General features: G+C 34.0%; 89 protein-coding genes and 2 riboswitches. Of the genes, 34 read left to right on the forward strand and 55 right to left on the reverse strand.

Annotation, left to right across the window (positions count from 1 at the left end; translation table 11 throughout):
* Positions 1–194: 194 nt before the first annotated feature.
* The 25 genes from KZH69_RS15650 to KZH69_RS15765 form a co-directional block, all read right to left on the reverse strand.
* The gene (locus KZH69_RS15650) at positions 195–1607 is read right to left on the reverse strand and encodes a pyridoxal phosphate-dependent decarboxylase family protein (RefSeq protein WP_219318417.1); all 1413 of its coding nucleotides are present in this window, start codon (positions 1605–1607) and stop codon (positions 195–197) included.
* Between the two features lie 84 nt (positions 1608–1691).
* A complete protein-coding gene (gene metF, locus KZH69_RS15655) occupies positions 1692–2648 on the reverse strand; it encodes a methylenetetrahydrofolate reductase [NAD(P)H] (RefSeq protein WP_219318418.1) in 957 nt (318 codons plus the stop codon).
* Between the two features lie 65 nt (positions 2649–2713).
* Positions 2714–3070, reverse strand: coding sequence for a four helix bundle protein (locus tag KZH69_RS15660; protein ID WP_219318419.1), 357 nt, complete (start codon positions 3068–3070; stop codon positions 2714–2716).
* A 93-nt stretch (positions 3071–3163) separates the two neighbouring features.
* The gene (metH, locus tag KZH69_RS15665; protein ID WP_439649468.1) at positions 3164–5938 is read right to left on the reverse strand and encodes a methionine synthase; all 2775 of its coding nucleotides are present in this window, start codon (positions 5936–5938) and stop codon (positions 3164–3166) included.
* Positions 5939–6176: 238 nt separating this feature from the next.
* The gene (locus KZH69_RS15670) at positions 6177–6668 is read right to left on the reverse strand and encodes a hypothetical protein (RefSeq protein ID WP_219318421.1); all 492 of its coding nucleotides are present in this window, start codon (positions 6666–6668) and stop codon (positions 6177–6179) included.
* A 71-nt stretch (positions 6669–6739) separates the two neighbouring features.
* Positions 6740–7741, reverse strand: a complete 1002-nt coding sequence (locus tag KZH69_RS15675) for a homocysteine S-methyltransferase family protein (protein ID WP_219318422.1) — start codon at positions 7739–7741, stop codon at positions 6740–6742.
* 287 nt (positions 7742–8028) lie between these two features.
* Positions 8029–8136, reverse strand: a riboswitch (SAM riboswitch).
* Positions 8137–8333: 197 nt separating this feature from the next.
* A complete protein-coding gene (locus KZH69_RS15680; protein WP_219318423.1) occupies positions 8334–9386 on the reverse strand; it encodes an NAD(P)/FAD-dependent oxidoreductase in 1053 nt (350 codons plus the stop codon).
* A gap of 118 nt (positions 9387–9504) precedes the next feature.
* Positions 9505–10080 carry a precorrin-2 dehydrogenase/sirohydrochlorin ferrochelatase family protein gene (locus KZH69_RS15685; RefSeq protein ID WP_219318424.1) on the reverse strand — a complete coding sequence of 192 codons (576 nt, stop codon included), beginning with the start codon at positions 10078–10080 and terminating at the stop codon, positions 9505–9507.
* Entirely contained in the window at positions 10080–10856 is a 777-nt protein-coding gene (gene cobA, locus KZH69_RS15690) for a uroporphyrinogen-III C-methyltransferase (protein WP_219318425.1), read from the reverse strand. Before cobA ends, KZH69_RS15685 begins: the two co-directional genes overlap by 1 nt.
* The gene (locus KZH69_RS15695) at positions 10849–12939 is read right to left on the reverse strand and encodes a nitrite/sulfite reductase (RefSeq protein ID WP_219318426.1); all 2091 of its coding nucleotides are present in this window, start codon (positions 12937–12939) and stop codon (positions 10849–10851) included. Before KZH69_RS15695 ends, cobA begins: the two co-directional genes overlap by 8 nt.
* Before the next feature lie 125 nt (positions 12940–13064).
* Positions 13065–14309 carry a sulfate adenylyltransferase subunit 1 gene (locus KZH69_RS15700; RefSeq protein WP_219318427.1) on the reverse strand — a complete coding sequence of 415 codons (1245 nt, stop codon included), beginning with the start codon at positions 14307–14309 and terminating at the stop codon, positions 13065–13067.
* A gap of 152 nt (positions 14310–14461) precedes the next feature.
* Complete coding sequence (gene cysD / locus KZH69_RS15705) at positions 14462–15361, reverse strand: sulfate adenylyltransferase subunit CysD (RefSeq protein WP_111411121.1); 900 nt, start codon at positions 15359–15361, stop codon at positions 14462–14464.
* A 137-nt stretch (positions 15362–15498) separates the two neighbouring features.
* The gene (locus KZH69_RS15710) at positions 15499–16200 is read right to left on the reverse strand and encodes a phosphoadenylyl-sulfate reductase (protein WP_219318428.1); all 702 of its coding nucleotides are present in this window, start codon (positions 16198–16200) and stop codon (positions 15499–15501) included.
* A gap of 113 nt (positions 16201–16313) precedes the next feature.
* On the reverse strand, positions 16314–16724 hold the full coding sequence (locus KZH69_RS15715; protein WP_111411123.1) for an RrF2 family transcriptional regulator: 411 nt from the start codon (positions 16722–16724) through the stop codon (positions 16314–16316).
* A 63-nt stretch (positions 16725–16787) separates the two neighbouring features.
* Positions 16788–17324, reverse strand: a complete 537-nt coding sequence (locus KZH69_RS15720; RefSeq protein ID WP_219318429.1) for an alpha/beta hydrolase — start codon at positions 17322–17324, stop codon at positions 16788–16790.
* 35 nt (positions 17325–17359) lie between these two features.
* Positions 17360–17989 carry a hypothetical protein gene (locus KZH69_RS15725; RefSeq protein WP_219318430.1) on the reverse strand — a complete coding sequence of 210 codons (630 nt, stop codon included), beginning with the start codon at positions 17987–17989 and terminating at the stop codon, positions 17360–17362.
* A 396-nt stretch (positions 17990–18385) separates the two neighbouring features.
* Positions 18386–19558 carry a trans-sulfuration enzyme family protein gene (locus KZH69_RS15730; RefSeq protein ID WP_219318431.1) on the reverse strand — a complete coding sequence of 391 codons (1173 nt, stop codon included), beginning with the start codon at positions 19556–19558 and terminating at the stop codon, positions 18386–18388.
* Between the two features lie 70 nt (positions 19559–19628).
* On the reverse strand, positions 19629–20054 hold the full coding sequence (locus KZH69_RS15735; protein ID WP_219318432.1) for an OsmC family protein: 426 nt from the start codon (positions 20052–20054) through the stop codon (positions 19629–19631).
* A 40-nt stretch (positions 20055–20094) separates the two neighbouring features.
* Positions 20095–21237, reverse strand: coding sequence for an RCC1 domain-containing protein (locus KZH69_RS15740; RefSeq protein WP_219318433.1), 1143 nt, complete (start codon positions 21235–21237; stop codon positions 20095–20097).
* 73 nt (positions 21238–21310) lie between these two features.
* Positions 21311–23725, reverse strand: a complete 2415-nt coding sequence (gene thrA, locus KZH69_RS15745) for a bifunctional aspartate kinase/homoserine dehydrogenase I (RefSeq protein WP_255558199.1) — start codon at positions 23723–23725, stop codon at positions 21311–21313.
* An 18-nt stretch (positions 23726–23743) separates the two neighbouring features.
* A complete protein-coding gene (locus KZH69_RS20555) occupies positions 23744–24706 on the reverse strand; it encodes an alpha/beta fold hydrolase (protein ID WP_255558200.1) in 963 nt (320 codons plus the stop codon).
* Positions 24707–24783: 77 nt separating this feature from the next.
* Positions 24784–24891, reverse strand: a riboswitch (SAM riboswitch).
* 230 nt (positions 24892–25121) lie between these two features.
* Positions 25122–25331 (reverse strand): hypothetical protein, encoded by a 210-nt coding sequence (locus KZH69_RS15750; RefSeq protein ID WP_219318434.1) that lies wholly within the window; start codon positions 25329–25331, stop codon positions 25122–25124.
* 207 nt (positions 25332–25538) lie between these two features.
* Positions 25539–26825, reverse strand: a complete 1287-nt coding sequence (locus KZH69_RS15755) for an O-acetylhomoserine aminocarboxypropyltransferase/cysteine synthase family protein (RefSeq protein WP_219318435.1) — start codon at positions 26823–26825, stop codon at positions 25539–25541.
* Between the two features lie 740 nt (positions 26826–27565).
* Positions 27566–28567 (reverse strand): alpha/beta fold hydrolase, encoded by a 1002-nt coding sequence (locus KZH69_RS15760; RefSeq protein WP_219318436.1) that lies wholly within the window; start codon positions 28565–28567, stop codon positions 27566–27568.
* A 92-nt stretch (positions 28568–28659) separates the two neighbouring features.
* The gene (locus KZH69_RS15765; protein WP_219318437.1) at positions 28660–29952 is read right to left on the reverse strand and encodes an O-acetylhomoserine aminocarboxypropyltransferase/cysteine synthase family protein; all 1293 of its coding nucleotides are present in this window, start codon (positions 29950–29952) and stop codon (positions 28660–28662) included.
* A 704-nt stretch (positions 29953–30656) separates the two neighbouring features.
* Here KZH69_RS15765 and metK point away from each other — a divergent pair.
* Positions 30657–31907 (forward strand): methionine adenosyltransferase, encoded by a 1251-nt coding sequence (gene metK / locus KZH69_RS15770; RefSeq protein ID WP_219318438.1) that lies wholly within the window; start codon positions 30657–30659, stop codon positions 31905–31907.
* Between the two features lie 115 nt (positions 31908–32022).
* On the opposite strand, the gene KZH69_RS15775 is transcribed toward metK, so the two are convergent.
* Entirely contained in the window at positions 32023–32415 is a 393-nt protein-coding gene (locus KZH69_RS15775; RefSeq protein ID WP_219318439.1) for a hypothetical protein, read from the reverse strand.
* A 448-nt stretch (positions 32416–32863) separates the two neighbouring features.
* Here KZH69_RS15775 and KZH69_RS15780 point away from each other — a divergent pair, with 448 nt between their 5' ends.
* The gene (locus KZH69_RS15780; RefSeq protein WP_219318440.1) at positions 32864–33478 is read left to right on the forward strand and encodes a deoxynucleoside kinase; all 615 of its coding nucleotides are present in this window, start codon (positions 32864–32866) and stop codon (positions 33476–33478) included.
* Between the two features lie 84 nt (positions 33479–33562).
* On the opposite strand, the gene KZH69_RS15785 is transcribed toward KZH69_RS15780, so the two are convergent.
* The 6 genes from KZH69_RS15785 to KZH69_RS15810 all read right to left on the reverse strand — a co-directional run bounded on the left by KZH69_RS15785 (position 33563) and on the right by KZH69_RS15810 (position 42266).
* Positions 33563–36145, reverse strand: a complete 2583-nt coding sequence (locus tag KZH69_RS15785) for a sodium-translocating pyrophosphatase (protein ID WP_219318441.1) — start codon at positions 36143–36145, stop codon at positions 33563–33565.
* 114 nt (positions 36146–36259) lie between these two features.
* Positions 36260–36790 carry an inorganic diphosphatase gene (locus tag KZH69_RS15790; RefSeq protein WP_219318498.1) on the reverse strand — a complete coding sequence of 177 codons (531 nt, stop codon included), beginning with the start codon at positions 36788–36790 and terminating at the stop codon, positions 36260–36262.
* A 141-nt stretch (positions 36791–36931) separates the two neighbouring features.
* On the reverse strand, positions 36932–37666 hold the full coding sequence (locus KZH69_RS15795; RefSeq protein ID WP_219318442.1) for a hypothetical protein: 735 nt from the start codon (positions 37664–37666) through the stop codon (positions 36932–36934).
* 257 nt (positions 37667–37923) lie between these two features.
* Positions 37924–38523, reverse strand: coding sequence for a DNA-3-methyladenine glycosylase family protein (locus KZH69_RS15800; RefSeq protein WP_219318443.1), 600 nt, complete (start codon positions 38521–38523; stop codon positions 37924–37926).
* A gap of 198 nt (positions 38524–38721) precedes the next feature.
* On the reverse strand, positions 38722–41223 hold the full coding sequence (locus tag KZH69_RS15805) for a DUF5686 and carboxypeptidase-like regulatory domain-containing protein (protein WP_219318444.1): 2502 nt from the start codon (positions 41221–41223) through the stop codon (positions 38722–38724).
* A 65-nt stretch (positions 41224–41288) separates the two neighbouring features.
* Entirely contained in the window at positions 41289–42266 is a 978-nt protein-coding gene (locus tag KZH69_RS15810) for a pyruvate dehydrogenase complex E1 component subunit beta (RefSeq protein ID WP_100433072.1), read from the reverse strand.
* A 449-nt stretch (positions 42267–42715) separates the two neighbouring features.
* Between KZH69_RS15810 and KZH69_RS15815 the strand changes: the two genes are divergently transcribed.
* The 4 genes from KZH69_RS15815 to KZH69_RS15830 all read left to right on the forward strand — a co-directional run bounded on the left by KZH69_RS15815 (position 42716) and on the right by KZH69_RS15830 (position 46213).
* A complete protein-coding gene (locus KZH69_RS15815; RefSeq protein WP_219318445.1) occupies positions 42716–43462 on the forward strand; it encodes an electron transfer flavoprotein subunit beta/FixA family protein in 747 nt (248 codons plus the stop codon).
* 75 nt (positions 43463–43537) lie between these two features.
* The gene (locus tag KZH69_RS15820; protein ID WP_219318446.1) at positions 43538–44506 is read left to right on the forward strand and encodes an electron transfer flavoprotein subunit alpha/FixB family protein; all 969 of its coding nucleotides are present in this window, start codon (positions 43538–43540) and stop codon (positions 44504–44506) included.
* 162 nt (positions 44507–44668) lie between these two features.
* A complete protein-coding gene (locus tag KZH69_RS15825; RefSeq protein WP_219318447.1) occupies positions 44669–45286 on the forward strand; it encodes a bifunctional nuclease family protein in 618 nt (205 codons plus the stop codon).
* A 75-nt stretch (positions 45287–45361) separates the two neighbouring features.
* Complete coding sequence (locus KZH69_RS15830; protein ID WP_219318448.1) at positions 45362–46213, forward strand: thymidylate synthase; 852 nt, start codon at positions 45362–45364, stop codon at positions 46211–46213.
* A gap of 48 nt (positions 46214–46261) precedes the next feature.
* Here the strand turns inward: KZH69_RS15830 and KZH69_RS15835 are convergent, their stop codons facing one another.
* Positions 46262–46558, reverse strand: coding sequence for an isoamylase early set domain-containing protein (locus tag KZH69_RS15835; protein WP_219318449.1), 297 nt, complete (start codon positions 46556–46558; stop codon positions 46262–46264).
* Positions 46559–46792: 234 nt separating this feature from the next.
* On the opposite strand from KZH69_RS15835, the gene KZH69_RS15840 reads away from it, so the two are divergent.
* From KZH69_RS15840 to porT, 4 genes are all read left to right on the forward strand, one after another.
* Positions 46793–47125, forward strand: a complete 333-nt coding sequence (locus KZH69_RS15840; protein WP_219318450.1) for a 2TM domain-containing protein — start codon at positions 46793–46795, stop codon at positions 47123–47125.
* Between the two features lie 11 nt (positions 47126–47136).
* Positions 47137–47619, forward strand: coding sequence for a dihydrofolate reductase (locus KZH69_RS15845; protein ID WP_219318451.1), 483 nt, complete (start codon positions 47137–47139; stop codon positions 47617–47619).
* Between the two features lie 626 nt (positions 47620–48245).
* Entirely contained in the window at positions 48246–48983 is a 738-nt protein-coding gene (gene ubiE / locus KZH69_RS15850; protein ID WP_219318452.1) for a bifunctional demethylmenaquinone methyltransferase/2-methoxy-6-polyprenyl-1,4-benzoquinol methylase UbiE, read from the forward strand.
* Between the two features lie 17 nt (positions 48984–49000).
* On the forward strand, positions 49001–49711 hold the full coding sequence (gene porT / locus KZH69_RS15855) for a type IX secretion/gliding motility protein PorT/SprT (protein WP_219318453.1): 711 nt from the start codon (positions 49001–49003) through the stop codon (positions 49709–49711).
* Between the two features lie 14 nt (positions 49712–49725).
* Here the strand turns inward: porT and KZH69_RS15860 are convergent, their stop codons facing one another.
* On the reverse strand, positions 49726–50454 hold the full coding sequence (locus KZH69_RS15860) for a TrmH family RNA methyltransferase (RefSeq protein ID WP_219318454.1): 729 nt from the start codon (positions 50452–50454) through the stop codon (positions 49726–49728).
* A gap of 47 nt (positions 50455–50501) precedes the next feature.
* Between KZH69_RS15860 and tamL the strand changes: the two genes are divergently transcribed.
* The 3 genes from tamL (at position 50502) to accD (ending at position 55232) form a co-directional block, all read left to right on the forward strand.
* Positions 50502–53126 (forward strand): translocation and assembly module lipoprotein TamL, encoded by a 2625-nt coding sequence (gene tamL, locus KZH69_RS15865; RefSeq protein ID WP_219318455.1) that lies wholly within the window; start codon positions 50502–50504, stop codon positions 53124–53126.
* Between the two features lie 72 nt (positions 53127–53198).
* Positions 53199–54266, forward strand: a complete 1068-nt coding sequence (fbaA, locus tag KZH69_RS15870) for a class II fructose-bisphosphate aldolase (protein WP_219318456.1) — start codon at positions 53199–53201, stop codon at positions 54264–54266.
* A 111-nt stretch (positions 54267–54377) separates the two neighbouring features.
* Positions 54378–55232: an acetyl-CoA carboxylase, carboxyltransferase subunit beta gene (accD, locus tag KZH69_RS15875; RefSeq protein ID WP_111411141.1), complete on the forward strand. Its 855-nt coding sequence runs from the start codon at positions 54378–54380 to the stop codon at positions 55230–55232.
* A gap of 68 nt (positions 55233–55300) precedes the next feature.
* Here the strand turns inward: accD and KZH69_RS15880 are convergent, their stop codons facing one another.
* On the reverse strand, positions 55301–56185 hold the full coding sequence (locus KZH69_RS15880) for a cupin-like domain-containing protein (RefSeq protein ID WP_219318457.1): 885 nt from the start codon (positions 56183–56185) through the stop codon (positions 55301–55303).
* Between the two features lie 94 nt (positions 56186–56279).
* Positions 56280–57530: an ABC transporter permease gene (locus tag KZH69_RS15885; protein WP_219318458.1), complete on the reverse strand. Its 1251-nt coding sequence runs from the start codon at positions 57528–57530 to the stop codon at positions 56280–56282.
* 254 nt (positions 57531–57784) lie between these two features.
* Between KZH69_RS15885 and purH the strand changes: the two genes are divergently transcribed.
* The 6 genes from purH to rodA all read left to right on the forward strand — a co-directional run bounded on the left by purH (position 57785) and on the right by rodA (position 65001).
* Entirely contained in the window at positions 57785–59311 is a 1527-nt protein-coding gene (gene purH, locus KZH69_RS15890; protein ID WP_219318459.1) for a bifunctional phosphoribosylaminoimidazolecarboxamide formyltransferase/IMP cyclohydrolase, read from the forward strand.
* 54 nt (positions 59312–59365) lie between these two features.
* Positions 59366–60394 (forward strand): rod shape-determining protein, encoded by a 1029-nt coding sequence (locus tag KZH69_RS15895; protein ID WP_219318460.1) that lies wholly within the window; start codon positions 59366–59368, stop codon positions 60392–60394.
* 97 nt (positions 60395–60491) lie between these two features.
* Positions 60492–61319: a rod shape-determining protein MreC gene (mreC, locus tag KZH69_RS15900; protein WP_219318461.1), complete on the forward strand. Its 828-nt coding sequence runs from the start codon at positions 60492–60494 to the stop codon at positions 61317–61319.
* Positions 61312–61818 carry a rod shape-determining protein MreD gene (locus KZH69_RS15905; RefSeq protein ID WP_219318462.1) on the forward strand — a complete coding sequence of 169 codons (507 nt, stop codon included), beginning with the start codon at positions 61312–61314 and terminating at the stop codon, positions 61816–61818. The genes mreC and KZH69_RS15905 overlap by 8 nt, the downstream gene beginning before the upstream one ends.
* Complete coding sequence (gene mrdA, locus KZH69_RS15910; RefSeq protein WP_219318463.1) at positions 61815–63755, forward strand: penicillin-binding protein 2; 1941 nt, start codon at positions 61815–61817, stop codon at positions 63753–63755. Before KZH69_RS15905 ends, mrdA begins: the two co-directional genes overlap by 4 nt.
* Before the next feature lie 10 nt (positions 63756–63765).
* Positions 63766–65001 (forward strand): rod shape-determining protein RodA, encoded by a 1236-nt coding sequence (gene rodA, locus KZH69_RS15915; protein WP_219318464.1) that lies wholly within the window; start codon positions 63766–63768, stop codon positions 64999–65001.
* Between the two features lie 620 nt (positions 65002–65621).
* On the opposite strand, the gene KZH69_RS15920 is transcribed toward rodA, so the two are convergent.
* A complete protein-coding gene (locus KZH69_RS15920) occupies positions 65622–65813 on the reverse strand; it encodes a hypothetical protein (protein ID WP_219318465.1) in 192 nt (63 codons plus the stop codon).
* A gap of 321 nt (positions 65814–66134) precedes the next feature.
* Here KZH69_RS15920 and KZH69_RS15925 point away from each other — a divergent pair, with 321 nt between their 5' ends.
* Positions 66135–66566 (forward strand): response regulator, encoded by a 432-nt coding sequence (locus tag KZH69_RS15925; RefSeq protein WP_219318466.1) that lies wholly within the window; start codon positions 66135–66137, stop codon positions 66564–66566.
* Between the two features lie 214 nt (positions 66567–66780).
* Positions 66781–67392: a hypothetical protein gene (locus KZH69_RS15930; RefSeq protein WP_219318467.1), complete on the forward strand. Its 612-nt coding sequence runs from the start codon at positions 66781–66783 to the stop codon at positions 67390–67392.
* Positions 67393–67475: 83 nt separating this feature from the next.
* On the opposite strand, the gene KZH69_RS15935 is transcribed toward KZH69_RS15930, so the two are convergent.
* From KZH69_RS15935 to KZH69_RS15965, 7 genes are all read right to left on the reverse strand, one after another.
* Positions 67476–69734, reverse strand: a complete 2259-nt coding sequence (locus tag KZH69_RS15935; RefSeq protein ID WP_219318468.1) for a glycoside hydrolase family 3 N-terminal domain-containing protein — start codon at positions 69732–69734, stop codon at positions 67476–67478.
* Positions 69735–69974: 240 nt separating this feature from the next.
* Positions 69975–70337, reverse strand: a complete 363-nt coding sequence (locus KZH69_RS15940) for a nuclear transport factor 2 family protein (protein WP_219318469.1) — start codon at positions 70335–70337, stop codon at positions 69975–69977.
* 76 nt (positions 70338–70413) lie between these two features.
* The gene (locus KZH69_RS15945) at positions 70414–71319 is read right to left on the reverse strand and encodes a pseudouridine synthase (RefSeq protein WP_219318470.1); all 906 of its coding nucleotides are present in this window, start codon (positions 71317–71319) and stop codon (positions 70414–70416) included.
* A 143-nt stretch (positions 71320–71462) separates the two neighbouring features.
* Positions 71463–72419: a geranylgeranylglycerol-phosphate geranylgeranyltransferase gene (locus KZH69_RS15950; RefSeq protein WP_219318471.1), complete on the reverse strand. Its 957-nt coding sequence runs from the start codon at positions 72417–72419 to the stop codon at positions 71463–71465.
* Positions 72420–72471: 52 nt separating this feature from the next.
* Positions 72472–73410, reverse strand: coding sequence for a mevalonate kinase family protein (locus KZH69_RS15955; RefSeq protein ID WP_219318472.1), 939 nt, complete (start codon positions 73408–73410; stop codon positions 72472–72474).
* A gap of 47 nt (positions 73411–73457) precedes the next feature.
* A complete protein-coding gene (locus tag KZH69_RS15960) occupies positions 73458–73652 on the reverse strand; it encodes a hypothetical protein (protein ID WP_219318473.1) in 195 nt (64 codons plus the stop codon).
* 39 nt (positions 73653–73691) lie between these two features.
* Positions 73692–74774, reverse strand: a complete 1083-nt coding sequence (locus KZH69_RS15965; protein ID WP_219318474.1) for a diphosphomevalonate decarboxylase — start codon at positions 74772–74774, stop codon at positions 73692–73694.
* Positions 74775–74882: 108 nt separating this feature from the next.
* Between KZH69_RS15965 and KZH69_RS15970 the strand changes: the two genes are divergently transcribed.
* Positions 74883–75359: a TspO/MBR family protein gene (locus KZH69_RS15970; protein WP_219318475.1), complete on the forward strand. Its 477-nt coding sequence runs from the start codon at positions 74883–74885 to the stop codon at positions 75357–75359.
* Positions 75360–75366: 7 nt separating this feature from the next.
* Here KZH69_RS15970 and KZH69_RS15975 read toward each other — a convergent pair whose 3' ends face one another.
* The 11 genes from KZH69_RS15975 to KZH69_RS16025 form a co-directional block, all read right to left on the reverse strand.
* Positions 75367–75873, reverse strand: coding sequence for a BamP family beta-assembly machinery protein (locus KZH69_RS15975; protein WP_219318476.1), 507 nt, complete (start codon positions 75871–75873; stop codon positions 75367–75369).
* Between the two features lie 318 nt (positions 75874–76191).
* Entirely contained in the window at positions 76192–77400 is a 1209-nt protein-coding gene (locus KZH69_RS15980; RefSeq protein ID WP_219318477.1) for a BaiN/RdsA family NAD(P)/FAD-dependent oxidoreductase, read from the reverse strand.
* A 114-nt stretch (positions 77401–77514) separates the two neighbouring features.
* Entirely contained in the window at positions 77515–78201 is a 687-nt protein-coding gene (locus KZH69_RS15985) for a glycerophosphodiester phosphodiesterase (protein WP_219318478.1), read from the reverse strand.
* 74 nt (positions 78202–78275) lie between these two features.
* Entirely contained in the window at positions 78276–79943 is a 1668-nt protein-coding gene (locus KZH69_RS15990; protein ID WP_219318479.1) for an alpha-amylase family glycosyl hydrolase, read from the reverse strand.
* 1 nt (position 79944) lies between these two features.
* Positions 79945–82338, reverse strand: a complete 2394-nt coding sequence (locus KZH69_RS15995; RefSeq protein WP_219318480.1) for a glycoside hydrolase family 31 protein — start codon at positions 82336–82338, stop codon at positions 79945–79947.
* 228 nt (positions 82339–82566) lie between these two features.
* A complete protein-coding gene (locus KZH69_RS16000) occupies positions 82567–82968 on the reverse strand; it encodes a GxxExxY protein (RefSeq protein WP_219318481.1) in 402 nt (133 codons plus the stop codon).
* A 93-nt stretch (positions 82969–83061) separates the two neighbouring features.
* Positions 83062–84900: a glycoside hydrolase family 13 protein gene (locus KZH69_RS16005; protein ID WP_219318482.1), complete on the reverse strand. Its 1839-nt coding sequence runs from the start codon at positions 84898–84900 to the stop codon at positions 83062–83064.
* A 63-nt stretch (positions 84901–84963) separates the two neighbouring features.
* Complete coding sequence (locus KZH69_RS16010) at positions 84964–87258, reverse strand: glycoside hydrolase family 65 protein (protein WP_219318483.1); 2295 nt, start codon at positions 87256–87258, stop codon at positions 84964–84966.
* 88 nt (positions 87259–87346) lie between these two features.
* Positions 87347–88006: a beta-phosphoglucomutase gene (pgmB, locus tag KZH69_RS16015; protein ID WP_219318484.1), complete on the reverse strand. Its 660-nt coding sequence runs from the start codon at positions 88004–88006 to the stop codon at positions 87347–87349.
* A 19-nt stretch (positions 88007–88025) separates the two neighbouring features.
* Positions 88026–89357 (reverse strand): MFS transporter, encoded by a 1332-nt coding sequence (locus tag KZH69_RS16020; protein ID WP_219318485.1) that lies wholly within the window; start codon positions 89355–89357, stop codon positions 88026–88028.
* A gap of 725 nt (positions 89358–90082) precedes the next feature.
* Positions 90083–91105, reverse strand: coding sequence for a LacI family DNA-binding transcriptional regulator (locus KZH69_RS16025; RefSeq protein WP_219318486.1), 1023 nt, complete (start codon positions 91103–91105; stop codon positions 90083–90085).
* A gap of 239 nt (positions 91106–91344) precedes the next feature.
* On the opposite strand from KZH69_RS16025, the gene KZH69_RS16030 reads away from it, so the two are divergent.
* The 12 genes from KZH69_RS16030 to KZH69_RS16085 all read left to right on the forward strand — a co-directional run bounded on the left by KZH69_RS16030 (position 91345) and on the right by KZH69_RS16085 (position 110043).
* The gene (locus tag KZH69_RS16030; RefSeq protein WP_219318487.1) at positions 91345–94326 is read left to right on the forward strand and encodes a SusC/RagA family TonB-linked outer membrane protein; all 2982 of its coding nucleotides are present in this window, start codon (positions 91345–91347) and stop codon (positions 94324–94326) included.
* A gap of 10 nt (positions 94327–94336) precedes the next feature.
* On the forward strand, positions 94337–95851 hold the full coding sequence (locus KZH69_RS16035; protein ID WP_219318488.1) for a RagB/SusD family nutrient uptake outer membrane protein: 1515 nt from the start codon (positions 94337–94339) through the stop codon (positions 95849–95851).
* A gap of 23 nt (positions 95852–95874) precedes the next feature.
* Complete coding sequence (locus KZH69_RS16040; RefSeq protein ID WP_219318489.1) at positions 95875–97047, forward strand: SusE domain-containing protein; 1173 nt, start codon at positions 95875–95877, stop codon at positions 97045–97047.
* Between the two features lie 451 nt (positions 97048–97498).
* Positions 97499–97729 (forward strand): hypothetical protein, encoded by a 231-nt coding sequence (locus KZH69_RS16045; RefSeq protein WP_219318490.1) that lies wholly within the window; start codon positions 97499–97501, stop codon positions 97727–97729.
* A gap of 65 nt (positions 97730–97794) precedes the next feature.
* Complete coding sequence (locus KZH69_RS16050) at positions 97795–99060, forward strand: DUF6734 family protein (RefSeq protein WP_219318491.1); 1266 nt, start codon at positions 97795–97797, stop codon at positions 99058–99060.
* 22 nt (positions 99061–99082) lie between these two features.
* Positions 99083–99949: a hypothetical protein gene (locus tag KZH69_RS16055; protein WP_219318492.1), complete on the forward strand. Its 867-nt coding sequence runs from the start codon at positions 99083–99085 to the stop codon at positions 99947–99949.
* Positions 99950–100204: 255 nt separating this feature from the next.
* A complete protein-coding gene (locus tag KZH69_RS16060; protein ID WP_219318493.1) occupies positions 100205–100423 on the forward strand; it encodes a hypothetical protein in 219 nt (72 codons plus the stop codon).
* Between the two features lie 3 nt (positions 100424–100426).
* Positions 100427–101707 carry a DUF6734 family protein gene (locus tag KZH69_RS16065; protein ID WP_219318494.1) on the forward strand — a complete coding sequence of 427 codons (1281 nt, stop codon included), beginning with the start codon at positions 100427–100429 and terminating at the stop codon, positions 101705–101707.
* 3 nt (positions 101708–101710) lie between these two features.
* Positions 101711–103300: a vitamin K epoxide reductase family protein gene (locus tag KZH69_RS16070; RefSeq protein WP_219318495.1), complete on the forward strand. Its 1590-nt coding sequence runs from the start codon at positions 101711–101713 to the stop codon at positions 103298–103300.
* Positions 103296–105485 (forward strand): peptidase domain-containing ABC transporter, encoded by a 2190-nt coding sequence (locus tag KZH69_RS16075; RefSeq protein WP_219318499.1) that lies wholly within the window; start codon positions 103296–103298, stop codon positions 105483–105485. Before KZH69_RS16070 ends, KZH69_RS16075 begins: the two co-directional genes overlap by 5 nt.
* A gap of 19 nt (positions 105486–105504) precedes the next feature.
* Positions 105505–106803 (forward strand): HlyD family secretion protein, encoded by a 1299-nt coding sequence (locus tag KZH69_RS16080; RefSeq protein ID WP_219318496.1) that lies wholly within the window; start codon positions 105505–105507, stop codon positions 106801–106803.
* Between the two features lie 348 nt (positions 106804–107151).
* A complete protein-coding gene (locus KZH69_RS16085; protein WP_219318497.1) occupies positions 107152–110043 on the forward strand; it encodes an alpha-amylase family glycosyl hydrolase in 2892 nt (963 codons plus the stop codon).
* Positions 110044–110325: the final 282 nt, after the last annotated feature.

The following is a 110325-nucleotide window of genomic DNA, read 5'->3' on the forward strand; positions in this document are numbered from 1 at the left end:
AATGGACGATGCCTATTCAAAATTGGGGAATTGTTTTAAACCAATTTACCCTTATATTTGATAAAAGGCTCCGATTATAAAACCGAAGCCTTGACTTTTCAACTTACACACTTTATGGGACAGTGTCGATTTAAACGAGCTTGTTTTTTTATTTTATTTGATTGAAAAAATGTAATGCATTAAGAATTTCCAATTTACTCAATTCCCAACTCCAAAACACTAGCTTTCATCTCCGCTATCGCCAACTGAACATCAAATTCGGTCGTTCTCCAATTGACAAACGAAGCTCGAATCCCTTTTCGGTTTTGATATACTGTTGGCGTCATAAACACTTTTCCTTTATCATTGAGATGCGTCAAAAATAAATTGACTTTTTCCTGATTGTGCTCTCCTGCCAAAGTAAAACAAACATTATTGAGGCGGGTTGGTGCCAATAGTTCAAAGCTTTCATCATTAGTTATAAAGACATCCAACTGCAATGCCATTTCAACACTATTTTCTACAATGTCTTGGAATCCTTTCTTTCCATACGCCAATAGTGAAAACCAAACAGGCAAAGCTTTTAATCGTCTGGAATTTTCAGGCAAGAAATTCAAATAACTAAAATTCTCCAATGGATCTCCCAAATATGGGGCATTCGAATTTTGAAACGTTTCCACCTGAAGATTTTTATGCTGCTCTTTTACCAAATAAAAAGCACTTTCGTAAGGAACATTCAACCATTTATGGCAATCTATGGTTATACTGTCCGCGTTTTCCCAACCGTTTACCAAATGTTTGTATTTTGGAGAACAAGCGGCAAAACCTCCGAAAGCGGCATCAATATGCCACCAAAAATTGTATTTTTCTTTGAGCTTTGTGATTGCAACGAAATCATCAAAATCAGCCGTATTTACAGTTCCAGCACTTGATATTAGAATAAAAGGCTGACCGTTTAAACTTTTTATATTTTGCTCCAAAACGGTTATATCAATGGCTTCCCGATTTCCTTCAACTGTTTTTATTTTGGTAAAATTCTGACTGCCAATTCCCAACATTGCCAAACATTTTACCGAAGATGAATGTGGCGTAGCCGAAAGAATATTTAGAGGAGCAGTAATTCCATTTTTTGCAAAATCATGACCCAATTGTTTTCCAAACCATTGTCTAGCCACCGCCAAGCTTGTAAAATTTGACATTGTAGCGCCTGTCACAAATCCGCCTAAAAATGATTTTGGCAAATCCAATAATTGCAACAATAAGTTAATGCTTTCCATTTCAATCAAAGCAGAAACACCTCCTTGTGCTTTTGTGGCTTGCGCATTTGGATCATAAATCGTCGTCAGCCAATCACCAACGATAGAAGCTGGTGTCGCTCCTCCAGTAACAAAACCCCAATATCTAGGGCCTGCCTGAGAAACCATCAAAGAAGCCAAACGTTGATTAAACTCTTCCAAGGCTGATAATGCTCCCAAACCAGAATCGTTTAGATTCCTATTGGTCGTTATTGTATTTTGGGTTGAAGTCGGAACATCATTAATACTATTCAGAAAATCAATTCCTTGTTGTTTTACTTTTTCCAGAATGATTTCAATGTCTTTTACATCTTGTTGGAGGGTGGGATTCATTTGATTATTGTTGTAAAAAAATACTCGATTAGTTAAAAATAACCAATCGAGTAATTCAAATTGAAATTAATAATAACTTTTTATTTAAAAAACCTGACTCGCTATTTGTCGAATATTTTCTGATTTTCCCATAGAATAATAATGCAACACAGGAACTCCAGCAGCTTTCAATTCAATTGATTGTTGGATAGCCCACTCGATACCTACTTGGCGTATTTCGGCATTGTTCTTGCATTTATCAACTGCACTTATTAAATCTTCCGGTAAATCGATACGGAAAATCTGAGGTAAAACTTGTAAATGTCTTTGCACTGCAATCGGTTTTATTCCCGGAATAATAGGAACGGAAATTCCCATTTCACGTGCTTTGGCAACAAACTCAAAATATTTGGCATTGTCAAAAAACATTTGAGTTACAACATAATCGGCTCCGGCATCTACTTTTTCTTTTAGTCTTTTTAAATCTGATATTAAAGAAGGTGATTCTAAGTGTTTCTCTGGATAACCGGCCACACCAATACAAAAATCAGCTTTGTTGTCGATGTCCATTACATCGTGTAAATACTTTCCGTTATTCAATTGATAAATTTGACTTACTAAGTCGGATGCATAATTATTTCCCCCTTCTTTGGCTACAAACGACTGTTCGTCTTTCATGGCATCACCACGAAGCGCCATAACATTGTCAATTCCTAAATAATGACAATCGACCAATAAATATTCCGTTTCCTCTTTGGTGAAACCGCCACAGAGCACGTGAGGAACCGTATCCACATTATATTTGTGTTTAATAGAAGCGCAAATCCCCAAGGTTCCAGGACGCATTCTAGTCAGTTTTTTTTCCAATAAACCATTGCCTTTATCCACATAAATATACTCCTCACGTGAAGTCGTTACATCTATAAATGGCGGTTTGAACTCCATCAACGGATCGATATTATCGTATAATTCCTGAATGCTTTTGCCTTTTTGCGGTGGAATAATTTCGAAAGAGAATAACGTTTCTCCTTTGGCATTTTCTATATGTTGTGTTACTTTCATTTTTTTATAGTTGAAAGTTGATGGTTGATGGTTGATGGTTGAAAGCCAGTAACTATATCCATTAACTAAATTTTATTTTTATAATAGTTTATAAACCCGTTTAAAAGTTTTTTACAAATTTGAATCTGTCCAAAAGCAATATTAAAATTGTTTTCATCAATATATTTTTGATCAAAAGCTAAATAGTATTGTGTTTCTAATTCATATAATGATCCTCTTGAAATATGAAGAAAGTTTATAGTGTCTTTAGACGTTTGCCTTCCACAGCCTTCTGCTGTATTTGAAGGTATAGAAACTGCAGCTCTTCGCATTTGATTAGTCAAACCAAATAATTCTTCTTTTGGAAATAATTTGGATGAATCATATAACAGATTCACCAATTTTCTAGCTTCTATCCAAACCTCTAATTTACTGTATTCCATTTTTTTTTATTTAGTTGTTGGATGGTAGTTATTTGTTAATGAAATGTATTAGCTTATTAGAAAATCCAACAACCATCAACAAACAACTAAAACCTAATCTGCAATATTTGGATTCAGCCATTTCATGGCAACATCGGTTGAAACGCTTCTTCGTTTGGCGTAATCAATAACTTGGTCTTCTTTTATTTTTCCAAGACCAAAATACTTACTTTCTGGATTTCCAAAATAGTATCCCGAAACCGAAGAAGCCGGCCACATTGCCATACTTTCGGTCAAGATCACTCCAATTGCTGCCTCTACGTTCAACAGTTTCCAAATTGTTGGTTTTTCTAAGTGATCTGGGCAAGCAGGATAACCCGGTGCTGGACGAATTCCTTTATAATCTTCTTCAATAAGTGCCTGTTTACTCAAAACCTCATCGGCTGCATAACCCCAGATTTCTTTACGGATTTTTTCGTGTAAATATTCGGCGAATGCTTCTGCAAAACGATCCGCCAAAGCTTTGACCATAATCGAATTGTAATCGTCCAAATCCTTCTCGAATTCAGCCGCCCATTCGTCAACGCCAAAACCGGTGGTAACGCAAAATGCTCCCATATAATCCACTTTTCCGCTCTCTTTTGGAGCAATAAAATCAGCTAAAGCGATATTTGGAGCTCCTTTTGTTTTTTGTGACTGCTGACGCAAAGTCAAGAATGTTTGCAATGGTTTTCCTTTTTCATCAGTCAATTCAATATCATCATCGTTGACTTGGTTGGCAGGGAAAATTCCGTAGATTCCTTTGGCTTGTAATTTTTTCTCTTTCAAAATCACTTCCAACATTGCCTGAGCATCCGCAAAAACAGAAGTGGCTTGTTCACCCACAACTTCATCCGTCAAAATCGCCGGATATTTTCCGAACAATTCCCAAGTCCTAAAAAACGGAGTCCAATCGATATACGGAACTAATACATCCAAATCCACTTCAACAATTTGCTCGCCAATAACTTTTGGTTTTACAGGTTCGAAATGTCTCCAATCCAATTGTAATTTATTTTTACGGGCTTGTTCAATGGTCAAGAAATTCTTGTCACGCGAACGGTTCAAGAATGTTTCTCTAAACGCATCGTATTCGGCACGAATATCGCTTGCATAAATTTTTCTGTTGTGATCCAATAAGTTTCCTGCAACAGTTACAGCTCTCGACGCATCGTTTACGTGAATCACCGTTTGTCTGTATTGAGGAGCAATTTTCACGGCAGTATGCGCGCGCGAAGTCGTTGCACCACCAATCATAACCGGAATTTTAATGTCTCTTTTATCCAATTCTTTGGCGAGATACACCATTTCGTCCAATGACGGCGTGATTAATCCGCTCAATCCAATAATGTCTACGTTGTGTTCGATAGCTGCGGCAATAATTTTTTCAGGAGGCACCATAACGCCTAAATCTACGATCTCATAATTATTACACGCCAATACCACCGAAACAATATTTTTACCAATATCGTGTACGTCTCCTTTTACGGTTGCCATCAAGATTTTTCCGTTTCCTGATTTGTCGCCTACCTGTTTAGCCGCTTCAATAAACGGCAATAAATACGCCACCGCTTTTTTCATCACACGAGCCGATTTTACCACCTGTGGCAAAAACATTTTACCGCTACCAAACAAATCTCCCACAACATTCATTCCTGTCATCAAATTGATTTCGATAACTTCGATAGGTTTTGCGGCGGCTTGACGAGCCTCTTCAACATCAATTTCAATAAAAGCATCCACTCCTTTTACCAAAGAATGCGTGATTCTTTCCTGAACTGTTCCCGAACGCCATTCCTGTATAGCAACTTCATTGCTTTTGGCATCGCCTTTTACATTTTCGGCAAAATCCAATAAACGTTCTGTTGCATCGTCGCGTCTGTCTAGAATTACATCCTCTACATGTTCCAACAAATCTTTTGGAATCTCATCGTAAATCGATAACATCTCAGGATTTACAATTCCCATTGTCATTCCGTTTTGAATCGCGTGATACAAGAAAACCGAGTGCATCGCTTCTCTCACCGTGTCATTTCCTCTAAACGAAAACGAAACGTTACTCACCCCACCACTAATGTGCGCGTGCGGTAAATTTTCTCGAACCCATTTGGTTCCCCTAAAGAAATCCAAAGCATTCAAGCGGTGTTCCTCCATACCAGTCGCTACGGGAAATATATTCAAATCGAAGATGATATCTTGTGGTGGAAAATGCACTTTATTAACCAAAATATCATACGAACGTTGGCAAATTTCGATTCTACGATCGTAATTATCGGCTTGTCCCACCTCATCAAAAGCCATTACAATCACAGCAGCGCCGTAACGCTTGATTAAATTGGCATGGTGAATGAATCGTTCTTCTCCTTCTTTTAACGAAATCGAGTTTACCACACATTTTCCCTGCACGACTTTCAAACCAGCCTCAATGATTTCCCATTTCGAACTGTCAATCATAATGGGCACACGAGAAATATCTGGCTCGGCAGCAATCAAATTCAGGAATTTGGTCATTGCATAAACACCGTCTAGCATTCCCTCATCCATATTGATATCGATGATTTGCGCGCCTCCTACTACCTGTTGTCTAGCAATATCAAGTGCTTCCTCATATTTTTCCTCCTTGATCAATCGAAGGAACTTTCTTGAACCTGTCACATTGGTTCGCTCCCCTACATTCACAAATACGCTGTCTGGTGTAATGATCAAAGGTTCCAATCCCGATAATACAAGGTTTCTTCTATGTTTATTGTGTCCCATTTTTTTATTTTGAGTTACTAAGTTTCTAAGTAGCTTAGATTCTAAGTTTTTATTATTTTGTCTACGGTCTAAAAAACTGTAGGTATATTTTATTTAATTTCAACTTTATTTGGGCGTGTCCACAAGGGTCGGGCTATTCGTTTCAAGTCCTCGATCAATTCCATTATCACTCTATTGATCTCTGGGCTTTCCTCTGCTATCCCTCACGCGACATTCTGCAAAAAATTAAGTTTTAGTTTCATCCAAAACCTTTATTTGATTCTCTTTGTGGGCACGGATTGCAAATCCGCGCTATCGGACGCTATCGGACTCACGCTAGTAGAGAAAATATCTATTCTAAACTATTAATAAATCTGGATAAATTTTCCGTTTGAAGTAATTGAAACTCCGTTAAATCAAAAAAATCGTCCATTTGTTTTGCTTCCTTAAGTCTATGTCTTGCAATTTCATAATTAGGAATAGATAATCTTCTAAATAACTCAGTCCAAGATTTCAAATTTGTTTCTTTTTCAAAATTTCCTTGACAATGAATAGAATCAATTACTACAAAATCTGTAAAAAACAATATCACATTTTCTTTTAAAACTTGCTCTAAAGACCTAGAACTTAAAGACCATCCATCAAAGGTGTTTTTAATTCGTTCGAATCCTTCTCCTTTCTTAACAAGCATAAAAAAATCGTGCGACTTAATTCTTATTGAATTTTCTCTATTGATTTTATCATACCAAACTACATTAAGCTCTTTATAATTATAATTTTCGCTAGTAACATCACATTGAAAAAGAGTTTCTTCAATCCATTTTGGAATACCTGTGTTTTTCATAAATTGTTTTTAAAAAAATTACTTCCCTAACAATACGAATTTGTAAACTCTACACATTTTCAAATTATTAATTACATCACCGCCGTCGAAACTCTCGGCTTATAATCTTTCGCTATATCAGCAATCAACTTAATATGATTTGGAGTTGTTCCGCAACAGCCTCCTATGATGTTGATTAAATTATCGTCTAAATAACTTTTAATTTGTGCTTGCATTTCCTCTGGTGTTTCATCGTATTCTCCAAAGGCGTTTGGCAATCCAGCATTGGGATGCGCCGAAACGTTGAAAGAGGTGTTATGCGACAAGGTTTGCAAATACGGTTTCAATAAATCGGCACCAAGGGCGCAATTGAATCCTACGCTCAACAACGGTATATGCGATACCGAAACCAAAAAGGCTTCCACCGTCTGTCCCGAAAGTGTTCTTCCCGAAGCATCCGTTATTGTTCCGGAAACCATAATTGGAATATCAATATGGCGTTCTTCTTTTACTTCTTCAATTGCAAAAAGTGCCGCTTTGGCATTTAGAGTATCAAAAATAGTTTCTACCAATAACAAATCGCAACCGCCGTCTAGTAAGGCTTCTACTTGTTGTTTGTAGGCAATTCGCAAATCATCAAAAGTTACCGCTCTGTATCCCGGATCGTTCACGTCTGGTGACATACTCGCCGTACGGTTTGTCGGGCCTATTGAACCGGCAACAAAACGAGGTTGATTTGGATTTTTGGCGGTGAATTCGTCAGCTACTTCACGGGCTAGTTTGGCCGATTCGTAGTTCAATTCATAAACGTATTCTTCCAGATGATAATCCGCCATTCCGATGGTGGTTCCTGAAAAAGTGTTGGTTTCCACAATATCGGCTCCAGCTTCAAAATAAGCGGCGTGCACTGCTTTGATGGCTTGTGGTTGCGTCAAGGACAATAAATCGTTGTTTCCTTTTAGCGGATGTGGAAAATCTTTGAATCGATCGCCACGAAAATCTTCTTCGGAGAAATTATAACGTTGCAGCATGGTTCCCATTGCTCCGTCGAGCACGAGTATTCTCTTTTTTATTTCTTCTTGAATTGTTGACATAACTTATTTTAAACCGCTAAGTCGCGAGGGCGCAAAGCTTTATTATTATTTCCAAAAAATCACTATTTTAACTCTTTAGCCCCGATTACTTCACTTAATTTCTATTTTCATAGGAGTTCAGTGAACTTCGTTTGCAGTGAAAATCCTTTTTGTTTTTTCTTTAAAAACAAAAAGATTGCAACGGAAAGCGGGAACGTTGACTGCAAAAAATGCGCCAATCATTCGCTCTAAAAAAATTATCGAAATGTTGTCAGGAAAAGGTTTGAAAAATACAGGGATGTATTCTTGTGTTATCTATCCGCGCAATGCGTGGTAGAATGTAGCACCTTTCTCGTAAGGACGGGAGGTTGCTAAGGTTTCATCGGGTCTTTTCCCTCCGCCTTTCGTGATAACTTTCAATAAAAATAGGAACGGCGCAAAGTTATGAAATAGCCTTGCCACTTGCAAGTATTTTTTTTTAAGATTCTTAGAGGCTAAGTTATTAAGCCAAATTTGTGAATCTTTTATACTCAATAACGATAAATAAAAAGCTCAAACCGTATTACAAGTTTGAGCTTTTATAAAAATCTTAGTTTCTTAGTAACTCAGCAACTTAAACAATAGCTTTCACTACCGCTTTTGGAGCTTCTTTACGAGTACCGTCGAATCCGTCAACACCAGAAACGGTGGTGTATTTCATTACATATTTTTTACCAGGATTGATAATTTGGTAGGCCGCTTGACACATTAATGTGGCTTCGTGGAATCCGCAAAGAATCAATTTTAGTTTTCCTGGATACGTATTTACGTCACCAATCGCAAAAATTCCAGGGATATTTGTTTGATAATCCAAAGCATTGTTTACTTTGATTGCATTTTTTTCTATTTCCAATCCCCAATGTGCGATTGGCCCCAATTTTGGTGTCAATCCAAAAAGTGGAATAAAATAATCGGTTGGGATGTTTTGATGTGCTCCATCAATATCTACATCAACAGACTCTAAATGCTCAGCTCCGTTTAATCCTATTACTTCACCTGGAGTAATCATTTTGATTTTTCCGGCAGATTTCAATTCCTGTACTTTTTCTACAGAATCTAATGCCCCACGGAATTCGTTTCTTCTGTGAATCAAAGTTACTTCTGAAGCTACATTCGCCAAGAAAATACTCCAGTCTAATGCTGAATCTCCTCCTCCGGATATTACGACCCTTTTGTCTCTAAATTTCTCTGGATTTTTGATAAAGTATTTCACTCCTTTATCTTCGTAAAATTCGATATCTTCGATTAAAGGTTTTCTTGGTTCAAAACTTCCTAATCCACCCGCAATGGCAATAACGGGTGCATGGAATTTCTTTCCTTTATTTGAGGTAACAATAAAACTACCATCTTCTTGTTTTTCGATAGTTTCTGCACGCTCACCAAGAGTAAATCCAGGTTCGAATTGCTTGATTTGTTCCATTAAATTATCCACCAAATCGCCCGCCAACACTTCAGGAAATCCTGGAATATCATAGATAGGCTTCTTTGGATACAACTCTGATAATTGTCCTCCAGGTTGTGGTAAGGCATCCAGAATATGACATTTTAATTTTAACAATCCTGCTTCGAAAACGGCAAATAGACCTGTTGGCCCAGCTCCTATTATAAGTATGTCTGTTTTAACCATTATATTTAAATTTTACTCTTTTATTAATTATTTTCAATTTAGCGTGCAAATAAACGAATGCTTTCAATTTCTGAATATGACAATTATCACAGAATTTGATTCGTTATTTCTGTATTCATTATTTTTTCAAACTTGCTGTAATATCGTTCATTTTTTGAACTTTTTCTTCGAAATTGCCTTTTAAGGTTTTGCGATATTCATTCAGATTTTGAACCATTTTATTAATGTCCTCTGGAATTACTTCTTCAAAAAACTCCCTTAATCTTTTAGCCGTTGTTGGTGATTTTCCATTAGTCGAAATGGCAATTTTTACGTTTCCTTTGGTTACAATGCCACCCAAATAATAATCGCATAAATCAGGTGTGTCCGCAATATTGCAAATGAGATATCTTTTTCGGGACAAATCATACACTCGTTTATTTACTTTCAAATCATCAGTGCAAGCTATGACCATATTGCGTTTTTTGAGCATTTTTTTCTTGAACTTTGCTTTGGTCAATTTAACCGAAGGATGTTTTTCGACTAATGCTTCCAATTCTGGCAAGAACTTTGGCGCCACTACCTCAACATTAGCATTGGGACTGGATTTTAACATAAAAGACAACTTTTCTAACCCTACATTTCCTCCACCCACAATAAGAACATTGAGGTTGTGCAGTTTTAAAAAAATGGGATATAATTCGTTTCTTTCCATTATAATTTTATTTCGGCGGCTACAAATTCTTCGTAAAAACCTTTTAACTGATTGCTTTCTTTGACCACTTCTCCAATCACAATAATTGCAGGCGAGCTTAAATTATTTTCGGCAACCACTTCTTGAATCGTGTCAATTGTTCCAACGCCTATTTTTTCATTTGGTGTTGTTCCGTTTTGAATAATTGCAACGGGTGTTTCTCCTTTGGATTCTTTTTGAAATAAACTAACAATTTGTGATAGTTTACTCATTCCCATTAAAATCACAACAGTTGCTGATGATTTTGCTGCTAGAACGAAATCACTAGACAAATTTCTGTTGGAAGTGGTTCCTGTGATTACCCAAAAACTTTCGGAAGTTCCTCTTTTGGTCAATGAAATTCCCTGATAAGCGGGAACTGCAATCGCCGATGAAATTCCGGGCACTACAAATGTAGCGATTCCAAAACTTTCTGCGTACTCTATTTCCTCGCTTCCTCTTCCAAAGATAAATGGGTCTCCTCCTTTTAACCGAACCACGTGACCGTAAGTAAGCGCATTATCCACAATCAGCTGATTGATTTGAGCTTGCGAATATTCGTGACACCCAATTCTCTTCCCCACAAATACTTTTATGGAATTTTGAGGAGCATACTTCATTATTTCCTCATTGGCCAAGGCATCATACAAAACCACATTCGCTTCAGCAAGTGCTTTTAAGCCTTTCAGCGTAAGCAAGTCTGGGTCGCCAGGTCCTGCGCCCACTAAAGTTACTTTGGGTTGTATCATTTTATGCATTAGCTAAATCTTTTGATCTGTATGCTTCAATCTTTCCGAAGAAAGATACAGCATCTTCAATGTATTTTTTGGCAAACGTCTCAGATGGTTCGTTGGCTTTGATTTGATAAACCAAATCTTTGAAAGCTGAACCTAACTCTATTTTTTTACTTTCGATGAAAACAGTATCAAACAAATCAATAATTCCTGCGTGGTGGTTTGTTTTTTCGTTTTCGGCCAATAACAATGCTTTGGCTCCGTTTACAAATCCGGCATAAGACAAATAAATCGCATCAGCCCATTTTTCTTCTTGTAAAGCTTCGTAAGCAAAAGTTAATTTATCTTTGGCTTCAAACAATAATGTAGCCACTAAATCAATTACAACACCAGCACATTCTCCAACTCCAACTGCTTTTACGTAGTTATCGGCATTTCCCCAATCCACAAAATCAGCTTCGGTCAAATTAGTCACATCTGCCAACGGTTTCAAGAACTCATAGAAATATTTCTCTCCTTTGGCATCGTAATAATCCACAAATGGTTGTCCGTTTCCATTAGCTTCAAAATCATTTAAGATTAATCGCAAGGCATCTGGTCCTCTTCTGCTTGGAATTTTGATTACTTTATCCGAAAAACGCCCAACACCATTTCCTATATTCTTTCCTCCCAACAATACCTGAAGTGCTGGAGCTACCAGTTTTCCAGCATTGATGGACATTCCTTGAAAACCTATTTCGGACATATTGTGCTGTCCGCAGGCATTCATACAACCACTAATTTTTATGGCAATATCCACATTGTTATTAAATTGTGGATATTCGGCTGCTATAACTTTTTCCAATTCTTCTGCAATTCCAGTACTGCTTGCAATTCCTAAATTACAGGTATCAGTTCCCGGACAAGCGGTAATATCTGCTATCGAATTATATCCTAAAGTCACAAAATCCAATTTGGCTAATTCCTGATAGAAAAAAGGAAGGTTTTCTTCTTTGATATTACGGATAAGTATATTTTGTCTTAATGAAAAACGCAATTCATTGGCTCCATAATTTTTAACCAAATCAGCCAATAATCTTGCTTTGTCTATATAAAAATCGCCTAAAAGAATTTTAATTCCAATAGCAACATATCCAGTTTGTTTTTGTGCTATTACATTCGATTTTTTCCAAGCTTCATAAGCTTCAACATTATCAATCGTTACTGAAGGTACTTCCAATAAAGGTTCTGTAATTGCTCCTCCAAAATCAGTAGTGTCTATTTCGTATGTATGGAAAGCCAATGCTTTTTTCTCTTCGTCAACCAAACGCATAAATTCGTCACGTCCCAAATCTTTGATTAAGAATTTCAAACGCGCTTTCAAACGTTTTGCTCTTTCTCCGTGACGGTCAAAAACTCTAATTACACCTTCGGCAGTCGGGATAATTTGGTTGACTGGCACAAATTCTGAAAGCAATTCGGCGTGGCTTGGCTGTGAACCTAAACCTCCACCCAACATTATTTTGAAACCTTTTTCACCATTTACAATTTTTGGAATGAATCCTAAATCGTGCAAATAACTCAAAGCGGTATCTTTATCAGAAGATGAGAATGATATTTTGAACTTACGTCCCATTTCTTGACAAATTGGGTTACGTAATAAATATTGAAACAAAGCGTGTGCATAAGGCGACACATCAAATGGCTCATCTATATCAATTCCGGCAGTTTCACTAGCCGTAATATTTCTTACCGTGTTTCCACAAGCTTCTCTCAATGTAATATCATCTTTGGCCAAATCTGCCCAAAGTTCAGGCGTTCTGTCCAAACTCACATAGTGAATTTGAATATCCTGACGCGTTGTAATATGCAAACGACCTGTTGAATATTTTTCAGACACATCGGTAATTCTTCTCAATTGTTCGCTAGACACTTTTCCGTAAGGCAATTTAATACGGATCATTTGCACGCCTTCCTGACGTTGACCGTAAATACCACGTGCTAAACGAAGACTACGAAAACGCTCATCATCAATTTGTCCACTGCGGAAAGAAAAAATCTTTTTCTCTAAATCGATAATCTCTTTTTGGACAATTGGGTCCTCTATTTCTGTTCTAAAACTTTGCATATCTTTTTTAGCTTTGAGCTTTGGGCTGTTATCTGTATTTTAAACTTGTATCTTTTGAGATTTACTCTAAATATTAATTATTCAAAAGCTCTAGGCTCAAAGCCCATAGCTGATAGCTTAAAAAACTATTTAATAAATCCAACTCCTGCTGTTGTATTGGTTGCGGCATCAATTAAGATGAAAGCTCCATTTGATTTATTATCATTGTAAGCATCAAAATAGATAGCTTTACTCAATTTAATGGTTACTTCTCCAATTTCATTTATTGCTAATTGAGACGCTGGAGTTGTCCCAGAATAATCGGTTGCGATTACGTTTTTCACGCTGTCAATTTTAGCCAAAACTCTATTGGTATTGTGCTGCACAAAATATTTTGCACCTGCCACTAATTTTTTGCTGTCCATCCAACAAACCGTTGTCGTGATATCTTTCTCAATTTTAGGAAGTTCATTTGATTTTACAATCATATCACCTCTCGTTACATTGATGTCATTTTCTAATTCAATAGTGATGGAAGAACCAACACTCGCTTCATCAAATTGCTGGTCGAAAAAGTGAATGTTAGTCACTTTCGATTCTGTCAAAGAAGGAAGAACCGTTACTGCATCTCCAACTTTAATATTATTGCCGTATAATTTCCCGGCATATCCTCTAAAATCGTGGTATTCCTCAGTTTTTGGGCGAATAACTGTTTGAACAGGAAAACGTGCCTGTCCATTATCGTAAACATCTTTTGACTCTAAAGCTTCTAAATGTTGTAGGATAGTCTGTCCTGTGTACCAAGGCATTTTTCCTAATGTATCTACTACATTATCTCCTGTCAAAGCACTTAACGGAATGTAACTTACGTTTTGTTCTTTGTAAGCGCTTTTTGCATTTAATGCTTGAAAATCAGCTTTGATTTTGTTATAAACTTCTTCCGAATAATCAACCAAATCCATTTTGTTTACCGCAACAATTACATCTTTTACTCTCAATAAATTATTGATAAAAAAGTGACGATACGTTTGCTCAATTACACCTTTACGTGCATCAATCAAAATGATAGATACTTGTGAAGTCGAAGCTCCGGTAACCATATTACGAGTATATTCTACGTGACCCGGAGTATCGGCAATAATGTAACTTTTTTTCGCTGTAGAAAAATAAATATGCGCTACATCTATTGTAATTCCTTGCTCTCTTTCGGCAACCAAACCATCGGTAGCCAAAGAAAAATCCAGGTAATCGTATCCTTTTTGTTTACTGCTTTTTTCTATTGCTTCAATCTTATCTGTAGTCAATGATTTTGTATCGTATAATAATCTCCCGATTAAAGTACTTTTCCCGTCATCTACGCTTCCTGCTGTTGCTATTTTTAAAACTTCCATTTTTTTTATAAGTTATTGGTTGTTGGTTGTCGGTTGTTGGGTTTTCACACCAGAAACTAAACCACTCAAAATATTAAAACTTCTTTTTATGAAATTGGCTCCAATTTTATCATTGAACTATCAACTAAAAACCATCAACCAACAACATTTTTCTAAAAGTACCCTTGTTGTTTTCTTTTCTCCATTGCAGCCTCAGAACGTTTGTCGTCAATTCTGGCTCCTCTTTCAGAAATAGTCGAAGTACGAATCTCTCCAACTACTTCCTGAATGGTTGCTGCATATGATTCAACAGCGGCAGTACAACTCATATCTCCAACGGTTCTGAAGCGAACAATTCTTTCTTCGATTTGTTCGTCTTCTTCTTGGTACACAAAAGGAGAGTGTGACCAAATTAAACCGTCTCTCAAAAAAACTTTACGTTTGTGTGAAAAGTAAATCGATGGAATTTCGATTTGCTCTTGTTCGATATAACTCCAAACATCCAATTCAGTCCAGTTTGAAATTGGAAAAACACGTACGTTTTGTCCATTTTCAATTTTTCCGTTCAAAAGGTCAAACAATTCAGGGCGTTGGTTTTTTTCATCCCACTGACCAAAATCATCACGAACAGAAAAAATACGTTCTTTAGCTCTTGCTTTTTCCTCGTCACGACGTGCTCCACCAATACAAGCGTCAAATTTAAATTCTTCGATAGCGTCCAATAATGTCGTCGTTTGCAAACTGTTTCTACTGGAATATTTCCCAGATTCTTCAACCACTTTACCTTCATCAATAGCATCCTGTACATTACGAACGATTAATTCCAATCCCAATTCAGCCACCAATTTATCTCTAAATTCAATAGTTTCAGGAAAGTTGTGTCCTGTATCCACGTGTAACAATGGAAAAGGAATTTTGGCTGGAAAAAATGCTTTTTGTGCCAAACGCACTAATGTAATTGAATCTTTACCGCCAGAGAAAAGCAAAACGGGTTTGTCAAATTGAGAAATAACTTCTCTGAATATGTAAATTGCTTCGCTTTCTAAAGCATTTGTTTTTAAAACTGAACTCATTTTTATTAGTTTAAAAGTTTAAAGTTTAAAGTTTAAGGTTGTTGTACCTCAGCTAAAATCTTGAAACTATTATTATTTTTCCTTTTCTCTTTATTCTATTTTCTAAAATCTGCCTTCTGATTTCTGCCTTCTAAGCTCTATTTCTGGTGTAAACCACATTCTTTGTGACTCGATTCCCAAGACCATCTTCCTGCCCTGATATCTTCTCCTTCGGCAATGGCTCTCGTACAAGGTGCACAACCAATGCTTACAAATCCTTTTTTGTGCAAGGCATTTTGTGGTACATTATTTTCATCAATATATTTTTGAACATCAGCCAAACTCCATTTCAACAACGGATTGAATTTTATGATATTAAAATGAGCGTCATATTCAAAGGCTGCTAAATCATTTCTGTTTTCTGATTGTTCGGCACGTAAACCGGTAATCCAAATTTCATTTCCTTTCAAAGCTTTGGTCAGCGGCGCCACTTTTCGGATAAAACAACATTCTTTTCTATTCTCCACGGATTCATAAAAACTATTCGGGCCTTTTTTGTTCAACAAGTTTTCTACAGCGCTGGCCTCCGGAAAATACGTTTGAATCGCTACTTTGTATTTTTTTATTGTTCTATGAAAAACGTCATATGTTTCTTGAAATAATCTACCTGTATCCAATGTAAAAATGGTAATTGGCAAATCATTTTTGGCAATCATAGCAGTTATAACCTGATCTTCCTGACCAAATGAAGTCGAAAAAACCACTTTCCCATTGTATTCATTAGCCAAAAAAGCCAATGTTTCCTCAATGGAAAAACCTGCCGTTTTTTCTAATAAAGTATTTGCTATTGTTGTACTCATTTATATTCTCGCTTTTAATTTTAAATCCATTACCCTATCGGCTTACTAGATTACTTTGCAAAAGTAACACTTTTTTTTAAATTCAAAATTATTTTTAAATAAATTTTAATAGTTTAGAATGCAATGTCTGCCAGAGAGTTACTTTCAAGTACCTTAAGGGTGTTGTCCCTAACCTGAGTCATTAAGCGGCGCGCAGCGCAAGTCGTTTCATCATCACAATCATCACATTTTTCATAAAAATTGTGACTTGCGCACGGAAGCAATGCAATTGGTCCTTCGAGAATGCGATATACTTTGGCCATACTGATATCTTTTGGGTCTTTTATCAAGTAGTAACCACCGCCTTTTCCTTTTTTGGCACCCAGAAAACCAGAGTTTCTGAGCAGTAACAAAATACTTTCCAAAAATTTAATCGAAATATGTTCATTTTTAGCAATTTCAGCAATTTGAACAGGTGTATTATCTTTTTGGCGAGCCAAAAAGGTAAGTGCTTTTATTCCGTATTTTGTTTTCTTTGAAAGCATTATGATTTTTAATTGTAGATTTTTGATTGTATTTGTTACGAAACTACAAACTTTATCCTTTTATCAGCAAATTGTATGAATCTTTTTTAAAATTTCGTTACAAATAAAAGTTGCACAATCTATTTCAGTATAAAAATCGTGCTCCTGATTTTTTATAATCTCAAAATCTATTGAATGTTTTTCAAACCAATCATTGTTTGGCTTATTAGTGTCATTTTCTCCATAATAGCCTTTTATTGATCCATTAGGAGTTTCGCCCTCATACCGTAATCTTGTTGATGAAACGGCAAACAAACTTCTAACATTCAATCCCTTTAAAGCAGCTTTCCAAGCAATTGTTCCGCCAATGCTAAAGGCTAGAACATCAATTTCATTCTTTTCGGCTTTCAAAAGATTTTCAACAGCCTTTTCTATTCCGCCATTAACAAACTGACTATGTAGACTGTCTTCGGTATAATCAGTTTTGTCTATTTCACCCAATTTGCAACAATCGTAATATTGAATTTCGAACTTATCCTTCAATAGTTCTACATAAACTGAAACCCAGTCCGATTTTTCTTTTCCCCACAAATCCGATAAAATGATTAATCTTGGTTTCATATAATTAGGAATGACTTAGATTTTTTAATTATTATTTATGAAACTCCTGTTAACTGCAATTTGTCGATTACCCATTTGTTGTTTACTTTCTTAATCAAAATAATAAAGTATCTTCCACATTTACCACAAAAATCAAAACTACCTTCTAAAACACCCAATTTCTTTTGTTTATCAAATTCAATTCTGGATAAATAAAAAACTCCAGAAAAAACAAAATTATATTTTAAATCAGTAATACGACTAGGAAAATCAACTTTGGGAAATTCAGTTATTTTCTTCAACTTAAATCTATTATTTAATTTAATTTTCTCAAAATCAAAACTGAATTTAGATTCTTCTACATTCTTAGTCTTAAAAATTTCAACCTTTGGAAAATAAAACTTAGACTCTTCGATTAATTTTTCATGCTTTTTCAGAAAAGGGTCAAACGCGATAAAAACTGTCGATGTGTCTTTTTCTAGTTTATCTCTTTCCTTTTGCCATTTTATATATTCGCTTATTTGTTTTTTTGTAGCCTTAGTTGAATCTGTTCTAACATAATGTCCAGTTTTGTCAAAAACAGGTTCTGCCATTGGAGGAGGAGGATCCATTTTTCTACTATCAACACAAATCGAATCGACTAAACTTGGAAAAATTTCAGTCATCACACTTTTCTCAAAATCCATTTCGGTTGCTTTCTTTTCACAACTTGTGATTATAATAGCAATGATTACAAACAGTGTTATTTTTATAATTTTCCTCATAAATAGTATTGACTAAAATCCAAATTTACAATTTTAACAAATCAAAACTCATTTATATTTCAATCTGGATTCAATTATTACTTTTTTTTCTTTCCGAAATAATGACAAAAAAGCGAAATTTCTTCCTTTAGCCCCGATAGCAGTGGAAATCCTTATGTGCCGGGGTTCGGCACATAAGATTGAAACGGATAGCGGGACCAATGTTACTAAAAACACTAAATGCATCTGCTCCCAAATTAATTGTTTTATAATAACATCTCGGCTAAAAACACAAAACCCACAGTTTGAACCGTGGGTTTTTGCTATAATTATAAATCTTTAAGAAAGCGCCTGTTCCAAATCTGCAATGACATCTTCCACGGTTTCCAATCCTACAGAAACACGCACCAAACCATCTGTAATGCTCACCGCCAAACGTTCTTCAACGGTTAATTTACTGTGAGTTGTAGAGGCTGGATGTGTCACAATTGTTCTCGTATCGCCCAAATTTGGTGACAACGAACACAATTTTATTTTATCCAAAAATGCTCTTCCCGCTTCGATTCCGCCTTTGATTTCGAAGGCTACAATGTTACCACCCAATTTCATTTGCTTTTTGGCTAATTCATATTGTGGGTGTGATTTCAGGAATGGATATTTAACGGTATTTACGTTTGGATGACTTTCTAAAAATTCTGCTACTTTCAAGGCATTTTCACAATGTCTGTCTAAACGAATCGCCAAAGTTTCTAAACTTTTTGACAATACCCAAGCATTAAATGGTGATAAGGAAGGGCCAGTAAGTCGAGAAAACAAATAGATTTTTTGAATCAATTCGGCATCCCCAACTGTTATTCCTCCTAATACTCTACCTTGTCCATCTATTAATTTTGTAGCTGAATGTACCACCAAATTTGCACCCCATTTTATTGGTTGCTGTAAATAAGGTGTAGCAAAACAGTTGTCAATTATTAAAATCAAATTATGCTTTTTGGCAATTTTACCTAACAATTCCAAATCGATAATATCTACCGCTGGATTGGTTGGAGATTCTGCAAAAAGAATCTTTGTGTTTGGTTTTATAAAACTTTCAATGGTTTCTGGCTTATCGATATCAAAATAAGATGTGTCGATTCCCCATTTTGGAAAATAATTCACAAACAACGAATGTGTAGCTCCAAAAACACTGCTTGCCGAAACAATATGGTCTCCTGAGTTCAACAAAGCCGCCAAAGTTGAATACACGGCCGCCATTCCCGAGGCAAAGGCAAAACCCGATTCAGCACCTTCCATTTTACAAATTTTCTCGATAAATTCGTTGGTATTGGGGTTACTGTAACGGCTGTAAATATTTCTGTCTTTCTCCTCAGCAAAAGAAGCACGCATATCTTCGGCATCTTCAAATACAAAACTAGACGTTAAGTATAAAGGCACTGAGTGTTCTTGAAATTGCGTTCTTTCTAACTGGGTACGTATGGCTTGGGTTTCAAAACCAAATTCTTGTTCGTTCATTCTATATTTTTTGTTTAAAGTTTAAGGTTTAAATTTGTTGGAATATTCAAAACCAATCTCTTTAATTAAACTATAATAATTTGTTATTCAAAACTACTTTATAATGTACTGTTACGTTTGGCTCCAATGTTTTGGAAACTGAGCAGTATTTATCAAAAGAAAGTTGTGCTGCTTTCAACGCTTTTTCTCCATTTATTGGTCCTTCCAAATAAAACACTACATGAATATCTTTGAATGGTTTTGCTTCTCCTACTTGTACGCGTTCGCCTTCAACTTCAGCTTTGAAAGAAGTGATTTCCTGACGTTGCTTTTTTAAAATCGAAATCATATCAATTCCGCTACACCCCGCAACGCCCATTAATACTAATTCCATTGGGCTTGGTCCCTTATCGTCTCCGCCAAATTCTGGGCGACTATCTACATTTACGATATGACCTCTTTCATTTTTTAATTCAAAATGGAAGTTGTCATTTACTCTGTTTAAGCTTACTTTCATTGTTTTGCAAATTATACTTTAAAATCATTTTTTTTTATTCTTAACTACTTTTACAACTAATATATGTTGGACTATCTTTATCAATAATTGTCCCATCACCTAATTGCCCTAAAAAGTTATATCCCCACGTCCATAATCCACTATCTTTCTTTATTGCTGCAACATAATACCATCCAGAAGTTGCAAAATCCCAATTGACATCAGTACCTTTTCTTGTTGGAATTGAATTTATGCCACCTCCCCACACCCATAATGTCCCATCATTTTTAACCCCTACTGCACTCACAAAACCCGCTGCAAGTGATTTCCAATTTGCATCTTTACCTATTTGTATTGGCTTATTAACATCTTCTTTATTACCTATTCCTAATTGTCCTCCATCATTTTTACCCCACCCCCAAATGGTGCCATCAGATTTTAATGCTAATGAAAAATCAAAACTAGCGGAGACTGATATCCAATTAGATGCATTACCTATTTTTACAGGTAAATTAGTGTATAATTCTGTTCCACCATTACCAAGTTCTCCTCTATTATTACCTCCCCATGCCCATAAACTTCCGTCTGTTTGAATTCCTAAAGTGTGTCTCTCTCCTCCTGAAATATATTTCCATTTTGAAGTACCAACTTGTGTTACATTTGTAACTATTGGATCATCAACACCTACCCCTAAAGAACCTCCAACATTTGAACCCCAGGCCCATAAACTACCATCTTTTTTAATTGCGAAACATTTAAAAGAGCCAGTAGATACAAATTCCCAATCATTAGCAGTTCCAATTTGAAGAGGAGTATTTAAATTTCTCACAACTAAATCAGTATTTAATTGACGATCGTTATTACTACCCCAAGCCCATAATGTACCGTCAGACTTTATAGCCAAAGTATGATCCCTTCCAACTGAAACCTTTTTCCATGTTGTTCCTACTTGGATTTGAACAGGACTGTTTCTTTGTTCATAAGTACCATCACCTAATTCTCCATCATTGTTCACTCCCCAAGCCCATAAACTACCATCAGATTGAATTGCTACTGAATGTGAAGATCCAGAAATAGAGCTCCAACAATGAAGATTATTTTCAACTGGCAAGACAACATCTGGCAAAACATCATCGGTTCCACTATCTTTAGAACATCCAATAAACAAGAGAAAACACAATACTAGAGCAATTAGATTTTTCATATTTAATTTTTTATTTTTTTTAAATATACGTAAAATCCGTTATCTTTTTAATTCCCTTTCGATGACCACAAGACTACCCTTTATCCGACAATCTCAAAATATCTCCAAAAACGCCTCTCGCCGTTACTGCAGATCCTGCTCCTGCTCCTTGAATCACGATTGGTCTATCTCCATACGATTCGGTATAAATTTCGAAGAACGAATCTGATCCTTTCAATCCGCCCAAAGCGGTTTCTTTTGGTACCGAAACCAATTTCACTTCCAGATTTCCTTTATCATTTTGCAAATCACCCGATAATTCTCCAATGTATCGCAACACATGATTCGGTTCTTGATCTGCTTTAATTTTAGCATAAATTGGGTCAAACTCCGTCAATTTGTTTAAAAAATCAGACACATCTCCATCACGCAAATGTTCCGGAATTAAGTTCTCAATATTAATCTCTTCAAACTCGTTTTGCAAGTCCAATTCTCTCGCCAAAATCAATAGTTTTCTGCCCACGTCGTTTCCGCAAAGGTCTTCTCTTGGGTCTGGTTCGGTGTAACCATTATCAATCGCTTCTTTTAATATTTCACTAAACGGAGCATCTTTCGCAGAGAAATTATTGAATAAATAACTCAACGTTCCTGAGAAAACCCCTTTTATCTTAGTGATATTTTCACCCGAAAGATGCAATAATTTAATCGTATCAATCAATGGCAGACCGGCACCAACATTTGTTTCATAAAGGTAGGTTTTTTGATTGTCTTCTAATACTTGTCTCAACTGTTTGTAAAATGAGTAACTCAACGTATTAGCCACTTTATTAGACGAAATCAAGTCAAAACTATTCTCTGCTAATTTGATGTAATTTTCGACAAAAGAAGTAGATGCCGAGTTGTCAATGGCAATCAAATTCTCTAAGTGATGTTCATTTGCAAAAGCAATAACATCATCAATTGTATAAGAAGTTCCATTGGTTTGAATTTCATTTCTCCAATTTGGCGAAACGCCATCTTTATTCAAAAGCACACTTTTAGAATTCGCAATTGCAAAAACATTCAGCTTGATTCCTTTGCGTTTTTCAATAGCGCCGGCCGATTCCAAAATTTGGTTAATCAGCGTTCCTCCAACCAATCCGTGACCAAAAATTGCAATATTGATTTTCTTGGATACTCCAAAAATCTCTCCGTGAATCACATTCAAAGCCTTGTTCAACTCCGATTTTTTCACTACCAAACTCACGTTTTTACCCGTAACCGTGTTGTTGAAAAGGATCGGTACAATTTTGTTTTTGATTAAAGCCGTATAGGGTTTATGAAACGTGCTCAAATCCTGTCCGATAATAGAAATTACCGAAACATTATCCGTTACCGTAATTTTGTTGACGTCTTTTGAGTAAAAATCATTTTCAAATTCTTTCTCCAATTCAATCATGGCGCGAGTCGCTTTATCGGCATCAACCACAAGTCCAATTCCTCTTTCAGACGAACCTTGCGAAATAATACTAACGCTGATTTCGTTGTCTCCCATCACTTTAAAAATTCGGGCATCAACTCCAGTTTTTCCCAGTAATCCTCGACCTTCCAGATTCACCAATGCCACATTTTCCAGAACCGAAAGCGTTTTAATTCCTTCTTTATCTGCTCTGGAAGTGATTAATGTCCCTTGATTTTCGTGATTGAACGTATTCAAAATACGAAGCGGAATGTTTTTTTCCAACAAAGGAATAATAGTCTTAGCGTGCAAAATCGTTGCTCCAAAATTGGCCAACTCATTCGCTTCGTTAAAAGACAAATGATCTATTTTTTTTGCATCCAAAACCAAATCAGGATTTGCAGTATAAATTCCGTCAACGTGCGTATAATTTTGAAGTTCTGTCGCATCCAAATAATTTGCTAGCAACGAAGCGGTATAATTACTTCCATTTCTTCCTAGTGTCGTCGCTTCATTTTTACTATTGGAACCAATAAAACCAGTAACCACATTCACCGTTTCTCCATTATTTTCCTTAAAATAAGCAACAACATTTTTCTTCGAAAGCTGTTCAACCGGTTGTGCATCACCGTAATTTGAGTCCGTTTTTATCAGTTCTCTCGTATCGGCAAAATTAGCTTTTATACCATTCTTGATTAAAATAGCCGTAAGCAATTTAGCCGAAATCAACTCTCCTTTAGAAAGCACTTCATCTTTAATTTTCACGCTATAATCTCCAATAAGGCTTACACCTTCAAAAAGTTTCTCCAATTTATTAAACTCTTCAGACAAATCTACATCCTCATAAACATCTTGTTGATAGCTTTTAAAATCTTCAAAAAGAGACTTGTAATCCCCATTTTTAGAAGCCAAAGCCAATATATCTTCCAGTTCATCCGTTGCATTTCCACGTGCTGAAACCACCACAGCAATCTGCTCTCCGCTATTTACTTTTCCGGCAATAATTGCCACCACTTTATTGATTCCGTCTCCATTTGACAAAGACTTTCCTCCAAATTTTAATATTTTCATTTCGATGTATATTTTAGCTTAAAATATCCCTTTAAGCAAATTGTCTAATTGTTTGTATTCGATTAAAAAAGCATCATGCCCATGAATGGAATCAATTTCTTGAAATGTTACATTCGTTTTATGTTTTTTCAATGTTTCGTATGTTTCTTTATTTTCATTTATCGTAAAAAATAAATCCGAATTGATTCCAATAATATGAATATCCGCTTCTATTTGTGAGGCTACAGCAAGAAAAGATTCTCTATTTCTTGAAATATCTATTGTCTTCAACAATTGATTCATCAACTTGTAAGCCGAAAGCTGAAAACGTTTTTGCAATTTCTCTCCGTGATGATTCAGCCAACTTTCGATATTAAAAACCGCCAATTCTTGATTGGTTGTTCTGTCAAATTTTGCTTTAAAAGACTCAGGCGTTCTATAACACAACATGGCGTGAATGCGAGCGTCTTCAATTGGCTTAGCCGAATTATTCAAAATTTGTTCTTGCAAAAAACAATTGGCAATCAACCAATCGGTCGATTTCCAATCGGTCGCAATCGGAATTAAGTGTTTTGTTATCTTTGGTGCCAATGCGGCAATTTCCCAAGCAATCCCGCCACCGACAGAACCTCCAATAATGGCAAACAATTGATTAATCTGAAGTGCTTTAATCCCTTCTATAAAAAGTCTGGCCACATCTCTGGCCGTAAAATCCAAATAGTTTTCGATAATGGTATCGTCAAAACCATTTCCAGGCACGTTAAATGCAAGTATGGTATATGTATTGGTGTCTATCGTTCTCTTATCGCCAATAAGTACATTCCACCACCCTTTCAAACCCACCACTTGTGAATTCCCTGTTAATGCATGATTGACCAAAACAATGGGCGCTGTATGCAATGCCGGACCAAAAAGCTGATAACTCAAATTGATGGTAGCATAAAAAGCACCACTTTCGGTAGTGAAATTTTGTATTGTAATAGTGGTTGGTTTATTTTCCAATTTCAAATCTTTTTTTGATTTTTGATTTGTACCTGGAAATATTATGAAGAAAGCTAGAAAAACTAGATGAATTCTTAGTGTTATCTTTCCACGTTTGGCGTGGTAGAATGCAGCACCTTCTTCGATAAATCGAAGGGTTGCTAAGGCTTCATCGGGTCTAATCCCTCTGCCTTTCTTTATAACATTTCAATACGTTTCTGAACTTAAAGATGCAAATTAACTACAATTTTATGAAACAACCAAATTATTATTCAACTCATCTTTGAAATAATTACTGCCCATCAATTAAAAAATTGCCACGAATTGCACTAATTCTCACGATTTTTATTCCATTCAAAAAGAATAGTTCGCGTTTTTATCCGTGCAATTCGTGGCAAATAATTTTCACCTACACATTTCCAGTTATTCTCTTATTTTAAATAAAAAGAGTTTCGTTTTCTTTAGAGTACATGTGAAACAATAAAGAACTTTTGCTTTTTTTTGCTTTCAAATCGAAATTCTCATCCACATGAAACCTGGTGTGATCCAACTCTTTCATCGGATTAAACGGTTCTACTTTTATTGCATTCAAAATTGCTTTTTTTAGTAACTCTACTCTGCTTGTGATATATGTTATAGTTTTCATATCTGTATATTTATTGTTTATAATAGGTAATATGTAATTCGCATTTCTAGATTATCATTTTCGACCAATTTAGTTTTATGCTCATTTCATGATACTTTATTTTTGTAATTAATGTTTATTTTATGGCTTATAGTTCGAATGTTTCGCAACATTCTCTTTCTTTTTATAGCACAATGAGTTTCGTTTCCTAAAAAATCAATTGTGCATTTATACTTTTACTGTTAATTCGGCAAAAACGGCTGATAAATCGGCTTTTAAATCTTCTATATCTTCCAGTCCTACTGATAGTCGAATCAAATCTTTGGTAACTCCCGTGGCGACCTGCTCTGCATCGGACAACTGCTGATGTGTTGTACTCGCCGGATGGATAATCAAGGATTTGGTATCTCCAATATTGGCTAAAAGCGAAAATAACTTCGTTTCATCAGCCACCTTCTTGGCCGCTTCAAATCCACCTTTTAAACCAAATGTCAGCAAACCATTTTGTCCTTTTGGTAAATATTGCTGGGCCAAATCATAATACTTACTCGACTTCAAACCAGGATAATTGACCCAAGCCACAGCTTCCTGTTTTTCTAGCCATTGTGCCAAGGCCAATCCGTTTTCGCTGTGCTTCTGGACTCGAACTGGCAGGGTTTCCAATCCCTGTATAATCTGAAAAGCATTAAAGGGACTCAATGCAGCTCCATAATCCCGCAATCCTTCAATTCTCACTTTGGCAATAAATGCTGCGTTTCCAAGTGCTTCATGATACACTAATCCGTGATATCCTGGTGATGGTTCTGTAAACTCTGGAAACTTACCGCTGCTCCAGTCAAAAGTTCCTGCATCAATAACAACTCCCCCCAGCGAAGTACCATTCCCTGCAATATATTTGGTCAGGGAGTGTATCACTATGTTGGCTCCATGCTCAATTGGATTCAATAAATAAGGTGATGGAACCGTATTATCGACAATGAAAGGCACTTTAAAAGCTTTGGCTTCCGCCGAAATGGCTTTAAGATCAAGAACGTCTAATTTTGGATTTCCTAAACTTTCTGCAAAAAACACTTTGGTATTTTCTTTGGCAGCTTTCGTGAAATTAGACGGATCGGATGGATCTACAAATGTGGTTGTGATTCCCAATCGGGGTAATGTCGCACTCAATAAATTATAAGTCCCTCCATACAAACTGTTGGAAGCTACAATATGATCTCCTGTTTTCAACAAAACCAATAATGTAGTTGCAATAGCCGCAGTTCCTGATGCAGTAACTACTGCTCCAATTCCGCCTTCCAACGCAGCCAATCGTTGCTCCAGAATATCGTTGGTTGGATTATTCAATCGAGTATATATAAATCCGGCCTCGGCAAGACCAAATAAATTGGCAGCATGCTCCGAATTATTAAAAACATAAGATGTGGTTTGATAAATAGGCACTGCACGTGTACCTGCATGTTTTGTAACGTCATGTCCTGCGTGCAATGCATTGGTTGCAAATTTATTTGAACTCATAATTTTTTTATTTTAATTTTTAATTAACCAAAGCTTATTTTGGCTTCTATATTATTTTTTAATTCTGACTTTCTTATCCTTTGATGACTGAAAAACAAAAAACCCTTTTAGATACGTATCCAAAAGGGTTTTTTAAGTTATATGATAAACTTATACTTTTGGAATCAGCAGATACAAACACACATCATGGTATTAATACACATCATCGTCTTCGATTTGCAAATGGCGACCTGAATGTTTGAGTAATTTTGCTTCATACTGTATTGTTAACTGATGTTTATTATTATTTAAAAAAAAGACTTAAAAAAAAAGCCTCCCAAATTGTTGGGAGGCTTTTGCTATATATTTTTTGAATTTAAAATTAAGCTATACACACTCCCTACAGGACTTAACCTGAATGGCTTTTTTAGACATATTGCATACATTAAACTTCATTTTTTTCTTTTTTATTTCTATTTTACAAATATCGAAACTTTTTTTCAATAATCCTAATACTAAACGTAAATTTAATAATTAAGAAACAATTATTTCATTTCATAAATAGTTAAAAGTCAGCTTGTTATTTAATAATAAAAATTATTTATTGGCATATTCTTATATTATTTTAACAAAAATTTCTCATTTTAATCCTTTTGAAACTACAAATTAGGTCAAAAACAAAAACGCTACGTATTTGGAATGGGGGGGGTATGAATAAATCAACAACCCATATTCCTAATCCCAAAAAGATAACATTTATGCTAAGCGCTGACATAATTTTGTTCTTTGTGATAGTTAAAAATAGGTTTCAAAATATCGGATAATTGATTAAACTCTATTAAATAAGCATCGTGCCCATGAATGGATTGAATTTGATGATAAAAAACATTTTGCTTCTTATTGGTCAACTCTCTGTAAGTTTTGCGTGTTTCCTCGGCAATAAACAAATAATCCGTATCAACAGTTATTAGATGAATATTGGCTTCAATAGCATTGGCCACCGTTAGGAAATCAGACCTATTTCTTGTAATATCATTGGTTTTAAGCAAATGATTCATCAGCTTATAAGCAGCCAATCGGTACCTGTTTTTTAATTTAAAACCATGATCCAACAACCAGTTTTCTATCTGCAAAACGGATAATTCATCCAATTTGCTTCTCTTAAATCTTTGATTCACATACTCTGGCGTTCTATATAATAACGTAGCATGCAAACGTGCATCTACAATTGGATCATCGGAATGGTTCAGAATTTGGTCTTGAATTAAAACATTGGCGATAACCCAATCCGTAGCTTTCCAATCTGAAGCAATCGGAATCAAATTGTCAATTTTATCGGGTTGCAAAGCAGCCATTTCCCATGCTATTGCACCTCCCAGACTTCCGCCGATTACGGCATAAACATTTTTTACCTTTAAGAAAAACAACCCTTCCCAAAAGATTCTGGCAATGTCACGAATGCTATAATCGCGATAATTGTCTATCAAATTATCAATATTATCATCAAATCCATTTCCAGGAATATTAAAGGCGATAACCGTAAAATAATCAGTATCTACTGGTTTATTTTCACCAACGACTCCACTCCACCATCCTTTTTCTCCGGTAACATTCGAATTTCCTGTCAAAGAATGATTCACTACTACAACAGGCGCACTGCCTAATGGTTGTCCAAAAACTTGATAAAACAAAGGAAGGTAAGACTTCTGTTTCCCTATTTCTAAATCAAAATTAAAGAGATCTATTTTTTCTAAATTTTCCATTTTGAATACTTTTTAAAGTTATTTATTTAAAAACTGCCTTAGACTATAATCAATAACTAAGACAGTTTTACCTAACAAAAACTAACACTTTCTTATACCAATTGAGGTGTTTTGATGGTTTCAAAAACAGCTTTTAAATCTGCTTTTAAATCATCAATATCTTCCAATCCAACAGACAGTCGAATTAAATCTTTGGTAACTCCAGTTGCAATTTGCTCCTCATCCGACAATTGCTGATGTGTGGTACTGGCAGGATGAATAATTAGCGATTTTGTGTCTCCAATATTAGCCAATATGGAAAACAGCTTGGTGTTATCGGCTACTTTTTTGGCGGCATCAAAACCCGCTTTTAGACCAAAAGTAATCACACCACTTTGTCCCTTTGGTAAATATTTTTGCACTAAAACATAATACTTACTCGACTTCAAACCAGGATAATTTACCCAAGCCACTTCGTCCTGAATTTCCAGCCATTGGGCCAAAGCCAAAGCATTCTCACTGTGTCTTCGGATACGAACTTCTAAAGTCTCTAATCCTTGAATAATTTGGAAAGCATTAAATGGACTCAAGGCTGCTCCAAAATCTCGCAATCCTTCAATTCTTGCTTTTGCTATAAAAGCGGCATTTCCTAATGTTTCATGATAAATAAAACCATGATACCCCACAGAAGGCTCTGTAAACTCAGGAAATTTTCCGTTACTCCAATCAAATTTTCCGGCATCAATGATTACACCTCCCAAAGAAGTTCCGTTACCCGAAATGTATTTGGTCAAAGAGTGAATAACTATATCCGCTCCATACTCAATTGGATTCAATAAATAAGGTGATGCTACAGTATTATCGACAATAAAAGGAACCTTGAATACTTTGGCTTCATCCGAAATCGCTTTAAGATCCAACACATCTAATTTTGGATTACCCAAACTTTCCACAAAAAAAGCTCTTGTATTTTCTTTCGCGGCTTTGGTAAAATTTTTGGGATCTGTTGGATCTACAAATGTGGTTTTGATACCTAATCTCGGCAAAGTCACTTTCAATAAATTATAGGTTCCTCCATATAAACTGTTGGATGCTACGATATGATCGCCTGCTTTTAGCAAGACCAATAATGCCGTAGAAATAGCCGATGCCCCTGAGGCGGTAACTACTGCTCCAATTCCTCCTTCCAAAGTTGCCAATCGTTGTTCCAGAATATCATTGGTAGGATTATTTAATCTGGTGTAAATGAATCCCGCTTCGGCAAGACCAAATAAATTGGCCGCATGGTCTGAATTATTAAATACATACGAAGTGGTTTGATAAATTGGAACAGCTCTCGTTCCTCCATTTTTAGTTACGTCGTGTCCTGCGTGTAAGGCGTTTGTTGCGAATTTTTGTGTGCTCATAATTTTAAGTTTTTAAATGTTTTATAATTAGTTTTATGATTTTGCTTTGAGTTTTAAAATGAATTCGGGAAATAAAAAAGCCCTTTTGGATGATTTACCAAAAGGGCTTATAGTCGAACTATAACAAGGATTAAATCCTTTGCTTTTGGCAATAGCAAATTGGGATGCACATACGCATCATACAACACATCATCATTTTATTTACTATTGTTTTCATCTCTTTGTTTTTTTATTACTTCTTTAAAACAAAAAACCTCTGCTGTTGGCAGAGGTCTATATTGTTGTCTTTTACAATTATACAATACTGCGCCCTGCGGAAGTTTTCCACATCATACAACACATATTGCACATCATTAATTTCATTTTGTTTTTATTTGATGAAGCAAAAATGCAAACTATTTTTTAAACCACCAAGCAAAAATCAATTTATTTTTATAAATTCTATAGAATTACTAGAACTTGTTAAATTCCTCTTAATAAATTAAAAAAAACAAAAGAATAATTTGCAATTCAAAATGGTTTCATACATTTGCACCCGAATACAAGAGGAAAAATTTGAACTGATTGCAACCTCTTCATAATGAAACGGATTCATTATGGATACTGAAAAATTTTCAGTAGAAAAAAATGCTAAAGCAGAAACTCTCCTTTAGCCTTTCCAGCAATTGTTTTTCCTCGATTAATTTTTAAAATTTATAATTATTATGGCTTATTTATTTACGTCAGAATCTGTAAGTGAGGGACACCCAGACAAAGTTGCAGATCAAATTTCGGATGCATTAATTGATAACTTTTTGGCATTTGATGCTGACTCAAAAGTAGCTTGTGAAACGTTGGTAACTACTGGTCAGGTAATTTTGGCAGGTGAAGTAAAATCAAATACTTACTTAGATGTGCAACAAATTGCTCGTGAAGTAATTCGTAAAATTGGTTATACAAAAAGTGAATACATGTTTGAGGCCAATTCTTGTGGTATTCTTTCAGCCATTCACGAACAATCTGCAGATATTAATCAAGGTGTCGACAGAGCCAGTAAAGAAGAACAAGGAGCTGGTGACCAAGGAATGATGTTTGGTTATGCAACGAATGAAACTGAAAACTATATGCCTTTGGCACTAGATTTATCTCATAAATTATTACAGGAATTAGCGATTTTGAGACGTGAAAATAACGAAATCACTTATTTACGCCCTGATGCAAAATCCCAAGTGACTTTAGAATACAGCGATGACAACAAACCAACACGCATTGATGCTATCGTAATTTCTACACAACACGATGATTTTGATGAAGAAACTACTATGTTGGCTAAAATTAAGAAAGACATCATCGAAATATTGATTCCAAGAATCATTGCAAAAAATCCTGCTCACGCTCATTTATTCAATGATAAAATTCAATACCACATTAATCCTACAGGGAAATTTGTAATTGGAGGACCTCATGGAGATACTGGATTGACAGGAAGAAAAATCATTGTAGATACTTATGGTGGAAAAGGAGCTCACGGTGGTGGTGCTTTCTCAGGAAAAGATCCAAGTAAAGTAGACAGAAGTGCTGCTTATGCTACCCGTCATATTGCAAAAAACCTTGTTGCTGCCGGTGTTGCTGATGAGATTTTGGTACAAGTTTCGTATGCAATTGGAGTAGCAAAACCAATGGGTATCTTTATTGATACTTACGGAACCTCAAAAGTGAATTTAACTAATGGTGAAATTGCCAAAAAAGTAGAAGCTATTTTTGATATGCGCCCCTACTTCATCGAGCAACGTTTGAAATTAAGAAACCCTATTTATAGCGAAACTGCTGCTTACGGTCATATGGGACGTACTCCGGAAACCGTTACAAAAACTTTCTCTGCTCCTGGTGGATTAACTAAAACAGTTACTGTTGACTTATTTACTTGGGAAAAATTAGATTTCGTTGATCAAGTGAAAACTGCTTTTGGATTGTAAAAAATCTAAATTTCATCTACAAAAAAACCATTCAATTCCGAATGGTTTTTTTTTGCTTAAAATAGAAGTCTTTTTAGAGTTAATAATCATTAAAATACCAATGAACTTCATTTACTCAAAAAGCAGCACAAACTTCCGTCTCTTTATCGTATTTCAACCAGAAAACAATATATCTTGGTTGCACTGTATATCTTGATACTTTGGTCAAAAATTGAGAAAAACTATCATCATTTAGTGATGTCGTATTTAAAATATTTGTACCTGAAACTTTATATTCCCCATTGTACCCTACTTCCAAATTGGGTAAATCTTTATAATTTGTTGCTACTTTTAAGATATAGCTTTGTGTAAAACTCTCGGACGAAGCTAAAACTCGGTTCTGAATATTATTGTATTTAGCCCAATTTAAACCCAAATTGACAGACGCTTTATAATCCTTCAAAAAAGAGCAACCATAACTTCCATTTCCTGAAATAGTTTGATCTAATGTGATGACTAGTTTTTTCATGCATAGATACTATTAGTTTTTAAATCTTTTATGATGTAATCCTTGCTTATAAAAACTTATGAATACTAAAACCATTACATTATCCGTTTCTATACAGAAACTACTCTCAAAGATAAAATCAATGTGGATATACAAAAAATGGAATATACAAACTACTCACATTCAAAGATGGATTACACTTATTCTCTGACTAAAGATATTGGACACTATTCATATATGGAGGTTCAATCCTAATCTAACGAAAAGTTACAATTTCGAACTTTAATTTTAAAAAACCATAATAAAATATCCATTTACTATTTGTGGCGCACTAATTTTAGTTTTTTGAAATTGTTTGAATTCGGAAATTAATATTTCAAAATCGTTCCATAAAATACCTTTGCTAAACGCAAATTTTATCTATTTTTACAATCTTAGAAATTATGAATTTTAAAATCGCAATACCGTAATGCACATAGCTATAGCAGGAAACATAGGCTCAGGAAAAACAACTTTAACCCGATTGTTAGCCAAACATTTTAAGTGGGAACCTCATTTTGAAGAAGTAGTTGACAATCCTTACTTAGATGATTTTTACCATCAAATGGAACGTTGGTCTTTTAATTTGCAGATTTATTTCTTGAATAGTCGTTTTCGTCAAGTAATGCAAATTCGTGAAAGCGGTAAAAAAATCATTCAGGACAGAACCATTTACGAAGATGCCCATATTTTTGCGCCCAATCTTTATGCTATGGGATTGATGACGAATCGTGATTTTGAAAATTATTCTTCGCTTTTTGAATTAATGGAATCACTTGTCAAACCACCTGATCTGTTGATTTACTTAAGAAGCTCAATTCCCAACTTAGTGGGACAAATTCACAAACGTGGTCGCGAATATGAAAACACCATCTCTATTGACTATTTAAGCCGTCTCAACGAACGTTATGAAGCTTGGGTACATACTTACAACAAAGGAAAAATTATGATTATAGACGTCGATCATATCAATTTTGTTGATAATCCAGAAGATTTAGGAAGCATCATTAATAGAATAGATGCCGAATTGAACGGATTGTTTTAAAAACACTAATTTCATAAATTTTACAGATATAAAAAATGCCTCGAAAATTTCGAGGCATTTTTCTATTTAACAAAAGAATGATTCTTATTTTATGGCATCAATCTTGGCTTGTACCTCTGCATCTGTTCCTTCAAATTTCTGAACAACTTCAGTACCATTTAACGTTGTGGTAACGGTAGCACTTACCTTTCCGTTAAGATTTGTTTTTTCAATTCTCACTTCATTAGTCATAGACATTGTTTTTTTGGCACAACAAGCTTTTCCTTTTGGTGCAACAAATTTTCCGTCTTTATCATAATGAGACAAACACATTTCTTTTTGCTCGGGAGTACATTTTAGGCTGTCGCACATTTTGGAGCATTCCTCTTTGGTCATTTTAACACATTTGTCCATGTCGCATTTTCCCATCATCATTGCACCTTCTCCCATAGTGCATTTTTTCATCATGATTTCTTTCTTTTCACATGATCCTTTGCCATCAATTGTACTTTCACCGCTTCCTAAAATCGGAGCCATAACTAGTCCAATCAAACAAGTCAATTTGATTAAGATGTTCATCGATGGTCCAGAAGTATCTTTGAATGGATCACCAACAGTATCTCCAGTTACAGCTGCTTTATGGGCATCCGACCCTTTATAGGTCATTTCCCCATTAATCATAACACCTGCCTCAAATGATTTTTTTGCATTGTCCCAAGCACCACCGGCGTTGTTTTGAAAAACTGCCCAAAGTACTCCAGAAACAGTAACTCCAGCCATATAACCACCTAACATTTCTGCGATTAATTGATTGTTATCACCATACACTAATTTTCCTAAAAGAACAATAGCAATAGGAAAACCAATCGTTAAAACTCCTGGCAACATCATTTCGCGCAAAGCGGCTTTGGTAGAAATATCAACACATTTTGCATATTCCGGTTTTCCGGTTCCTTCCATAATTCCTGGAATTTCTTTGAACTGACGACGTACTTCATACACCATGTCCATCGCGGCTTTTCCTACTGAATTCATTGCTAAAGCTGAGAAAACTACGGGTATCATACCTCCAACAAAAAGCATTGCTAAAACAGGCGCTTTGAAAATATTGATTCCGTCAATTCCTGTAAAAGTTACATAAGCCGCAAATAAAGCCAAAGATGTTAAAGCTGCCGAAGCAATTGCGAAACCTTTACCGGTTGCAGCTGTTGTGTTTCCTACTGAGTCCAAAATATCGGTTCTCGTGCGTACTTCTTTTGGTAATTCACTCATTTCGGCAATTCCACCTGCATTGTCTGATATTGGACCAAAAGCATCGATTGCCAACTGCATTGCTGTAGTTGCCATCATTGCAGAAGCTGCTAATGCCACTCCATAAAATCCTGCCAAAGCATAAGAAGACCAAATCGCAGCTGCAAATAACAATACAGTTGGGAAAGTTGAGATCATTCCTGTTGCTAATCCTGCAATTACATTGGTTCCTGCACCTGTACTTGATTTTTGAACAATCGCCATAACTGGTTTTGTCCCTAATCCTGTGTAATATTCCGTTACGGATGAAATCGCTCCACCAACAACTAATCCGATAAGTGTTGCATAAAAAACACGCATCGACGAGATATCCATAGATCCTTCGCCAAAGAAAGTCATACTCATTGTTTCTGGAAGCATATATTGAACTAAGAAATAACAGGCGATAGCTGTTAAAACAATAGAAACCCAGTTTCCAATATTCAATGCTTTTTGAACTTGTGCTTCTTTAGCATTCTCGTCTGTGATTTTAACAAGCATTGTTCCAACTATAGAAAACAAAATTCCAAAACCAGCAATTGCCATAGGTAATAAAATAGGTCCTATTCCGCCAAAAGCATCCTGAATGTTTCCTCCCATATCTTTTATCACATAATTTCCAAGAACCATTGCTGCTAGAACGGTTGCTACATACGATCCGAATAAATCGGCACCCATTCCTGCAACGTCACCTACATTATCTCCAACGTTATCTGCAATTGTAGCAGGATTACGAGGGTCATCTTCTGGAATTCCAGCTTCTACTTTACCAACTAAATCAGCACCTACATCGGCTGCTTTGGTGTAAATTCCTCCACCCACACGGGCAAACAAAGCAATCGATTCAGCTCCAAGAGAGAAACCTGCTAATGTTTCTAAAACAATTGTCATATCTTCTGTAGAAGTCCATTGTCCTTTCATGAATATTTGGAAGAAAACAATAAAAAAACCGGTCAACCCTAAAACAGCTAAACCGGCTACGCCTAATCCCATTACAGTTCCACCACCAAAAGAGACTTTCAAAGCTTGTGGTAAGCTCGTACGAGCGGCCTGAGTAGTTCTTACATTGGTTTTTGTTGCGATTTTCATTCCCATATTTCCTGCTAATGCTGAGAAAAATGCTCCGAACACAAATGCAACCACTATTAATATATCTGTTTTAACTCCGGGGATTTGAGTGACTCCTGCTAATACAATACTTGCGATTAATACAAAGACAGCCAATAATCGGTATTCTGCCTTTAAGAAAGCCAAAGCTCCTTCATATATGTGATCTGATATCTCTTTCATTTTGCCGTCTCCAGGATCCTGTTTTAAAACCCAAGATCTTTTGATAGCCATAAAAATAAGCCCTATTATTGCCATGAAAATTGGCACATAAATCATAATTGAATTCATAAAATATTCTTTTTGGTTTGTTAATATAAAAATTGTAATCGATAGCAATTTAAACAAAAAAAAGCAACACTCATTGAAGAATATTGCTTTTTTTATAAAAATTAAGGGTGAAAATTATTTAATACTAAATAATCCTTCTGGTTTATTTTCGATTTTCTCAAAACGCTCTGTGCATTCTTTAATAATGGCATACGCTTCGTTTACATCTCCCCAGCCTTCAACATCTACTTGTTTGTTTTCAAGGTCTTTGTAGACTTGGAAGAAATGCTCGATTTCTTTCAATAAGTGTGGATTGATATCAGAAAGGTTTTCTAATGAGTTCCAAATTGGATCTGAAACTGGTACACAGATTACTTTTTCGTCCGGTCCTTTATCATCTGCCATGTGGAATACTCCAATTGGTTTTACTTCCATTACACAACCAGGGAAAGTAGGTTCGTTTACCAATACCAAAACGTCTAATGGGTCACCATCTAAAGCTAAAGTCTCAGGAATGAAACCATAATCAGCTGGGTACATCATAGAAGAGAATAACATTCTGTCAAAACGCATTCTTTTTATTTCAAAATCGTACTCGTATTTATTTCTACTTCCTCTTGGTATTTCGATTAATACATCAAAAGTTTTTAATTTGTCTGCAGTCATTATTCTTTTATCTTTTCTTAATTTATTAACGACTGCAAAAGTAATCAAACTATACTTTTTAGCAATAAAAAAACACAATATATAACTATAACGTTTTCGTTAAAGTTGCTGAGTTGCTTTTCTTGGATAAAATAAAACGGCTTATTCTAAAAGCCGCATACTTAATGTAGTGTGAAATTTTGAATTTCTATCTTGAACTATTAAATCATTGTTTCTATTATATCGTCTACATTCAAAATTGGTTAATTCTTGCATGGCATCCAGTTTTTTTAGTAATAGTCTTCCGTTATCCATTTCTTTAAAATCTAATAAAACAGTTACTTTGTTATAATTCCATTCCGATTCAAATTCTGGGTGTTTAAATACTGGATTCCTTGGAGATGAATCCGAATAATATTTATAGGGCTTTGTGTTTTTAAAAGCTATCCGGATTATATTAAAATTTTTATTGTTAAATGTAAAATAGCCACAAAAATATTTATCGGTTGTGAATTGAACTGTAGTGACATTATCTATTTTTGACATTTCATACTTGTAATTATAACTCAGATGAAAAAAATCAAAATCGATAACATGTAAACTATCGTAAAATATGGATAAAGAAAGCCAAGAATCATTACGTGGTTGATAATTAAAATAAGGAGAAGTATCTGTATGAAAAGGATTTTTCGGGTCATCAAGTAACATATAGTGAATATAGAATTGATCTAAAGTTTCTATGTCCAAATGATTTACCATTACCTTGTTAACTAATGTATCGCTGTTGTCTTTTACTGAAAAATGTTTGGTTGCATAGTCAACATATCCTAGATTGTAATTTTCTCTCAAATTATATCTGATTTTTTCTAGAATAGTTTTAATTTCTTTTCTATTCATTTTTTTATCAGAGATAACAACATCTTTTAATTGTATTGTGTCTTGACAATATATGTTTTGTAAAGCAAAGAGCAGGAGTACTAGCAGATACGATTTTTTCATTGTAATTTAAGTTAGTGGTTAGGATAGTTATTTTGCTTTTATTTAACAGCAATAATCGTACCATAACCATTTTAAAGAAATACTAAAATAAATTGTATTGTTGCTTTATTCTATTCTTATTTAATATATTAAGTTTTCATAATTCAAGTTTGAAACTAATAAACGATTGTTCGTTTACGCTTTTTTAGATAATAATGCCAAAGCAAAAATGTAGCATAAGAGCGGTATGGACTCCATTGTTCAGTATGAATTTCCATTTCTTGTTTGTCGTGAATGTCAAGCAGTTCTTTAATTGTATTTACGACTGCAATGTCACCTAGTGGAATTAAATCGGGTTCTTGAAGACAAAACATCAGGTAAATATCGATGGTCCAATTTCCGATTCCTTTTAGTTTGATTAATTCTTCACGAACTTGTTGCGCTGATTTTGCAGACAAACCTTCAATATCGAGTTCTTTATTTAGTGCAGCTTGAGCTAATATTTTTATATAATTTGTTTTTTGACGGCTAACTCCCAAAGCTCGAAACTCTTCGTCGGGCAAAACGGACATCGTTTCTGGATCACAGGTTGTGTGTGCTTTGATTTTTATAAATGTGGCTTTCGCCGAATCGATGGAAACCTGCTGTTCTAAAATCAATAACACCAAAGTCTCAAAACCTTGAGGTCTTTTCGGGATTGTCGGTAATCCGTAAGTATCTATAATGTATTTGAAAATAGGACTTTTTTGAAAAAGATGGTCGATGGCTTGCTGCATGATTTGATTATTTTTTAGCCCAGATTGCTTCGCCAGTTCGCTTCGCTCGTGTTAAATGAAAAGCCTTATGAAAAAAACTGCTAATTTTTGTGAAAGTAAAAAAAGCGACCAATCCCGATAGCTATCGGGACTCTTTTTACTTTTTTACAAAAATAGCAGTTTTTGAGTAAGCTTGTAATGGATAGCTGGATAAAGCTTCTAGAAATAGAATCCAAACGATCCTTTTACGGTAAATCTATTCGTGTTTGGCGTGTCGAGATAGCTCCCTCTCCAAGAAAAATCCAAACGGAATACTTTGAAGATGTTCCCAATTCCTGCGTTGTATTCCCAATATACATTCTCGGGAGCTACATATTCTAGACCCGAAGCATTGATGGCTCTATTGGCATCCGAAACGGTTCCGTAAGCGGCTTTGACACCTACAAATTCTCTCCAGTTGAGTTTTCGCATAAAAGGAACTCTGGCAAACAGCCTTCCGTTGAAATCATGATTCCATTGGAATGTGGCATATTTATCGGTTATGAATTCGTAATAATTAAGATTACTGAACGTATTTTCAATAGTAAAAAAGGTCTGGTTTCCCGGTACAATACTCAACAAGCCTAAAGGAACAGTTCCGAAAGTTTTTCCAAGTTCCAAAATCAAATTAGTGCGACCAAGCGGGCCAATGACAATGGGTTGTTTATAGTATATTTCGAGTTTTTTATAATTAAAATCACTGTTGATAATTCCTTTGTAACCTTGACTGTAATTGACAAATAGAGTTGTGTATGGACTATTGGCTATGCTTCTTTCTACTCCGTATGCTATGGTTCTTCGATTGGGTGTGTACTCAGCCTGAATGTTGAACTCGGACTGGGTAGTGTTGCTTTTTACAACTCCAGCGGGATTTGCTGCTGATGGCAAAGTGGTATAATAATCCAAGCTAAAGACTGGCGAGGCTGATTCCAGGGTTTTGTAGGTGACTCCCGCTTGAAGCGTTAGGTTTTTGATGGGTTCCATTGCAATGTAGGCATTGGTCAATCCTATATTGGTTAATTTTCCATTGGATCCTGTGGTAAAAAAGGCTGAAGAACCAAAATTCCTAGCCAATATATCATTGGTTGTGGTCAAACTGGCTCCCAATTGTTCAATGTCACGCCTATTTCCTCCAGAAATAATAATTCGGTTTTTCTTGTCAATCATCCATTTTCCGGCAAAACCGTATTTGAACTTTTTATCATCAAAACCGTAGGCTGTAAAAGCTTGCAAACGCCATGGATCATTTGGACCAAAATAAGTTCGACCGCCTAATTGCACTCTAAAACCTTCGACCTCATTGTATCCAAAGGAGGAGAAAAGCGGACCGAAATCAAATCCGTCATAATTGATATAGCCGCTCGCCAGGATTGTTACCAAGTTTGTAAGTCGCTTAAAAGCTGGGACTGTATTCAAGGTGTCTAGCATTTTGTAAACGCCTTCTTCGTCCTTGGTTAATTTTTCAAAACGATTCTCTTCCCAATATTCATCACTCTTTTTGTACACTTCATTGTCGATAAAATTCACTTCTTCCTTGTAGAAATTAGCGGGTTTTTCGATATTGAATTTGTGGTTTTGGTAATAAGTAGTTCGCTTTCCGTAAACGCCTTTTGATTTTTCTTTTTTGTTTACCGCAAAATCAGACATCAAATAATCTTTGGTCAACAGAAAAATAGAATCGTTCAAGACATCAAATTCCTGTTCTACATAAATATCTTTTACCCAGTTGATATTGGCACTTTTGGTAACGGCCATATTGATTTTTTTGATGGCAAAAGTGGTGTCATTCACCCAAAAATCTCCTTTGAAAGTCAGTTCGTTTTTTCGTCTTGGATAAAAAACAATATTGTAGCACCATTTTTTATCAATATAAGCACTGTCTTTCAATACATAGTTATAAACGTCAATTCCTGTTGTGGAAAGAGGACTGGTAAAGCTTTTGTCGAATAAGGCAATGTAATTATTGTAGATGTTATAATCCGAATACAAATCCTTTATAAAAGACAAAATTTGCTGATTTCCTTCAAATCCAGAAGTCTTATTGGCTTTTGTAATTTCTTTTATTTTGGGGATTTTATTATCTCCATAAACGTCTATTAGTGCTTCATTTACAAAAATGGGCAAATAGGTTTTTCCCGTTACTGTAGAAGTGTCTACATGGTCGAAAATGAATTCCATTCCTTTGAAAATTTTTTGTTTTCTGTAGGCACTATCAATAGAATTGATATCAAATTCTACTTTTTCATATTTCTCCATTTGGTATTGGTCAAATTGATACAGACCATTTTTGCGCTTTTTCTCCCAAATTTTTCTCAGAATATCAAGTGCAGGATTGTTCTTTTTGGACGTTTTTCCGGTATAAACGACTACCTCTTTCAAGGCTTCCTGCTCGCTTAATTCAATTACAAAATTATAATTGACTGATTTAGTTAGGGTGATTTCTTTTTCAGAAAAACCAACTGAGCTCACAACTAATGTACTATAGCTATTTGGAGACTCCATATAAAATCGCCCATCTTCATTGGTAACTGTTCCAATACTGGTGTTTTTAAAAACAACATTTGCAAATGGGATAGCCTGTTTGGATTTGTCAACAACAATACCACTCACTTTTGTTTGAGCAAAAATTGGACTTGCTAGTGCAAATAAAAAAAAGACGATAACCGTTAAGATTTTCTTCATGATATATAAAAAAAAGCTTCATCAAATTGGAGTATTGATGAAGCTTTTCAAATAGTTATATTCGATTATTTGTATAATACTTTCTTAACCGCTTTCACAACATCTGCAGCATTTGGCAACCATTCTTTCAATAATACTGGAGAATATGGTGCTGGAGTATCAGCAGTTGTAATACGTTGAATTGGAGCATCAAGAAAGTCAAAAGCTTGTTCTTGAACCAAGTAAGCAATCTCAGAAGAAACACTTGCAAAAGGCCAAGCTTCTTCAAGAATAACCAATCGGTTTGTTTTTCTAACAGAAGTTAAAATTGCTTCGTTATCCATTGGACGAACCGTTCTCAAGTCAATAATTTCACATGAAATACCTTCTTTTGCCAATTCATCGGCAGCGATATAAGCTTCTTTGATAATTTTTCCGAAAGAAACAATAGTTACATCAGTTCCTTCACGTTTGATATCGGCGACTCCAATAGGAATAGTATATTCTCCATCTGGCACTTCACCTTTGTCACCATACATTTGCTCTGATTCCATGAAAATAACTGGGTCATTATCACGAATAGCCGATTTCAATAAACCTTTGGCATCATAAACATTGGATGGAACCACAACTTTAAGCCCTGGAGTATTGGCAAACCAGTTCTCGATAGCTTGAGAGTGAGTTGCTCCCAATTGTCCTGCCGAAGCAGTAGGCCCACGAAAAACGATTGGCACATTAAATTGCCCTCCGGTCATCTGACGCATTTTGGCAGCATTATTTATAATTTGATCAATTCCAACCAAACAAAAGTTGAAAGTCATATACTCAACGATCGGGCGACATCCATTCATTGCTGATCCTACTGCAATTCCAGTAAAACCAAGCTCGGCGATTGGCGTGTCAATTACTCTTTTTTCACCAAATTCGGCAAGCATTCCTTTAGATGCTTTGTAGGCACCATTATACTCTGCTACCTCTTCACCCATTAAGTATATGGACTCATCGCGACGCATTTCTTCGCTCATTGCTTCACAAATGGCCTCTCTAAATTGTATCGTTCTCATATTTATATAGTCTGTGTGTAATTTTTAGAAACGCAAAAATAATTATTTTAAATTACTTAAAAGCATAAATTACTTTAAAATAACAAGGATTTATGCTATTGTTTTTTTTAGGAGCTATTTCCAGCTATCCGCTATATCTTCATGTGGTCTCGCTAGAAAAAAACGAGACCACATGAAGGATGCCGCTCCTATCTGGGCTAGGGAATTGTTGCTGAATTGGAAATTTATGGCAGCATAACTTCATTTGGATGAATGTCGAGATCTGAATAAGCTACTTAAATCACAAAATTAGGTCAGTTATTTATAATAATTCTGATTAAAACCTTTATTGCACTATTGTGTTTTGCGAAATCGTAATAGTTGTTGAAAATATTATGCACGCATAGTATATTATTCAATTTATTATTTTAAATTTGTCAAAGAAAAAAAAGAATTTAATATATATTATTATGAAAATATTAGTTTGCATCAGCCACGTTCCTGATACTACTTCAAAAATCAACTTCACTAACGGAGACGCTGATTTTGATACCAATGGGGTTCAATATGTAATTAATCCAAATGACGAATTTGGTCTAACTCGTGCTATTTGGTTTCAAGAGCAACAAGGTGCTACAGTAACCGTGGTGAATGTTGGCGGACCGGATACAGAGCCCACTTTGAGAAAAGCATTGGCTATAGGAGCAAATGAAGCCATTCGTGTTAATGCAAATCCAACAGATGGTTTTTTTGTAGCCAAACAATTAGCCGAAGTAATTAAAAATGGAGGTTACGATGTTGTAATTGCTGGTAAAGAGTCATTAGATTATAATGGAGGTATGGTTCCTGGTATGATTGCGGGTATTTTAGGATACAACTTCTTAAATTCCTGTACAGGGATTACTGTTGAAGGAACTAATGTAACTGCCGTTCGTGAAATAGACGGTGGAAAAGAAACAGTAAGTTCTTCATTGCCTATTATCATCGGAGGTCAAAAAGGAATTGTAGAGGAGAAAGATTTGCGTATTCCAAACATGAGAGGAATTATGACTGCCAGAACAAAAGTATTAACAATACTTGAGCCAGTTGATGCCGCCGTAAATACAAAAGCGGTTAAATTTGAAAAACCAGCTCCTAAATCGGCGGTTAAATTAATTTCAGCTGATAATTTGGATGAATTAATCAATTTATTGCACAACGAAGCGAAAGTAATCTAGTAATCATTTTTTAGTGTTTAGTGTCAGTTTTTCAAATCTGAACTTTGAACTCTAAAATTTAAACTCATAAATCACATGTCAATATTAATATATGCAGAATCTGCAGAAGGAAAATTTAAAAAAGTAGCATTAGAATTAGCTTCTTATGCAAAAAAAGTAGCCGAATCATTAGGCACAACAGTTACTGCTGTGACTGTAAATGCAGTAGATGTTTCGGAATTGTCAAAATATGGCGTAGACAAAGTCTTGAAAGTAAATAATGATAAATTAGCTGGCTTTACAGCCAAAGCTTATGCGGATGTTATTAAACAAGCCGCTCAAAAAGAAGCTACTAAAGTAGTTTTACTGTCTTCTACAACAGACAGTATTTACTTAGCTTCATTGGTAGCTGTAGCATTAGAGGCTGGTTATGCTTCAAATGTGGTTGGTTTACCAGTGAGTACTTCCCCTTTTCAAGTAAAAAGAACCGCTTTTTCAAACAAAGCTTTTAACATTACAGAAATTAGCACTGATGTAAAAGTGTTAGCTCTTGCCAAAAACTCTTACGGTATTTTCGAAAGTGCTTCATCATTAACAGAAGAAGATTTTAATCCAACAATTGGTGATGCTGATTTTGGTGTAAAAGTAGTATCTGTAGAGAAAGTTTCAGGTAAAGTGTCTATTGCCGATGCTGATATTGTTGTTTCTGCAGGACGTGGCCTTAAAGGTCCTGAAAACTGGGGAATGATTGAAGAGTTAGCTTCTGTTCTTGGAGCAGCAACTGCTTGTTCAAAACCAGTTTCAGATTTAGGATGGAGACCTCACGGAGAACACGTAGGACAAACTGGTAAGCCAGTTGCTACCAATTTATACATTGCTATTGGAATCTCCGGAGCAATACAGCACATTGCAGGAATCAACTCTTCTAAAGTAAAAGTGGTTATCAATAGTGATCCGGAAGCTCCTTTCTTTAAAGTAGCCGACTATGGAATCGTAGGAGATGCATTCGAAATTGTACCACAATTAATAACTAAATTCAAAGCTTTTAAAGAGCAACAATCATAGATATTTAATTTCTACTATAATTAGCTACCTAAAAATAAGATAATCGTATCTTTGCTTTAGGTAGCTTTTTTGTTCGATAAATTTTGATTAAAATTGCACTTTATTTGAACCAAAGAAAAAGACACAATTAATATAGTACATTGTACTTTCCATTATACAAACATGAGCTTAGTTAAATTATCCATAAAAGGAATTTCATACAGTCAAACTCAAAATGGCGCTTATGCGTTAATCTTAAATGAGGTTGATGGGGAAAGAAAATTGCCTATCGTTATTGGGGCATTTGAAGCCCAATCTATAGCAATTGCTTTAGAGAAAGAAATTAAACCACCACGCCCTTTAACTCATGATTTGTTCAAAAACTTTGCAGAACGATTTGATATTGTAGTAAAACAAGTGATTATTCATAAGTTAGTAGATGGTGTTTTTTATTCCAGTATCATTTGCGAAAGAGACAAAATCGAAGAAATAATTGATGCCAGAACTTCTGACGCTATTGCTTTAGCCATTCGATTTAATGCACCTATTTTTACTTATAAAAACATATTAGACAAAGCGGGTATATATTTAAAAGCAAATCCTCTTGAATCAGATACGCCAAATGATATAGAAGATATTCTTTCAAATCCAGAAACTTTTGGTCAAACTGAGAGTAACGAATCTGGGAATACTTATTCTAATCATACGTTACAGGAATTGAATGAATTGTTGCAGCAAGCAGTAGAACATGAAGATTATGAAAAAGCAGCTAAAATTCGGGATGAAATTTCTAAGAGATAATCATAATGTTTAACTGTTGATTTGTTTAATCAGTAAATCGATAAGCAAATCAGCGATTAGCCAAATCAAGAAAAAATGAAGCAATACTTAGACTTAGTACAACATGTTATGAATAACGGTTGTCAAAAAGGAGATCGCACCGGAACTGGGACAAAAAGTGTATTTGGTCATCAAATGCGATTTGATTTAAGTGAAGGGTTTCCGATGGTAACAACCAAAAAACTACACCTTAAATCCATTATATACGAATTACTTTGGTTTCTTAAAGGCGATACCAATATCAAGTACCTTCAGGAGAACGGAGTAAAAATCTGGGACGCTTGGGCGGATAGTAATGGTGATTTAGGCCCCGTTTACGGCCACCAGTGGCGTAATTGGAACAGTGAGGAGATTGACCAAATTTCGGAACTTATTACCGAATTAAAAACAAACCCAAATAGCCGAAGAATGCTGGTTTCAGCATGGAATCCATCTGTATTGCCAGATACTTCTAAGTCATTTGAGGAAAATGTTGCCAATAATAAAGCAGCCTTACCTCCTTGCCATGCCTTTTTTCAGTTCTATGTAGCTTCTCCTGATGAATCCAAAGGAGAAAGCAAAGGAAAACTTTCCTGTCAGTTGTATCAACGCAGTGCCGATATTTTTTTAGGAGTTCCCTTTAATATAGCATCATACGCTTTGTTGACGATGATGATTGCGCAAGTTTGTGACCTTGATGTTGGTGAATTTATCCACACATTTGGGGACGCACACATTTACAACAATCATTTTGAGCAACTCGAATTGCAATTGACTCGTGAGCCAAAACCATTGCCAAAAATGATTTTAAATCCCAATATAAAAAACATCTTCGATTTTGATTTTGATGATTTTACACTAATTGGGTATGAGCCACATGCCTCAATCAAAGGAAATGTAGCCGTTTGATAAAATGATAAAAAAATCCGCTTTTAGGCGGATTTTTTTAATATACTGCTACACTACTAATACACTGTTTTCGGTTCCTGCAAAATCATTCCATTTGAATGAATCAGCTTCTGGCTCATTTACATACGCTCCGTCTATCACATATTTGAACTCGTAGGCTGAATCTTTGCCTAAATCGAAAGTTCCTTTAAAAGTGCCATTTTTTAATTTGCTTAAAGAGCCCTCTTCTATTTTCCAATTGTTAAAGTCACCAATTACAGCTACTTTACTTGCCTCTTTTGCTTCTACAGAAAATGTAACCTTACAAACGGGCTTAGTTTTTATGAATTGCTTTTTTATAGACATAACTATTTCATTTTTAAAGTTGTAACAAAGTAAATGAAATAATTTGAAGTTTGCACATGGGGCTTGATTTTTAGTATAATAGCAAAAAAAATACTCCTTTTTTACTTTATAAAAGAAATTGCATCGTTTAAATTTTAATTTCAAATTAAGAAAACGATTTCTTATTAAATATTCAACAATCAAAACCGCGACTTTTAAAAATTAATTTTACCTTTATGAGCAAAATTGTACATCATGGAAAAAGAATTACACGAACAATATGAATATGCCAGAAACCGCATAAAACAAAAAAAAAGGCTGTATTACCATTTTGTCTTTTTTATGTTGGTCAGTATTTTTTTGGTTGCAGCAGCTTATTTTTTTGATAATGGATTAAACATACATTGGTGTATTTGGGGGATTACTTTATGGTTGTTCTTTTTTGTTTTGCATTTCATAAAAGTTTTTATAACGGATCGTTTTATGAATAAAAATTGGGAGAGAGATCAAATTGACCGACTGGTCGCTTTGCAGCAAAAGAAAATAGCTCAATTAGAATCCAAAATAGAGGAAAATAATTCAAAATAAATTTCAGAAATATGATAATTATGATTGCTGCTGTAGCAGAAAACAACGCACTAGGAAAAAACAATGCACTCGTCTGGCATCTGCCTAATGATTTTAAGAGATTCAAAACCTTAACTACAGGCCATCATATAATAATGGGAAGAAAAACATTTGAAAGTTTCCCTAAACCGCTTCCAAACAGGGTTCATGTTGTTATAACTAGGCAGAAAGATTACACTCCTGAAGGGTGCATAGTTGTGGATAGCATCGAAAAGGCGATAGCTATTTGTCCAGAGAATGAAACTTCGTTTATTATTGGTGGCGGAGAGATTTATAATTTGGGACTTCCGTTCGCGGATCAACTTGAAATAACGAGAGTGCATCACAGTTTTGAGGCCGATGCTTTTTTTCCAGAAATCAGTTCCCATGATTGGAAAGAAATTCAAACTGAATTTAACCCGATAGACGACAAACATCTATTTGCTTATACGTATCAAACTTTTACTAAAGTATAAAGGTTTTGATATTTTAATAGCAAGATAATATTACGCAAAAAAGCATCCTAATCTTTAGGATGCTTTTTTTAAATGATTAGCGGAATGACCTATTCCTGTACTAAGATTTGATAACATAATATACAAATCACAAATATCAATATTATCCCAGATATGAAGACAATATAATTTGATAATCTTTGAGAGTACAACTCAAAAAAGCCTTTAGTACCAAATACCACGAAGGTACTAAAGGCAAAGAAAATTAAAATTTCCAAAAACAAATTTAATCCTAAGAACGTATTTTGCGCTTTTAACATAATACTGCCATTGCTGACCGTACCGTCAAAACATAATACAAGAACAAATGAGATAAATAGCGCAAGAATCATCCATTTGCTTTGGGCCATTAATTCCCGTCTAATCATTTAAAAAATATTTAAATTTTAAAGTACAAACATCAGTAATAAAAACAGTTTTCACAATACCCACTTTTAGTGATATTTCAATTATTTTCCTTTTTTTTTAAATCAGACTATAATTGCGAAATGTTTTACAAAAATCAACATATAAAATAAAATAGTATCCAATCCAAAAAACACATTTATAGTTTATGCAGTTTGTTTATATTTGTACAAATTAAAAAAATGCCGAAAGAAATCACGCCTTATAAAAATTCCACACTTAGTAAAAAAGAGCAAGTTGCAAAAATGTTTGACACCATTTCTGGAAATTATGACAGTCTGAATCGTGTCATCTCATTTGGAATAGATGTTAAATGGAGAAAGAAAGTATTGCAATTGGTTGCCAAAACCAACCCTGAAAACATTCTAGATATTGCAACGGGCACTGGAGATCTGGCAATTTTATTGGCACAAACTAAAGCGAAAAAAATAATTGGGTTGGATATTTCCGCTGGAATGCTTGAGATAGGCGAAAAAAAAATTGAGGCAAGACACCTTTCCCAAACTATTGAAATGGTCTTGGCAGACTCTGAGAATATGCCTTTTGAAGATAATTTTTTTGATGCTATAACCGTAGCATTCGGAGTAAGAAATTTTGAACATCTTGAAAAAGGGCTTTCTGAAATTTTGAGAGTATTAAAACCGAATGGGATTTTTGTTATTTTAGAAACCTCTGTGCCGGATAAAACCCCATACAAACAAGGGTACAATTTTTACAGCAAAAATATTCTACCAATGATAGGAAAGCTATTTTCAAAGGACGATGTAGCTTATGGTTATTTGTCTGAATCAGCTGCTTCTTTTCCTTATGGGGAAGCCTTGAACAATATTTTACGAAAAACTGGGTTTATAAATGTAGAGGCTTTACCGCAAACCTTTGGCGTAGCCACGATTTACACTGCCTCCAAAAAACAATACTGAAAACATTCGGCATAAATATGAAAAAAGTAATTGTATTAATTCTATTGAGTATTGCCACAAAAGGGAACGCACAATCAAAAGGAATTTTCAGTAAGGATCCTATCATAAACCTAGAAAATTGGCAAAAGAAAAAACTGTATTTTGGTTTTTTTTTAGGATTTAACTCTTATGATTTCAAAATTGATTACAAAACCGTAGGGCCTGATATACAAATAGACAACACAACTGGTTTCAATGTAGGGCTAGTAACCAACTTTAGAGTACAAGAATATTTAGATCTCCGTTTTGAACCTGGTCTTTATTATTCAGACAGAACGTTGCATTACCCTCCTAACACTAGTTTTAATTCTTCTAGTGATGCAATAAGAGAAATAAACAGTACTTATATTAATTTTCCATTATTGTTGAAATTTTCTTCACTTAGAACTGGAAATGTTCGCCCTTATTTACTGGGAGGGGTGTCGGCTAATCTAAATTTATCGAGTAATGCAAAGTCCTTGGATGACAATCTGGAAGAACGATTTCGGGTAAAAACATGGACGACTAACTACGAGTTGGGTTTTGGGATTGATATTTTTTCAGAATACTTTATATTCTCACCTTCTATAAGAGGTCAATTTGGCATTTCTGATGAATTAATTCGGGATAAAGACCCTAACAGCCCTTGGACAGGAAATATCGAATCGATGAAATCGAGAGGTTTTTTAATTAACTTCACCTTCCATTAGAGAGAAAATCATATTTAATTTAACCTTCTAAATTCACTTAAAACAATAGATGTCGCTGTAGCTACGTTTAAACTTTCGGTAATTTGGAGCTCTCCAAAACGCGGAATGGCAAGTCTTTTTGTAATTAAATTTTCGATACTTTCAGAAATTCCGTTAGCTTCATTCCCCATGATGATAATTCCTTCTTGAGGCAGATTCATTTTATAAATATTTTCTCCATCCATAAACGTTCCAAAAACGGGTAATGAAGTATTCGAAATAAAGTCGTTTAAATCAATATAATTTACATTTACTCTTGCAATTGAACCCATTGTAGCTTGAACTACTTTTGGATTGTAGATATCGACTGTTTCTTTGGAACAAACTAATTGTTGAATTCCAAACCAGTCACACAGTCGCAGTATGGTTCCCAAATTACCTGGGTCTCTTATAGAATCTAATGCTAGAATTAAGCCCGATTCGATGATTTTGCTTTCCAACGGGATTCTGAATACCGCCAAACAAGTATTAGGCGTAGCCAAAGCACTAATTTTATTTAATTCATTTTCGGAAATAATACTTTTTTTATTAGCAGTAATTTCATTAAAATCTTCTTTGGTTGTATAAAGATGCTCCAACTCAAAATTTGATTTTACTAATTCTTGAATTACTTTTACGCCTTCGGCAAAAAACAATTGATTCCCAAAACGATGTTTTTTTTGGTGCAAACCTGATATAAGCTTTATTTGGTTTTTACTAAGCATAAAAAAAATGTACTTTTGATTTAATATTTCACAACAAGAACTCCCAGATGAATAAATTTTTTTCTTTCTTTATTATAAAAAAATGGTTTGCTGAAGATCTTAGTCAATCCATACTTTTTAAAAAGAAAAAGAATGTTGCAAAAATATCATTATTTATTCTAATTAGTGTGCTTTTTTATGCCTGTAATTCGGAAAAGAGAGTTCCCGCCAGAAAACAACTTCTTATCAAAAACAAAGTCTTTGAAAATGGCAAATTACTAAAGAATCAAACCATCTACGATCAATTATATCAACAACCCAATAGTTCTCTATTAGGATACCGAATGTTGTTAAATATTTACAATTTGGCCAATCCAAATCCAGATTCAACTTTTAATCTGAAATATTTAAATAACAAGAAAAAATACGACAGGGAAGTCAAATGGCTTTCAGCAAAACAGATTGAAGGACTCCGTAAGTCTTTTTGGTACCTTGGAATACATAATTTTTTGAAAGAAACTGGAGAGGCCCCAGTTATTGCAGACACATTAAAATCGAGCAAATCATTAATGCGCCTGAAAAGTTATTATTCTAATAATGGTTACTTTGATGTAAAAGCAGTCTATAAGAGTGATTCTTTAGGGGCCAAAAAAGCCCAAATGAAGTATTATTTGACAACGGGAAATCCATATTTCATTGACACTTTGAGAACGGCAATTGAAACACCTGTTTTGGACTCTATTTATAAAACGGGAAAACCTCTTATTGTTGTTGGCAAACAATACAAAACAGAAGATTTTGAAAATGAAAAAAGCAGAATCACAACTCTTTTTAGAAATAATGGAGCCTTCCGATTTCAATCTAATTATGTGACTTTCGATATTGACACCATTCAAAAAAAAAATAAGGCAACTGTCACTTTGAATGTTGGAAATTATTCCTATCAGGAAAATGATTCAACTAAAAATGAACCATTTAAATTATATAAAATAAGCGATATTAAGATTTATACAGATTACAAAGCGGAAAACCACAATTCAACTATTAAGGATAGTGCGACATACAACAACATGCATTTGTATGGTTTTGAAAAAATAAAATACACTCCCCATGCAATTACAGATGCAGTTTTTATAACTAAAGGAAGTTTCTTTAATGACACCAAAACTGTTTTAACCACTAGATATTTGAATAATTTAAAGATATTTAATTACCCCACCATACAGTATGTAATTGACCCGAAAGACACAACAGCCCAATCTTTGATTGCTAAAATTTATTTGACACCTCGTAAAAAATATAGTTTTGGATATACTTTGGATTTTACACATTCAAATATTGAAGATTTTGGTATTTCAGGAAGCATTACAGAGACCGTTCGGAATGTTTTTAATGGGGCTGAGACTTTAGAACTTTCGGCTAGAGGGAATATAGGTGCTTCAAACGACATTGCAAATTCAAATGATAGTTTTTTTAATGTTTCGGAATATGGTTTAGATGCCAAATTGAATTTTCCTCGAATTATTTTTCCAATCAAAACTGAAAAAATAATTCCAAAGAGTATGATTCCTTCTACCGTGTTTAGCCTTGGTCTCTCTAAGCAAACCAATATTGGGTTGGACAAAGAAAATTTCACAGGATCATTTTCGTATAATTGGACTCCTAAAAAAAATACCACCGCTCGATTTGATCTTTTAAATTTCCAGTATGTTCGCAATCTGAATCCTGAAAATTATTACAATGTCTATACTAGTTCCTACGATGCGCTAAATGATATTGGAAAAACATACAATACTAATCCAGATTATGCAGATAATAATGGAAATTTAATCATAGAAAGCGGAACTTTAGGATTTACGAAAGATGTTCTAACCGGCGAAACATCATTAACGCCAAATGATTCGGAATATCAGGATGTAAATAGCATTGAGCAACAAAGAATAAGACTTACTGACAATGATTTTATATTGGCTACCAATTTTAATTTTACCAAAACAAGCAAAAAAGACATACAAGACAATGACTTCTATACTTTTAGAACCAAAATAGAATCTGCAGGAACATTGTTATCTGCAGTCTCAAAAGCAGCAAATCTACCTAAAAATGTATTAGGAAATTATGAAATTTTTAATTTAGAATATTCCGAATATATAAAAACAGAATTTGATTTTATTAAACATTGGAATGTAAATAAAGCAAATGTTTTTGCCATGAGAGCCTTTTTCGGAATTGCTTTGCCTTATGGAAACTCAAACACTATTCCATTTTCAAAAAGTTACTATGCAGGAGGCTCTAATGATAATAGAGCATGGCAACCCTATAATCTGGGACCTGGAAGCAGCTCCTTTTCCAATGATTTTAATGAAGCCAATATGAAAATTGCTATCAGTGGAGAATATCGCTTTTTGATTGCGGGGAAATGGAATGGAGCTCTTTTTGCAGATGCTGGAAATATTTGGAATGTATTTGATGCGGTTAAATACGAACCTGCAAAGTTTTCTAGTATAAAGGACTTAGGTGAAATGGCGCTTGGTACTGGATTCGGAATTAGGTACGACTTAGGTTTTTTTGCAATTAGAGTCGATATGGGGTTCAAAACATACAATCCTGCCTTAGAAATAGGGCAAAGATGGTTTACACAATATAATTTTGCAAATTCAGTATTTAATTTTGGCATCAATTACCCTTTCTAAGTGCTAATTAATTCTTATTTTTGCAAACTATAATCTAAAAACTAAAAAAAAACAATTAAAAGAAAAATTACAATGGCACACAATATCAAACCCGGAGTAGCTACAGGCGATCAAGTACAAGAAATTTTCAATTATGCAAAAGAAAAAGGATTTGCACTTCCAGCTGTAAATGTTATTGGATCGGACACTATTAATGGAGTACTAGAAACTGCTGCAAAACTAAAAGCACCGGTTATTATCCAATTTTCAAATGGTGGAGCACAATTTAATGCAGGAAAAGGACTTTCAAATGCTGGAGAAAAAGCTGCTATCGCTGGTGGTATTGCTGGAGCAAAACATATTCATACCTTAGCGGAAGCCTACGGAGCAACTGTTATTTTGCATACGGATCACTGTGCTAAAAAACTTTTACCTTGGATTGACGGACTATTGGATGCTTCAGAAGAACATTTTGCGGCAACTGGAAAACCGTTATTTTCATCTCACATGATTGATTTATCTGAAGAGCCAATCGAAGAGAATATCGAAATCTGTAAAGGTTACTTAGAAAGAATGAGCAAAATGGGAATGACTTTGGAAATCGAACTTGGAATCACTGGTGGTGAAGAAGACGGTGTAGACAACTCTGACGTAGATAGCTCCAAATTATACACTCAACCTTCTGAAGTATCTTATGCATACGAAGAATTATCAAAAGTGAGCCCAAGATTTACAATTGCTGCTTCTTTTGGAAACGTACACGGTGTTTATAAACCAGGTAACGTGAAATTGACCCCAAAAATCTTAAAAAATTCTCAAGATTACGTTCAAGAAAAATTCAAAACTGGACCAAATCCTGTTGATTTTGTTTTCCACGGTGGATCAGGCTCTACATTGGAAGAAATCAGAGAAGGAATTAGCTACGGTGTTGTAAAAATGAATATTGATACTGACTTACAATTTGCATTTACTGAAGGAATCCGTGACTTTATGGTAAACAATATTGAATATCTTAAAACTCAAATTGGAAATCCAACTGGTGCTGATGCTCCAAACAAAAAATACTACGACCCAAGAAAATGGTTGCGTGAAGGTGAACTAACTTTCATCGCAAGACTTGAGCAAGCATTTGCTGACTTAAACAATGTTAATACACTATAAAAAATGCTATGTTTTCAGTTTTTAGTGTTCAGTTCTCAAGCTGATAATTTGAACACTAAAGCTGATTACTAACACTGAATACTTGATTACTGAACACTGAATACTATATAAATGGCTTGGTTTAAAAGAAAAGAAAAAGGAATCACTACGGCTACTGAAGACAAAATGGACATTCCAAAAGGACTTTGGTACAAATCACCTACAGGAAAAATTATTGATGCCGAAGAATTGGCTCGTAATCTATTTGTAAGTCCCGAAGATGGTTTCCATGTTAGAATCGGGAGTGAAGCCTATTTTGATATTTTATTCGACAATAATGAATTTGTCGAATTAGACAAAAATATGACTTCCAAAGATCCATTGCATTTTGTTGATACCAAAAAATATGCAGATCGATTGAAAGAGGTGATGGAAAAAACACAGCTTAAAGATGCGGTCCGCACTGGAGTTGGAAAATCCAAGGGAAGAGAATTGGTAATATGCTGTATGGATTTTGCCTTTATTGGTGGATCTATGGGAGCAGTTGTTGGAGAAAAAATTGCAAGAGGAATTGATCATGCTATCAAAAACAGACTGCCTTTTGTAATGATATCCAAATCAGGAGGTGCCAGAATGATGGAAGCAGCTTATTCATTAATGCAATTAGCAAAAACATCTGTAAAACTAGCGCAACTAGCCGAAGCAAAATTGCCTTACATTTCACTTTGTACAGATCCAACGACTGGAGGAACAACAGCTTCTTATGCAATGTTAGGAGATATCAATATTTCTGAACCAGGCGCTTTAATTGGTTTCGCTGGTCCACGAGTAGTGAGAGATACAACAGGTAAAGATTTGCCAGAAGGATTTCAAACTGCCGAATTTCTACTCGAACATGGTTTCTTAGATTTTATTACGCCTAGAAAAGAATTGAAAGATAAGATTAACTTATACATCGATTTGATTCAAAACAATGATATTAGATAAATTAAAAATCCCGATTTCTCGGGATTTTTTTTATATTTTGTTTTATAAAACACAATTTATCTATTCTATTAATTGCTTGGTTTCCCCTTTTTGAGTTCTTTTTCGGCTATTTTAAAAACCTTTTTTTCACGCCACTTGGCATAGCGCTCTTTAAAAACCACTTTTATTGCACTATCAACAGCACCGTGCATGAACAAACTCCAAACACTAGCCATTTTTCTGGTCAGCGACCGATCCCAAGCTCTCAACGTCAAAGAGAAAGACCCATCAATATAACGCATCCAATGCCACATTCCTGTAGGCATGAACAAGGTATCACCATGTTCCAGAAAAACCTCATAACCCTCTACCCCTTTTAAAGCCGGGAATTTTTCAAAATCGGGATTGGCAACATCATAATCTTCTAAAGCATAAGTTGTATTGGGAAGGCAGTACAGTCTCTTTTTCCATTTGTTGTCAAATAGTATAATGTGTTTACGACCTCCGAAATGAGTATGAAAAAGATGAGGCAAGTCAATATCGTAATGCAAAAAAGTAATAGCTTTAGAACCTCCAAAAAACATGGCAGGCATACTTTCAATAAAGCCTCCCATTAAATCTTTGGGAATTTTTACATCATTAATCAAATCAGGTTTGTGTTTGAATAGATTTAAGAAAAAAATACGTAATTCTGTCGGCTCTCTTTTTATTAAATCTAGATACTCTCCAAATTTCATGCTGGCTATGGAAGCATTGATTACTTTGGTTGGATCTGCTTTTGAATTATCTACTAGTTTTACTTCGATATCGCCCGCAATTTCCTTGAAATAATCGGTTGTCCATTTTTCCCTGGCAGGCCAATCTTTAGTAAGCCCTTTTATGATTAATGGTTTTCTTTTGTTTAAATATTTTTTTTTAAATTCTTCTCGAGTAATAGACTCAACAGTATCTACATTTTTTAAAATAAAGCTCATTTACACTATTTTAATTGTTCGGACGTTTTTACCAAAAGTAGCTAAATATTTACCGGTGTCAAAATTTACAATAAAATAACATAGGGAAAACTTGTTACATTCCAGTTCTAATGGCTTCAACCGGGTCCAGTTTGGAAGCGGCTATGGCGGGAAGAATCCCCGAAATAAGTCCTATTACAGCTGCTAAGCCCGTTCCTAAAAGAATATTTCCAAGCCCCAAAACAAATTCAAAATCTAATGCATTGGTCAAAATCAAAGCGATAATCCAAACCATAAGTAATCCGATGATTCCCCCAAGTACCGAAAGTATTATAGCTTCAAATAAAAACTGAAATAATATAAAACGGTTTTTGGCTCCCAATGATTTTTGAATTCCAATTAAATTGGTTCGTTCTTTTACAGATACAAACATAATATTGGCAATTCCGAAACCGCCGACTAGTAATGAAAACCCACTGATGATCCAGCCCACCACATTCATTTGACCAATAATACCATCGATGAGATCGAGAAATCCTGCGAAAACATTAATGAAAAAATCATCAATTTCTCCGGCTTTCAATCCTCTGAAATTTCTAAGTTTTTGGGAAATTTCACTTTTATACTCCTCCATATCCACACCTTTTTCGGGTTTGAATATAATGACATTCGTCAAATTGGGATTATTATCCCCATATAATCTGCGGACAAAATTAACAGGAATAAAAGCGGATGAATCATCGCTATCGCCAAACATACTAGATCCTTGCTTTTTTAAAATTCCAATTACCGTAAATCGCTGCCCATACAACCGCACATTTTTCCCAATAGGTTCCGAATCACCAAAAAGGCTTTTTGCAATATCATCACCGAGTACAATTACAGGGGCTCCTGAGTTGGCTTCAGATTCATTATAAAATCGTCCTTTTTCAAATTCCAAACCTTGTATGTCAATAAACTCATGTGAAACAGGTACAATATTTACATCACTTACGGCATTGGATTCGTATTTTATAGTCTCTCTTTTGGTAAATATTTGATATCCTAATTGATCGGTATGGGTCATAGCACCCTTTAAATAAACGTATTCCGAATATTTTACATTGGGAAATTGTTCTCTTTTCCATTGTGGTATATCCGAAGGACCGAATGAAAATTTTAATAAATAGATAGTATTTTTATCCAAACTACTTAAGTCTTTTGATATTTTCCTATCCAATGAATCTACCGCGGCAAGTACCGCTATTATTGAGAAGATACCAATAGTAACCCCCAATAAAGAAAGCAATGTTCGCAATTTATTACTGCGTAAGGCATTCATCGCAAAACCAAAACTTTCTTTTAATAATCGTAGGTAAACTAACATAGTTTTAAATTTGTGTTACTGTAAAATTCTATCTTTTTATTTCTTCCGAAAAGTATTTAAAATTTGGTTGTCATCCCGATAATTATCGGGAGCTTTTTTATTTTAATACGAAGTAATTTCATTGTGCAGGTTTCAAAAACCTAAAATAAATACATTTAACAATTGGTATGTTATTTTAAGAGATTGTTACATTTTTTTATTGAATTATATTATCAAAAAAAACTATTTTTGCACTTTATAATCATAACTACTAGATGAACACAACAAAAACAATCCAATCAGCATTAATTTCGGTCTTTTCAAAAGAAGGCCTTGAACCAATTGTAAGAAAATTACATGATCAAAATGTAATTTTTTATTCTACAGGAGGAACCGAGGAATTCATAAAAAATTTAGGAATTCCCGTAATCCCAGTTGAAGATGTAACTTCCTATCCTTCTATTTTGGGCGGACGTGTAAAAACATTGCATCCAAAGGTTTTTGGAGGAATCCTGAACCGTCAAGATAACGAAACTGATGTACAACAAATGCAGGAATACAATATTCCGCAAATTGATTTGGTAATTGTTGACTTATACCCATTCGAAAAAACGGTTGCTTCTGGAGCAAGTGAAGAGGATATTATCGAAAAAATAGATATTGGTGGTATTTCATTGATTCGCGCCGCTGCAAAAAACTTCAACGACACGGTAATCGTTTCATCTATGGATCAATACGGTTTGTTTTTGGATATGATTACGAATCAAAATGGAATAACAACATTGGCAGACAGAAAATTATTGGCCACCAAAGCTTTTCATGTTTCTTCTCATTACGATGCTGCTATTTTTAATTATTTCAATACGGATGAAACGATTTACAAAGCTAGTATAGAAAACGGACAAGTATTAAGATATGGTGAAAATCCACACCAAAAAGGATTTTTCTTTGGAGATTTTGATGCCATGTTTACCAAAGTTCACGGTAAAGAATTATCATATAACAATTTACTGGATGTTGATGCTGCGGTAAATTTGATTAATGAATTTAAAACAGACGGACCAACATTCGCTATTTTAAAACACAACAATGCATGTGGATTGGCAACAAGAGACACCATTTGCGAAGCCTATAATGTAGCTTTGGCTTGTGACCCAACCTCAGCTTTTGGAGGTGTATTGATTGCCAATACAACAATTGATGTGTCAACAGCTAATGAAATCAACAAATTGTTTTGTGAAGTCGTTATCGCTCCGTCGTATGATGCGGAAGCAATTGCTATTTTACAAGAAAAGAAAAATAGAATTATTTTAATTCAAAATGAAGTCGAATTACCTCAAAAACAAGTAAGAACGTGTTTGAATGGATTATTGATTCAAGAAAGAAACAATATCACTGATACTAAAGCAGACTTAAAAACCGTTACAGTAACAGCACCTACAGAGCAAGAAATTGAAGATTTGATTTTTGCTTCTAAAGTGTGCAAAAATACCAAATCAAATACCATTGTATTTGCTAAAAACGGAACTTTAATTTCTTCGGGAACAGGACAAACTTCAAGAGTAGACGCATTATTGCAAGCCATTGAAAAAGCCAAAGTTTTTGGATTTAGTTTAGAAGGAGCTTCTATGGCAAGCGATGCTTTTTTCCCATTCCCAGATTGCGTTGAAATTGCAAAGAACGCTGGAATAACAGCCGTAATTCAACCTGGAGGATCAATCAAAGACGAATTGAGCATTAATTATTGCAATGAAAATAATGTTGCAATGGTATTTACAGGAACACGTCATTTTAAACATTAATTTGTTTAACTTTGTGCGTAATTTATTTATAACTTTTTAACCCTTAAAAGGCATATGGGATTTTTTGATTTCATGACCGAGGATATTGCGATAGACCTTGGTACAGCAAACACTTTAATCATTCACAATGACAAAGTCGTAATTGACAGTCCGTCTATTGTTGCGCGTGATAGAATATCAGGCAAAATAATTGCAGTTGGTAAAGAAGCCAATATGATGCAAGGGAAGACGCATGAAAACATTAAAACGATTAGACCTTTAAAAGATGGTGTAATTGCAGATTTTGATGCATCAGAAAAAATGATTAGTATGTTTATCAAAAGCATACCGGCATTGAAAAAAAGAATGTTTACACCAGCCTTAAGAATGGTAGTTTGTATTCCTTCAGGGATTACCGAAGTGGAGATGAGAGCGGTAAAAGAATCTTGTGAGAGAGTTAACGGTAAAGAGGTATACTTAATACATGAGCCTATGGCTGCTGCAATTGGTATCGGAATCGATATTATGCAACCAAAAGGAAACATGATTGTTGACATAGGTGGTGGAACAACGGAAATTGCTGTAATTGCATTAGGAGGAATTGTTTGTGACAAATCAGTAAAAATTGCTGGTGACGTTTTTACCAATGATATTGTTTACTATATGCGTACACAACACAACCTTTTTGTTGGGGAAAGTACTGCTGAGAAAATAAAAATACAAATTGGTGCAGCTATAGAAAATTTAGAAACTCCTCCCGAAGACATGTCTGTTCAAGGTAGAGATTTGTTAACGGGGAAACCGAAACAAGTTGAAGTATCCTATAGAGAAATTGCTAAAGCATTGGATAAATCAATTCAACGAATTGAAGATGCCGTAATGGAAACGCTATCTCAAACTCCACCAGAGTTAGCAGCCGATATTTATAACACAGGAATCTATCTTGCAGGTGGTGGATCTATGTTGAGAGGTCTTGACAAAAGAATTTCCCAAAAAACAGATTTACCGGTTTATATCGCCGAAGATCCATTAAGAGCTGTTGTTAGAGGAACGGGAATGGCACTTAAAAACATTACAAAGTTCAAAAATATTCTTATAAAATAATAAAAATAAATAAATCCCAAGAACCAACTTGAAGCACTGAATAATTTGGATTTTGGGATTTTTTAAATTAGATTTTTAAAAATTTTAATCTTAAACAATGCAGCAAATATTTTCATTTATTATAAAAAACAGTAATAGACTACTGTTTTTGCTGCTTTTGGGTATTTCGTTATCCCTTGCCATACAATCCCATTCTTTTCATAGAAGCAAAATCATCAGCTCCGCTAATTTTCTTAGTGGTGGGGTTTATGAAAGAATTAATTCTATGGAAGAATACCTTCACTTAAAAGAGCAAAACGATCAACTGGCATTGGAAAATGCGAACTTGAAAAGTTTGCTGTTTAAAACTAAAGATTCTGCTGAGATTCCAAATTTAGATAGCTTAAAAGGCGTTTTGCCAAAAGACATCATTGTTTCGAAAGTAATTCATAACTCTTTCAATGTATACGAGAATTTTTTAACTTTGAATTCCGGTGCTAAATCAGGTGTTAAACCTGACATGGGAGTTATTAATAGCTTAGGAATTGTAGGAATCATAGACAATGTATCTGCTAATTATTCTACTGTAATTAGTATATTAAATACCAAATCTCAAATAAACGCCAAAATCAAGAATTCTGATCATTTTGGAACCTTGAATTGGGACGGAAAAAATACTGGTTTCGTACAATTGATTGATGTGCCAAGATTGGCATCGATAAAGAAAGGGGACACTATAGTTACTGGTGGGCAATCTGTAATATTTCCAGAAAACATTGGGATTGGTACAATTGATAAAATTTTCATCCCAAGTGACAAAAATCATTATTACACTATAAACGTAAAACTTTTTAATGATATGACCAATTTAGGCCATGTTTATATTATAAAATCTGAAAATAGCGAAGAAATTAAAAATTTAGAAAATCAAGGAAAGAATGAATAGCACGATATTAGTGAATATTTTTCGATTTGTGCTCTTATTAGCCCTGCAAATTCTTGTTTTCAATAATATGAATTTTGGAGGTTATATAAGTGCATTCCCCTATATCCTTTTCATCATTCTTTACCCAGTAAACGGTAACAAAGCAAATCTACTTATTGCTAGTTTTTTTCTAGGTTTAATTATGGATTTATTCTCTAATTCAGGAGGAGTACATGCAACAGCATGCGTGCTTTTGGCTCATTTAAGACCTTACTTTTTTAAATTTTCATTTGGACTTAGCTATGAATATCAAACTGTTAAGTTAAATGATGTTTTAACTCCAGAACGGTTTACTTTTATTTTATTGGCAGTTTCAACACATCATATTACTTTATTCCTATTGGAATCTTTTCAAATCACTTTCATTTTAGACGTTCTACTTAGAACCGTTTTAAGTGCATTGTTTACTATTTTAACCTGTATTATTCTTATTTACCTAATAAAGCCAAATAAACGATGAGAAAAGTATTGTTGCCAGCTTTAATTATTATTGGGGCATCTTTGTTAATCATACGTGTTTTTTACTTGCAAATTATTGATGATTCTTTTAAGCTAAAATCAGAAAATAATGCCATTAAAATTAAATATGATTATCCAGAGCGGGGTTATATTTATGATAGAAACGGGGTTTTATTAGTCGCCAATCAGCCCTCTTATGATATAATGGTAATTCCTAGGGAGTTGAACAATACTGACACTTTGGAGTTTTGTAAATTATTGAATATTACAAAGGATGACTTTATTAAAAAAATTGAAAAAGCAAAAGTCTACAGTCCAAGATTACCTTCGGTATTTTTGGCCCAATTGAATAAAAATGAATTTGCCGCTTTTCAAGAAAAAATTCGAAAATTCGAAGGGTTTTATTTTCAAAAACGTTCCTTACGCGATTATGAAGTGGACTATGGAGCCAATATTTTTGGATTTATTACGCAAGCCAATGAAAAATTAATCGAAAAAAATCATTACTACAAAAGTGGTGATTTAATTGGAAAACAAGGGGTTGAGGAAAGTTATGAAAAAATTCTTCGCGGTATAAAAGGAGTTAAATATTTCCAGAAAGACAAATTCAATCGTGAAATTGGTTCCTATAAAGAAGGAAAATATGACACTATTGCGGTTCAAGGTGAAGATATAAACTTAACCATTGATGCCGAAATCCAAAAGTACGGTGAACAATTAATGATCAATAAACGAGGTGGAATTGTTGCTATTGAGCCTAAAACTGGTGAGATCTTAGCCCTTGTAACTGCACCATCTTATGATCCTGGAATTTTAGTAGGAAGACAACGTTCTAAAAATTACACAAAATTATACCATGATTCTATTGCAAAACCACTTTATGACAGGGGTTTACTAGCTGAGTATCCACCAGGTTCTCCTTTTAAAATCATGACAGGTCTTGTTGGACTGCAAGAAGAAGTCATAGACGAACAGACTACTTTTGTTTGTAATCATGGTTTTTCCTACGCAAGAGGTCGTTTTCAGGGTTGCCATTGTGGAATTTTCGGGCCAAGGAGTTTAAATGTTGGAATTTATAAATCTTGCAATGCTTATTTCTCGAATGTATACCTAAAAACTATTGCCAAATACAAGAAACCTGCTTATTCTGTAGATGTATGGAGCAATCACGTTAAGAGTTTTGGACTGGGTCAGTTTATGGGTTATGATTTGCCTACTGGAAAAAAAGGGAACATTCCAACTTCCAAAACATACAAAAAAATATATCCAAATGGAGGCTGGCGAGGAACAACAATAATCTCAAACGCAATTGGGCAAGGTGAGGTTTTGATGACTCCAATACAATTGGCCAATATGATGTCGGCGGTGGCGAATGAAGGCTATTATTATACTCCTCATATAATCAAAAAGATTAAAGGCGAAAAAATAGACGCCAAGTTCACTACAAAACATGTTACTACTATTGACAAAAAATATTTTCCTCCTATGATTCAAGGTCTGTTTGATGTATATAACCACGGTACCGCATATGCCTTAAAAGTAGAGGGAATCGATATTTGTGGTAAAACTGGAACGGCAGAAAACTTTGCTAAAATTGATGGCGTTAGGACCAAAATGCAAGATCACTCTATTTTTGTTGCTTTTGCACCCAAGGACAACCCGAAAATTGCCATTGCAGTTTTGGTTGAAAATGGTGGCTATGGGGCCACTATTGCGGGGCCTATTGCGAGTTTAATGATTGAAAAATACCTTAGAAAAAAAATCACACGAACCGATTTAGAAACTCGAGTTTTGAATATTAGTTTGCAAGGCCGCTATGCAAAACTAGGAGGACTTTCAGAAGAAGTAAAGAAACAGCTTCGCATTCAAGATTCTATTACAAATAGTAAAATAAAAGCAGCCAAAAAATTAGATTCTTTAAAAACCAAAAAACAATAATTGATATCAAATGAAAAATCAAAGTTTATCAAGCAATATTGATTGGATATGTATCATCATATACATTGCATTGGTGTTTTTAGGTTGGTTAAACATCTATTCATCTTCATTGTCTTCTACCGAAGGGACATATGAAAAACAAGCTGTATTTATTGCTCTATCTGTTCCTTTGATTTTTATTCTATTATACATTGATGGCAAATTTTATGAAAAATATGCCAGTATCATATTTGTTATTTCTTTGTTGTCACTAGTAGGTTTGTTTGCTTTCGGTAAAACAATTGCAGGACAACGCTGTTGGTACGCAATTGGGAGTTTCACATTGCAGCCCTCTGAGTTTGCAAAAGCGGCTACAGCCTTGGCCTTAGCTAAATACCTAAGCGACACTCAGATAAACTTAAAGGAAATTAATCGACAAGTGCAGGCTCTAGCTATTGTCTTTTTACCTGTTATGCTCATCTTGCCGCAGCCAGATCCTGGAAGTGCAATGATCTACAGTATTTTTATTATTGTTTTATTTAGGGAAGGCCTACCAGCTTGGTATGTATGGACTGGTTTTATAACTATATTGCTTTTCGTATTGACGCTGGTTTTAGAACCCCAATACGTTATCTTAATAGCTTTGTTAGTTATTGTTTTAGTACACTACAAATCGAGAATAGCCGATAGAAATATTCTGATGAGCGCTATTCTTTTTACAATTATATCTGGTTTTGTATTGTCAGTAAACTATGTGTTTACGAATATATTCAAACAACATCATCGTGACCGTTTTAATATTTTGTTGGGTAAAGAAGTTGACATGAAAGGTATTGGTTACAATACCAATCAATCGGAGATTGCCATCGGATCTGGAGGCTGGTTTGGAAAAGGATTTTTGGAAGGAACACAAACCAAAGGTGGTTTTGTACCCGAACAACATACAGATTATATTTTCACGACAGTTGGTGAAGAATGGGGGTTTATCGGATCTTTAGTAGTAATTGGGCTTTTTACAGGACTGTTTCTTAGAATAATCTATCTCGCCGAAAGACAAAAAACTAAATTCAGTAGGGTATACGGGTATTGTGTAGCTGGAATTTTATTTACGCATTTTTTTGTTAATATTGCTATGGTTGTTGGTGTTTTTCCAACGATTGGCGTTCCTTTGCCTTTCTTTTCATATGGAGGATCTGGCTTATGGGGATTTACCATTTTGTTATTCATTTTTATAAAAATGGATGCTAATAAAGTAAATGAATGGTAAAAGTGGAGAATTTTATCAAAGCTCAATGTTTTTAACCCTATTTTCGTTCTAAATCACCTTCTTTTTCTTTATTTTATTTAAAGAAATCAATTCCTGTATCTTATTGGAACATAAAAGGTAATAATATCACTTTCTTGATCTTCCTTTTAGAGAAGTCATAAAATATAAACAAGAGAAATTAAAGCTAAATAATTCTGACTGATTACTAAATAAACTATTTTAAAAGATTATTCTTCAAAATATTGAATCTCCTAAAAAACTCAGATAGCATTTTCAATGGCTTTCAATCGGATCTCACATGCTATTCCCGAACGGACTTTTTTCAATAGGAACCAAATCTTGTTTTGAAAGTAGGCCTACTAGAAAGAGGTGCAATCTGTTTATAAGAGTGGTTCAGAAAACCAAAACCCACTTTATTTTTACTGAAATCCCTTCAGTCATCATAAAAAACATATTCATATTATTTGAGTATAAATTAATTTTTAGTCTTTCATATCAAAAAAAATGCATTTTAATCTTTAAACAATACATTTACAAAACAATCACAATCAACCGCTTATAGCCTCATTTACTCTTACTAAATTCGAGTAAATTTGTCTATAATTAAAAACAGACGAATTTCAATCTATACTTAATTCTTCATATTCAAAACCCAAAATTTTGAATTCATCGGTTGCTACCATATTAGTAATTACTTTATTGTATTTTGTACTAGCCGAAACTGGGTTTTGATTCACCTCAACTTCCAGTAAAATTGCTTCCCTCTTTTTAGCGACAGGATTAGGGCTTTCAAGCGTATTGGTTTTTGGCAAAATGCATTATTGGGAATTTGACTAGGATCTTTTCATTTAATTAAGACTTATCTTTAAAGCAAAATAAACAGAAGATAATTGAGTATTTTTTATATCAGATAAGGGATATAAGAATTGAAGAAAACAATGCAGAAAAAATAGTTACCATCATTAAACGAGTCCATGACAAAAAAGACTACCCGAAATTGGAATAGGACTAGATATTTGCAAAAAAATTGCCACATTGCATGATGGAAACATCTAGATGGAATCAACATTAAGTCAAGTCCGTAGTACTTATGTATCATTCCGAAAAATTAAAAACAATAAATATATTTTAAAATGAAAAAATTAAACTCCATTTTGCTTATCGATGACGATATCGCTACCAATTTCATTAGCAAAATGCTTATCAAAAAAGCTGGAATTACAGATCATATAGAAACCACATTGAATGGACAGCAAGCATTAGACTATTTGACAAACAGTGGTAAGTACGAAAAAATGGATGGTATTTACCCAAAACCAATGTTGATCTTGCTTGACATTAACATGCCTGTTATGGATGGATGGGAATTTGCTAAGGCGTTTTCTAAATTGAAACCAAATCAAAAAGGCGAGACAATAATTGTAATGCTTACTAGCTCGCTCAATCCAGATGACAAAGAAAAAGCTGCAAAACTTCATGCAATCAGAGGATTCCAGAACAAGATTCTAAGTATGGAAGCTCTTATTTTAATAATGAATGAATATTTCCCTGGTTATATCGATTAAACATTTTGTGGATTCAGTATCAAGTCAAACACAAAATTACAATGGGCTATGGCAGTTCGTAAATCTACAAAACACTATTTTTTATAAAAAAAGATCATTTTGTTTTTAATTGTTAAATTTTTTATATATTTATCAGATAATCGATAAAATAAAACAATTCGTCGGTTATTTAAAACTAATGCAAATAAAGTATTTGCTTGATAAAAGATAAAATATGACCCCCATTTTACTTAATCAACTACGAAGTATAATTACTTCACCTTTAATTTCGCTATTTTGTAAAAAATTTGAAGAGAACGAGATAGTATTGCGAAGATCAATTGACACCAGTATATGCACCGTGCTTATTGGTCTTGAAAACATAATAGACAATACCCTTTTATACGATAAAATCATTGAATCTATTACTTGTACCGAATTTTACAAAACCATCGAATTTGAAAATGGTAAACTTTCATCCATAAATTACTCTTTTGAACAAGAAGGTTTTATTCCTTTAAATTTAATTTTTTCTGCCAAAAAAGGTCGCATCTCCGAAATGATATCTAATGAAGTTGGAATCAAAAGTGAAACAGCAGGTGCTATTCTTAATTTTGCAGTAATGTTAATTTTATCTCATTTTAAAAATGAAAAGCAAAAAGCAAAAAACATTCAAACCGGATTAAATTCAGAAAAAAAAGCAATACTAAATACTGTCCCAGAAGGCATAAGAGTTATTCTTGGTTATTCTAATTTTGAATGTGAAGAAACAAATTCGTATTCTTCAAATACTTTAGTGAAGACCAATTTAAGATCTCATTTTTTTGATAAAATTTTCAAGCTATAATAAAAGTCAATGTTCTTTTTTTGGAATAAAAAAAATGATAACAACCCTAGAATTGTTACCATTTTTCCCTCTACCTAATTAACCTATTTTAACATAAAATCTTGGGAAAGTTCATCAATTTGAATTTTGAAAGTTCCTTTTTCAGCTATCCACTTCAAATCATTATTTATAAATTGTAAATCTTTTTGATTCAAAATAAAGCTTACCGTTTTACTTTCATTTGGGGCAAGACTGATTTTTTCAAAACGTTTCAACGCTTTAACTTCTGGAGTTATGCTTGCCACTTTATCCGACAAATACAATAAAATCGATACTTTTCCGCTCACTTTACCCGTGTTCTTTACATCAACCGTAACTTTCAAATCATCTGAATTATTAATTTCAGTTTTGTCAGTTTTTAAGTTAGAATAGGTAAAACTCGTATAGGACAAACCTGTTCCGAATTCAAATTGTGGCGAATAACTTTTTTCGTATTTAGCATCATTATTTTGTTCGTCATCCCCTAAGCTCTCAGTGTATTTACGATTGTATTTTTCTAATGAATTAGGGTACCTTGGATAATTATACGGCAACCTTCCACTTGGATTCACGTCACCATACAATATATCCGCTAGCGCTCTAGCCCCTTCATTTCCGGGCAAATAACACTGCACAACAGCGCTCATATTCTCTTCAAAATCACTAATTAACCTTGGTCTTCCTTCGTTCAAAATTAAAACAATTGGAATGTTTAATTTAGACAAAGCCAACGCTAATTTAGATTGCGAAGCCGTTATATACAAATTGCTAATGTCACCCGGAGTTTCGGTATAGTTTTTCTCACCAAGGCATAAAATTATTCTTGATACACCTTTGGCCATTTCAACTGTTTTTGCAACTTCGGCATCATCAAAGTTCTCCAAATCTGCTCCAGGAGTATAGAGAACATTTTGTTTGCCAATTTTGTTCTGTAAAGCTTCTAGAATAGTCATTTTATCTGCGGCATAAGTATCCGAATTATCTCCCTGCCAGTTGTAAGACCAACCACCATTCAAATACTTCATACTATTAGCTGTTGGGCCGGTTAGCAATACTTTCTCATTTTTATCTAAAGGCAATGTTGCATTGTTGTTTTTCAATAAAGTGATTGATTCTGCCGCTGCATTATATGCAACATCAATAAATTCTTGAGAACCAAACTTCGGATAGTCCTTCAAATTGGCAATTGTTGTTTGAAATAAATTTAATTCAAATTTCATCTTCAAAATTCTAGAAACCGCATCGTCAATTCGTGACATTGGTACTTCGCCTTTATTCACTAAATCTAATAAATCAACATAAAAAGTATAATCTTCAGGAACCATACTCATATCGATTCCTGCCATTACAGATAATTTTACAGCATCTCGGTTATTCTCAGCAACTTTATGTCTGGTATAGAGATAGATAATGTCTTTCCAATCGGTAACAACAACTCCTTGAAAACCCAATTCTTTTTTCAAAACATCGGTAATTAAGTATTTACTCGCGTGAACGGGAGTTCCGTTGATCTCGCCTGAACTAATCATGACACTTTTGGCTCCAGCCTTGATAGCCGCTTGGTAAATAGTCAAATCAAATTGTCTTAACACTCGTTCTGGAATAATACTAGGAGTTCTGTCTTTACCAGTTGTTGTACTACCATACCCTATATAATGCTTCATACAGGAAGCCACATTATATTTTGACCCAACATCATTTCCTTCAAAACCGTTTACCATAGCCGCACCCATTTGAGTGGACAAATAGGCATCTTCTCCAAAAGATTCCCACATTCTTGACCAAGCTGGATTTCGAGGTAAATCCAAATCGGGTGAGAAAACCCAAGGAATAGATGAGGCTCTTGTTTCATATGCCGATATCTCGGCACCTTTTTTTACTATATCGGTATTGAATGTTGCAGCCATTCCTATTTGTTGTGGAAATAACGTTGCCCCGGCAGTATAACTAGATCCGTGTATGGCATCAATTCCATACAATATCGGAATTTTCAACCTTGATTTATTGGCTTCATCACTAATGGTTTTGATAACTTCATTCCATCTTTTAATCGTTGGGGCTCCCGGATTTGGCACATTTAATATAGACCCAATATGATACTTTTGAATAGCCTCATTTAATTTTGCCATATCAAATTCTCCTGGTTTCCCTTTTGCTTCAAAAGAAGTAACAGTAATTTGAGTCATTTGACCAATTTTTTCTTCGACACTCATTTTAGAAAGCAATTCGGCCACTTTTTTATCTGCTTCAGGATTAGCTTTTTGGCTTTTAACCCCTAAAGAAAGTAAACTGAAGATTAACAGTAGTGCAATTTTTAATCTCATTTTTTTATAATTTATCTTTTAAACTTCTTCTTTTTAATAATTGCTTAATTATTAATGAATTTTAAAAGTAATTATATTTATTAAAGAACAAATTTTAAAAGAACGAATTTGACTGTTTTTCATTGGTTTAACGTTTTCGTAATCTAGTAAAAAACTCCAACTCCTTAAATTTATTTAGAAAAAAATCCCATTTCGCTAAAAAGTAAAATGGGATATTTTTAAAATTTTATAATTACATTACTATCCGTGATATACTCTCGAAGCAATAATTTTATTCTCGTTTACAACTAGAACCTCAGCAACAAGCATGTCTTCTTCACCATCAACGGTGCGAATGTATTCCATAAAAACGCGATCCGCATTAGCCGTTAGAGAAGTTACTTTATAATGTAAACTTGGCAAACGATCAAAAGCATCTTGCCACCAAATTCTTAAAGCTTCTTTGCCTGTCACTAAACCTTGCGTTTCAGGTTGGCGGATTTTTAACTTTGGACTAAAATGCTCTGCTTCATTATCGTAAAGGGATACCAATTGTTCCAAATTATGATTATTAAATGCTTCAAACCACTTAAAAGCTATGGATTGTAATTTTTCTGGCGTCATTCTATTTGCTGTTTTAAATTAAAAAATCCCTTTACATTTTATTTATGAAAGGGATTTGAAAGTATCTGTAAAATAATTATACGTTTTTCAAATTGATAATTTCTTGTTCTGTAAGCAATCTCCAATTCCCTCGAGGCAAATTTTTCTTTGTTAAACCAGCAAAGGCTACGCGGTCAATTCTCAATACATCATAACTGAAATTTTCAAATATAGAACGCACTACTTTTACGTTTGCAGATCTTAATTGAATTCCAATTTCACTTTTGGCTTCACCATCAATATAACTTACATCTTCAACATAAACACGGTGTCCATCAAGTACAAGTCCTTTGTTTATTTTTTCTAAATCTTCAAATTTTAAATTTTTATCTAAAGAAACTTGGTAAATTTTGGATGATTTTTGACTCGGCAAAGTAAATTTACGGATCATATCGGTGTCGTTTGTAAACAACAAAAGACCCGTTGTGTTTTTATCCATTCTACCTATTGGAGCAATTTTTGAAGTAGTAGAACCTTTAACTAATTCTAACACATTACGGAATTCCTGACCTTCATCAAGAGCAGTTGTGAAATTTTTAGGTTTGTTTAAAAGGATGTACACTTTTTTCTCCGGTGTCAAAACTACACCATCAAAATTAACTACATCTCCTGGTTTTACCATATACCCCATCTCTGTAACGGGAATTCCATTAACTTTTACGTTTCCAGACTGAATGTAAATATCAGCATCACGTCTAGAACAAGTCCCCGAGTTTGAGATGTATTTATTCAAACGAATTTCATCTTTTACTTTAGGTCTTTTAGGCGCTTGATTTGGTTTTTTCTCTACTTTATCAGTAGTATCGGCAACTTTTACAATTGTTTTTACTTTTTTTGGCCCTTGTGCCCTTTTTTGCATCGCAGGTTTTGGCTTATTGGAACTTGGTCTAGAGCTCGTTGGTCTAGCACCACTTCTTTTATTATTGCCTTCCTTATTGTTCATAATATTCTATAATTTGGTGCAAAGATACTATTTATATCATTGAGAAACGATTTTTGGCAATTAGAAAAAGTTAACTACTTAATTAAATGACTGTTGAATCGTTTGAAGATGTATCCAAAAGTATTGATTTGGGAAAAGCAATACTAAATAGTCATTAAAACTTTTTTACCATGCCACAAAACGCTTGGATTTATTAAAACAATACAAAAAACGCCTGCTACAATAAGGAATTTTAATACATTGTGAAGTATAACATACCCCTCTTTAGTCTTCCATTTCCACAAATACAGTAAGAAAAAAATCAAAACTATGAAGCCACTATAGAAGTAAAGATCCATATAACCGACATCATAAACATTGATCAAAAAATAAACAGGAACAACGGTCAATATAGTCAATCCAGTAATTATTTTTTTGGAAATCTCTTCTCCATAAATAATAGGAATGGTTTTATAATCATTAGCCAAATCTCCTTTCAAATTCTCCAAATCCTTAATCATTTCCCGAATCAGGATTAACAAAAACAGGAAAACCGCATGCGAAACAATAACAGCAAGTTTACCGCTATTATTTTCAATTTCATACAATGGCATTTTTAAATAAAAATACAGCAGGATTCCAAAAAAGGGCAAAACAGCTAAAAAAGCAGCCATTAAATTACCAACTAAGGGATATTTTTTAATTTTATGGGAGTAAAACCAAATCAAGAAAATATAAACCGAAAAGAACATTACAGCTCTAAATGAAACAAAAAAAGCTATTAAAGCAACGAAAAAATTAAGGCTGAAATAGACTTGCAGTTTAGTTTTCTGACTTACTAAACGATCCAATTTAGATTTGTATGGCCTATTAATCAAATCCTTTTTGCTGTCGTAAAAACTATTGATAATGTACCCAGAAGCAATTGTCAAACTTGAAGCCAAAACGATTATGAAAAGCTGAAAATCAAGCAATATCGACAAAGCTCTTCTTTCGGGAGCCAAGATAAAAATTGCAGATAAATATTGAGCCAAAGCTATAATAGGGATATTATAACCTCTAACCACTGAGAACAAACTCACCATCTTTAATACAAATAGTTTTTGCTGTCTGCTTAACATGAAGTTTGTTTAGAATTTATAAGTAGTAGCTCTTAAATTGTTGTAGCTTTAATTAAAATTGATAGACAACTTCCAATTTAAAATCTTTCAATGATGCTTTTGCACGCTCCAAATCTTCGGTAAATCCTAAGATATAACCACCACCACCAGAACCGCACAATTTTAAATAATAATCATTTGAATCAATTCCTTCTTGCCAAATACCATGAAATTGTTCAGGAATCATTGGTTTGAAATTATTCAAGACCACTTTTGATAATTGTTTCGTATTTTCAAATAATGACTTCATATCGCCACCCAAAAAATTCTCCACACAAGCATCTGTATATTTTACAAATTGGTTTTTTAACATTGTACGAAACCCTTTGTCTTTCAGGTTTTCCATAAAAATATTAACCATTGGTGCTGTTTCTCCAACAATCCCAGAGTCTAACAAGAAAACTGCTCCTTTACCGTCAAAACTTTGGGTTGGAATTCCAGTAGCTTCAATATTGTCTTTAGAATTAATTAAAATTGGAATACTCAAATAACTGTTTAATGGATCCAAACCCGAACTTTTTCCGTGGAAAAAACTCTCCATTTGAGAAAAAATAGTTTTAAGAGTCAACAATTTTTCACGCGTTAAGTTCTCTAAAACTGTGATTTTATGTTGCGCATATTTATCGTAAATAGCCGCTACCAAAGCGCCGCTACTGCCTACTCCATATCCTTGTGGAATACTGGAATCAAAATACATTCCTGTTTGAACATCATTATTTAGAGCCTCCAAATCAAAAGTCACCAAATCAGGTTGATCCTTTTGCAATTGCTCCAAATAAGTCACGAATCGTTTCAAATGACTATTCGATTGAATGGCTTCTTGTGAAGGATTAGGATCTTTCTTTAGAGCTCCGTTGTAAAAATTATAAGGGATTGACAAACCTTTGGAATCACGAATAATTCCGTATTCTCCAAAGAGTAATATTTTTGAATAAAATAAAGGTCCTTTCATATGTGATTTAAATTATCAATTTGGGGTTGGTAATTATTGTTTTTATATCAAAAATCGACAACATCTCCACGATTTTCATTTTGTATTCCTATGTTTATTTCTTCTTGCTGTTCAGGTGTTAACTCCTCCCAAACCTCTTTTTCTTTGTCTTCAAAAACTGCTCTAATTTTCTTCAAAAGATTAACATCTTTGGTTTTTACTATCTTTTTGATTAATTCCAATTTCTCCACATTCAAATCCATGATTGTCGCATTAAGAATTAAAGATACTAAAAAAAGGAATCAATTCAACAAAGCACCATTTCCAATTTCGTCGCAAAGGTACTGACCATTTTGGCAATAGCCAACTAATTCTGCTTTAATAAATTGCAACACTTTATCTTTGACCTCATTTGGATACAAAACATGCACATTCGCTCCCGCATCCAAAGTAAAACAAACCGGGATTTTGGTTTCATTTCTAAATTTCCAAATCGCATTAATAATTTGCAAGGTATTCGGCTTCATCAGAATAAAATAGGGCAGTGAAGTCATCATCATTGCGTGCAAAGTCAGGGCTTCGCTTTCTACAATTTTTATAAATTCTTCCAGATTTCCATTTTCAAAAACAGGAATCAGTTTGTCTAAATTTTCATGGGCTTGTGCAAATCGCCTTTCGGCAAAAGGATGGTTGTGCATCAAATCATGACCTACTGTACTAGAAACTTGTTTTTCACCTTTGTCAACGAGCAAAATCGTGTCCTGAAATTTTTTGAAAATATCATGTATTTCATACGGATATTCAACTCCATACAAATCCGTGCTTCCTTTTATGTTCGCTTGATTTCCCCAAACTACAACTTGCCCTTTGACGCTTCTGCAGGCACTTCCGGAACCCAATCGCGCCAAAAAAGAAGCTTTGGCATAGAAATAATCTTCGGTCATTTCTGGATTTAACGCTTTTTCCATACTCATGAAATTCATCGCCAAAGCCGCCATCCCAGATGCCGAAGAAGCAATTCCTGAACTGTGTGGAAATGTATTTTGGGTATTAATCGTAAAATGATAGTCTTTTAAAAAGGGTAAGTAGATTTCAACCCGCTCCAAGAATTTTTGAATTTTTGGTTTAAAATCTTCTTTTGGTTTCCCTTCAAATAACAAATCGAAAGAAAAATTTCCAGTGTTTATTTTTTTGGCGAAAGCCAGAGTCGTAATCGTTTTACAATTATTCAACGTAAAACTAACCGATGGATTTGCAGGAATCTGATTCTTTTTTTTGCCCCAATACTTCACCAAAGCAATATTACTGGGAGCACTCCAACTAAAACTGCCTTGATTAATAGAATGCGTATATTTTGGTAGTATAAAATCGTTAGCTTCGAACATAAATAATAGTTTTCGGCAAAGATACTTTTTTTGATGAAAACGTTTATTTCTTTATTTGTATTCCTTAGAAAGTTTTTGAGTATTTTTGACTTCTCAAAATACATAAAAATGAATAAGATCACCCGAATATTATCTATTGTTGTTACTTGTCTTGTCGTGGGTTATTTCTCTGGAATGGTCACACGCTCTGCTATAACAACTTGGTATCCTACTTTGATTAAACCGAGTTTCAATCCCCCAAATTGGGTTTTTGCACCTGTTTGGAGTATGCTTTATATTATGATGGGAATCTCAGCTGGACTGGTTTGGGACAGAATTGAGTTCGAAAAAGAAGCTGTTAAAAAAGCATTACAGTTCTTCGCGATTCAATTGGCACTAAATGCCTTGTGGTCCTATTTGTTTTTTGGACTAAAAAATCCAATGCTAGCCGGTTTAGAGATCATCATCTTATGGCTGATGATTTATGAAACGTACATTCAATTTTCCAAAATCAACAAAATATCAGGTTATTTGTTTATTCCTTATTTACTTTGGGTGAGTTTTGCCGCAGTCTTGAATGGCAGTATTTGGTGGCTGAATAGGTAATTGAATGTCAGTTCTTTAATTTTTGGAATTCCATATTTTTGGCCGATAAAAAATCCATCACGCTGAGAACATTACTGTTTTCAATTAGTTTTTTGGATTTAGGATCGCCATCACAAAATTGCAGAAAAAGATCTATTTGCTCTGGTTTTAATTTTAAAGTTTCAAGATAATATTTTTGATCACAGGTGTTTTTGGCTAATGTTATGAATTCAATTTCTGGAACTTTTTCTTTTAGTGGTTCTTTGTCTTTTACGAATAAATCCAAAAGTTTTTTGCCAATTGTAACAAAATTTAACCCGTTAACAAACGTACCCTTTCTCATCTCTTGATATCCCTCCCTATTATCAAACTTTTCTCTAGCATATTCATCTAGTTTACTTTGCTCGTATTTTTTGTCTTTACTTAATTTTAAATTTTGCATTTTTTCGACTATCACTTCATCTAATTCTTCTGCTTTTTTAAACATTACAACTTGTAGATTGTTTAACTCAATCTGTTCTTTAGATACTTTCAACCTTTTCCAATTAAATTTTTTTGCATAAAAAAGCAGGCTGTCATTGACTTTAACTTGAATTAAAAACTCTCCTCTGTCATTTGTAGTCGTGCTTTTTTTAGATGTTTTGTTGATTACCTCCACATTTTGCAGCAATAAATTGTCTGATGTAACGACTCCTTTAAGAAGTTTCTCGGTTTGTGAATAACTGAATTGACATAAAAACAAGAATAATACAAAAAGTAACTTTACCTTCATAAGTAAGAATTTATTGAAAGTAAATATATTCTAATCGTCCTTAAGAAAAACTTAGAATTGATGTAATTTTTTGTTAATTAACTAAATTCCATTCGCGACAATAAATCCACTTGTCCAGGCATTCTGGAAATTAAACCCTCCTGTAATGGCGTCAATATTCACTATTTCTCCAGCAAAATATAGATTCTCATGCAGTTTACTTTCCATTGTTTTAAAGTTGATTTCTTTTAAATCGATTCCGCCTGCTGTCACGAATTCTTCTTTAAAAGTACTTTTACCATTGACCTGAAATGTACTATTGGTCAATTGATTTACTAAATTTTGCAATTGAATTTTAGACAAATCTGCCCATTTGGTTTCCTCTGGAATATTTGAAGCCAAAACTAAACTTTCCCACAATCGGTTTGGAAAGTCAAAAGGAGATTTTTTCGAAACCCCTTTTTTGGCGTGTTCCTGTTTTAAAGTTTTTAGGATTTTCTCAGCATCTTCGTTATCGACATCGTTTAACCAATTCACATAAATGGTAAATTGATAATTTTTATCGAATAAAGTTCTCGCTCCCCAAGCCGATAGTTTCAAAATGGCTGGGCCACTCATTCCCCAATGCGTGATTAACAATGGCCCAGTTGAAACCAATTTGGTATCTTTTACCTTTACCGTAACTTGAGCCGCTACGCCAGGCAATTCTTTAATTCGAGGATCTTTTATATTGAAAGTAAATAAGGACGGAACCGGACTAACGATCGCATGACCTTGTTGTTGAAGCATTTCCCAGATTTTAGGGTTACTTCCTGTGGCAAGAACCAATTTTTCAGCAATATAATTTTCGTTTTGCGTTTCCACTTTCCAAAAATTATCTTTTTTGAATATCGATTGCACACTTTGCCCAGTTAGTACTGCTATCCCCAATTTTTCAGTGGCTTTTATGAAACAATCAATAATAGTCTGCGAAGAATTTGAAACAGGAAACATTCGTCCATCCTCTTCAATTTTGAGTTCGACTCCATGCCTCTCGAACCATTCAATAGTATCTCCCGAACAAAATTGATGAAAAGGACCACGCAATTCTTTTTCTCCTCGCGGATAAAATTTCACTAACTCATTGGGCTCAAAACAGGCATGAGTCACATTGCAGCGTCCTCCTCCAGAAACACGAACTTTACCTAACACTTCGGCACCTCTTTCGAGAATGGCAACTTTAGTTTTTGGGCTTCTCTCTACGATATTGATAGCTGTAAAAAAACCGGCAGCGCCACCGCCAACAACGAGTATGTCAAAATTTTGATTCATGATTTTGTAAAGAAATAGATTGGAATGCCTTTTTTATTTTAAAGATAAATCAGCAAGTAATTCAGAATACAAATGTAAGCATTCGTTTTTGAAAGAATGTAGGTTCTTGCTTCTTTAAACCCTGTCCAAAAAATCGGTAATTATGCCATTTACTTTGAACGATTTCATTCTTTGAATATCATCTGTTTCATTTACTGTCCAAGGAAAAACCTGAATACCTTTTTCCTGTATTTTAGTAGTATATTCATCGGTCAATAATTGAAAATCGGGATGCAAGGCTTCGGCTTTCATAAACCGGGCAAAAGAAATAGCCAAGTCTAAATCGGTTTCAGTTAGAACTCCAATCCGAATTTCATCGTTTAAAAATCGAACTTGTTGCAACGCATTCCAATCAAAACTGGAGACTATAAAATGAGTATGGCTCCAATATTTATCTAAAATATAATGCTCAATTAATTGAACGACTTTCTCAGCCGTATCTTGGTTTTTCAATTCAATATTTACAAAACATCTTTGATTAACCAAATCTAGAACTTCTGCCAATGTTGGAATCTCGTACTCATCATTTATTTTAAAAGACTTTATTTCTCGCAGTATCAATTGATTTACAACACCTTTGCCGTTGGTCGTTCTATCGATGGTTTCGTCATGGATTACAATCAAATGACCGTCTAAACTGAGATGCACATCCAATTCAATTCCATCAGCACCCATTTGTATTGCTTTTTCAAAAGAAATCAAAGTGTTTTCAGGTTCGTATCCATTGGCTCCGCGATGTCCTATTTTAAGTACTTTATCCATATATACAAAAGTAAGAAAATAAAAAACGCCTCCATTTCTAAAGGCGTTTCAATTCAAAACTACTAAACAACTAACTAATTTTTTAATTCTAGTAATACAATATCAAACTCGCTATCGATTACCACTTTTCCATTTATGACTTTGCCTAATTTACCAGAATAGGCATCTTTTACTTTGGAACCTTCTTTGAATGCAGTCCCTACAGGAATTTCTTTTTTCCCTTTGGCTAAATCCAATCCTATTACAACGGTATCTGTGTAATTCTCTCTTGTAAAAGTTCTGGAACACACATACGGTTTTGATAAAATTTCTACATTTACACCAGCTCCCACAGCAGGATGGTTTTTTCTAAATTGACCTAATTTTTGCCAATGCAAAAGTACTTTTTGAGTCTTTGCATCGGTTTTTACAGCATCCCAATTCATAAACGAACGCAATGTGGCATCACCTTGAGTTCCTTCAATCACCAATGATCGTGCAGATTCATCACCGTAATACACTTGTGCAATTCCTGGAGTCAAAAGTAGTTTAGTACCACTTTCAATACTTTTTTCTCTCTTGGCATCAAAAGGACCTCCATCATCATGCGATGATAAATAATTCAAAACACTATATCCTTTCAATTGAGTATTCAACAAATCCGAATATTTTTGAAACATAAAAGCATAGTCTTTTTGAGCATCACTTTTGAATTCAAAATTGATCATTCCCGTAAAACCATTCTCGTAATAATTTACTTTTTTGTCTCCAAAATCAAATAGCTGTCCGTTACTGATGTTGTAATTGTAGACTTCGGCAATGGTGTAAAAAGGATTGTTGTCTAACACTTTGGTTGGATTGTTTCTTTTCCAATCTGCAAATGAATAGTCGCATTGTGTTTTAAAATCGGCCCAAACACTTTCATCTGTATGTTTTACGGTATCGGCTCTATAACCGTCAATTCCGAACTCTGTGATATAATCTGTTAGCCATTTTATGATGTAATATTTTGGAGTTCTTGGGTAGCCCGTTCTTTTGAAAAAAGCATCCAATGAAGCTACTTCTTTTTCATATCTCCCCTCGGCTTTCCATTTTTCGATTAAAAAAGGAGGTAAAGATACTTCTACTTTGCTTTCCGTTTTTACATCAGGCAAATTTGCTACCAATGTACAAGCGGTTGTGTTTTCGAAATTGCTGTATTGGCATTTAGGCTCTGTACGAACCCAACCTTCTGGCCAAACTGTATCAACCTCTGTAACTGGTCCCGTATGGTTGATTACACCGTCAAGCATAATTCGGATTCCTTTGGCATGTGCTTTTTTCACCAATTCGGCCAAGTCTTTTTTGGTTCCAAAGTTTTTATCCAATGCCGTCCAATCTCTTGCCCAATAGCCGTGAAATCCATAACTCAATCCAGTTCCTTCATCAACACCATCGTGGATTTGTTCGACAACAGGCGTAAACCAAATCACATTGATTCCTAATTTGGTAAAATAACCCTCATCTACTTTTTGAGTGATCCCTTTGATGTCACCACCTTCAAAACCTCTCAATTTTCCAGTAGTTTTGGTTCTGTTATAATTTAAATCATTCGATTTATCGCCATTAGCAAAACGATCTGTCATCAAAAAATACAAGTTGGCGCCTTCCCAAACGAAAGGCGTTTTTTCTGTTTTTGCTTTAGATTCTTTTTTATCTTGGGCACTAACAAAAGTGGTTACTGCTAATAAAAATAGGGCTAATACTATATTTCTACTTTTCATTTTATAATTGTATTTTAATTTCGTTATCCAATCCTTTTTTCAATACAACTGGAATTTCAAGAATGTTTCCATTTGTTTTAAAATCTACATTTACACCGTTAACAGTCACTTTACTTGGTTTTCCTGCGATATTATGAACTAAAAAAGTGATGTTTTTATCTTCGCTTACAAATGATTTACCTGTAACCGTATTAATTTGAACCGCAATTAATTTATTGGTTGAATTACTCGAAAAATTTAAGATTTCGTATGCTCCTTTTTCAAAATCATTTGGTGTTATCCCATCATCATTGTACAATTTTCCAGTACTTGAAGTTACTTTTTCGTCGTAATAAAAATGCAAATCGAAATTGGCTAATGCGTATTTAGATGTATTTTGAATCGTTTTTATCATCGGAATAAAAGCACCACCACGAACATAGACTGGAATATTGTCTGGAGAAACAGCTATGTTTGCCGTTGTTCCTGCCTCCTGTTTTGCTCCAGTATAAAAATCATACCAATTATTGTTTTTTGGAAAATAAATCGATGTACTTGTAACGCCTGATTTTGTAATTGGAGTCACCAGAAAATCATTCCCCCATAAATATGAATCACAAGAATTCAACAACTTTTCGTTGGTTGGTTCGTCAAAAAACAAGGGACGCATCAATGGCAAACCTTTGTTGTTGTTTTCAAAAGCCAAGGTATAGTTATAAGGCAACATTTGATAACGCAACTCGATTTGTTTTTTTACTTTGGCCTTAGTTACAATGTCTTTGTAAACAGGCTCCGAAGGCACATCTTCCTGCGCGTGCGGACGGTAAACAGGTTGAAAAACTCCATATTGCAACCAACGCACATACAATTCGTTGTCAAAGTAATCGCCAGCAAAACCACCTAAATCCGAGTGCATATAGGCCATTCCCTGCATTCCCATTTGCAATGCAATTTCGGGTTGTGATTGTAATCCTTCCCAAGAACGGCTCACATCACCAGACCATGGAATCATTCCGTAGTTTTGAGAACCGGAATATCCAGCACGCATTAGAATAAATGGACGCACATTAGGAAAATCAGACTTATAGCCATCACGAATCATTTTGGCCCAATTATGACCATAAATATTATGCACTTCATCAGCTGGTCCTTGGGCTGTAAATGCGGCGGAAGGGAATACTTCTGGTTCACCCAAATCGCCCCACCATCCACCAACTCCTTGGTTGATTAAGTTTTTGTAAATATTCCAAAACCAGGTTTTACCTTCGGGTTTAAAAACATCTACCAATCCTGTATTTCCAAAATAAAAATCATATTTGAACGGATTTCCCGCTTGATCTGTAGCTAGTACTTTTTTATCCACTGCTTCTTGCCATTTGCTTGAAGTGGTTAAAATAAAAGGTTCCGTGATTAGAATGGTTTTAACTCCTTTGCTATTCAAATCAGTTATCATTTTCTTAGGATCCGAGAAATTGTCTTTGTCCCATTCTAAGTTACCCATTGTACCTTGAACGGTTTTTCCAAACCAATACAAATCCAGAATTATGGCATCTACAGGTATTTCGTCTTTGATGTATTTGTCAATTGTTTTGGTTACTTCTTCTTGAGAATGATATCCAAATCGACTAGAGAAATTTCCTAAAGCCCAACGAGGAACAAGAGGCTGTCTTCCTGTCAATGAAGTGTAATTCGAAGTCAAATCGACCCAGCTATCACCTGCAATTACCTGATATGTTTTTCTCCCTGAAATCGTTTCATAAACTAATGTGTTATTTTTTTTACTGTCTAAATCCAAATAACCAATAGCTCCGTTATCAAAATGAACCGCATAAATTTTGGAAGACATTACTAAGGGAATCGAGAAATTCATTTTTTTCGAATGCGTTCCATATCCATAATCGGCTTGGTTGTATAGTTCCAAACGGTTTCCACGACGGTTCATTCCCAATGCACGAGCTCCCGCACCATAAAGCGCTTCGGTTCCATCCAAATTAAACTCTAAAGTTTCTTTTGGCTGTTCTTTACTAATGGTAGCTTTCTCTCGTTGCACATACCCGCTTTTTTCTGAAATTAATTCCTTGTTTTTATACAAATACGAAATTTGAAAAGGACTTTTTACAATAGAAACCGAAATCCCATTAGAGGAATATACTAATTCGTTTTGAGCTTGCTTTAATTTGAAAACAACTTTTTCAGGAGTTAAAACAACTGCATGCGAATTGGAATTTAAGTTTTCTCCAGTTGGCAAAAAAGTGGTTTCAACTATTTTATCCGAATAAGGCTTGATATAATAAACTCCATCGGAAGTTTTAATTTCCAAGGTGTTTTTAACTACTTTATAACTTTCAAATTTTCTATTTGCATTTTGAGCAAATGAAATACTTGAAATTAAAAGAAATAGAATTATTTTTTTCATGACTGTTTTTTTAGAACCATTAATGCATTAAGTTTATTAAACTTTGTTTATAATTTGATGTATGTAATGGTAAAGTTTTAATACTATTTTAATTTTCGAACCATTAAGACATTAAGTTTATTAAGCTTTGCTTGTAATTTAATAATCAATAATGATAAAGCTTTTCTTCTTGAAAATTAATACCTTAATGGTTTTATTTAATCATTTTTGGTATTCAATATCTGATTTTCAATCTAGCCTGTTGAAAAATTCATTAACAAAAGGTTTTAATGATTTAGAAATATTTAAAGTGTAAAAATTGATTAATAAACCTTGTGGAATTTCTAATAACTTCATATAAGTTAGTAATTGCGCCTCGTGAATTGGTAAAATTGCTTCAACTGCTTTCAACTCTACAATTATTGTGTCATTTACCAACAGGTCTAATCTTAAATCTGCATCAATTTCTAAATCATAATATTGAATAGGAACAGATAATTGCTGTCTTACTGAATAACCATTAGTTTCTAACTCATATTTCAAGCATTTTTCATAAACACTTTCCAATAATCCTGGTCCTAGTTCTTTATGCACTTTTATTGCATACCCAGTAATTTCATAAGACAATTGAGTCACTTCTTTTTTGGTCATTTTATTTTTATTAAATCATTAAAAATTAAGTTTATCAATTTACACTTTTTCTTAATAAACTTAATTCCTTAATGGTTTAAATTTTTTATTTTTTCACTTCAACTCCAAAAGCAGAACCGATTTTCCTTCGATAGTAATATCATTTTTCAAATCAATAGTTTTTCCAGAAAGGACATCGTTTCCAGTTTTATAATTCAAAATACTTTCTTGAAAACGATTGGTTGGAAAAGTTTTAGAATCTTTATTATTATTGATGACCACCATAACCGATTTAGAGTCTGTATATCTAAAATAAACGTACACATTGTTTTCTGGTATATAATGTTTCATTTTTCCAAAATGTACCGCATCATTTGATTTTCTCCAAGTAAATAATTGAGATGAGAAATCAAAATACTTTTGTTGTTCGGGAGTTCTTCCTGCTTTAGCGAAAGCATTATTCTTATCACCTTCCCAACCGCCTGGAAAATCTTGTCGGATAGCAGCATCTCCCTCTTTATCTTTATTTCCAGACATTCCAATTTCGGAACCATAATAAACTTGGGGAATTCCGCGAACGGTTGCCAACAAAGTCATAGCCATTCTATATTTCGAAAAATCCTTTTGATAAATTTCATTGAATCGGTTGGTGTCATGATTTTCAACAAAAGTCATAATACTATTGATATTCGGATATAAAAAATCGTTAGTAAAATTCTCATAAACATTTACCATTCCTTCATTCCACTTGCCATTATCTTCATTGAATACTTTAGCTAGAGTTTCCGTAAATGTAAAATCCATAACAGATGGCAAATAGGAATTATAATTTTCTATCGCCGCTATCTTACTGTCTTTTTGCCAATAGGCCATTTGTGCCTGATCGTGCATCCAAACTTCGCCAACGATATTAAAATTAGGGTATTCATCGGTGATTGCTTTGGTCCATTCGGCAATTCCTTTCTTGTCGCAATAGGAATAAGTATCTACACGAAAACCATCCAAATTGGCGTATTCAATCCACCAAATGGCGTTTTGTTTCAAATAGGTATTCACCAATGGATTAGATTGATTCAAATCCGGCATCGATTTCACAAACCAACCGTCCATACACATTTTGGCATCAATTTGGGATGCATTAGGATCAAATTGTGTTGTCATTCGGTAATTAGTTTGTGCATAACCCGGAAATTGGTGAATCCATTCATAAGTTGGTAAATCCTTCATCATCCAATGTTCTGCTCCCCAATGGTTCGTCACATAATCCATGATCAGTTTCATATCGCGTTTATGTAATTCGGACGAAAGTTGCATATACTCTTCATTGGTTCCAAAACGGGGGTCTATTTTATAAACATCCGATTGTCCGTAAGTATGATACGAATAGGCTTTATCGTTGTCTTCGCAAAGAGGTGTTGGCCAAAGTGCCGTGGCACCCAATTCCTTGATGTAATCCAAATGCTGAATCATTCCTGCAATATCCCCACCGTGTCTTCCTCCTGGAAGTGCTCTGTTTCCTTTTTCAACAACCGATTTATCACTGTCATTACTAGGATTTCCATTGGCAAAACGATCTGACATCACTAGATAAATCAAATCAGAAGCGTCAAAACTTTTTCTGGAAGCCGAATTCTCTCTTCTTTGCTTTAAGCTGTATTTTTTTGAGAATATGACTTTTTTATCTTTCGAAAATGAAAAAACTAAATCTTGTGCCGTTACATCTTTAGTGTCAATGGTAACAAAAAGATAATTTGGATTCTCCGTTTTTTTAACTTCTTTGATCACAATAGCATTAGATACCATCACTTCATTTTGGGCAATGTTTTTGCCATAAAACAAAATTTGCAACTCTGGATTGTGCATTCCTGCATACCAAAAAGGAGGTTCAACTCTATCAATTTGTGCAAAAATTGATGTAGAGATAAAAAATAACAAGATGATTATTTTCTTCATTCCGTCTATAATTTTAAAACCCTTTCGAAGTAAAACTTTGAAAGGGTTTGATATTGATTGATTTTAGTTTTTTGGCTGAACCAAAACTGGTGTGCCGTTTACATAAACAGTTAACTCTTTGTTACCTTCTAATGATAATTTGGTTTCCTTATGGTCTACCGCAATTTTTAAAATCTGATTTCTAAAATTGATTTTAAAGGAATAGCCACCCCATTCTTTTGGAATTTTTGGAGAGAAGTGAAGTGTATCTCCTTTTACTCTCATTCCTCCAAATCCTTCAACAATACTCATCCAAGTTCCAGCCATCGATGTAATATGACAACCTTCTTCAACCTCTTTGTTATAATCGTCCAAATCCAAACGAGACGTTCTTAAATAAAACGCATAGGCCATATCCATTTTGTCTAACAAAGCAGCTTGAATAGAGTGAACACAAGGAGAAAGTGAACTTTCGTGTACCGTAAATGATTCATAGAAATCAAAATTACGTTCCAATTCATCTTTAGAGAAATGATCTTCAAAGAAATAGAAACACTGCAAAACGTCAGCTTGTTTAATATAAGGCGAACGCAATACACGATCCCAAGACCATTTTTGGTTGATTGGTCTTTGGGAGCGATCTAGGTCTTTTACGGGAACTAAATCTTTGTCCAAAAATCCATCTTGTTGCAAGTAAATCCCCAATTCTTCCGATTTTGGAAAATAAATATTACCAGCCACTTTATTCCACTCTGCCAATTCTGTTTCAGATAATTTCACTTTTTCCATAATGCGTTTATGGTCTGAAGGATATTCTAATGAAACTTTTTGAATTTGCTCATAAGCATAATCAATACACCATTTGGCAATATAATTGGTATAAAAATTATTGTTAATATTGTTTTCGTATTCATTTGGACCAGTTACTCCCAAAATCATATATTGATTTTTGTTTTTAGAGAAAGAAGCTCTCTGGTACCAAAAACGAGCAATCCCAATTAATACTTCTAACCCTTTTTCAGGAATATAGGAGTAATCGCCAGTAAAACGGTAATAATTGTAAATTGCAAAGGCAATAGCACCATTTCTATGGATTTCTTCATGGGTGATTTCCCACTCGTTATGACATTCCTCACCATTCATAGTAACCATTGGATACAAAGCTGCTCCATTTTTAAAACCTAAATTTAGTTCGGCATTTTCAATGGCTTTGTCCAGTTGATTATAACGATAGGTCAATAAATTACGAGCTACTTGTTGGTCTTTTGTAGCCATATAAAATGGAATACAATAGGCCTCAGTGTCCCAATAAGTAGATCCACCATATTTTTCTCCTGTAAATCCTTTAGGTCCAATATTCAAACGAGAATCTTTTCCTAAATAAGTTTGGTTCAATTGGAAAATATTAAAACGAATTCCTTGTTGCGCTTTCACATCGCCATCAATAGTAATATCTGACATTTCCCAAATTTTTGCCCAAGCATCTATTTGATCTTGCAATAATTGGTCATAACCTTTTGTTAAAGCGGTTTGAATAACATTTTCGGCTGCCGAAATGGTATCCGTGTGATTTAACGAAACAGTGTAACCCCCAATTTTTTGAATCGCAGATTTATCTCCTTTAGCCACAATCACATCGTAATAAAATAAAATTTTATCCGCTATTGTATCTACAGATGTTGGAGACATATTTTGTTTTTCTCCTCTTGCCCAAATGGTATTTTGCATGAAGGTTGTTACTTTAAAGTGTGTTTTAAAAGTTTGAGCCGTAACAAAAGCTTCATTCCCTGATTTTTTAACATCTAATGGCTCCCAGAATTTTTCTTCCCAGTTCGCATCCTCATTCGTTACGCCAGCATCAATGTATGGCTTGTAAATGATTTTGGCATCTTTATTTAACGGTGTAATTTCATAGTTAATCACTCCTACTTCGTCAATATCTAAAGATAAAAAACGACGAATATCAACAGCGACTTCTGTTCCGTTTTTCAAAGTGGCTTGAAAAGAACGGTGATACCATCCTTCTTTCATATTCAATTCACGACGGAAATTTTTAACCTCAGTACAGCTATTTAAATCAAAATCTTCTCCGTTTATTTCAATATTGATTCCAATCCAATTTGGGGCATTCAATACTTTGGCAAAATATTTTGGATATCCGTTTTTCCACCATCCAACTTTAGTTTTGTCTGGATAATAAATTCCCGCAATGTAACTTCCTTGAAAAGTTTCTCCTGAATAATTCTCTTCGAAATTAGCTCTTTGTCCCATGGCACCATTTCCGATACTAAAAAGACTTTCAGATGATTTTACACTTTCTCTATCAAATCCTTCTTCGATAATAGACCAATTATCTGGTTTTATATAATCTTGATTCATTTTCTATTTTAATTTAAGGGTAAGGTTTGAAGTTCAAGAATAAAACACCTCTTTGCTTCATTCCTCTTTAACCTTATGTTTTGTTTGGTTATTTGTTTATTAATAATTCTAAAAAAGTAGAACTTATTTCTGTAAAATCTTTAAAAATATACTCAGCTTCATGAAGAGTTGTTTCCTCACCAATACCAATGCTGATCATTTTGGCAATATTAGCCGCTTGAATACCGGCAACTGAATCTTCAAAAACAATGGCATCCTCATTGGCTACATTCAATAACCGAGCGGCTTGTAGAAAAACCTCTGGATCGGGTTTGGCATTTACCACATCATTCCCATCAACTATAACATCAAAAAAAGCAAGCGTTCCTGTTTTTTCAAGTATCGGTTTTGCATTTTTACTGGCAGAACCCAAAGCTATTGGCTGATTGTTCTCTTTTAAAAATTTTAAAACCTTCATTACACCCGGTAAAATCTCTGTCTCATTCATATCTACCAGATAAGAAAGATAATCTTCATTTTTTTGAAGTAACCATTTGTCTTTATCTTCTTGAGACGCTTCAACTTTTCCTAATTCCAAAATTATATCTAAGGAACGAACACGGCTCACGCCTTTTAATAATTCATTATGCTCCAATGTGAATTCAATCCCTAATCCGTTCGCAATTTTTTTCCATGCTAAAAAATGATACTTGGCTGTATCCACAATGACACCGTCTAAATCAAAAATAAATCCTTTTCTCTTTTCCATTATACTACTTCTTTATTATTTAATCGTTGCCTTCTTTTTCTTTTACAAAAAACACAGCAGTTCCAGCAATTAACATGGATGCACCAGCAATTACAATAATCGCCATTGGATTACCTCCAAAAAATGCAATCAGCGTACTTCCTAAAACCCCTGCAGCAATTTGAGGTATGGTTATTGTTGCATTAAAAAGTCCCATATACACTCCCATTTTGTCCGCTGGAAGTGAACCTGAAAGCATTGCATAAGGCATAGCCAAAATAGCAGCCCAAGCTAATCCTACTCCTGAAATAGAAAGTAATAGCATATTTTTGTCCTCAACAACAAACATAGAAATCAAACCTAATCCTCCTAATACAAGCGAAAAACTATAGGTTTTTTTTCTTCCGATTGATTTTGCAATCGAAGGGATAAGCAAAGAGAACAATGCTGCTACACCACTATAGAAAGCAAACATCACCCCTGTCCAGTCACCTGCTTCGTTGAAACCAATTGATTTGGCATCTAATGCAACTCCATGTCCCCAAACTTGGTTCGCAATGGCTCTTGTGGTGTAAACCCACATTAAAAATAACGCAAACCAAGAGAAAAACTGGACAATTCCCAATTGCCAAAATATTTTTGGTGCATTCCCTATCAATTTGAAAATACTTGTTTTTTCAGTTTTTTCAGGAGCATTCAAATCAATTTTATTGTATTCTGCATGTTCTTTTGGTGCATATTCTTTAGTTCTAAAAACAGTCCAAAGTACTGTCCCTAATAATATTGTACCTCCTATATAAAAAGACCAGATTACTGATTCGGCTACTTTTTCACCTGCTGCTGGCACATTAGACATACCTATTTTTACTAAAATCCAAGGCAATAATGATCCGAAAACGGCTCCAAAATTGATTAGCGCACTTTGAAGCGAATAGCCTAAATTACGTTGTTCATCATTGACCATATCTCCCACAAGCGCTCTAAAAGGTTGCATCGTAACATTAAATGATGTGTCCATCAACAGCAACATCACTGCTCCAAAAACTAGTGGCGGCAATAAGTAAGTAAAGTATTCAGCATTTGGCATAAAAAACATAGCCAAAGCCGATACAATCGCTCCAAAAAATATAAAAGGAATACGTCTTCCTAATTTGGTCCACGTTTTATCACTCGAAAGACCAATAATGGGTTGAACAATCAAACCGGCTAAAGGTGCTGCCAACCAAAAATAACCTATACTATGCACATCGGCACCTAAAGCTTCTAATATTCTACTTGTGTTTCCATTTTGCAAAGAATAGCCAATTTGAACTCCTAAGAATCCAAAACTTAAATTCCATATTTGCCAAAAACTTAATTTCGGTTTTTCCATTATTAAAAATTTACATATTTAATTGATAAACACACTGTTTATCCTATAGTTTTTTGATTATATCAACTAAAATTGATTGTGAAAAATTACAACTTAAAATTTAATTCAAAACATTGCTATCAAAACAATTATATGTATTCGAAACAAATCATCTCTTTTTTTTCAAAACAACAAGACTCGTCTTATTTGTAAAATGACTAAAAAAAAGTTCATTTTGAATACTAAATGTTTTTCAATAAATATAGTTATGGTAATTTATGGAATAATTAATAACACTTTTAATTAGGGAAAAACCTTCTCAAAGTCATTAACTATTCTTTTGCAAAAATTCATTAAATCATTATACTATTATGAATTCTTTTTTTTAATCTCGTCGTATTTCCAAAAATCTAACACAACTAAATTATCGTTATAAAAAACTCATCTCATTTTCGAAGTAAAAGAAAAGCTATAAACGGGGAGTAAATATATAAAAATCTTTTTTGTTTATATTCAATAAAATCTAAAAATAATCATTTTTTTTAACTACAAGGTTGTAGTAATTAATAAAATACGTATTTTATTTGCACATTATTTCACTATTGACAAAATAAAAAAAATCGAACAGAGTTTAATCCATTCGATTTAAATTCTAGTATTCGATCGCAAAAGCAAATGATTAATTACTGATTTACTTCAAAGTTATTAAAAGGTTAAATAATCCAAAACAGTATTTGCAGGCTTTTTTAACTTGTAGATTCTCTTTCTACCAAATAGGTTTCAATCACCTCAGTTATATAATTCTCATCTTCAGACCCATCCTCAGATTCCAATCGGTCTATAATAATTTTTGCAGCACGATTACCCATTTTTACACCGCTTTGACTCACTGTGGTAATGGTTGGAGTTGAATATTTAGAAATCATACCGTCGGTAAAAGCAATGACTGCAAGATCTTTTGGCACATTCAACCCTATTTTATTTGCTGTTTTAATACAGGTTACAGCAAAAATTTCATTTACGGCAAAAACTGCATCAATAGCCTCGTCTTCCAGTAATTTTCCAATAATGATTTCGCAGGTGTCAATATCTTCAATTTTAATAATCAGGTTCTCATCAAAAGGCAAGTTATTATCCAATAATGCTTTGACATATCCGTCGGTTCTTAATTTACCAACACTAACATAATCAACCGTAGTAACTAAAGCAATCTTTTTTCGCCCTTTATCAATTAGACTTTGTACTGCTTCATAGGCAGCCTGTTTATCATCAATTATCACTTTATCACACAACACTTCATTGGTAACACGATCAAACATTACAACAGGCATCCCTTGATTTATAACTTCGGTAATATGGTGAAAATCTCCTTTAAATTGAGTTTCTTTAGACAATGACATGATGAAACCATCAATACTTCCATTAGCCAAAAGCTCCATATTCAATACTTCTTTATCAAAGGAATCATCGGACAAACAAATAACTACACTATAACCATTTTCATTAGCTATTTGCTCAATACCATTGATTACAGTAGAGAAAAAATGATGAACTATTTCAGGGATAATAATTCCTATGGTTTTGGTTTTTCGATTCTTAAGACTTAAGGCAATGTTATTGGGTTTATAATGATAAAATTTAGCAAATGCCTGAACTTTTAACCTTGTTTCTTCACCTATTTCGGGGCTATTCCTTAGTGACTTGGAAACAGTGGAAATGGAAACATCCAGTTCTTTGGCAATTTGCTTTAGGGTAATTTTCTTCTTCATAGAGTTTTACTTAATCAGTGGTATTCAATTCATAATAAAGATAACATAATTTTTTATTTATTGTAAATATTCGCATAAAAAAAAATAAAAAAGGCAAAGTTTTCAACACTATCACGTTTTCGTAGAGTGGTATAATTTTCATCATGTCGGGCGTGTTAATTAATTCTTAATTTTGAAATTCGAAGTAAAAAAACTTAAACAAAACTTAACCAAAAAAACAATTAATTTAAACAAAAAGTATGAAAACAATTTATAGAAAGTTGTTATTTTTATTACTCCTACTTCCGTTTTGTGCAATAGCCCAGAACAAAGTTACAGGAACGGTTGTTGATAATGTATCAGGACTACCGATTCCAGGAGTAAATGTAAAAATAGATGGAAGTGCCACAGGGGCTTCAACAGGTTTTGACGGGCAATTTGAATTGACCAATGTAAAACCAACAGATGTGCTAAACATATCCTATATGGGTTACTCAACTAAGAAAGTTGTAGTTGGATCTCAAACCTCGTTAGCAATTAAACTTCAAGAAGATTCAAATCAATTAAAAGAAGTTGTAGTTCAAGTAGGATATGGCTCTGTCAAGAAAAAAGATGCTACTGGTGCAGTATCAAAAGTTTCCGCAGATAAATTAATGCAAGGAGCATTAATTGATCCTATTCAAGGACTACAAGGTAAAGCCGCAGGGGTAAACATTACTAAACAAGGTGGTGACCCTAACCAAGGCTTCAATGTTAAAATTAGAGGGGCCGCAGGGTTTGCTGCAGGAGGGAACCCATTGTATGTTGTTGACGGAATTAGAGGTGTTGACCCAACTACAATAGCCCCAGAAGACATCGTATCTTACGACATCCTTAAAGATGCTGCATCTACAGCTATATATGGTGCGGATGGAGCGAATGGTGTTGTATTTATTACCACTAAAAAAGGAAAAGAAGGTAAAACTTCAATTGAATTCAACTCTTACCTTGCAATTGACAATGTAGCTAATAAACTAGACTTGTTAGGTGCTCAAGAGTATAGAGACTATACAACTTCACACGGTATTGCAAGTACTGATTTAGGTGGAAATACGGACTGGCAAGATGAAATTTTGCAAACTGGAATAACAAAAAATTATAATTTTGCAATTAGTGGTGGAACTGAAAACCACACCTATAGAGCATCTGTATCTAATACTGGATTTGAGGGGGTACTAAAAAATTCAGCAAAAGATAGAACTACTGCTAAAATTAATGTTACCCAAAAAGGTTTCAACGACAAATTGATTGTGGACATGGGTGTGTCTTTTACTCTTGAAAAAAACAATTATCTTAATTACGGTTCTGACGGAAAAGACCAAGTGCTATTTCAAGCCTACCAAAGACGTCCTACGGATCCTGTATATAATGCTAATGGAAGTTTACTGGAAGTAGGTGGTGTTAATAGCTATTATAATCCTTTACATCCTTTGAACAATATCCAAAATGACAGAGATGCAAAATTCATTAACAGTAATTTAGGTTTTGATTTAGAACTTGCTAAAGGACTGAATGCTAGAGTTGGTTTAAGTTACATTAGAGAAGATTGGGAAAAAACGTACTTCGAGCCTTCATATAAATATGATTTTGGTGGTGTACCAACTCAAATTTATGCTGGTTATGGAAATAGAGAATACAACAACAAAGAGCAGTCTATGATTGAATCAACTCTTACTTACAAAAAGACATTCTCTGATGTTCATAACGTAACTTTGTTAGGTGGTTATTCATATAGAAATACTGGCTATGACGGATTTAAAGCACAAGGAAATAATCCAATTTCTAATATACTTGGATCAGACAACTTACTAAACTTCGAAAATCTTCAATTAGGAGATAACACTTCATTCAAATCTTCTCGTAAAGATATCGGATATTTTGCGAGAGCAATGTATGACTATGACTCTAAATATTATGTAGCAGGTATTATTCGTTATGATGGTTCTTCAGTTTTCGGAGACAATAATCAATGGGGAGCATTCCCTTCGGTTCAAGTTGCTTGGAATATTGCCAAAGAAGGTTTTGTTACCAATAATGTAAGTGCGATCAACAACTTAAAATTTAGAGCAAGTTGGGGTGTATCAGGTAACAGTAACATTCCTGTTGATGCAAAAGATTTAAAAGTGTCTCCGGTTGCTACAGTTGATGCCTCAGGAAATCCTATCACTAACTTTAAATACGTTAATAATGGAAACCCAAATTTACAATGGGATGAGAATACAGAAATAAACGTTGGTTTAGATTTTGGATTGTTCAACGACAGAATTTCTGGTTCCGTTGAGTACTACAAAAAAACAGTTGACAATATGTTAATTGCAAACACAAACGTACCTATTGAAACTAATTTCTCAAATACTACCTTTATTAATGGTGGTAAAATGGAAAATAAAGGAATTGAAGCCACTTTGAATGCCAAAGTGATAAATGGTAATGATTTTACTTGGACTACTACTCTTGTTTACACACAAAATAAACAAAATGTATTAGCGTTAGGGAATGACCAATACAACTATAGCTACTTAGATGTAAATTATATTACTGGTCCTGGTTTGATTGGAGTTTCAACTCAAAGAATGCAGGCAGGTTATGAATTAGGTACTTTTTATGGCTATGAGTATGCAGGTTTCTCTAGTGGAAAATGGCTTATCAAAGACAATAATGGACAAACTAAATACCTAAGTGATGCTACAACAGATGACAAAAAAGTTATAGGTCATGCCTTACCTGATTTTGAAATGGGTTGGAGTAATTACTTTAAATACAAAAATTGGGATATGTCTATGTCATTTAGAGCCGTTGTTGGTAATGATATTTACAATGGAACCAATCAAGTTTTCGGAAACCCATTACAAATTGGAACAAGAAACGTAAACCACGATGCCCTAATTCTTAATGATGCTGGTGTTACTGAAGCTCCATCTCAATCATTATCTTATTTCATCGAAGATGGTAGTTTTATAAAACTAGACAACATCAATATTGGTTATAATTTCCCTAGTCCAATTTTCTTGAAAAATGTTTCTAAAATTAGACTTTACACTTCGGTTAATAACATCTTTACTCTAACTAATTATGGTGGTATAGATCCAGAGGTTAATTTTTCAGGAGGAAAAGACAATAAAGAAATTTATTTTGGTACAGATCAATTCAACATCTATCCAAAAACAAGAACTTTTACAGTTGGTTTAAACGTTATATTTTAATATTATCATTATGAAATTAAAAAGTAAAATAAGTATAGTTGGCTTAAGCTTACTCTCTTTTGCTTGTTCCAATTTGGACACAAACAATAGCGATTATCTTTTAGGAAGCCAATATCCAGAAAATGCAGAACAAGCCATTAGAGTATCTACCCCAGTTTTTGCAGGTACACAAAGCATGCTTGACAATGGCGGTTGGTGGTTTACACAAGAAATAACATCAGACGAAGCAGTTGCTCCAACAAGAGGAGCTGACTGGGATGACGGTGGTAAATGGAGACAATTAAGCAAACATGAATGGACTCCAACAACTGAAGCTGTAAGGAATTTATGGAATTTTGTATATGGAAACATACCAGCCGCAAACAGAGCTATTGAGTTATTGGAAGCGGGTGCGGCAACAAGTGATGCCGTAAAAGTTGTATTGGCGCAAACCAAAGTATCTAGAGCCTATTATTTTTACATTGCTATGGACAATTTTGGGGCAATTCCAATGCCTTTGACCTTTACAGGTGCAAATGAGTTTCCCGCCAGAACACCAAGAGCTGAAGTTTTTGCACAATTGGTTAAGGACATTAATGAAAGCATTCCTTTCTTACCAGTCCCAAAGCCAGGAATTAATAGTAGTTCTATCAATAAAGGTACTGCGTATGCTTTATTGGCTAAATTATATTTGAATGCTCAAGTATATACCGGAACGGCTAAATGGGCTGAGGCTGCGCAAGCATGTGACCAAGTTATGGCACTTGGCTACCAACTAGAAGCTAATCCTTTAGATTCTTTTAAAACTAAAAATGAAGCTTCAAAAGAAAACATCTATACAATAGCTTATGATCAAGATGCATTCAAAGGTTTTAATCTTCATATGAGAACCTTGCATTATTTATCGCAACTTACTTTTGGGATGAGTACATCTCCGTGGAATGGTTTTGCTACATTGGAAGCACACTATAACACATTTGCAAGTAACGATTTAAGAAAGAAAATGCTTTTATCAGGTCAACAATATGACATTAATGGTGGAATTATTACTGACCCGGCTGCAAATGATTCACCATTAATTTTCACTCCTTACATTCCTGAACTTCAAATGTCAAATACTGTTTACAGTAAAGAAGTGGTTAAAATGTCTGGGGTAAGAGTTGCCAAATGGGAGATTGCTGTAGGTGCTAAAGAAAACCTAAGCAATGACTTTGCAATCTTCAGATATGCTGATTTCTTATTGATGAAAGCTGAAGCACAAGTTAGAATAAGTGGTGCTGGTGCCGGTGATGCTTTAGTAAATCAAATTAGAACTAGAGCAGGACTTAGTGCTTCAAGTGGATTTACACTTAATGATATTTTAGCAGAAAGAGGAAGAGAAATGATGTGGGAAGGGCACAGACGTCAAGATTTAATTCGTTTTGGAAAATTCCAAAACATTTGGTGGGAGAAAAACAACACTGATCCAAACCGCAATCTTTTCCCAGTACCGGAATCTGCATTACTAGCAAACAGTAACTTACTACCTCAAAACCAAGGTTATTAATTAAATTAAAAACATAAATTAAGATGAAAAAATTAACTTTTTTATTAGTTGGATTATTAGGATTAACAATGGCTTCATGCTCAGATGAAGATCCAAGTATCAATATATATGGGACAGAAAAAATCACTACTCCCGCTGTTTTAGAAGCTCTTCCTGCACCTGCAGAATATGCAGTTGTTGAAAATACAAATGAAGCTGACAAAGCTGGAACTTTTACATGGACTGCTGCAACTCTAGAATATGACGGAGCTGTTGCGTATTATGTACAAATCGCCCCAAAAGGAAGTGATTTCTCTCAAGCAGTTGACGTTTTTACTGAAAGCGTTTCTACTACTTCTAAAGATTTTACTTTTGGAGATTTAAATGATGCCGTGAACAGATTAAATGCTTTATTGGTAGCTAACGCAAAAACTCCTATTGAATTTGGTTCATTATCAGATATCGATGTAAGAATAAAAGCGATTGCTGCAGTTTCTCAAGCCGTAAGTTTTTCAGCTGTACAAAGCATAAAAGTAAATGCTTACGAAAAAATAATTGTTGTAACACCGCATTTGTACTTAGTAGGTGCCCCACAAGCTCATCATGGAGGAAATGCGTGGGATCCATCAAAAGGAATAGAATTGAAATATATCGGAGACGGTACAACTAAAGTTTTTGAGTGTTATGTACAAGTTATGACAGGAGAAGGATTCAAATTTACTGGAGACGGAAAAACATGGGACAATGGGAACTATGGAACTGATGGAGCTGTTGCAGCTGTAAGTGGAGGACAAGAATTCACTTTAATCAATTCAGGAGCTAGTGCTGACCTTAAAGTTGCTGATGTCGATGGTAATGGATTATATTATGTAAAAGTGGATATGGATGCGATGACATGTAAAGTAATAAAAATGCAATGGGGAGTTATTGGTGCTGCAACCGCTGGTGGTTGGGGTGCTGAAACAGCTATGGTATACAGCTTTTCGGCTAACGAATGGTCATACACAGGAACAGATATTACTGCTGGGGAAATGAAATTCAGATCATCTAATACAGGTCTTTACATTAATGGAACTGGTAAAGAATGGACCTATAATGTAGGCCAAGCCCTATTTGTTGGTGATGGCGGAACTGGAGCAAACTTTAATGTTACTGCAGGAGCTCAACCAAAATTAAAAGTTGGTTTTGATGGAACATGTGTAGTTTCTGGATTATAAGAAAAATAAATAAATTCTAAAAAGGGCTGTCTTAACTGACAGCCCTTTTTTTATACACAAAGAGCAACAATACGAGTTCCTTAAACGGGATCGTATTGTTGCTCTTTTTCCTTGAATGCTAATTAGATAGCGATTAATTTAATGCAAAAATGCAAATAGTATTTGTAGCTTTTTTTTATCAACACTACATCGTTGTAGTTTTTATTAATAATTAACTTATGTTATATTATAAGATATATTTTTAATAGCTGATAGATTCACAGCAAATGAAAAAAGAATTTAATCTTCTGAATTATTTGTAGTTGCAAATACGAATAAAAAGAATCTTAGATAAGGTTGCGCAACCTAAGACCGAACCCGAGATTAATGTCTTTAAAATATGATTTTAAAAATTAAAAAGCGGAAGCCGAAAAGCTAATGAGTAGGCAGAGAAAATTTTAAATTTATTACAATGAAAAAAGATTTATTAAGTAAAGTAAAAGGAGCAATTCTTTCTAAAGAAGAAGCTAAAACAATTTCTGGTGGTTATAACGGGTCATTTATTGACGGCAGTCCATGCTCTTTCATTGTTTGTGGTAGTTACAGCAATCAAGGTGCGAAAGTTGCGACTCCAGCAGGTTGCACACCAAGAAACTTATACTATTACAAACCGAATCCTTCATTATATTGTGTTGGTGTTTAATCTCATTTAAAAAAGATTTAAGAGATTTTAACAAATCTCTTAAATCTTAATTTAAAAAAATAATTATGATAATACAAAGTTTTTGGTCCAAACCATTTTTAAGTAATTCTATAGATCCAAACAGCAGATTTAAAGGAGGATGGCTAAATGAAAAATATTTTTATTTTAGCATGGCATTAAGTTGCTTAAAGTTCAAAGAATTATACGGTGAGGTCAATCTTTATACAGATTCTAAAGGAGAATTTATTATAAATAAGACATTAGGAATCCCTTATTCAAATTTTATAAATTGTTTTGATAACTTAGAAACAACAAATGAAAAACTATGGGCTTTTCCTAAACTTTATACCTATAGTGCTCAAAAAAAACCTTTTATTCATGCGGATACAGATGTATATATTTGGGAAAAATTCCCTGAAGAGTTAATCAACTCCCCTTTATTTTGTCAAAATATAGAAGAAAATTTTCCAATATACTCAGAAGCATTAGAAGAAATCTTAACATTATTTGATTGGATACCCTCAGAATTAATTAATTCTTTATACAAACATAAAAAAGTATTAGCTTTTAATGCAGGGATTATTGGGGGTACTGATCTAGATTTTTTTAAAAAACTCTATTCACGGTCCGAAAAATTCATAAATAAAAATCAACATTTTTTTGATAAAATTGATGTTGGAATATTCAATATGATCTATGAGCAACAACTTGGATACGCTATTGCTGATAAAAAAGACATTAAACCTAAATCATTATTTAACAATATTGACTCCAATTTTACTCCATTGGTAAATTTTCCTTTAGCATCATTTTACACCAAATATATTCATGCAATTGGATTTGCGAAAAAATCGATTTATGCTTGCGAGCAAATAGAAGCTCTATTAATGTATGAGTTTCCACAAGAATATGAAAAAGTAAAATTTAATGGAACCACAAATTTCTTATGGAAAGATTATTACGAAATTTCAGAATTAAGAAAAAGATTTTTATTTTCAATTTTTAAATATGTAAGAGAAAACACGATAGATGTTGTTTGTAATACAAAATTTCAATTGAATCCTACAGTTAAAATTTTCGAAGATAATAATTTTAGTAAAATAGAATATGTTTCCCCACAAACATTGCAAAAAGAACAACTAAACCTTGAAGATTGGGAAAATATTTTATTGTATTTCCAAGAATCCATTTCCATTAATGAATTATGTTTAGAATTACTATTGGACAATGACATTGCTGTAAAATATACAAAAGAATCATTAACAGAGAAATTGCTGTCATTTGTTTTTGATAAATGCCTTTTACATGAAATTCTGTTACCTCATTTTTGAAATCAAATAATTTAATAAAAATATGGTTGTAAAAATTGGATATTTAGTTTCTTACGATTACGAATATTTGAAATATTCATTACCATTAATCTATGAAAATAAAAAAGTACAAGAAATCATTTTAGTTATTGATAAGGATAGATTGACGTGGTCTGGAAATAGATTTGAAATTCCGCACGCTTTTTTTGAATGGATCAAATCATTTGACACGGAATCTAAAATAAAAATCAAAGAAGATACCTTTTATAATGAACTAAATCCGCCAATGATAAATGAAAATAAAGAACGTAATTTTCTATATAATAAAATGGGGCGATGTGATTGGTATATTCAGTTAGATTGTGATGAATATTTCCTTGACTTTAGCTCATTTATGAATGAATTAGAAGAAATATATTTAGATAAAAACAAGTATCATAACACACTTTCTGTATGCGTTAAATTTGCAAATTTATTTAAAAAAATAGAAAAAGGATTTTTGATCATTTCCCCTATAATAGAGAACTGTTGGGTAGCTACAACAAATCCTATTTGTTATTATGGAAGAGTCAATGAATCAAATGAAATAATCGAATCAGACACAATTCTTGTTCATCAATCCTGGGCTAGAAATGAAAGTGAAATTCTTCAAAAGATAACAAATTGGGGGCACAAAAATGATTTTGACTCCAACAGCTATTTTAATTTATGGAAATCACTTGATAGAAATAATTATAGATACATCCACAATTTTCATCCCTTACAAGATAATGATGGAGTATGGAACGAATTAAAATTATTGCATTTTGAAAATATTGAAACATTACTAGACTATAGCGAGAATAAGTTAAGAAGGATCTTCAATAAAAGCAGATTAAAAAGTACAAAAAATAATTATTCAAAGCTTTAGATATAAGTCTTTTACATGAGATTTTAATACTCTATTTTAAAAGTAAATAATAGTATTAAGAAAAATAAAATGCTTTTAAATTCTAAATAATTTGTAGTTGCAAATACAGATAAAAGGAATTCTAGATCTATATAGGGTTGCGCAACCTGAGACCGAAACCTAAATTAATGTCTTAAAAAACTATGATTTGAAAACCCAATAAGCGGAAGCCGAAAAGCTAATGAGTAGGTAGAGAAAAAATTTAAATTTATTAAGATGAAAAGTAATTTATTAGAAAAAATAAAAGGTGCTATTCTATCAAAAGAAGAGGCTAAAACTATTTCAGGAGGCTATGATGTTAGTCCTTGCTTTCGTCCTTGCTGCCCTGCGGGAACATCTTTTATAAACCCAGTATATAATGCGAATGGTTGTACAGACACAAGACCAATATATACTTCAGCTGCAGTATCTGGTTTTTATTGTGTAAAATGCTAATTAATGAACGTCATTCAAAGTTTTTGGTCCAAGCCTTTTTTTAAAGAAAATGACGATTTGAATGCAAGATTTAAGGGAGGTTGGCTAAATGCCAACTTCTTTTTTTACTCTTGCCTGTTGAGTTGTTTAAAATTCAAACAAATTTATAAGGAAGTTGCACTCTATACCGATGATCTAGGCAAGGAATTGTTAATTGACAAATTGGGAATCCCCTATTCTACGGTACATTTAGAACTTAACGAATTACAGGATTATCCACCTGAGTTATGGGCATTAGGCAAAGTGCTAACCTATTCTCTTCAAGAAAAACCGTTTATCCATGCAGATACAGATGTTTTTATATGGGATAAACTTCCTGTTGAACTTTTAAATGCTGATTTGTTTGCCCAAAATTTGGAATTTAATTTTCCCAAATATAATGAAGTCTTAGAAATTTTACTTAATGAATTTAAGAGCATTTCAAAAGATTTATTTCCCGTTTATTCGAGAACTAAAGATGTGTATGCTTATAATGCGGGTATAATAGGGGGAAATAATTTAGATTTTTTCAAAGAATTTAAACACAAAGTTTTCGAAATTATAAACGCTAATTTAGATAAACTGTACTTGGTTGATGTTGGGGTTCTAAATATGGTTTATGAACAAATGTTAGGGTTTGAATTAGCCAATCAGAAGGATTTAGAGATAAAATTTTTGAAATCTGAAATGAATGAAGCATTTACTAATGTTATGAAATTCCATGTGGTACCCATAAAAGAGACCTATATTCATACGGTTGGGTATGCTAAAAAGTCTCTTGAAATGTGTGAACAACTAAAATACCGATTAAGATATGAATTTCCAGAAGACTATGACAAACTAAATAAAAATCTAGTAAAGTACAATCTATGCATGGCAAATGATATTTTAGATGATGAAATTCGTTTTGAATTTCTATCTAAAATTTACACTTGGTTAGAAAACACATCTTGGGAAAAGATTTTGGATACCGAATTTAAATTATCCGAAGACACACGATTTAATGAGATTACTGAAGATGAAATAGAAATCTACTATCATTCTCCACAGAAGAAGCTTGAGGAAAAATTAAAAATGGAAGATTGGGATTTTCTATTGTATTATTTTGAAACCCCAATGAGTATTAATAGAATTGCTTTGGAAATAATAGAAGACAAAGATTTCATGGAAAACATTACCCCAGATGAATTAAAAGAAAAAATATTCTCTTTCGTAATGGATAGATGCATCTACCATCAAATTTTATTACCTATAAATTTTAATTAAAAAATGAAGAATTTCACATATCTCAAAAAATATTTAAGAAAAAATCAATATTACAATCTAGAAGATGAGTTCCATATGCAATTAGAATCTCATCCCAATTTCCCGAGTCTGTATGCAATACTAGATACGTTCAATTTCTTTGAAATCGAGAATCTTGCAGTAAAAGTTGAAAAAGAAGAGCTGGAAAACCTTCCACATTCATTCCTTTCAGTAGTAAATTCAGACACTGGAAAGGAAATTGTATTTACAGAAAAAAATAAAAACAATCTAACTATAGAATTTTCAAACGGTTTCAAAAAAAAGATTTCCAAAGACGAATATTTAACGATCTGGACCGGAATAATTGTTGCTATTGAAGCTAACCCAATAAATGAAAGTCATTTCTTATCTTCAAACAAAAAGCACAATGTAATAATTGGGGCTGTTTTTGTACTCTCAACAAGTCTATTTTTTTTAGTAAACAAAGACAACCTGATTACAGGTATATTTTATTATTTACTCTTACTAACGGGTTTGATTATTAGCTATTTTTTAGTGCGCGAAGAAATGGGTTTACATAATGATTCCATTTCAAAAATATGCAATGTTACAGAAAAGGCAAGTTGCAAAGATGTGATGTCATCCAAGGGCGCAAACGTTTTTGAAAATGTGAGTTTAAGTGATATTTCGATACTTTATTTTAGTTCGCTGACATTATTTTTTGTTCTTAATTCTTTTAATTTAAATAGTTTTATTTATTCAATTATAGGGGTTTTTAGCATTCCTATTATCCTATACTCAATCTATTATCAAGGATTTATTATAAAAAAATGGTGTCTTCTTTGCTTAGGTATCGATACAGTACTTCTATTACAACTAATAATAATTTCGTTTAATTTCTCTCTCGAACTGAATTCAATTGCAATTATTTCCTTTTTTTCTGGAATATTGATAGTTATCTTATTTTATTTTAGTGGTTATGAAATTAAAAATAGAATTCAAAAAATAAGTAAATACGAGATTACCGAAATACAAAATCAAAAATTAAAACGAAACTATTTTGTTTTTAAAGCGTTATTAAAAAATAATCAAAAAATAGATGAAGAGCATTTAAATTCTTTACAAACCATTGTGATAGGCAAAATGGAATCACCAATTACTTTGTTTTTGGTCTTAAGTGCCTCCTGTGGACATTGCCATACCGTTTATGAAAAGGCAATGAAATTGGTAAAAAAAAATCCAAATGAAATAAAAATCCAACTCATTTTTAACATCAACATTGAAAATACCGAAAATCCAAGTAATTTAATTTATAAACAAGCCTCCAACTATTATTGGTCTGGAGAAGTTCATAAAGCTATAGCCTCGTTAAATGATTGGCATATTGAAACAATGGACATGGAAAAATGGAAATCCAAATGGGAGAACAATCATCTGGAATATACCTCTAAGATGATTCCAAATCAATATAATTGGTGTTTAGATAATGCTATTCATTTTACTCCCGCAATTATTCTTAATGGATATATTATGCCCAAAGAATACCAAATTAATGATCTCAATTATTTTATCGATGAATTAATTGAAGAAAAACTCTCGTACATTGAAAATTAAAAACTTCCCTTTCTATAAACAACCCGATTCCAAAGATTGTGGGCCTACTTGCTTACGCATAATAGCTAAATATTACGGAAAAATCATTGAATTACAGCAAATTAGAAACCTTTCCGAAACCACACGTGAAGGCAGTAGTTTATTGGGCTTGAGTGATGCAGCAGAAGCACTAGGATTTCGAACTCTCGGTATAAAAATAAGTTTTGAAACCTTACAAGATGAGACTCCACTCCCCTGTATTGTACATTGGAATAACCAACATTTTGTTGTTGTTTATAAGATTAAGAACAATACTATTTACATATCTGATCCTAGTCATGGTTTAATAACCTATTCGAAGGAGGATTTTATTAAATTTTGGATCGGAAAAAATGCCCATGAAAAAACGGAAGAAGGCATTGCTCTTTTACTAGAACCTACTCCCGAATTTCATAAGAACGAATGGGATACAGAAAATTCTAAGCAGAGTTTTAGCTACTTAACAAAGTATTTGTTCCGTTACAAAGGCCTAGTTATTCAGCTAATAGTAGGCTTAGCAGCTGCGAGTTTATTCTCGTTACTATTTCCGTTTCTTACTCAAAGCATTGTAGACATTGGAATTCAAACTCAAGATTTAAATTTCATTTACCTGATGCTTTTGGCACAATTAATGCTTTTTGCTGGACAAACCTCAATCGAAATACTTCGATCTTGGATAATGCTACATTTGAGTACCCGAATTCATATTTCCCTTGTTTCGGATTTTTTTATAAAATTAATGAAACTCCCAATCAGCTATTTTGATAGTCGTATGACAGGTGATATTATGCAACGTATCGGCGACAACCATAGAATCGAACAATTACTCACAGGAAGTTCGCTCAATGTGATGTTTTCATTAGTGAATTTAGTAGTCTTCAGTTTTGTGCTTGCTTTTTACAACATTCAACTATTCTTGGTTTTCCTTATCGGGAGTATCATTTATCTGGCTTGGATATTATTTTTCCTGAAAAAGAGAAAAGAGTTAGATTACAAGCGTTTCTCTCAAGTTGCTAGTGAGCAATCCAAGGTCATGGAACTAATCAACGGAATGCAGGAAATAAAAATGCACAATGCCGAAAAGCAAAAACGTTGGGGTTGGGAGTTTGTCCAGATTCGTCTTTTTAAAGTCAGTATGCAAGCTCTTACTTTAGAGCAATGGCAATCGGTAGGTTCCAATTTTATCAATCATCTTAAAGATTTATTGATTACATTTTTCTCTGCTACATTAGTGGTTAAGGGTGATTTGACACTGGGTATGATGCTTTCTGTACAATATATTATAGGTCAATTGAATAGTCCATTGATGCAAATGGTCGAATTCGTTCGTTCACTTCAAGATGCCAAAATCAGTCTGGAAAGATTGGCTGAAATTCACGATAAAGAAGATGAAGAGGACGTATTAAATCCTAAAATTTACGATTTAGAACATTCTGACATTACTATAAAAAATTTATCTTTTCGATATACAGGGAACCCCAATTATGTTCTAGAAAATTTGAATTTACATATCCCAAAACAAAAAACCACCGCCATTGTAGGCACCAGCGGGAGCGGAAAAACAACTCTATTAAAACTCATGATGAAGTTTTATGAGCCGAATAATGGAGAAATTACACTGGAAAATATCAAATTTGATAACATTTCACCGAGTGCCTGGAGGTCAAATTGCGGTGTGGTAATGCAGGAAGGATTTATTTTTAATGATACTATCGCAAATAATATTGCCGTAGGAGATGATTATGTAGATAAAAACAAACTTTTACATGCTGTTGAAACTGCCAATATCAAGGAATTTGTAGAAAGCTTGCCCTTATCCTATAATACTAAAATAGGAAATGAAGGCACGGGTATTTCTGGTGGCCAGAAACAACGTCTCTTGATAGCCAGAGCGGTTTATAAAAATCCAAATTATTTGTTTTTTGATGAAGCTACTTCCTCTCTCGATGCCAATAATGAAAAGGTAATTATGGCAAATCTAAATCAATTTCTCATAGGCAAAACAGCTGTTATTATTGCACATCGTCTTTCAACCGTTAAAAATGCAGACCAAATAGTAGTTTTAGAAAAAGGCAAAATAGTGGAAATAGGAACACATAAAGATTTAATTCTCCTAAAGGGGAATTACTTTGAATTGGTCAAGAATCAATTAGAATTAGGGAATTAATCATTTTAACAAAAGAAAAATGGCGAATAAAAATGTTTTAGAAGACATCGAATTGCGTTCGGAATCTGTACAAGAAGTATTATCAAATCCGCCTGCATGGATTGTACGTTATGGAATTTCCATTATTTTTATAATAATGCTATTTACACTTGTCGGCTCTTGGTTTGTAAAATATCCGGAAATTATTACTGCCAAAGCAATCATAACTTCTGTAAATCCTCCCGAAAGACTGGAATCAAGAGTCAATTCTCGCATCGCAAAAATATATGTTTCTAATTCTGAAAAAGTAAAAAAAGGAGATGTTTTGGCCATATTGGAGAGTACAGCAAATTATCAGGATGTCATAAAGCTGTCCAAAGCAATTCAAGCAATCAACACCAATTATCAGAACTTTACTTTTCCTTTTGACAGACTGAAAAACCTAGAACTTGGTGAAATTCAAACGGCTTATATTCAATTTCATAAAGCGTATATCGAAAACGAATTAAACCAAAAGTTACACCCTTATTCGCAAGAAATTAATGCTGGACTGAGTTCACAAAATGAAAATAGTAATAGATTATCTTCTCTTTATGCGCAACAAAAATTAGAATTAGCAAAACTTTCATTAAGCAACCAACAATTGAAACGATCTCAGGAACTTTTTGACAAAGGCGTGATTTCAGGATATGATTTGGAAATTCAAAAAGTAAGCAACTTACAAGCAAAACAAAGTTATGATCAAACCAATTTAACTATTTCACAGCAAAAAGACGCTATTAACCAAACTCACAAACAAATAATAGGAAATCGGATATCTCAAGAAAAAGCAGATGTCACTAATTTAAGTTCTGTTTATCAGGCACTGGATGAATTAAAAAAAAGCATCCATATTTGGCAACAAAATTACCAATTTATAGCTGTTTATGATGGCGTTTTTAGATTCCAAAATTCTTGGAAAGAAAACCAACTTATTAAAACAGCCGACTTATTTGCGACCATTTTGCCCAACAATCAACAACAATTTATGGGAAAATTAAATGTGTTATCTCAGAATTCGGGCAAAATAAAACAGAATCAGAAAGTACTAATTAAATTGGAGAATTTCCCGTATCAAGAATATGGGATGCTGGAGGGAAAAATCCAAACAATGTCTTCAGTTACGGATAAAGATGGAAATTATTTTATTGAAATCACAATTCCAAATGGTTTGACAACTACTTTTGACAAAAAAATAAAATTCGACAAAGAGTTAACAGGTCAAGCGGATATTATTACAGACGATATGCGTTTAATAGAACGTATTTTTTATCAATTTAGAAAATTGACTCTACGATAAAAAAGGAATTGGTTGGTTGATTTTTGAGATTAAAAAAAAGTGTTCTGTCAAGGCAATCCGTATTGGAATAATTAGATTTTTATATCCTCGATTTCGTTAATAATTCCAATTTGTACACCCTGTATTTATTAAAGCCATGGCAATTTTTCTTTAAAATCCAAAAACTTACTTTAAAAAAAAACTTATCTTCTATAGCTTTTCGAATTTATGTATATATACTAAATCACATAACAAAAAATAAAGTTTTAAACACTACAACGTTTTCGTAATGCTTTAAACTCAAATGCTTCCATTTAACAATCTAATAACCTTACCTTTAAATAATATAAACTGACTTATATTAAACTTATGAAAAAAATATTACTTTTATTATTGCTATTTGTTTCGTTGGGTAGTATTGCTCAACAGCAAACAGCTACTTATTCCATAAGTCCAGCTTCTTTTGAGGAAACCACTTCTATTACAATTACGATAAATGGCGGTAGCATCAATGAAAGCACTTGGGGTGTAACAGGGAATGCACTCTATTTATGGGCTTGGGCTTTTGACTTAGATGATACAACCCAAAAAGGGACTCCTCTAAATGGTTCATGGAATGCATCTGATGAAGCCAGCAAATTTACTTATAATGCTGGTAGTGATACTTATACTAAGACATTCGTACCAACTACCTATTATAACACAACCAATATTGGAAAAATTGGTTTTTTGATAAAAGCCAAAGATGGAACTGGTGACAAAAAATCGCAAGATATGTTTGCCGAAGTAGGTTCTTTTCAAGTTACCCTTACTTCACCTGTACAAAACAGTACTACTATACTTGCTTCCGGAGGAAATCTTTCTATAGCAGCAACCAATAGCAATGGTGTTGCCAGCTATAATTTAAAATCAAACGGTGTAAGCATTAATACAAATGCAAGTACTTCTAATTATACATTCAATCACACCAACATTACTTCAAACCAAAACTATGAATTGGAAGTAACTCAAGGAGCTACTACTGTTACTAAGAAGTTTACTGTAGTCATCAATCCAAATACCGTTTCACAAACTATTCCTGCCAGTTTGCTCGATGGAATCAATTACAACCCAACTGATGCAACCAAAGCAACTTTAGTTTTAGATGCACCTTTAAAAGATTTTGTTTATGTGGCAGGAAGTTTTAATAATTGGCAACCAGGTACATCTTATGCTATGAAAAAAGATGCTACGGCTGGTTCTACAAAATTTTGGATCGAATTGACAGGACTAGTATCAGGAACAAATTACACTTATCAATATTGGGTCGGTGAGACAACACCTATCGCCAATTCTCCAGCATTGGTAAAAACGGCCGATCCTTATTCAACTTTAGTGCTTTCGCCTAATGAAGATTTAGGAATTCCTGCCTCAACTTACCCTAATATGCCAGTTTATCCTGCAGGTCAAGACAAAGAAGTAACAGTATTACAAACTGGGCAAACTCCTTATGTTTGGAGTACTGCAACAACCAGTTTTGTAAAACCAGAAAAAGATAAACTCGTAGTTTACGAACTGTTGGTAAGGGATTTTGATGCCAACAGAAATTACCAAGATATAATCAATCGTATTGATTATTTTAAAAATTTAAAAATCAATGCTATTGAACTGCTGCCTGTAATGGAATTCGAAGGAAACGAAAGTTGGGGATACAACACATCTTTCCACATGGCATTAGATAAATTTTATGGCCCTTCAACAAAACTAAAAGAGTTAATCGATGTATGCCACCAAAACGGAATTGCAGTAATTCTGGATATAGCCTTAAATCATGCTTTCAGAAGAAACCCAATGATTCGTATGTGGATGAATGATCCCGATGGTGATGGATATGGTTCTCCAACTGCAGAGAATCCTTATTTCAATACCGTTGCTAAACATGCTTATAGTGTAGGAGAAGATTTGAATCATTCTTCAACTTATACTAAAAATTATGTAAAAAGAGTTGTCAAACAATGGATTGAAGAATATAAAATTGATGGTTTCCGTTGGGATTTAACCAAAGGATTTACACAAAACTGTACCGCTAGCGACGAGGCTTGTACAGGACAATACCAACAGGACAGAGTTGATATTTTAAAAGGATATGCTGATTATTCTTGGTCATTAGACCCAACTCACTACACTATTTTTGAGCACTTAGGAAGTGATACTGAAGAAAAAGAATGGGCAAATTATAGATTCGCAGAAACCCCAAGCAAAGGAGTAATGATGTGGGGAAATTTGAACAACAATTACAACCAATTATCAATGGGTTATAATTCCAACAACGATATTTCAAGAATGTATGGACCAAAACATAGTGGTTTTCTAGGGAATAGAGTTATTGGCTATGCCGAAAGTCATGACGAAGAACGTTTGATGTATAAAAATTTACAATATGGGAATACAACAAATTCAGCACATAATGTAAAAAATTTAAACATTGCTTTATCAAGAATGTCTGCAATTGGAGCTGTATCATTATTAGTACCTGGTCCAAAAATGATATGGCACTTTGGAGAATTAGGATGGGACTCTTCTATTTTTACTTGTAATAATGGAACCGTAAATACTTCCTCAGATGCCACATCTGGAGATTGTAAATTAGACACAAAACCACAACCTCAATGGGTTAATAACTGGTTGGGAGACAACGTAAGAAACAAAATCTATTACGATTGGTCGAGAATGATTGGATTAAAAACTACTGAGCCTGTTTTTTCAGGTATAGCTACTATGCCATCAGGAACGACATTAACCCCAAATATTAAAATCACAAATAGTGCTTTGGCCGATACTGAACTGAAAAATGTTCTTATCATTGCCAATTTTGACGTAGTTACGCAAAATGTTGCAACCGGTTTTCAAAGTACCGGATCATGGTATAATTTAATGGACAACACACCATACACCGTGACTAATGCCAATGCTACCATTACTTTACAACCCGGTGAATTTAGAATCTACGGAAATAAAGCAACTACTTTGGTTACTACCGATTTTGAAGCTTTAAAAGCAATCTATATTTACCCAAATCCAGCTTCTACTTATTTTAAATTAAATACGACTACTACTAAAGTTCAACTTTATGCTATAACAGGCCAACTAGTTAAAACATTCAACAAAAGTCAGGCTAAAGACCATCAATATAGTGTTAGTGATCTAGATAACGGAATGTATCTTGTGAAAATTTATAATGAAGAAAATCAAGTAAAAGTGATGAAGTTCATCAAACAATAAATTACCTATTATTTCGAATTAGTTTAAATTAGCCATCAAATTAAGTTTTGGTGGCTTTTTTTGGTTCAAAAAATAATCAATATAAACTACAATTATTAGGGCGAGACCCCATTATAGCAAGGGGCAAACTTTTTTAGAGAGCGCTTGTTCGCCCCCTTACCATAATGCCGTCGGGCTATCCGCTCTACTTCGGTAGATAGCTTCTATCCCTCTCCCAATCCCGTTTTTACAACACCTTTATTGGCTAAACTCTTCATTCTATAAACAAAAAAACAGCCCCTC

The sequence above is a fragment of the Flavobacterium taihuense genome, assembly GCF_019351435.1.
Lineage (GTDB): Bacteria > Bacteroidota > Bacteroidia > Flavobacteriales > Flavobacteriaceae > Flavobacterium > Flavobacterium taihuense.

Coding starts and splice junctions, on each gene's coding strand:
- KZH69_RS15650 (WP_219318417.1), bottom strand. CDS start 1,607: ATGAATCCCACCCTCCAACAAGATGTAAAAGACATTGAAATCATTCTG.
- metF (WP_219318418.1), bottom strand. CDS start 2,648: ATGAAAGTAACACAACATATAGAAAATGCCAAAGGAGAAACGTTATTC.
- KZH69_RS15660 (WP_219318419.1), bottom strand. CDS start 3,070: ATGGAATACAGTAAATTAGAGGTTTGGATAGAAGCTAGAAAATTGGTG.
- KZH69_RS15670 (WP_219318421.1), bottom strand. CDS start 6,668: ATGAAAAACACAGGTATTCCAAAATGGATTGAAGAAACTCTTTTTCAA.
- KZH69_RS15675 (WP_219318422.1), bottom strand. CDS start 7,741: ATGTCAACAATTCAAGAAGAAATAAAAAAGAGAATACTCGTGCTCGAC.
- KZH69_RS15680 (WP_219318423.1), bottom strand. CDS start 9,386: ATGGTTAAAACAGACATACTTATAATAGGAGCTGGGCCAACAGGTCTA.
- KZH69_RS15685 (WP_219318424.1), bottom strand. CDS start 10,080: ATGGAAAGAAACGAATTATATCCCATTTTTTTAAAACTGCACAACCTC.
- cobA (WP_219318425.1), bottom strand. CDS start 10,856: ATGCATAAAATGATACAACCCAAAGTAACTTTAGTGGGCGCAGGACCT.
- KZH69_RS15695 (WP_219318426.1), bottom strand. CDS start 12,939: ATGCAAAGTTTTAGAACAGAAATAGAGGACCCAATTGTCCAAAAAGAG.
- KZH69_RS15700 (WP_219318427.1), bottom strand. CDS start 14,309: ATGGAAGTTTTAAAAATAGCAACAGCAGGAAGCGTAGATGACGGGAAA.
- cysD (WP_111411121.1), bottom strand. CDS start 15,361: ATGAGTTCAGTTTTAAAAACAAATGCTTTAGAAAGCGAAGCAATTTAC.
- KZH69_RS15710 (WP_219318428.1), bottom strand. CDS start 16,200: ATGAGTACAACAATAGCAAATACTTTATTAGAAAAAACGGCAGGTTTT.
- KZH69_RS15715 (WP_111411123.1), bottom strand. CDS start 16,724: ATGCTTTCAAAGAAAACAAAATACGGAATAAAAGCACTTACCTTTTTG.
- KZH69_RS15720 (WP_219318429.1), bottom strand. CDS start 17,324: ATGAAACCAAGATTAATCATTTTATCGGATTTGTGGGGAAAAGAAAAA.
- KZH69_RS15725 (WP_219318430.1), bottom strand. CDS start 17,989: ATGGATTTTGAGAAAAGTGTGATGACTGAAATTTTTCCAAGTTTAGTC.
- KZH69_RS15730 (WP_219318431.1), bottom strand. CDS start 19,558: ATGAACGAACAAGAATTTGGTTTTGAAACCCAAGCCATACGTACCCAG.
- KZH69_RS15735 (WP_219318432.1), bottom strand. CDS start 20,054: ATGAAAGTAAGCTTAAACAGAGTAAATGACAACTTCCATTTTGAATTA.
- KZH69_RS15740 (WP_219318433.1), bottom strand. CDS start 21,237: ATGAAAAATCTAATTGCTCTAGTATTGTGTTTTCTCTTGTTTATTGGA.
- thrA (WP_255558199.1), bottom strand. CDS start 23,725: ATGAAAATATTAAAATTTGGAGGAAAGTCTTTGTCAAATGGAGACGGA.
- KZH69_RS15750 (WP_219318434.1), bottom strand. CDS start 25,331: ATGAAAACTATAACATATATCACAAGCAGAGTAGAGTTACTAAAAAAA.
- KZH69_RS15755 (WP_219318435.1), bottom strand. CDS start 26,825: ATGAGTTCAAATAAATTTGCAACCAATGCATTGCACGCAGGACATGAC.
- KZH69_RS15760 (WP_219318436.1), bottom strand. CDS start 28,567: ATGGAAAATTTAGAAAAAATAGATCTCTTTAATTTTGATTTAGAAATA.
- KZH69_RS15765 (WP_219318437.1), bottom strand. CDS start 29,952: ATGAGCACACAAAAATTCGCAACAAACGCCTTACACGCAGGACACGAC.
- metK (WP_219318438.1), top strand. CDS start 30,657: ATGGCTTATTTATTTACGTCAGAATCTGTAAGTGAGGGACACCCAGAC.
- KZH69_RS15775 (WP_219318439.1), bottom strand. CDS start 32,415: ATGAAAAAACTAGTCATCACATTAGATCAAACTATTTCAGGAAATGGA.
- KZH69_RS15780 (WP_219318440.1), top strand. CDS start 32,864: ATGCACATAGCTATAGCAGGAAACATAGGCTCAGGAAAAACAACTTTA.
- KZH69_RS15785 (WP_219318441.1), bottom strand. CDS start 36,145: ATGAATTCAATTATGATTTATGTGCCAATTTTCATGGCAATAATAGGG.
- KZH69_RS15790 (WP_219318498.1), bottom strand. CDS start 36,790: ATGACTGCAGACAAATTAAAAACTTTTGATGTATTAATCGAAATACCA.
- KZH69_RS15795 (WP_219318442.1), bottom strand. CDS start 37,666: ATGAATAGAAAAGAAATTAAAACTATTCTAGAAAAAATCAGATATAAT.
- KZH69_RS15800 (WP_219318443.1), bottom strand. CDS start 38,523: ATGCAGCAAGCCATCGACCATCTTTTTCAAAAAAGTCCTATTTTCAAA.
- KZH69_RS15805 (WP_219318444.1), bottom strand. CDS start 41,223: ATGAAGAAAATCTTAACGGTTATCGTCTTTTTTTTATTTGCACTAGCA.
- KZH69_RS15810 (WP_100433072.1), bottom strand. CDS start 42,266: ATGAGAACGATACAATTTAGAGAGGCCATTTGTGAAGCAATGAGCGAA.
- KZH69_RS15815 (WP_219318445.1), top strand. CDS start 42,716: ATGAAAATATTAGTTTGCATCAGCCACGTTCCTGATACTACTTCAAAA.
- KZH69_RS15820 (WP_219318446.1), top strand. CDS start 43,538: ATGTCAATATTAATATATGCAGAATCTGCAGAAGGAAAATTTAAAAAA.
- KZH69_RS15825 (WP_219318447.1), top strand. CDS start 44,669: ATGAGCTTAGTTAAATTATCCATAAAAGGAATTTCATACAGTCAAACT.
- KZH69_RS15830 (WP_219318448.1), top strand. CDS start 45,362: ATGAAGCAATACTTAGACTTAGTACAACATGTTATGAATAACGGTTGT.
- KZH69_RS15835 (WP_219318449.1), bottom strand. CDS start 46,558: ATGTCTATAAAAAAGCAATTCATAAAAACTAAGCCCGTTTGTAAGGTT.
- KZH69_RS15840 (WP_219318450.1), top strand. CDS start 46,793: ATGGAAAAAGAATTACACGAACAATATGAATATGCCAGAAACCGCATA.
- KZH69_RS15845 (WP_219318451.1), top strand. CDS start 47,137: ATGATAATTATGATTGCTGCTGTAGCAGAAAACAACGCACTAGGAAAA.
- ubiE (WP_219318452.1), top strand. CDS start 48,246: ATGCCGAAAGAAATCACGCCTTATAAAAATTCCACACTTAGTAAAAAA.
- porT (WP_219318453.1), top strand. CDS start 49,001: ATGAAAAAAGTAATTGTATTAATTCTATTGAGTATTGCCACAAAAGGG.
- KZH69_RS15860 (WP_219318454.1), bottom strand. CDS start 50,454: ATGCTTAGTAAAAACCAAATAAAGCTTATATCAGGTTTGCACCAAAAA.
- tamL (WP_219318455.1), top strand. CDS start 50,502: ATGAATAAATTTTTTTCTTTCTTTATTATAAAAAAATGGTTTGCTGAA.
- fbaA (WP_219318456.1), top strand. CDS start 53,199: ATGGCACACAATATCAAACCCGGAGTAGCTACAGGCGATCAAGTACAA.
- accD (WP_111411141.1), top strand. CDS start 54,378: ATGGCTTGGTTTAAAAGAAAAGAAAAAGGAATCACTACGGCTACTGAA.
- KZH69_RS15880 (WP_219318457.1), bottom strand. CDS start 56,185: ATGAGCTTTATTTTAAAAAATGTAGATACTGTTGAGTCTATTACTCGA.
- KZH69_RS15885 (WP_219318458.1), bottom strand. CDS start 57,530: ATGTTAGTTTACCTACGATTATTAAAAGAAAGTTTTGGTTTTGCGATG.
- purH (WP_219318459.1), top strand. CDS start 57,785: ATGAACACAACAAAAACAATCCAATCAGCATTAATTTCGGTCTTTTCA.
- KZH69_RS15895 (WP_219318460.1), top strand. CDS start 59,366: ATGGGATTTTTTGATTTCATGACCGAGGATATTGCGATAGACCTTGGT.
- mreC (WP_219318461.1), top strand. CDS start 60,492: ATGCAGCAAATATTTTCATTTATTATAAAAAACAGTAATAGACTACTG.
- KZH69_RS15905 (WP_219318462.1), top strand. CDS start 61,312: ATGAATAGCACGATATTAGTGAATATTTTTCGATTTGTGCTCTTATTA.
- mrdA (WP_219318463.1), top strand. CDS start 61,815: ATGAGAAAAGTATTGTTGCCAGCTTTAATTATTATTGGGGCATCTTTG.
- rodA (WP_219318464.1), top strand. CDS start 63,766: ATGAAAAATCAAAGTTTATCAAGCAATATTGATTGGATATGTATCATC.
- KZH69_RS15925 (WP_219318466.1), top strand. CDS start 66,135: ATGAAAAAATTAAACTCCATTTTGCTTATCGATGACGATATCGCTACC.
- KZH69_RS15930 (WP_219318467.1), top strand. CDS start 66,781: ATGACCCCCATTTTACTTAATCAACTACGAAGTATAATTACTTCACCT.
- KZH69_RS15935 (WP_219318468.1), bottom strand. CDS start 69,734: ATGAGATTAAAAATTGCACTACTGTTAATCTTCAGTTTACTTTCTTTA.
- KZH69_RS15940 (WP_219318469.1), bottom strand. CDS start 70,337: ATGACGCCAGAAAAATTACAATCCATAGCTTTTAAGTGGTTTGAAGCA.
- KZH69_RS15945 (WP_219318470.1), bottom strand. CDS start 71,319: ATGAACAATAAGGAAGGCAATAATAAAAGAAGTGGTGCTAGACCAACG.
- KZH69_RS15950 (WP_219318471.1), bottom strand. CDS start 72,419: ATGTTAAGCAGACAGCAAAAACTATTTGTATTAAAGATGGTGAGTTTG.
- KZH69_RS15955 (WP_219318472.1), bottom strand. CDS start 73,410: ATGAAAGGACCTTTATTTTATTCAAAAATATTACTCTTTGGAGAATAC.
- KZH69_RS15960 (WP_219318473.1), bottom strand. CDS start 73,652: ATGGATTTGAATGTGGAGAAATTGGAATTAATCAAAAAGATAGTAAAA.
- KZH69_RS15965 (WP_219318474.1), bottom strand. CDS start 74,774: ATGTTCGAAGCTAACGATTTTATACTACCAAAATATACGCATTCTATT.
- KZH69_RS15970 (WP_219318475.1), top strand. CDS start 74,883: ATGAATAAGATCACCCGAATATTATCTATTGTTGTTACTTGTCTTGTC.
- KZH69_RS15980 (WP_219318477.1), bottom strand. CDS start 77,400: ATGAATCAAAATTTTGACATACTCGTTGTTGGCGGTGGCGCTGCCGGT.
- KZH69_RS15985 (WP_219318478.1), bottom strand. CDS start 78,201: ATGGATAAAGTACTTAAAATAGGACATCGCGGAGCCAATGGATACGAA.
- KZH69_RS15990 (WP_219318479.1), bottom strand. CDS start 79,943: ATGAAAAGTAGAAATATAGTATTAGCCCTATTTTTATTAGCAGTAACC.
- KZH69_RS15995 (WP_219318480.1), bottom strand. CDS start 82,338: ATGAAAAAAATAATTCTATTTCTTTTAATTTCAAGTATTTCATTTGCT.
- KZH69_RS16000 (WP_219318481.1), bottom strand. CDS start 82,968: ATGACCAAAAAAGAAGTGACTCAATTGTCTTATGAAATTACTGGGTAT.
- KZH69_RS16005 (WP_219318482.1), bottom strand. CDS start 84,900: ATGAAGAAAATAATCATCTTGTTATTTTTTATCTCTACATCAATTTTT.
- KZH69_RS16010 (WP_219318483.1), bottom strand. CDS start 87,258: ATGAATCAAGATTATATAAAACCAGATAATTGGTCTATTATCGAAGAA.
- pgmB (WP_219318484.1), bottom strand. CDS start 88,006: ATGGAAAAGAGAAAAGGATTTATTTTTGATTTAGACGGTGTCATTGTG.
- KZH69_RS16020 (WP_219318485.1), bottom strand. CDS start 89,357: ATGGAAAAACCGAAATTAAGTTTTTGGCAAATATGGAATTTAAGTTTT.
- KZH69_RS16025 (WP_219318486.1), bottom strand. CDS start 91,105: ATGAAGAAGAAAATTACCCTAAAGCAAATTGCCAAAGAACTGGATGTT.
- KZH69_RS16030 (WP_219318487.1), top strand. CDS start 91,345: ATGAAAACAATTTATAGAAAGTTGTTATTTTTATTACTCCTACTTCCG.
- KZH69_RS16035 (WP_219318488.1), top strand. CDS start 94,337: ATGAAATTAAAAAGTAAAATAAGTATAGTTGGCTTAAGCTTACTCTCT.
- KZH69_RS16040 (WP_219318489.1), top strand. CDS start 95,875: ATGAAAAAATTAACTTTTTTATTAGTTGGATTATTAGGATTAACAATG.
- KZH69_RS16045 (WP_219318490.1), top strand. CDS start 97,499: ATGAAAAAAGATTTATTAAGTAAAGTAAAAGGAGCAATTCTTTCTAAA.
- KZH69_RS16050 (WP_219318491.1), top strand. CDS start 97,795: ATGATAATACAAAGTTTTTGGTCCAAACCATTTTTAAGTAATTCTATA.
- KZH69_RS16055 (WP_219318492.1), top strand. CDS start 99,083: ATGGTTGTAAAAATTGGATATTTAGTTTCTTACGATTACGAATATTTG.
- KZH69_RS16060 (WP_219318493.1), top strand. CDS start 100,205: ATGAAAAGTAATTTATTAGAAAAAATAAAAGGTGCTATTCTATCAAAA.
- KZH69_RS16065 (WP_219318494.1), top strand. CDS start 100,427: ATGAACGTCATTCAAAGTTTTTGGTCCAAGCCTTTTTTTAAAGAAAAT.
- KZH69_RS16070 (WP_219318495.1), top strand. CDS start 101,711: ATGAAGAATTTCACATATCTCAAAAAATATTTAAGAAAAAATCAATAT.
- KZH69_RS16080 (WP_219318496.1), top strand. CDS start 105,505: ATGGCGAATAAAAATGTTTTAGAAGACATCGAATTGCGTTCGGAATCT.
- KZH69_RS16085 (WP_219318497.1), top strand. CDS start 107,152: ATGAAAAAAATATTACTTTTATTATTGCTATTTGTTTCGTTGGGTAGT.